We start from the raw sequence: 111,675 nt of genomic DNA, 5'->3' as shown, positions 1-111,675 counted from the left end.
CGAGTTCGGGCATCCGTTCACGTGCAGCGAGAGCCGGTGCGGGACCTCCACCCGTGCCAGCCGCTCCTCCAGCTCGAGCACCGCGCGCGTGGCGTGGCCCTTGGTCTCCACGATCGCGAGCTTGCAGAACTCGATGCCCGTGCACGCGATCGTGCCGCGGCGGATGAGGCTCGGCCGGGCCGAGAGGCCGAGCTCGTCCAGACCCGCCACGAGCGAGGGCACCCGGTCCTCGGGGATGTCGAGGATGACGAGCTTCTGGTGCGGCGTCGTGCGCAGCCGGGTGGACCCGTGCGTCTCGATCAGGTCGGCGAGCTTGGCGAGCGTGGGCCCCGACACCCTTCCGACGATGGGCGTCACGCCGATGTAGAACCGGCCGTCCTTCTGCCGGTGGATGCCGACATGGTCGCCCGCGCTCGCGGGCTTCGGTGCCGCGGGACCGTCGGGGAGGGCGTAGCCCAGGTACTCGTCCTGCAGCACCCGGCGGAACTTCTCGGCGCCCCACTCGGAGAGCAGGAACTTCAGGCGCGCCTTGTTGCGCAGGCGCCGGTAGCCGTAGTCGCGGAAGATCTGCGCGACGCCGTGCCACACCTCGGACACGCGATCGGCCGAGACGAACGCACCCAGACGTTCGCCCAGGCGGGGGGCGGTCGAGAGGCCGCCGCCGACCCACAGGTCGTAGCCGATCCCGAGATCGGGATGCTCGACCGCGACGAACGCGACGTCGTTGATCTCGTGCACGACGTCCTGGCTGGGGTGTCCGGTGATCGCCGACTTGAACTTGCGCGGCAGGTTCGCCAGCGTCGGGTCGCCGATGAAGCGGGACTGGATCTGCTCGATCTGCGGCGTCGGATCGATCAGCTCGGTGGCGGAGATGCCCGCGACCGGAGAGCCCAGGATCACGCGCGGGACGTCCCCGCACGCCTCCGTCGTTCCGAGGCCGACCGCCTCGAGGCGGCGCCAGATCTCGGGCATCGACTCCACCTCGATCCAGTGGAGCTGGATGTTCTGACGATCGGTGAGGTCGGCGGTGTCACGACCGAACTCCTGCGAGATCCCCGCGATGACGCGCAGCTGCTCGGTGGTGAGCTGGCCGCCGTCGATGCGCACGCGGAGCATGAAGAAGGCATCCTCCAGCTCGTGCGGCTCGAGGGAGGCCGTGCGACCGCCGTCGATGCCGGGCCGGCGCTGCGTGTACAGTCCCCAGACGCGGAATCGGCCGTGGAGGTCCGTCGGGTCGATCGAGGAGAATCCGCCCTGCGCGTAGACGGTCTCGATGCGCTCGCGCACGGCGAGACCGTCGTCGACCTGCTTCCACTCCTCGTTCGCGTTCAGCGGCGCGGTGCCGTCGATCTTCCACTGTCCGTGAGGCCGCGCCGACGGTCGCGCCAGCCGGGCCGCTCGGTGCGGCGGCCCACCCGCGTCGGCGGAGTCCGCTGCGCGCGTGTCGCTGTCTCTCGTCGTCATGCTGACCCCCGGCGTGCTGGGTGATGGTGGGATGCGGTCGGCGACCGCATCGGTGCGGGACGCCCCGAGGCATCTCCCCTCCGCGAGAGTAGGGAGCGGCGTCGCCGGGCGGTGCGGCGGATGACACGATCCGTCACTGTCCGTAATGCGGCGTCACGTGGCCGCGGACCGTGCGGCGACTGTGCTGTGCGGGTCAGATCGCGCTGCGGTAGCGATCGACGACGAGCTCGACCAGGGCGGGGGCCGGCGGATCGGCATCCAGCAGCGGACGGGCGACGACGGCGCCCGCGGCCTCGCGCACCGCGAGGTCGTGGAAGTAGCCCGGTGCGAGGAGGTAGGTCGCGACGATGACCGGGCGGCCGGATGCGCGGGCATCGGCCACCGCGGCGCGCAGGCGCGGTTCGGCGGCGGCGAGGAAGCCGACCCGGACCGGGCGACCGAGCCGTCCGGCCAGCAGCCGGGCGACGGTGCGGCAGTCCTCGTTCGCCCGCTCGTCGCTGGATCCCGCGACGGCGAGCACCACGTCGGCCGCCTCCACCCCGGCACCGTGGCCGGCGTCGGCGAGACGGGTGAGCAGCACGTCCACGAGGCGCGGGTCCGGGCCGAGCGCCGGTGCGATCGTGACGTCGCCCCGTTGCGCGATCGCCCGCGTGAGGTCGACCCGGACGTGGTAGCCCGCCGACAGCAGCAGCGGCACGAGCGTCACGGGGCGTGCCGGCAGCGCGGCGAGGGCGGCCGGGACGTCGGGCTGCTGCACGTCGACGTGACCGAGGCGCACGTCCGCGTCCGGCAGGCGCTCCGCGACGGCGGCGACGAGCGCGGCGACCGCCGCCTGCCCGGCCCGGTCGCCGGTGCCATGCGAGATCGCCAGGAGGGTTGCCATGCCGTCATTGTCCTCCGCTCACGGTGCGGGCACGAGCCGCGAGGGGCCGGGCGGCGGGCCCGGGCGATGAGGCGGAGGGATCTCCTGAGTCGCGAACGAGGGGGTGGGACGCCGCACCGGCATCCCACCCCCCTCGCGCGCGAATGGGTGCAGTCGATCGGTGCCTACCTCCAGAACTTCGTCGGCCTGAGCTTCACCGTGAGCGCCTTCCAGGGCGAGGCGGGGGAGCAGTGGCAGGCGGCGTGGACGTCGTTCTACTGGGGGTGGTGGATCTCCTGGGCGCCGTTCGTCGGCATCTTCATCGCGCGCGTCAGCAAGGGGCGCACGGTGCGGGAGTTCGTGCTGGGCGTGCTGATCGTGCCGACCCTGGTCGGGGTGCTGTGGTTCGCCGTGCTGGGCGGATCGGCGCTGTACCAGGAGCTCACCGCTCCCGGCTCGATGCTGCTGCCCGACGGCACGGTGGACCTCCAGGGTGCGCTGTTCCAGCTGTTCGCCCACCTTCCCGCCGGCCAGCTGCTCACGATCGGCGCCATCGTGCTCATCGCGACGGCGGCTCTCGCGATCGCGCTGCTGCTGGCCGGCGGACTGTCCGCGCTGCAGACGGCGGCGATCACCATCGCCCTGCCGTTCAGCGTCGTCATGCTGCTCATCTGCTGGTCGACGATCATCGCCTTCCGCCGGGAGCGTCGCGTGTACGCCCGCGCCGAGCGGGCCCAGCTCGTCGACTACGTCGGCGAGCACTACGGCCTCGACGTCGAGAGCGGCAACGAGGAGGGCGTGCGGATGCCGGGGTGGTGGCGCCGCCAACGGCGCTGACGCGCGGCTCACATCGACTAGGTGAGAGCTCGCGCCACGCGAGGACATGAGCGGATGCGGAACGATACGCCCATGTGGACGAGCTGCCGAGCCATCGGCTACTGGCGACTCATCTTCGCCGACACGGTCAGCATCCTGCAGGTCACGGAACTGAGCGCCGCGGACAGCGCCGTCTCGCGCACCGCCACCGACGGCCGATCCGTTGCCGAGATCGCACACGACGTCGTCGTCAGGGCCGGCCGGCTGGACACACGCGACACGACCGAGAGTCTTCAGCAACACGCCCGAGGCACCACACCTAGGGCATGTCTGACAATTGCCGGGTCCAGGCGATGACGGCGTTGAGGATGACAGCGGCCCGGTAGGTGATCGCGAGTTTGTCGTAGCGGGTGGCGAGTCCTCGCCATTGCTTGATGTGGCAGTAGCGGCGCTCGATGACGTTGCGGCCCTGCGCATCCGCGACCGTTACGACGCCAGTGTGCCCACCGTCGTGGGCGCCGTGAGTCGGTCCAGGCCCGTCTTCGTCGACGACGCGCGCTTCCTGCGTCAGCAGACGGATCGCCCGCTGAAGTGGGCGCTTCCCGGCCCCATGACGATGATCGACACGCTCGCCGACCGCCACTACCGAAGCCGCGAAAAGCTGGCGTGGGAGTTCGCGGTCATCCTCAACGAGGAGGCCAGAGAGCTCGAGGCGGCGGGCGTCGACGTCATCCAGTTCGATGAACCGGCCTTCAACGTCTTCTTCGACGAGATGCGCGACTGGGGAGTGGCGACGCTGGAGCGCGCGGCCGAGGGGCTGCGGGCCGAGACCGTCGCGCACATCTGCTACGGCTACGGGATCGAGGCCAACACCCGATGGAAGCAGACGCTGGGCTCCGAATGGCGTCAGTATGAGGAGTCCTTCCCGCTCCTGCAGCGTTCGGCGATCGACATCGTGTCGCTGGAGAGCCACGGCTCCCGCGTTCCGATGGAGCTCATCGAACTCCTGCGCGGCAAGAAGGTCATGCTCGGCGCGATCGATGTCGCCACCGACGAGATCGAGACGCCCGAGGAGGTCGCCGGCACCCTCCGTGAGGCACTGCGTCACGTCGATGCCGACAAGCTGATGCCCAGCACCAACTGCGGCATGGCGCCGCTGCCACGCGACGTGGCGCTCGCGAAGCTCAGCGCGATGAGCACCGGGGCCGCCATCGTGCGAGCGGAGCAGGGCTGACCCCCGCCGTCACGTGTTCGCCGCATCCTGCTTCGCGCCGGCCGCAGCCGCGGCCTGTCGGCGTGCTCGCTCGAGGAACACCGCGGTGAGCACGGCGCCGATCCGGGCCGACCCCGGCTCGAGCGGACCGAGGAGGGCCGTGATGCGCTCGAAGCGCTGGTAGAAGGTCTGTCGATGGATGCCGAGGGATGCGGCCGCATCCGTCTTGCTGCCGAGATTCTCGGCCAATGCGCGCAGCGTGTCGAACAGCTCGCCGTGCGAGACCGCGTCCCGATCGAGCAGCGCGCCGATCTGCTCGTCGATGAACTCGGCGACGGGCTCGATCTGCGACAGCAGCGGCCAGAGGCGCGTCACGGCGATGCTCGCCGCATCCACGACCCGATCCGCATCGGAGACGTACGGCACGCTCTCCCGCGCGGATCGCACGGCTCGCACCGCGCGGTCCACGCTCGCGCTGGTGGGCCCGACCGCGGCGCGCACGCCGCCGCGGTCGGCGAGGCGTCGCAGGGCGTCCGTCATCGCGTCGCGCACGTTCTGCGCGTCCCATGACGGGGCGAACCCCACGATTCCGACGTACTGGCCGTCGGCGAACTGCCCGGTCGAACGCGACGAGATGCGGGCGATCGCGTCCTGTACCGCCGCGACGTTCGACGAGTCGTCGAGTTCGACGACGAACGGGATGAATCGGTCGTCGGGCTCGAACCCCAGCCGTACGGCGAGTGTCGTGAGCTCGCGCGCGTGCTCGGCGGCGGACGTACGCGGCCCGCTCGACGCGAGCAGTGAGATGAAGCGACTGCGCCGCCGGTCGTGCGGTGAGAGCGGATGCGTGCGCAGCAGCGCGATGGCGAGGATCTCGGGTGCCCGTGAGAGCGCACCCGAGATGAGGTGGATGTCGGCGTCCGCCGCCGGGCGCAGCGTCAGCGTTGCGACGACCGTGCCCCCGAATGACACGGGTGCGGTGTACTCGATGCCGAGCGACGCGGTCTCGGTGTCCACGAGCGCGACGCCCAGGGTCTGACCCGACAGCGACGTGAGCTGCGCCGAGGAGTTCGCCTGGTCGCGGATGAGGGAGAGGAGCTGGTCGATGCTCGCCAGCTTCTCGATCGCCTCGGAGAGGGCGAGGGAGATCTGATCGGCGATGCGCAGACGCCGCAGGCTCACATCGGCGAGCTGGCTGTTGATGCTCTCGCAGATCTGCACGAACGGCACCCGGTACCGCAGGTGGATCACGGGCAGACCGCTCGCCTGAGCGTGCTCCAGGAGAGCCTCCGGGATGCGGGGGAGCCGCGGCGTCGTCTCGACGGCGAGCGCGGCGATGTCGCGTGCGACCAGGGTGTTGACGTAGGTCCGAAGCTCCGCCGCATCCGCCGTGGCGAGGTTGACCCCCTCCATGAGGATGAGCTCTCCGCCGCGCAGGAGCGGGGCGATGTCGAGTTGTTCGCTCGCGTGCACCCAGCGCACATCCACGTCGGATGCGGTGCCGCACACGAGTTCGGGTTCGGTCTTCTGGACGACGGCGTCCGTGAGGATCTGATCGAGCTGGAGGGGCATACATTCTGTCCATTCGCCGTTACCGTGAGTTTACAGAGCGCCGCGAGCGCGGTAACACCGCCGCCGCATGCTGGGTGGCGACCCGCTCCACTGATCGCTCCACCTCGCGAGAAGGACACCGCCCATGTCTTCTGCCAGCCCGCACGACATCGAAGAGACACTCCAGCCGATCCCCGAATCCGCCCGTACGACCCGCGTGTCGGGCCAGTTCTGGATCTGGATGGGGGCCAACATCGCTCCCATCAACTGGGTGCTGGGAGCCCTCGGCATCAGCATGGGTCTCGGCCTGCTCGACACGATGCTCGTGCTCGTGATCGGCAACCTGATCGGCATGGGCCTGTTCGGCATCTTCGTGCTGTTCGGCCAGAAGACCGGTGTCACCGGCATGCTCCTCGGCCGCGCCGTGTTCGGTCGCCGTGGCAACTATCTGCCCTCGGTAATCCAGTCGGTCGTGGTCATCGGATGGTGCGCCGTCAACACGTGGATCGTCCTCGACCTCGTGACGGCCCTGCTCGGCGAGCTGGGATGGCTGGATCCGACCCAGGCGAACGTCGGCTGGAAGATCGGCATCGCCGCCCTCATCATGGCGATCCAGGTGGGCGTGGCGCTCGCCGGCTACAAGGCGATCGCGGCGTTCGAGCGGTGGACGGTGCCCCCGACCGTGCTCGTGCTGGTGATCATGTCGATCGTGGCGTGGTTCTTCCTCGACATCGACTGGGGCTACGCGGGCCCCGCAGGTGCGGAGCTCTCCGGCGGCGACCGCATCGTCGCGATGTCGGCCGTGATGACCGCCATCGGCATCGGCTGGGGCATCACCTGGCTGACCTACGCGGCAGACTACTCGCGCTTCATCAGCACGAGCGTGCCTCGTCGCAAGCTCTATCTCGCAAGCGCCCTGGGGCAGTTCATCCCCGTCATCTGGCTCGGCCTGCTCGGAGCGTCTCTCGCCACGAAGAACGGCACGGTCGATCCCGGCCAGCTCATCGTCGAGAACTTCGGCGCCCTCGCCATCCCGGTCCTGCTCCTCGTGCTGCACGGGCCCATCGCGACCAACGTGCTCAACATCTACAGCTTCAGCGTCGCCGCCCAGGCGCTCGACCTCAAGGTCGGCCGCAAGGCCCTCATTATCCTCGTCGGCGTGCTTTCGCTCGCGGCCACCGTCTTCTTCATCTTCCAGGAAGATGCGGCACAGACCCTCGACGCGTGGCTGGTCGGCGTCGTCGGCTGGGTGGCCACGTGGGGGGCGATCATGCTCGTGCACTACGGCATCTTCGAGCGCCGCTCTCGCCGGTTCGACCACCTGTTCGACGCCGTCGGATCGACGCGTCTGCCCGACGTCAACCCGCGCGCATTGATCGCCTTCTTCGTCGGGATCGTCTTCACCTGGCTGTTCCTCAACGGCATGGTGCCGGCGCTGCAGGGCCTCGGCTCGCAGGCGCTCGGTGGCCTCGACATCTCCTGGCTCACCGGCGGTGTCTCCGCCGGCCTCACCTACTGGCTGCTGGCCCGCACCAGCCACAAGCGCTGGGTCGCGGCGCAGCAGTTCACCGATGCGGCCGAGCCCCGCGAGACCGTACCCACCCGCTGAGGATCCCCGCCCCGCCTCGCCCCACCCTCGACGGAGACCACCATGAGCACCTTCATCCGCGACGCACACGTCATCACCATGGACCCGATCTCGGGCAGTACTCCGCTCGTGCGCAGCATCCGCATCGCCGACGGTGTCATCGTCGCGATCGGCGAGCACCTCAAGCCCGATCCGCACGACGAGATCATCGAGGGTCGCGACCGCCTGGTCGCACCCGGTTTCGTGAACGCGCACACCCACTCGTGGGAGATGTTCTACAAGGGTCGCTACGACAATCTGCCGCTGGAGATGTGGATGGCGATGTCGTATCCGATCCTCGGCGACAGCCGCGTCGCGCCGGACCTCGTGCGTCTTCGCACGACCCTCTTCGGCATCGAGTCGCTCAAGGCGGGGGTCACGACGCTCGTCGACGACGTGCTCGAGACCCCGGGGCAGGACCACGAGCAGCTCGCCGCGGTCTTCGACGCCTATGAACAGCTGGGCGTGCGGGCGAACATCTCGGGACATGTCATCAACCGCCCGTTCCTCGACACGGTGCCCTTCGCCGAGGAGTACCTGCCCGACGACGTGGTGCGTGAGATCCGCTCCGCGCACGTGCCGTCCACCGAGGAGTATCTGAGGTTCGCCCGCGAGGCCTTCGCCGCGCACCACGGTCGCGCGAACGGCCGGCTGCGGTTCATGGTCGCGCCCTCCGCCCCGCAGCGGTGCGAGCCGGCACTGCTGACCGGGGCGACCGAGATGGCGCTCGAGTTCGCGGCGGAGTGCCACATCCACGTGCTCGAGACCAAGACGCAACTGGTCACCGGAGACGAGTCGTACGGCGGCAGCCTCGTCTCCTACATGGCGTCGATCGGTGCGCTCTCACCCAACACGACGCTCGCGCACGGGATCTGGCTCACGGATGCCGACATGCAGACGGTCGCCGCGGCAGGCACCTCCATCTCCCACAACCCCATCTCCAACCTCAAGCTCGGTTCGGGGATCGCCGCGTGGCGCAAGCTGCAGAACGCCGGCGTCAACCTCGGGCTGGGCACGGACGGCTGCTCGAGCAGCGATTCGCCGCGGATGCTGGATGTCGTCAAGACCGCGGCTCTCCTGCACAAGGTGACCGAGCCGGACATCGACCAGTGGCCCACGGTCGCCGAGGTGCTGGCCGCAGCCACGATCGGGGGAGCGCGCAGCGCCGTGCTCGACGACGTCGTGGGCTCGCTCGAGGTCGGCAAGCAGGCGGATCTCGTGATCTACGACCTCGAGACCATGGCGTTCACACCTCGTCAGAAGCTCGATCTGCAACTCGTCTACTCCGAGAACGGCTCCTCGATCGACATCGTCATGGTGCAGGGGCGCGTCGTCGTCGCCGGCGGCGAGGTGATCACGGTCGACGAGCGCGCCGCGCGGGCCGAGCTCGCCGAGCGTCTCGACGAGATCATCGAGCGTCAGGACCGCCTCGACGAGCGCAACCAGGCGGTGATGCCAGGGCTCGCGCGCATGTACGAGCGTGCGACGTCCACTCCGGGCGCCGTCAACCGCTTCAGCGGCGATGAGCGTGCCTGGCTCGTCTGATCCCGCCGCGGGTCGGAGACGGGCGGTAGCCTGCCGGAATGGCCGCACCCGTCCCGTACCTGCAGTTCGCCGGCATCGCCGCGGATGCGCTGAAGACCTACCGCGACGTCTTCGGCGGTGAGCTGGAGCTCCACACCTTCGCCGAGTTCGGCCGCCGGGACGGCGCTCCGTCGTGGATCGCGCACGGCGAGCTGCGCGGCCCCGTCGATCTGTTCGGCTCGGATGCGGCCGACGGCGCCGCATCCGTCCAGGTGCACGGGGTGCTCTTCGCGCTGCTCGGTGCCGGCGACGCGGCGACGTCCCGGCGATGGTTCGACGCGCTCGCCGCGACGGGAAACATCGTCGAGGCCATGGGGGAGCGGCCGTGGGGCGATGTCGACGGGCAGGTGCGCGACGGGTTCGGCGTGACCTGGCTGATCGGCTACTCGCCTGCCGACGCCTGACCGCCCAGTTGCCCCGGGTGGGTGAGACGCCACCACTCGGTCGGCGGCTCGATGTCGCCCGACACGACGACGTCGGCCGTCGTCGTGTTCGGCCCCGCGGTCCAGGTGATCGTGCCCACGACCTCGCCGTCGGTATACGTCGTGGCGACGAGACATCCATGGCGACGGTGATCGCGGTGTCCGACCACGTCAGGATGCCGGGTGCCGAGGCGACGACGAGGGCCGCTCGGGAACCCCAGATGGTCGTGAGGGATCCGATCTGACGAGCGCGGCACCCCGGTCGCACTTCGGGCACCGGCTGGATCGAGTTACAAGAATCTGCGGGAAGAGCCGCCTGATCACGGCATCGGCCGCTCCCGCGGCGGCCTGTCGACGAAGATCCATCAGCTGGTGGACGGCAACGGACTCCCGCTGGTTACGCTGATCACTCCGGGTCAGGCGGGCGACTCGCCGATGTTCCTGCCGCTGATGGCACAGCTGCGGGTCGGCCGGGATGTTGGCCGGCCCCGCACCCGCCCGGACTCCGTGCGTGCCGACAAGGCCTACTCGTCTCGCGCGATCCGCGGCCATCTCCGCTCCCGCGGGATCAGGGCCGTCATTCCCGAACCCGACGACCAGAAGGGCCATCGCAAGCGTCGCGGGTCACGCGGAGGCAGACTTGTCGAACTCGACGCCGACGACTACAAGAACCGCAACGTCATCGAGCGCCGCTACTGCCACATCAAGCAATGGCGCGGCCTCGCCACCCGCTACGACAAACACGCCGTCGTCTACCGCGCTGCCGTCGTCCTCAACGCCGTCCTCGCCTGGACCAAGACTTTGTCAGACACGCCCTAGGTCGTCGGCCAGATCTCGTCGACCTCGAGCGTCAGATCGATGATCTGCTGAAGCAGCCCTCCCATGGTCGTTGCCCGTAGCAGCCGCTGCTGGTCGTACTCGACCAGGGGAGCGATCGCGGCGATCTGCCAGGCGGCGGCGACCGGATCCGCCGACAGCTCGATGTCCGGACCCCACGGGGCATCGGGAAAGCGGCCGAGCACGCGGCGCACGATGGCCTCGGCCTCGGTGCGCAGCGGCGTCAGCGCGTCGTTCCAGGCCAGCGGCTCCTGCAGCGAGACCTCCGCCCGGGGGTACGGGTCGTCGTCGAGCCAGCGGTCGACGGTGAAGCGGTCGGTGCCGATGGCGACCACGTGGAGGGCATCGGCGCCGGCGGCGACATCGACCAGGCGGGCCAGTGCGCCGATGCCGGAGCGCTGGTCGCCGCCGCCGGTCTCGTGCCCGCGGTCGATGAGGACGACCCCGAACTGCGGATCATCGCTGTCGAGCAGTTCGCCCATCAGGCGCAGGTAGCGCGGCTCGAAGACGCGCAGCGGCAGGGGTGTGTGGGGAAAGAGCACCGATCCGAGAGGGAACATCGGCATGACGGTCATGCGCCCAGTCAACACCGACGGACGTACAGTGGGCGCGTGCCTCGCCTTCCCGCATCGATCCGCCCCCACGTTCCCGGCCCCGGACAGGAGTCGGTCTGGGACTATCCGCGCCCGCCGCGCGTCGAGCCGGTGTCCGTGCGTGTGACCATCCGTCTCGGCGGCCAGCTCATCGCCGACACCCACGATGCCGTGCGCGTGCTCGAGACGAGCCACCCGCCCGTCTACTACCTTCCGATCGCCGACCTCGCGCCGGGCTCCCTCGTGGATGCCGAGGGGTCGTCGTTCTGCGAGTTCAAGGGCGCCGCGCGCTATCTCGACGTGGTCGGCGGTGGCATCACGCGGGCACAGGCCGCGTGGAACTATCCGCATCCCGCGCCGGGGTACGCGGCGCTGAGCGACCGGGTGGCGGTCTACGCCGCCGCGATGGACGCGTGCACGGTCGATGGGGAAGTCGTCACGCCGCAGCCGGGTGGCTTCTACGGCGGCTGGATCACGGCGAACGTGCTCGGCCCGTACAAGGGCATCCCGGGTTCGATGGGGTGGTGACGGCGCCGGACGGCTACCGTGGGTGTATGGCCTCTGACAGCTTGACCGATCCCCTCGAGGCCGCGCCCGCGCCCGACACCCAGGCCGACGCCGACTCCGCGGCATCCACCGACATCCCGTCGACCCCCGGCTTCGCCGATCTCGGCCTCGACGCCGCCGTGCTGAAGGCGCTGAAGGATGTCGGCTACGAGACGCCGTCGGCGATCCAGGCGGCGACGATCCCGCCGCTGCTCGCCGGCCGCGACGTGCTGGGCACCGCGCAGACCGGCACGGGCAAGACGGCGGCCTTCGCACTGCCGATCCTCTCGCAGCTCGACCTCGCACAGAAGACGCCGCAGGCGCTCGTGCTCGCCCCCACGCGCGAGCTCGCGCTGCAGGTGTGCGAAGCCTTCGAGTCCTACGCGGGTCACCTGCGCGGCGTGCACGTGCTGCCGGTCTACGGCGGCCAGGGCTACGGGCAGCAGCTGTCGGCGCTCCGCCGCGGCGTGCACATCGTCGTCGGTACGCCCGGTCGCATCATGGACCACCTCGACAAGGGCACGCTCGACCTCTCCGAACTGCGCTTCCTCGTGCTCGACGAGGCCGACGAGATGCTGAAGATGGGCTTCGCCGAGGATGTCGAGACGATCCTCGCCGACACCCCCGCCGGCAAGCAGGTCGCGCTCTTCTCCGCGACCATGCCTGCGCAGATCCGCCGCCTCGCCGGCACGTATCTGAAGGATGCCGAGGAGATCAACGTCAAGGCGAAGACCTCGACCGCGACGAACATCACGCAGCGCTACCTGATCGTGTCGTACCCGCAGAAGGTCGATGCGCTCACCCGCATCCTCGAGGTCGAGAACTTCGAGGGCATGATCGTCTTCACCCGCACCAAGAACGAGACCGAGACCCTCGCCGAGAAGCTGCGCGCCCGCGGCTATGCGGCGGCCGCCATCAACGGCGACGTCGCGCAGGCGCAACGCGAGCGGACCGTCAATCAGCTCAAGGACGGCAAGCTCGACATCCTGGTCGCGACCGATGTCGCCGCGCGCGGCCTCGACGTCGAGCGCATCAGCCACGTCGTCAACTTCGATCTGCCCATCGACACCGAGTCGTACGTCCACCGCATCGGCCGCACCGGCCGCGCGGGCCGCTCGGGCGACGCGATCAGCTTCGTGACGCCGCGCGAGCGCCGCATGCTGGCGTCGATCGAGAAGGCCACGCGCCAGCCCCTCACCGAGATGGCGCTGCCCAGTGCCGACGACGTCAACGCGACGCGTCTGACCCGCTTCGACGACGCCATCACGGCGGCCCTCGCCGAGACCGAGCGCATCGACCGCTTCCGCGACATCATCAACCACTACGTCACCCACCACGACGTGCCCGAGGCGGATGTCGCAGCGGCGCTCGCCGTCGTCGCACAGGGGGAGACCCCGCTGCTGCTGGACGAGGACCCGCCCGCGCCGGCGCGCCGCGAACGGTTCGAGCGCGACGACCGCGGACGCGACCGCAGCGACCGCGACCGCGACGACCGGCCCCGCCGCGACGATCGCCGTCGCTCGGGAGGCCCGACCGCGACCTACCGCATCGAGGTCGGTCGTCGGCACAAGGTCGAGCCGCGTCAGATCGTGGGAGCGCTCGCCAATGAAGGCGGTCTTCGCCGCGAGGACTTCGGCGCGATCCAGATCCGTCCCGACTTCTCGCTGGTCGAACTGCCCGCCGACCTTCCCCGCGAGACGCTCCAGCGGCTGGAGGGCACCCGCATCAGCGGTCGCCTGATCGAGATCAAGCCCGACCGCTTCCAGCGCTCCGCCAAGCGTCCGGACCGCGACCGTGACGACCGCGGCGATCGGCGCCCGCGCCGCGACTGAGCGCGGCTCGGCATCCCGCCGGCGCCCGAGTCGCTGGCGCAACTGCAAGGGATCACCGGCGACGCGCCGCCTGGGTCAGTCGCACCGCGGGGTGTCGCGCTGCTCGCCTTGCAGTTCGGGCGGGCAGGCGCGTCGGTCGGCAGGTCGGCGGGCGACTGAGCCGCGCGCGGCCATCGGGGCCCGGTGAGGGGCGCGGCGGGCTGCGCCGGAGTGGTGATCAGCGGGCGGGCGGACGCACGGGGATCAGCAGCGCCAGCCCGACGAGCAGCACGGCGACGAGCCCGAGCACGCCCCAGTACTGATGGCCTCCGAGCGTGACGAAGACGCCGAACATCATCGGGGCCAAGAAGACGGCGGCGCGGCCGGTCGTCGCATAGAGGCCGAAGACCTCTCCCTCGCGACCGGTGGGGATGCTGCGGGCCAGGAACGTACGCGACGCGGACTGGGCCGGGCCGACGAACATCGCCATCGCGAGGCCGAGGCCCCAGAACACGGCGGGCCCTCCGTCGTGGAGGACGAAGATCAGGATGCCGCCGACCACGAGCGCGACGAGCGAGACGATCATGACCGGCTTCGGTCCGAACCGGTCGTCGAAGAAGCCCGATGCCATGGTCACGATGCCCGCCACGACGTTGGCGGCGATGGCGAAGATGAGGACGTCCGCGGCGGTGAGCCCGAACGTACCGGTCGCCAGCACTCCGACGAAGGTGAACACTCCCGTGAGACCGTCGCGGAAGATCGCGCTGGCGAGCAGGAACCACACGGTCGTACGACTCTCGCGCCACAGCGAGGCGACCGTCCCGAAGAGCACGCGGTATGAGGCGAAGAAGCCGATGCGCGCCGCGCCGGGCGTCGACGGCGTGTTCTCCGGCACCGCGAACAGCAGGGGCAGGGCCGACACGGCGAACCAGATCGCGGCGAGGAGCATCGACACGCGCACAGCCATGCCGTCGGCCCCCGTGACGCCGAACAGTCCTACCTCGGGCTTGATGAGCCCGAAGTAGAGCACCAGCAGCAGCACGATGCCGCCGAGGTACCCCATCCCCCAGCCGAAGCCGGAGACCTTGCCCACCGTGCGCGGTGTGGAGATCTGGGAGAGCATCGCGTTGTAGTTCACGCTCGCCAGTTCGTAGAAGACGGTGCCGACCGCGAGCAGCGTGAGCCCGAACCACAGGTAGGCGGTGTCTTCGCGGACGAAGATCATCAGGGCCAGCATGAGCACGACCACGCCGGTGTTGATGCCCAGCCAGCGCTTGCGATGGGCCGAGGCGTCCGAGCGTTGTCCGGTGATCGGCGCCGTGATGAGTACGACCAGGCCGGCGAGGGTGAGGGCCAGCGACAGGGCTTGCGACGTGGTCGTCGCGTCACCGAAGGCGCTGCCGGTGAGATACACGGTGAACACGAAAGAGGTCGCGACCGCGTTGATCGAAGCCGAGCCCCAGTCCCACAGCCCCCACGCGATGACAGCGCGACGAGAGGTCGCCGTCGGGGGAGTCATCGTCGTGGGAGCGGGCAGGTCGGGCAGTGACATGTTCGTCACGTTATGTCCCTTCGGTGAACACCGGGTGGCGCGTCGTCGCGCGTGCAGGTCACGTTACTCCCGGCATCCGGTCGAAAAGTTGAGCCGATTCATATCAACTTGCGTTTGACAGTCGGGGATGCCGCGACTATCGTGGAACACATCGAAGTTGAGCCGTTAAGACTCAACCCCGCAGACTTCCTCAGATCCGTTTCACGAAAGGGAACACAATGGCACGTGCAGTGGGTATCGACCTCGGGACGACGAACTCCGTCGTCTCCGTCCTCGAGGGTGGCGAGCCGAAGGTCATCACCAACGCCGAGGGCTTCCGCACCACCCCGTCGGTGGTCGCGTTCACCAAGGACGGGGAGGTGCTCGTCGGCGAGACCGCGAAGCGCCAGGCCGTCACCAACGTCGACCGCACCCTGTCCTCCGTCAAGCGCCACATGGGCACCGACTGGAAGACGCAGCCGATCGACGGCAAGCAGTACACGCCGCAGGAGATCTCCGCCCGCATCCTCCAGAAGCTCAAGCGCGACGCCGAGACCTACCTGGGCGACAGCGTGACCGACGCGGTCATCACGGTCCCGGCCTACTTCAACGACGCCGAGCGTCAGGCCACCAAGGATGCCGGCGAGATCGCGGGCCTCAACGTCCTGCGCATCATCAACGAGCCGACCGCCGCGGCCCTCGCCTACGGCCTCGACAAGGGCAAGGAGGACGAGCTCATCCTGGTGTTCGACCTCGGTGGTGGAACGTTCGACGTGTCCCTGCTCGAGGTGGGCAAGGACGACGACTTCTCGACCATTCAGGTGCGTGCCACCGCGGGCGACAACCGCCTCGGAGGCGACGACTGGGACCAGCGCATCGTCGACTACCTCATCAAGCAGTTCAAGGACACCACCGGCGTCGACGTCTCGGGCGACAAGATCGCCCTCCAGCGTCTGAAGGAGGCGGCCGAGCAGGCCAAGAAGGAGCTGTCGAGCTCGACCAGCACCTCCATCAACCTGCCCTACCTCTCGCTGACCGACTCGGGCCCCGTGTCGCTGTCGGAGACGCTGACGCGTGCCAAGTTCGAGGACCTCACCAAGGATCTCCTCGACCGCACGAAGAAGCCGTTCAACGACGTCATCGCCGAAGCGGGCATCAAGGTCGGCGACATCGACCACGTCGTGCTCGTCGGTGGATCGACCCGTATGCCGCAGGTCACCGAGCTGGTCAAGCAGCTCACCGGTGGCAAGGAGCCCAACAAGGGCGTGAACCCGGACGAGGTCGTCGCCGTCGGCGCCGCCCTGCAGGCCGGTGTCCTCAAGGGTGAGCGCAAGGATGTGCTGCTCATCGACGTCACCCCCCTGAGCCTCGGCATCGAGACCAAGGGTGGCATCATGACCAAGCTCATCGAGCGCAACACGGCCATCCCGACCAAGCGGAGCGAGACCTTCACGACCGCCGACGACAACCAGCCGTCGGTCGCCATCCAGGTCTTCCAGGGCGAGCGCGAGTTCACGCGTGACAACAAGCCGCTCGGCACCTTCGAGCTGACCGGCATCGCGCCCGCGCCCCGCGGCATCCCGCAGATCGAGGTCACCTTCGACATCGACGCCAACGGCATCGTGCACGTGTCCGCGAAGGACAAGGGCACGGGCAAGGAGCAGTCGATGACGATCACCGGCGGCTCGTCGCTGCCGAAGGAGGACATCGAGCGCATGGTGCGCGAAGCCGAGGAGCACGCCGCGGAGGACAAGAAGCGCCGCGAGGCCGCCGAGGTCCGCAACCAGGCGGAGACCCTTTCGTACTCGATCGAGAAGCTCATCAAGGACAACGAGGACAAGCTCCCCGACGAGGTGAAGACCTCGGTGCAGGCCGATGTCGACGCGCTGAAGACGGCGCTCGCGGGAGACGACGAGGATGCCGTGAAGACGGCGTTCGACAAGCTCAACGCCTCGCAGCAGCAGCTGGGTGAGGCCATCTACGCCTCGGCCCAGGCCGCCGGCGAGCCGGCCGACCCCACCGTCGCCGACCCCGGCAACGGCAGTGTCCCGAACCCCGAAGAGGACGTCATCGACGCCGAGGTCGTCGACGACGAGGACGAGAAGAAGTAAGAGAATCGAGCCATGACGAACAAGGACTTCGAAGAGCCCATCGACGAAGTCCCCGGTGACGAGGGGTCGGAGGCGCACGCCTCCGGCCCCGACTCGCAGGGGGACGCGCACGAGGGCGACGATCTGACCGTCGACGACATCCTGGACGCGCCGCAGATCGACGAGGCCGCCGTCGCGGAGGCTTCGCCCGAGGACCGCGACCTGCTGCTGGACCTCAAGCGGGTGCAGGCCGAGTACGCCAACTACCGCCGTCGCACCGAGGACCAGCGCGAGGTGGAGATCGCCCGCGCCAAGGGATCGGTCGCCAAGGGGCTGCTGCCGGTGCTCGACGACCTCGACCGTGCCGACAAGCACGGTGACCTCGTGGACGGCTCGCCGCTGGCTGCCATCGCGGAGAAGCTCCGCGGCGTGGTCGCCCGCCTCGGTGTCGAGACCTACGGCGTCGCGGGGGAGATGTTCGACCCGCAGCAGCACGAGGCGATCTTCCACGCCCCGAACCCCGGGGGAGTGGAAGACGGCACGATCCTCGACGTCGTCGAGGTCGGCTACCGCTTGGGCACGATCGAACTGCGACCGGCCAAGGTCGTCGTCGCCGGTTCCGCCGACTGACGGGAGGAGGTGTCCATGGCCAGTCAGGATTGGTTCGACAAGGACTTCTACAAGGTCTTGGGCGTCTCCAAGGACGTGTCCGAGGCCGATCTGAAGAAGGCGTACCGCAAGCTCGCCCGCACGTATCACCCCGACTCCACGCAGGGCGATCCTGCGAAGGAGGCGAAGTTCAAGGAGATGAGCGAGGCGTATTCCGTGCTCTCGGACAAGAGCCAGCGCGAGGAGTACGACCAGATCCGCGCGATGGGTGCCGGCGGCGCCCGCTTCCAGGCCCCCGGCACCGGCAGCGGCGGCTTCGAGGACGTCTTCAGCCGTTTCGGACAGTCGCGCGGATCGGCGCAGACGGCCGACTTCGACGATCTGTTCTCGATGTTCGGCCAGGGCGGGTTCACACAGGGCGGCGGCTTCGGCTCCGGGCGCTTCGGGCAGCCGACCGGCGGCTTCCGAGGGTACGGCGGACCGCAGCGCGGCGCGGACGTGACCGCGCGGACGACGCTCGACTTCCGGACCGCCGTCAAGGGTGAGACCATCACTCTCGTCGGCGAGGACGGCAAGCCGTTCAAGGTGAAGATCCCCGCCGGTGTCGCCGACGGCCAGAAGATCCGGCTGCGCGGCCGCGGCCGCCCGTCGCCCGATGGCGGCGAGCCCGGGGATATCGTGGTGAGCGTCACGGTGCGACCGCACCCCGTGTTCACCCGCGACGGGCTGAACCTGCGCGTCACCGTTCCGGTGACCTTCACGGAAGCCGCGCTGGGCGCCACCATCGAGGTGCCGACCCTGGGTGGCGACCCCGTCAAGCTGCGGGTCGCCCCGGGAACGCCCTCCGGGCGCGTGCTGCGCGTGAAGGGCCGCGGCGTGCACACCGCGAAGGGCACCGGTGATCTTCTCGCGGAGGTTCAGGTCGCCGTGCCGTCGCACCTCGACGAGCAGGCGAAGGAAGCACTGCAGCGCTTCCACGAGCTGGAGCCGAAGGAGAACCCGCGTGCCGACCTCATGGCCAAGGCCCGGGAGTGAGCATGGTCGACGAGCACCCCGATGAGGAAGCGCCGATCTTCGCGATCGCCGTCGCGGCGGAGCTTGCCGGCATGCACCCGCAGACCCTCCGTCAGTACGATCGGCTGGGCCTCGTCGTTCCCGGGCGCTCGCAGGGCGGGTCGCGGCGGTATTCGCTGCGGCACGTGAAGCAGTTGCGCGAGGTGGGCTCCCTCTCGGCCGAGGGCATGAGTCTGCCGGCGATCTCGCGCCTGATCGAGCTCGAGAACGAGGCGCGCGGACTGCGCCGTCGCGTCGCCGAACTCGAGCAGCGTCTGCAGGAAGAGCTGGCTCGTCGCTCCCGCGTCTTCGCGGCGGGGGCGACGGGATCGGTCGTGACCCTCCGCCACGGCACGCGCGCGCGTCGGGCGACCGAGGTGGTGCTGTGGCGTCCGCTTCCGTCGGCGGATGCCGAGTCCGACGACTAGACGCTACGACGCGGTGCCGGCGGCGACGGCATCCAGGAAGGCGCCGTAGTCCGCCCGCGAAAGGGCGGCGTAGGCGTACGCCCACTCGACGATCGCCTCGGCGCACGCGCGCCCCTCACCGAGGTACCCGATGACCTTCGCGGCGTTCGTCGGGGGACGCTCCCGCTCGCTCATAACGCCACGGTAGCGGCCGATGCTGGCGCGATCGGAGGACGCGATCAGTGGTCGGCGTCGAGGTCGAACAGCTCCATCTGGCGCACACGCACCGCGCGCGCCGCTCGGACGCGCACGGCGCGCGCGGCGAGAGCGTCCGTGAAGCGGAAGGGGGTCGTCCGATCGGCGGCGAGCGGCGTCGGAGCCGTGACCTCGGCCGCATGCCACGACGCTCCGTCGGCGGACCACTCCCACTCCAGCGCGTCGTCGCCCACCGCGTCCACGGCGGTCAGGGTGGCGTCCGTCACGGACGTGATCTCGGGGAACAGCCACCCCACCCAGGCCCCCGGCCGCAGGCGCACGCCGCGGTCGCCGCCCGCAGCGCCGTCGTCGACGAGTCGGCGGGCGTGGCGCACGCCGGGCGCGTGGACGATGCGACCCGACCCGCCCGTCAGATCGGGGTGCCACGGGCGCACGGGGGTCGGCTCGTCGGCGCCCAGGCTCTCGGCGGGGTCGTCGCCGAACTCGAGCTCCAGGTCGACGTCGGCGCCGAGCGCATCCACCTCCAGCACGGCACGGGTGAGCGGCGCACCGTTGACCCGGGCGGCACGCAGCACATGGGCGTCCGCGTGCGGTCGCCGCGAGCGGATGCGCAGACGCGACCCGTCGCTGCGCGCGACGGTCACGTCGTCGAGCAGCGGCGAGCCGATGACGAGCTCGCCGGAACCCAGCTCGAGCGGATACAGTCCGATCGCCGCCCACAGCCACCACGCGCTCATCTCGCCGTTGTCCTCGTCACCGGGAAAGCCCTGGCCGATGTGGCCGCCCGCGAACAGGCGTCGTGCCAACCGATGTGCTGTCGCGCCGGCGAGCCAGGGCTGATCGGTCCCGGTGTACATGTACGGGATGTGATGCGCCGGCTGATTGGAGATGGCGCACATGCCGCTGCGCAGCGCCCGCGCCTCGCGCTGCTCGTGGATGACCTGACGGTAGGCGCCGGCGAACGCGGCATCCGCGGTCTCGGGCTCGGCGAACAGGCGATCGAGGTGGATGCGCAGGCCCTGTCGGCCGTCGTAGAGGGCGGCCAGGCCGGCGCGGTCGTGCACCGCGCTCACCGACATCCCCCAGGCGTTCGTCTCGACGTAGTCGCCGCCCCAGACGCGCGGGTCGAAGCGTTCGCCCGCCGTCCGGCCGTCGGCGTCGCGTCCGCGGAAGAAGCCGACGACAGGATCGAACAGCTGCCGGTAGGCGAGGGCGCGGTTTCCCAGCCAGCGCGACAGCGCCTCATCGCGCGCGGCGTCGTCGCCCGATGACGCCGCCGACAGTCGGTCTGCCAGCCGCGCCAGCGCGGCGTCGCTGACGGCGTTCTCGATGCTCCAGCTCATGCCCTCGTGGATGGCCCGCGGGATGAAACCCAGGAAGCGTCCCCGCTCGATGCCCTTGCGTCCGCGGCGTGCGTCGGGTGCGCGCTCGGCGGCATTGCGCCATCCCGACGACAGGGCGGTGCGCGGGTCGTCGAGCAGTCCCCACCTTTCGCCGTCGGCGAGGATCTGGTCGCTGGAGGTGCCCACCATCGCGTCCACGTATCCGGGCGCCGTCCACCGCGGCATCCAGCCGTGACGTCGCTGCGGCTCCAGCATCCCGTCCAGCAGCTCCCGGGACCGCACCGGGTCGACCAGGCTCATCATCGGCCACGCCGTGCGGTAGGTGTCCCAGTACCCGTTGTTGACGGGGAGGCGCCCGGCCGCGATCGGCGCTCCGGTGCGCGTGTCGGTGTGCGCCCCGGCGGGGGTGAACGGATCGGCGTACGCCCACCGCGGACTCTCGGCGGATCCGACGTTCTCCTCCGCCGCGTTCGGGTAGAGGTGCAGGCGGTACAGCGCCGAGGCGAGCTGCGCACGGAGGTCGGTGTCGGCGAGGCCGCGGAAAGGGCGCTCGGATGCCGTGAGCTGCGGGATCTGCACGCTGTCGAGCACCGCGTCCCAGGCGCCGCGGGTACGATCGCGGATCTCGTCGAACGTCATCTCTTCCGGTGCCTCCAGGGCGAGCGCGCGCTGTGCCTGCTCGAGGGAGATGAAGGAGATCGCGATGCGCAGCTCGAGAGCGCCCGTGCCGGCGACGAAGCCCGCGCGTTCGCCTCGCCCGTCGTCGTCGATGCGGCCAGAGCGGGCCGCATCACCTCGCACGACACCCGCGAAGAACGTCCGTGGCCCGTTGCCCCACCACGGGTCGGCCTCGCCCACCCAGCCCCGCACGCTGTCGCCCTGCGCGATGACGGTGCCGTGGGCTCCCGGCTGGTCGATGATGAAGCCGACCTCCGCGTCGGAGTCGTCGCCCTCGACGCGGAAGAGGCCCACGCGGTCGGTCGCCGTCGCCTCGATGCGCAGGCCGCCGTCGAGCATCGCCGACCAGACATGCGGGTGGGCGCGCTCGCTGCCCGGGGCGATCCAACGCCGCCGCGCCGTCGGCGCCGAGACCGGGATGCCGTCGAAAGGCATGACCTGCAGCACGCCGCGGTCGCCGATCCACGGACTCGGCTGATGCGAGAACTGCACGGCCTCGAGGCGGCGACCCCGCTCGTCGTCGTGGACGAAGGGGCGGTACGGCCAGCGCTGGTCGCGGGCGTCGGTCGCCGGGGTGAGGAAGGTGAACCCGTGGGGCACCGCGACCGCGGGCACCGTGTTGCCGCGCGAGAACCGGTCGCCGGCGTGCGAGCCCCGCCGGGTGTCCACGCGTTCGGCGGGTGAGGGGGTGGATGCCGGCAGCTCCTCGACACGAAGCTCGACGAAACCGGTCACCTCGTCGGGGGTGCCGGCGTCGGTCGCGAGCGGGCTCGTTCCCAGGACGATCTCGACCTCCGCGGTCCGCCCTGCGAAGGGGGCGAGGCTCACGGTGTCGGCGTTCCACTGCTCGGGCATGCTCCAGGCCGCCGCGAACTGGCTGTCCGCGTCGAGGCGAAAGCCGTAGCGGTCGCGCACGCGGACATCGTCGCTGAGACGTTCCGCGCCGACGCGGGCGTCGACCGTCACCGCGAGCGGCGCCCATGGTGCGTGCACCGCGGCATCCCCGTCGGCGTAGAACGCCCAGTGCAGCACCGTGTCGGCGGTGCAGACGACCGCGTCGAGCCCGGGCACCGCGACGCGCTGTGCACCCTCGCCCGGCCGGAAGCCGAAACGGAACACCGGGCCGCCGAGCACACCGGCATGGGGGCGCGAGGAGGGCGGATCGGCGGGGCCGTCCGCCGGCTCCAGGAAGATCATGCGGGGTCGATCCGCAGCACCGGACCCGCTTCGCCGGCGACCACGTCGTCGACGACCCGCAGCGATCGGGCGAGTTCGTCGACGGCGGGGATCACCGTGCCGAAGCGCTCCCGATCGCCCCCGGTCGCCGTCACGGTGATCAGATGCGTCCCGGTGTCCCAGGTGTAGGTGGCGAACGGCGGCGGCGTCGCGGTGCCGTCCCGGGCCGGCGGCGTCGGCATGACCAGCCGTTCTCCCGTGCCCAGATACGTTCCGCGGAAGTCCTCGGTGTCGTCGTACTCCATCGGCATCATGGCTCGCGCGGTGCGCAACTGCGGCGTGAGCTGCTGGATCTGCGCCATGACGACGACCAGCTCGGGGTCGGACCTCCACACCCAGACCAGGACGCGTCCGGCGGCCTTGCGCATGAGCGCGGGCGCCGCCTGGCTCATCGCCCAGGCGGCGAACGCGCCGCCCGGGCGCGCCTCGGCGCCCAGCATGCCGTTGGCCTGACCCAGCAGCATCCGGATCGCCTTCTTGCGGGCGCGACGTCCCCGCAGTCCGAACGAGTCGGTGATGGGAACCCAGCGCGTCTGGTCGGCATCGGCGGTCAGTCGGGCCATGACACCACGTTACGCGGGACGGGTCCTTCCCGGCGGCAACAGGGCCCTCGGGTAGACTCCTCGGGGTGGCTCCGCGATCCGCGGTCTTGCCGCCGCCGCACAGATAGGCCTCGCACCCCGTGACCGACTCCGCGACACCCGACGACCCGCACCCCGCTCATCGGCCGCTCACGATCGTCATCGCTGCCGACACGTTCAGCCCCGACGTCAACGGCGCTGCCCGCTTCGCCGAGCGCCTCGCGGCCGGACTCGCCGCTCGTGGGCACGACGTGCACGTGATGACGCCGAGCGTGAAGCACTCTGTGCACGGCACCTTCCACGAGATCATCGAGGGCCAGCGGCTCACCGTGCACCGTCCACCCGGGTGGCGCTGGCCTCCGCACGACTGGCTGCGCTTCGTGTTGCCGTGGATGGCCAAGCACTACTCGCGCAGACTTCTCGACGAGGTGGCCGCCGACGTGGTCCACAGCCAGTCGCACATCGTGCTCGGACGCGCCCTCACGCGCATCGCGCGACAGCGCGGCATCCCCGTCGTCGCGACGAACCACGTGATGGCGGAGAACATCCTCGACTTCACGACCCTGCCGCCCCTGCTGGACAAGGTGGTCGTCAAGCTCGCGTGGGACGACGCGAAGCGCACGTTCGACATGTCGCGCGCGGTCACCACGCCGACGCGCAAGGCCGCGGAGTTCCTCGAGAACACGATCGACATCACGGGCGTCATCCCGATCAGCTGCGGCATCGACAAGCGCAACTACACGCCGAACCTGACCCCGCGGCCCCACAACCGCGTGCTGTTCGTCGGTCGGCTGACCACCGAGAAACACGTCGAGGTCACGCTCGCGGCGATCGCGAAGCTCGCGCCGGAACTGCCCGACATCGCATTCGACATCGTCGGGGGCGGCGACCAGCGCCGCGCGCTGGAACAGACTGCGCAGCGCCTCGGCATCCAGGACCGCGTCACCTTCTACGGCCGCGTCGAGGAGGACGACCTCCGCGCCGCGTACACACGCGCCGACGTCTTCGCGATCGCGTCGATCGCCGAGCTGCAGTCGATCGCGACGATGGAGGCGATGGCCTCGGGCCTTCCCGTCGTCGCCGCCGATGCCGTCGCGCTGCCGCACCTCGTCCACGACGGGGAGAACGGGTACCTGTTCGCGCCGGGCGACGTCGACGACCTCGCCGACAAGCTGCGCCGCGTGCTGACGGCCTCGCCGGAGGAGTACCTGCGCATGCAGCAGGCGTCGCTCGACGGGGTGGAGATCCACGACATCGAGAAGACCCTCGACACGTTCGAGAAGCTCTACCGCGGCGAGCCCCTCGACGGCTGACATGCGCCTGCTGTTCGACGCGCGGTACATCCGCACCGACTTCCATGACGGCATCAGCCGGTACTCGGCCGAGCTCGCCGCCGCCGTCGCCGGTGGCGCGGCCGCGCGGGGTGTGGAGGTCGTGTTCCTGATCCACGACGAGGCGCAGCGGGCTCTCCTGCCGGAGGGTGCACGTGCGCTGCGGATTCACGCCCCCACCGCGGTGCGCGAGCCGTTCACGGCGCTCCTGCTGAACCGGTATCGTCCAGACGCCCTGTTCTCACCGATGCAGACGATCGGGGTGCTCGGCCGTCGCTTCGGTGTGATCCTCACCCTCCACGACACGATCTACTACCGGCATCGCACGCCGCCGCGGAATCTTCCCTGGTACGTCCGCGTCGGCTGGCGGCTGTTCCATCTCTCATACGTTCCGCAGCGCCTCACGCTCAACGCCGCCGATCTGGTCGCGACCGTCAGCGAGACGAGCGCGGCCGAGTTCGCCCGCGTGCGCCTGACGAAGCGGCCCGTCATCGTCGTCCCGAACGCGCCGCAGCGCCTCGGCGACCTGCTGCCGGCGGGCGTCCGGGTTGAGCCCGGCGCCGACAACCTCGTCTACATGGGCTCGTTCATGGGGTACAAGAACGTCGAGACCCTCATCCGCGCCATGGCGGAGCTTCCCGGACGTACGCTCCATCTGCTGTCGCGCATCTCGCCCGACCGTCGCGCCGAGCTCGAGCGTCTCGTCGATGGCCGCGGGGGTGCGGTGCGCTTCCACAACGGTGTGACGGATGCCGAGTACGCCGGGCTTCTGGCCGAGCGGGCCGTGCTGGTCTCGGCATCCCTCGACGAGGGCTACGGGCTTCCGGTCGCCGAGGCTCTCGCGCTGGGCGTTCCCGCTGTCGTCACCGACATGCCGATCTTCCGAGAGGTCGCCGGCGACGGTGCGCTGTACGCGCCGGGCACGGATGCCGCGGCTTTCGCCGCCGCGGTGCGCGCGATCGACGATCCCGAGCGCCGTGACGCGCTCATCGCCGCCGGATCGGCGCACATCGCGCGCTTCTCGTGGCAGCGATCGGCCGACGTGCTGCTGGATGCGCTCGACCGGCTGCCGCGACGGCGCTGACACCCCGGCGGCGCACCGGTCGGTCCGCACCGGCCGGTAGTCGTCGGTGATGAGGGCGCGAGCGGTCGCGCCGACCGATACGACGATGACGAGCGCGAGAACGAGGAAGAAGATGAGCATGGCAGAAAAGCTATGCCCGTAGCCGAAGAGTCACGAGTGGCAGAACTGCTCAAAGGAGTAGGATTCCTGCCATGAAGACCATCGCCTGCGTCGTCCAGCCCGGTTTCGCTCCCTTCGAGTTCGGTCTGGCCTGCGAGGCGTTCGGGCTCGATCGGTCGGACGACGGCATCCCCAACTTCGACTTCCGCGTCGTCGCGCCCGACCCGGGCGCGGTGCCGAGCAACCTGCGCTTCTCGATCAACGTCGACGACGATCTGTCGTTCGCCGACGAGGCCGATCTCGTCGTCATCACCCCGATCCCGCGCGACCAGTGGGCACACGTGGACGAACGCGTGTCCGCCGTGGTGCGCCGCGCCGTCGAGCGCGGCGCCTGGGTGCTCACGGTCTGCAGCGGCTCGTTCGTGGTGGCGGCTGCCGGGGTGCTGGATGGACGGCGTGCGACGACCCATTGGCGCTACGCCGACACGATGGCCGAGATGTACCCGCGCATCGACGTCGACCCCAACGTTCTGTACGTCCAGGACGGGCGCATCATCACCAGCGCCGGCACGGCAGCAGGGCTGGACGCATGCCTTCACCTGCTGCGCCTCGAGCTCGGCGCCGAGATGACCAACACGATCGCGCGCCGCATGGTCGTCCCTCCCCAGCGCGACGGCGGCCAGGCGCAGTTCATCGCGAAGCCGCTGCCCGAATCCACCTCGCTCTCGCTCACACCGGTCACCGAGTGGATGCTGGAGAACCTCACCCTCGATCTGTCGGTTGACCAGCTCGCCGCCCGCGCGCACATGTCGCCGCGCACCTTCGCCCGCCGATTCAAAGCCGACTACGGCACGACGCCCGCGGCCTGGCTGGGACGCCAGCGCATCATCCACGCGCAGCGTCTGCTCGAGCAGACCGATCTGGGCCTGGATGCCATCGCGTCGGCGTGCGGGTTCGGCTCGGCGGCCGTCCTGCGGCAGAACTTCGCGCGCACCCTGGGGCTCACGCCCACCGCCTACCGCGCGCGCTTCACGTGCACGACGCCGCCCGCGCAGCTGGAGGCGATGGCCTCCTGACCGCGCGCGTCAGGCCAGGCGGATCGTGCGGGCCAGCTCGTCGACCACCGGGTCGAGAGCCTCGGCGAGGGGAAGGTCGGAGCTGGCGGTCATCACGACGATGTCGCGCTCGACGGTTCGCCACACCCAGTTGGTCGCCCGGACGATCGTGTCGGCCTCGGTGCGCACCCACCGGGTGGATTTGATTCCCGCTCCGAGATGCTCCGAATCGAACGGCACCACCTCGGGCTCGCGGACGGCCGGTGCCTGCCTCTCGTGTGTGAGGTCGACCAGCGCGACATCGTCGCGATGCGGCATGTCGTAGACGTCGACGATCGCGTGCGGTGCGGTGATGTTCGGCAGATGCACGAAGCGGATCGTTCCCGATCGGTTGCTGCGCACGGCGCCGACCAGGTAGGCCCGCAGCCAGTCGACCAGCTCTGCGGGTGCGGCCGTGCGGCCTTCGCCGCCGAAGGCGCGTGCGACGGCATCCGCCCACTGCTCCTCGTCGCCGAACGACTCCCAGGGGAAGACGTTCGGCACGTAGACCCACCGGTCCAGGTCGTAGTCCATGTCGATGGCCATGCGGTTCCTCTCAGTCCCAGCGGAGCGTGCGCAGCAGGAGATCGCCGAGCTCGGCGAGGGCGCCGACGATCGGCGCGAGCTCCGGATCGACCGTCCCGCTGATCGTGCAGACGGCGACCAGCTGCCGGTCGCTATCGGCAATCGGCCATCGGAAGCGCACTCTCATCAACGGTGCCATCTCGTCGGCTCTTGTCGGCACGGCGAACCTCTCGGTTGCTCGAACGGCCTCGCCTGCGGATGTCGTCACGGTCTCGCTGATCTCGGATGCCGAGGGCCCCGGGTCGTCGCCTGTGGGTGCCGGGCCGGTGCTGATGGCGATCGCCAGCGACACCGGTGCGCGCCACGGCACTCCCATCGGCACGACGAGGTCGAGCACGCCGGCCTCGCGCGCGCTGCGGGCGGAGGCGACGAGCTGAGCGGCGGTTCTCTCGATCTGCGGGCCATAGCTGTCACGCGGAAGGTCGCGATAGTGGCGACGGACGAGGTCGGCGATGTCGTCGTCGGTCGAGTGCGCCACCGGGATGAGCAGGAAGCCCGGCGGCAGCACGAGCCGGTAGCGCGGGGGCGCGATCTCGTTCATGGTGTCCCTCACTGCCCCGGCGGACGGCGCCGCGCCCGGTTGCGATTCCAGTCCCACGGGCGGCGCGGGGCTCGACGCACGATCTCCTTCGGCGGCACCACCGTACCGTCTTCGTCGATGTACTCCCGCCACCGTCGCGGGAGCAGGCGCAGCGCGCCCAGCAGCATGCGCGCGACCGTGATGATGATCAGGACGAACTGGATGAAGACGAGGGTGTCGACCCCGAAGAAGTTGACGCGGCCCTGGTGGGCTTCGGCCGCGGCCGCGGCCGCGGCGATGTACAGCGTGGTGCCGAAGGTCAGTACGAGAACGGCGAGAAGCGTGCCGCGAGTCGTCGCCCGTGGGCCCCGTAGCGGCAGCGGCAGTGAACCCAGCGCGAGCACCACGAGCAGCAGCGTCATGGGATAGGCCGCCCACCAGGGCGGCATGAACGCCGGAAAACTGGCGGGGACATCCCCGCTCTTCACGAAGCCGCCGGTCACGAGCTGTCCGACCAGCAGCCCGATCATCGGCAGGGCGCCGAAGACGATCCAGAGGATCGTTGCGACGAAGAGGCCGTCGCCGAAGCGGGCCTCCCACTCGACCTGGCGCTGCAGACTCATGGGACGGAGGGGCTGCGCCAGTCCGCCCCCATCGGTGCCTCGAAGAGCCCGGGAACGAAGCCGTACGCCTCGTTGAGCCCGGTGGTGAGAGTCCCCAGCGGGGTCTGGACTCCCGTCTGATCCTGAACCCAGTTGATCACCTGGTCGCTGCGGTTGATCCCGATTCCGACCAGGTTGTAGGAGTCGAGCGACGAGCCGATCTTGCCCATCGTCCCGACGACTCCCTTCAGGCTGTCGACGCCGCTCGTCACGAGGTTGTCGATGGCGCCGCCGGCGCCGAGCCGCGCCTGCGACGCGATCTGGTCGAACTCGGAGATGATGATGCTGTCCGACTCGCGGATGCCCTTCATCGCATCGTCGCCCCAGTGCGTGACGACCTGTGCGAAGTTCGGCCGTGCCGACAGGACGCTCGCGCTCTCCTCGGCCACCATCCGCATCGGCTGACGGATCGAGCCGACCAGGCCCCGATCGAGCAGATTGCCGATGACCTGGCGCGCGCCGTTGCCCCACACCATTCCGGGGCTGCGCACGGCCAACGTGGCAGCGCGGCCCCCGCGCAGGGCGACGGTGCCGAGCTTGATGCCGGCCAGGGCGGCGCTGCCGACGCCGAAGGTCAGCACGCCGATCGCGTCCAGCGCGAAGTCGAACCACGATCCGTCGCCCGATGAGGCCAGGAGGAAGCTCAGCCCCATCGACAGGACGGCGAGCCCCAGGGCGATCGGGGCGAGCACCGGGAAGAAGATCGACAGCGCCCCGACGATGGCCGTGACGACCGTGAGGATGTCCTTGACGACCTTCAGCCACTCCGCGTTCTGGTTCACCCAGTCCAGGACGTTGTCCCACCACGAGTCGTTGAGGTCATCGCTGGACACCGTCTGCGAGATCGTGGATGCCGCGGCGTTGCCGGCGCGCTGCACGCGCTCCACCGCGGCGTCGTAGGCGGCCTTCGCCTGGGAGAGGTCCGTCGCCGCCGACGTGCTCATCGACGAGTAGCGTCGCGCGGCATCCGTCGCCTCGGCGAGCTCATTGGGGTCGACGGTCTGCTGCGTCGCCTGACGGGCCTCCGTCAGGTTGCGCTGAGCGTAGGTGTGGCGACGCTGCGCGTCGTCGTGCGCGGCGATCGCGGATGCCGCCTGCTGCTGCGCCTGCTCGAGCTCGTTCGCGAAGACGGCGAGCGCGGAGCCGGCCACTTCGTAGCGCTCCCGGATGCGTGAGAGGAAGGTCTTCGTGTCGCCGATCGTCCCGGCCAGGGCCTCGACGGCGTCGCTCGTCTCCTGCTGCGACGCACTGATGACCGCCTGCAGCATGTCGACCGCTTCCGACACCGCGCGGGCCGTGGAACTGTATCGCGAGGCGTGCCCGCGGATGCCGGCGACATCGCCGCCGATGGGTGCCATGCTCATCCGTTGCTCCCGTCCGTGAGTTTGTCGGCCAGCTGGCCGTCGACGCCTTCGAACGCGTCGGCGGCGCCATCCGCGCGCTTCTGGAGCTGGTCCACGCGATCAGCGAGATCCTTGCGCCGCCGGTCCCACCCCGACGCGAACTCGTCTACGGCGGAGGCGAGTCCGGCGTGCGGGATCATCCCCGACAGGTTGCGCGCGTCGCCGTCCGCGGCGGTGAGGGTGCCGTGGACGGTCGCGAGCTGGTTCGCGAGATTCCGGAGGTTCTCCGTGTTGACGACGAGATCGGCCACGTCGTCACTCTAGGTGAGCCCCGGCGTCGTCGCGATGGGGAGGACTGCCCACCGCCGCACCGCTTGCCGCGCGCATCACGTTTTGATAAAGTTGAGTCCCGATGGCTCAAGTTTGAGCCTCGAAGATTTCAAGGAGAAGCGATGAACGCACAACCCCAGCCCGGTCAGGAGGAGCAGCAGAGCGCCCTCGAGCAGTTCGGCATCAACCTGACCGACCGTGCGCGCCAGGGCAAGCTCGACCCCGTGATCGGCCGCGACAGTGAGATCCGGCGCGTCAGCCAGGTGCTCACCCGCCGCACGAAGAACAACCCCGTCCTCATCGGCGAGCCCGGCGTCGGCAAGACCGCCGTGGTCGAGGGCCTCGCCCAGCGCATCGTCGCCGGCGACGTGGCCGAGTCGCTCAAGGACAAGGAGCTCGTCTCGCTCGACATCTCCGCGCTCGTGGCCGGTGCCATGTACCGCGGACAGTTCGAGGAGCGCCTCAAGAGCGTGCTCAAAGAGATCACCGAGTCCGAGGGTCGCATCATCACCTTCATCGACGAGCTGCACGTGCTCATGGGTGCCGGAGGTGGCGAGGGATCGGTCGCCGCCTCCAACATGCTCAAGCCGATGCTCGCGCGCGGCGAGCTCCGCCTCATCGGCGCGACGACGCTCGACGAGTATCGCGAGTTCATCGAGAAGGATGCCGCCCTCGAGCGCCGCTTCCAGCAGGTGTACGTCGGCGAGCCCAGCGTCGAGGACACCATCGCGATCCTGCGCGGCCTCAAGGAGCGCTACGAGGCGCACCACAAGGTCGCCATCGCCGACGGCGCGCTCGTGGCCGCGGCATCCCTGTCGAACCGTTACATCCCCTCGCGTCAGTTGCCGGACAAGGCCATCGACCTGATCGACGAGGCCGCGTCGCGCCTGCGCATGGAGATCGACTCCGCACCTCTCGAGATCGACGAGCTGCGCCGCCACGTCGACCGCCTCAAGCTCGAAGAGCTGGCCCTCAAGCGCGAGAAGGATGCCGCGTCGAAGGAGCGGCTGGCGACGCTTCGCGAGACCCTCAAGGTCGAGCAGGCGCGCCTCGACGAGCTGCAGGCGCGATGGGAGCGTGAGCGCGCTTCGCTGAACGCGGTCGGCGACCTCAAGACGCGCCTCGACCAGGCGCGCGTCGAGGCGGAGCGCGCCCAGCGCGAGGGCAATCTCGAGAAGGCTTCGCGGCTGTACTACGCCGAGATTCCGGCGCTGGAGCGACAGGTCGCGCAGGCCGAGAACGCGGAGGCCGCCGAGGGCGGCGAGCGGATGGTGGGCGACCAGGTGACGGATGCCGATATCGCCGCCGTCATCGCCGCGTGGACCGGCATCCCCGTCGGACGCCTGTTGCAGGGCGAGAGCGAGAAGCTCGTGCACCTCGAGGCCGAGCTCGGCAAACGGCTGATCGGCCAGAAGGACGCCGTGAAGGCGGTGGCCGATGCGGTGCGCCGCTCGCGCGCCGGCATCAGCGACCCGAACCGGCCGACGGGCTCGTTCCTCTTCCTCGGACCCACCGGTGTCGGCAAGACCGAACTGGCCAAGGCGCTCGCCGAGTTCCTCTTCGACGACGAGCGTGCGATGGTGCGCATCGACATGAGCGAGTACGGCGAGAAGCACTCGGTCGCCCGGCTGGTCGGTGCCCCTCCGGGGTACATCGGCTACGAGCAGGGCGGTCAGCTCACCGAAGCCGTGCGGCGGCGGCCGTACTCGGTGGTGCTTCTCGACGAGGTCGAGAAGGCGCACCCCGAGGTGTTCGACATCCTCCTGCAGGTGCTCGACGACGGCCGACTCACCGACGGTCAGGGGCGCACGGTCGACTTCACCAACACGATCCTGATCCTGACGTCGAACCTCGGCTCGCCGATCCTCATCGACCCGACGCTGACGCTCGCACAGAAGCGCGATCAGGTGATGGCGCTCGTGCGCACGGCGTTCCGCCCCGAGTTCCTCAACCGGCTCGATGACATCGTGATGTTCCATGCGCTCAGCCAGGACGACCTGGCACAGATCGTTGAGCTGTCGGTCGACGCCCTCCAGCGACGGCTGCGCGATCGTCGGCTCACGCTGGCGGTCACCCCCGACGCGCGAGCGTGGCTCGCCGAGCGCGGGTACGACCCGATCTTCGGGGCCCGGCCGCTGCGTCGCCTCATCCAGTCCGAGATCCAGGACCGGCTCGCGATGGCGCTGCTCTCGGGCGGTGTGCGCGACGGCGACCTCGTGCGCGTCGACGTCGCCGCCGACGGCTCGAGTCTCGTGCTCACCAGCGCAGGAGCGGCACCCGACGAGAGCGGGGATGCCGCGGCATCCGACGATGACGACGTGATCGAGGCCGAACTGCTCGACGACTGACGACTCGCGAAAAACCACTCCGGATGCGAAAAACCACTCCTACACGTGTTTCTCGTGCGGGGAGTGGTTTTTCGGGCGGGGAGTGGTTTCTCGCGGGGCGGGGCGTCGGGGGCGGCGCCGCGCGTCAGTCGTTGACGATGAGCGACTCCGCGATGGGGCGACGCACGCGCGGGGCCAGCTCGCGCTCGCGCAGCGCCTCGGGAGCGGCGTCGATGTCGCCGAGGGCGCCGACGGCCATCACGGTCACGGCCACGAGATCGTCGCCGAAGCCGAACGCCGCGGCGATCGCGTCACGGTCGAAGCCGCCCATCTGGTGGGTGTGCAGGCCCGAGGCGTGCGCCTGAACCGTGAAGTGGGCAGCCGCCTGGCCGGTGTCGTACGCGGCCCACGGCAGCGGCTTGCCGTCGAGCGCGGCGGCCGATGCGAACACGACGAGAGCGGCGGCGTCTGCGGCCCACGACTGGTTGAAGCCCATCAGGGCGTCCACGATCTGCGCGTGCGCGGCCGAGCCGCGACGGGCGACCACGAAGCGCCACGGCTGCGTGTTGTTGGCGGACGGCGCCCAGCGGGCCGCCTCGAGCGCGCTGGCCAGGGCCTGCTCGTCGATCGGCGTCGCGGGGTCGAAGATGCGGGTGCTCCAGCGCTCGGCGAGGACGTCGAGAATCGGCGCGTCGGTGTCGGCGGGGTGTGCGGCGATGGTGCTCATGGTCGTCTCCTGAAGAAGGATGAAGGACGGTTTGTCGGCGGGACGCTATCGGCCCGGTCGATGCAACCGTATGCAACCGACGTCTTGTTCCCGTGAGGACCTATGAGTTTGCTGGCGGCGGAAGGATGCCGGAACTTCCGCGCTCATGACGGCGCCCCGCGCCCCCGCGTCTCGTTAGCGTGGCGTCATGACCACCATCGCGACGGCCGACCTGTACGACGAGCGCGGGGACGCGCTGGACTCGCTCGCCCTGCAGCTGCACGACTTCGGCGGACGGGCGGCGTTCGACGGCCCGGTCCGCACGATCCGCTGCCACCGTGACAACGCGCTCGTCAAGGCGACGCTCGCGACCCCGGGCGAGGGCGCCGTGCTCGTGATCGACGGCGGCGGCTCGCTGGAATCGGCGCTCGTGGGCGACCTGATCGCGGCATCCGCGGTCGCGAACGGTTGGGCCGGCCTCATCGTGCACGGCGCGATCCGCGACCGGGTTGCGATCGCCGCGCTCGATCTCGGTGTCAAGGCCCTCGGCTCGAACCCCCGCAAGAGCGCGAAGGCGGGCGTCGGCGCGCTCGACGTGCCGGTGGAGATCGCCGGCGTCGTGTTCCGTCCCGGGGCCCACGTCTGGGCGGATACCGACGGTGTGCTCGTGGAGCGCTGACACGCGACGGCGGCATCGACTGGCAGACTGATCCCGGAAACCGGGGCTCGTGCGCCCGAGACAGCCGAGGAGAGGTGAACGGTGCCGCTGATCTTCCTGCTGGGCTTCGTCGTGATCGGTCTGTGGTCGGTCGTCGCTCATCGTTTCGAACGCACCGGCGTGGCCGGTCCGGCCGTGCTCGCTCTCGCCGGAGCGGTGCTCGTGCTCATCGACGTCACCGGCTTCTCCGATGCGGTGGGCAGTGACGCCGCCGAGCACGTCGTGGAGCTGATCCTCGCCGTGCTGCTGTTCGTCGATGCGTGCGAGGTGAGCGGGGGCGTCTTCGGCGGCGAAGGGCGAACGATCGCGCGCCTCGTGCTCGTCGCCCTGCCGCTGTCGATCTTGGCGGTCGTGGTGAGCGGACTGTTCCTGCTGCCCCACCTCAGCGTCTTCATCCTCATCGTCGTCGCGTGCGTCATCATGCCGACCGACTTCGCGCCGGCGGCGACGCTGCTGCGCTCGCCGCGCATCCCCGCCCGGGTGCGCCAGATCCTGAACATCGAAAGCGGCTACAACGACGGGTTGGTCTCGCCGGTGTTCGCCATGGCGCTGGCCGCGGCGATCGCCTGGCCGACGATCCTGGCGGCCGTCAACTCCGACACCCTGTCACCCGAGAACGAATCGCAGCTCGAAGAGCGGTTGGGCGAGTTCTTCGAGGCCTTCTTCGGGGCCGTTCCCGCCACCGCGATCGCGATTGTCGTCGGCGCGGTCATCGGCGGTGTCTTCGGCGTGTGCGTGCGATGGGCCTCGCGCCGCGGCTGGGCCGACGCCCCCGGCATCCGCTACGTCATGCTTCTCGTTCCCCTCATCGCCTTCGGCGTCGCGACACTCAGCACCCTCGCGGCGAACGGCTTCGTCGCGGCGTTCGTCGCCGGCATCGTCTACCGCATCGCACGGACCAAGCGCACCGACGAGCGCACGATCCCGCACCCCGAGATCCTTCTCGTCGAAGAAGCCGGCACCCTCGCCGCCAACATCGTGTGGTTCGTCCTGGGGGCCATGACCACCGTCGTCATCATCAACGGCGTGGACTGGCGCCTGCTCGTGCTCGTCGTCCTGGCGTTGACGTTGTTCCGCATCGTGCCGGTGTACCTGTCGATGCTGGGATCGCCCGTGCCCTGGGGGTCGCGCACCCTCATCGGGGTCGTCGGCCCGCGCGGCACCGCGACGATCGTGTTCGGGCTGCTCGCCTTCAACAAGCTGCCCGACGCGGAGGCCTACGACGTCCTCGCGATCATGGTGTTCACCGTCGTCGGCAGCATCCTGCTGCACGGCATCGCCGTTCCGCAGTTCGTCAATCGACGGATGCCGGTGCTCGCGCAGCCCGCGACGGCACCGGCATCCGCCGATCACTGACCCGTGCCGGGGTGTGTCCACGTCATCCGGCGAGCGCCTCGGAGAGCTTGACGCGCGCTCCCATGCGCAGCAGCGAGTTCTGATAGATCTTCGCGCCCACCCAGATGGCCGCCGTGCACGTGACCAGCATGATCCCGAGCGACAGCAGCGGCTCCCACCACTGCGCGTCCCCGAGGAAGATGCGCACGGGCATGCCGACGGGGGCCGAGAACGGCACGTAGGACATGATCGTCATCACCAGCGGATTGTCGTTGAAGAAGATGACGAGGAAGTACGGCGCCATCACCAGCATGGTCAGCGGTGTCGTCGTCGAGCCGATGTCCTCCATCCGCGACACCATCGCCGCAGCCGCGGCGAACAGTGCGGCGAGCAGGATGAATCCGAAGAGGAAGAAGACGGCGAACCAGGCGATGGGGGCGCCGAGCCCGGCGAGCAGACTGCTTTGGCCGGTCGCCGTGAAGCCGATGATCGCGATCGCCGCGAGGCCGATGATCTGGCCCATCGCGAGGATCGTGTTGCCGATGACCTTGCCGGCGAGCAGCGCCCGCACGGGTACGGCCGAGATGAGCAGTTCGACGACGCGCGTCTGCTTCTCCTCCACGACCGACTGCGCGATCGTCGAGCCGAAGGTCAGCGCCGCCATGAAGAAGATGAGCCCGAATCCGAGCGCGACCAGGTACCGCAGTCCCGGGTTCACGCCCGACGGGTCGAGCAGCTCCACCTGGGGGGTGAGGCTCAGCGCTTGCAGCAGGGACGACGGGGGCGTCTCCTTCGCGACGACGGTGTACTCGAACGGCGCGGCGCCGCCGGAGATGAGCGCGGCGTCGACGGTGCCGTCCTGCACGAGCGCGCGTGCGGCGTCGGCATCGGCGACCTCGGTGGTCTTCACGAGCGGGTTGTCGGCGACCGATGCGGCGGTGTCGGCGGTGACGGCGACCGGGGTCCGGCTGTCGGACTGCGCCGAGAAGCCTCCCCACAGCACACCGACGAGCGCGAGCACGAAGAGGATGCCGGTGGAGATGAGATACGCCTTGCTGCGGAGCTTGGATCCCACCTCGCGCTCGGCGACGAGCCACGTGCTCTGGGCAAAGGATGGAGCGCTGACGTTCACTGGATGACCTCCTTGAAGATCTGGGCGAGAGAGGGCTGCTGAGGCGAGAAACTGGCGACATCGCCCGCGGAGACCGCGCGCTGCAGCACCCGCTGCGCGGCGGCATCCCCATCGACGTCGAACAGTGCGTAGCCACCGTCGAACGAGAGAACGTCCACGCCGGGCTCGTCACGGAGCCAGCCGAGATCGCCGCCGGAGATCAGCTCGTAGCGGTGCTGAGCGTGCGCGGCCCGGAGAGCGTCGCGGGTACCGGCGGCGCGGATCGTGCCGTCCGCGATGATGACCAGGTCGTCACAGAGCCGTTCGACGACGTCGAGCTGGTGCGACGAGAACAGGACGGCCGCACCCTGGGCCGCCCGGGCCTGCAGCACGCCCGCGACGACGTCGACGGCGAGCGGATCGAGGCCCGAGAACGGCTCGTCGAGGATGAGCACCTGCGGGTCGTGCACGAGAGCGGCGGCGATCTGCGCGCGCTGCTGATTGCCCAGCGAGAGGGTCTCGACGTTGTCGCGCAGGCGCTCGCCGAGACCGAGTTCGACGAGCAGCGCCTCGGCGCGGCCGGTGGCCTCGACCTTGTCGAACCCGTGCAGACGGGCGAGGTAGACGATGTGCTCCAGCACCCGCATCTTCGGGTACAGCCCGCGCTCCTCCGGCATGTAGCCGAAGAGGCGTCGGTCGGCCGCGGTGACGGGGGCGCCGTCGAGGGTGACCTCGCCGCTGTCACGGCCGAGCACGCCGAGCACGATGCGCATGGTCGTCGTCTTGCCTGCGCCGTTGCCGCCCACGAATCCGGTCAGGCGCCCGGACGGAACCCGGAAGCTCACGTCGTCGAGCACCCGCTTCACGCCGTAGCTCTTGGTGATGCCGTTCAGTTCGAGCATGTTCTCCTCCTCGACTTGCCGTTGACTCCACGTTAGGAAGCGCGGATGCCGCATACCTCCCCCCTGAGGCGGGAATCCGTAGCGCAATCCGCTGCGCGGCGGCATCTGCCGGGCCTCGGCATCCCCCCTGCGGGGGAGTGTGTGTTCCGCAGTTCTCACGGCGCAGGAGCGCGGCGCACTCGGTGAATTCCCAGCAACGGGTAACACCGCGTCCACCATTTGCTCAGGCGAGCTCTCCTAAACTCTGTCGAGTGACGAGCGCTCCTGAGGTGACCCGCGCCCTCGGCGCCCGTGTATCCGACCGTGCCCGCGAGTGGTGGCCCCGTGCCCTGCACTTCGCGTTCACCCGTCGTGGCCTGCTCATCGGCTTCGCCGTCGTGCACGCCCTCTTCTTCCTCGCTCTGCTGAAGGTCATGATCTTCGGCGGCACGGAGGGCGACCTTCCGCTGTACCGCCTGTGGGCGGAGCAGGCGGCCCACGGGCACTGGCCCGTGATCGACATGCCGTGGGTCTACCCGGCCGGTGCTCTCGCGCCGATCATGGCCGCGATCGTCGCCGGCCCCTGGAACTACCAGCTCGTCTGGCTCCTCATGATGGTGGGCGCGAACTTCTTCGCCGTCCTCGCGCTCACCGACAACCTGCGCAACCGCAAGGGCTACGTCGCCGCCTGGTACTGGCTGGCGATCCAGGTGCTTCTCGCGCCCGTCTCGATGCTGCGTCTCGAGGGCTTCGCCGCACCGCTGGCCATCGCCGGTCTCGTCTGGCTCGTCCGTCGACCGTTCATCGCGGGGGTGCTGATCGCCGCGGCGACATGGATCAAGGTCGCCCCGGCGGCTTTGGCCGCCGCCGCCGTTGCCGTCTCGTCGTTGCGCATGCGCATCATCGCCGGTGGACTGGCCTTGAGCGCCGCCATCGCCGGCGTGGTTGTCGCCTTCGGCGGCGCCTCCAACCTCTTCAGCTTCGCCACGATCCAGGGCGACCGCGCCCTGCAGCTCGAGGCTCCCGTCGCCACCCCCTGGGTGTGGGCGACGGTGCTGGGTCTTCCCGGAGCTCAGATCCACCAGAACTACGTCCTGGCGACGCGTGAGGTCGCCGGTCCCGGCGCCACCGCCGCGGGCGTGCTGGTCGGCTACGCCATGCCGATCGCCTTCATGGTGATCCTCGTCCTGCTCTGGCGTGCGCGTCGTCGTGCGCTCCAGGAGGGCGCCCTGTCCCGCATCGGCGAGCAGCACCTGATCCTTCGCGGAGCGTTCGCGTTGACGTCGGCTCTCATCGTGTTCAACAAGGTCGGCTCGCCGCAGTACATGCTGTGGCTTGCCCCCGTCGTCGCCGCCGGCCTGCTGATCGACCGCAAGGCGTGGACGTCGATCGCCGTCTGGCTGGCGGTCACGTGCTTCCTGACGACCCTCGTGTTCCCGGTGCTGTACTTGCCGCTGATCGATGCTCATCCGTTCGCCGCCGGCGTGCTGCTTGCTCGCAACGTGCTGCTGGTCGGCATGTTCGGCTGGAGCCTCGTGGTGCTGTGGCGTCCCGACGCGACTCTGGTCTCGCTGCGCGAGCGCCTGGCGCGCGCCGCGACGACGGCCACCACGGGATCGATCCCGGTCGCCGCTCGCTGACCTGACACGGCGGGTCACCCGCCTCGCTCCGCCCCGGGGTGGTGCGAGGCCGGCAGTTCGCGTCAGACCATGCCGTGACGGTGGGCGTAGACCACAGCGGCCACGCGGTCGCGGGCGCCGAGCTTCTGCAGCACGTTCGACACATGCGTCTTGACGGTCGCCTCCCCGATGAACAGGGCGGCGGCGATCTCGGCATTGCTGTACGCCTCGGCGAGCAGACGCAGGACGTCATCCTCGCGCTCGGTGAGCTCGATCGTCGCCGCGGCCGTGCGCGGCGCCGCGACGGACGAGCTCGTCGCCCTGGATGCCGCCATCGAGGCGGTGGGCGCGTCGACGGGGTCGGTCGGTGACGCCGCGAACCGCTCGATGACGCGGCGGGTGACCGCCGGTGACAGGAGCGCGTCGCCCGCAGAGGCGACGCGCACAGCGGTGACGAGCTCCTCCGGGCCCGCGTTCTTGAGGAGAAAGCCGCTCGCGCCCGCGTGCAGCGCCTGGAAGAGATAGTCGTCACGGTCGAACGTGGTCACGATGACGACGACACCCGTGACCGACGGATCGGCGACGATGCGACGGGTCGCTTCGAGCCCGTCCATGTCGGGCATCTGCACGTCCATGCAGATCACGTCGGGGTGGAGAGCGGACGCCGCTGCCACCGCCTCTGATCCCGTCGCGGCCTCGCCCACGACCGTGATGTCGTGCTGCGCTTCCAGGATCATGCGGAAGCCGGCTCGCATGACGGCGTGATCATCGACGAGAAGCACCCGCACCGGCTCACTCATCGCCCTGCCTCCGCGGTCCGTGCCGCGCGGGGCGGTGATGTTCGGGTCGAGACTCCTCCGAGCCGCGCGGGCACGCGGGCGCGCACAAGGAACCCGCCCCGCGGCCGCGGCCCTGCCTCGAGTGTTCCGCCCGATGCCGCTGCGCGTTCGCGCATCCCGACGATGCCGAGCCCCGCCCGCCCGGCGACGTGCTCACGGCCGCGGTTGGCGACCTCCAGCTCGACGTGATCGTCGTCGAAGCGCAGACGGACGTCGGCCGCGGCATCCGGCCCACCGTGACGCCGCGCGTTCGTGAGCGCCTCCTGCGCGATGCGGTACAGGTTCACCTGCACCAGCTCGGGCAGATCAGTCGGAGCGCCGACCACGGCGAAGGTCGTGGGCATGCCGTTCTCATTCGCGTGGGCGACGAGCTCGGGAATCGAATCCAGACGCACTGTCGATGCAGCCGGCGTCTCGGCGTCGGGTGTGCGGAGGGTCTCGAGCAGCTGACGAAGCTCGGTCAGCGCCTCGCGCGCCGACGTCTCCACCGTCACCAACGCCTCCCGGGCTGCGGCGGTGTCGTCGTCGAGTACGGTGCGCGCCGCCCCCGCCTGCACGCCCATGGCCGATACGTGGTGGGCAACGACGTCGTGGAGTTCGCGCGCGATGCGCACCCGATCGAGGGCGACGGCCTGCGCGGCCGTCAGCTCCCGCTCTCGCTCCAGCTCCGCCGTCCGGTCCTCGAGCACGGAGCGCGAGCGGGCGTCGGCCCACGCGCGCTCACCGAAGTAGTACGCGCCCCCGAAGTAGGCGGCGTTCACGAGCAGCTGGATGATCATGTAAGCCGCGAAGGGGGAGAAGAGCCCCGCACGCGACGGTCCGTCGCCGTCCGGGTCGATCGCGCTCTGGAACATCACGACCAGCAGCCAGACGAACATGCCCACGATCACGGCGAGCCGCACGATCGTCGCGCGACGCCGGTGGCCGACCCACGCGCCGACGGTGTACATCGCGATGAACAGCGCGACATTGCCGACATAGACCTCGGGGATGCGCACCGACACCCCGACGAAAAAGGCGAGGGCGACCACGACGAGGGTCAGCTCGGGAAAGCGCCGACGCACGGCGAGCGGCAGGGTGAGGGCCGCGACGTAGACGAGCGCCCAGCCGAACGCGGGCGTGCTCTCGCCGTAGAAGCCGGCCACCTTCCCCAGCCACGCACTGATCACGGCACTGATCAGCAGCGCCAGCGCGAGCCACACATCGTTGCGACGCTGCGCGGGGGTGGTCGTGCGGATGAGGGCGGCCGAGCTCATCCTTCCACGCTAGGGGGAGCCGGATGCCGCGGCATCCCCCGTGGGACGGAGAGGGGCCTCGACGTCATCGCGCCGCGGGTGCATGCTCTGCGTATGACGAGCATCTTCGTGAACATTCCGACGAATGACCTCGACCGCAGCATCGCCTTCTACCGGGCACTCGGCTGCGCGATCAACCCAAACTTCACCGACGAGAATGCGGCGTGCGTCGTCTGGTCGGACGACATCTTCTTCATGGTGCTGCGCCGGGAGTTCTTCGCGACCTTCACCGACAAGCCCCTCGGAGAGCCCAAGGAGTGGGCACAGGTGTCGCTGTCGTTCGCGCGGGACTCGCGTGCCGACGTCGACGCGATCGTCGAGGCTGGGGTGGCTGCCGGTGGCACCGAGCCGCACCCCGCTCAGGACTACGGCTTCATGTACAGCCGCGACCTGGACGACCCCGACGGCAACAGCCTCGGCTTCCTCTACATGGACCCCGTCGCGGCCGAGCAGGGTCCTCCGGCAGAGGCCGCGTGATGCGCGGCGGGCCCGGTCACCAGATCATCGGGCGGTCGTCGTCATCGGGGCCGTCGAGGTCGAGGTCGACGACGACGGGGACGTGATCGCTCGGGATCTCACCCTTGCGCTCGTCGCGGTGGATGGCGGCCGCGGTCACCGCGTCGGAGAAGGCGTGCGAGCCGAGGATGAAGTCGATGCGCAGGCCCTCGTTGCGGGGGAAGCGCAACTGCTTGTAGTCCCAGTAGGTGTAGCCGGTCGGCACGAGCGGACGGACTGTGTCGGAGAGCCCGGCATCCAGGAGCGCCTGGAAGGCGGCCCGCTCGGGGACGGAGACGTGCGTGGTGACGCCTTCGACGACCGTCGGGTCGCCGTTGTCGGCATCCGTGGGGGCGATGTTGAAGTCGCCGGTGAGCGCGAGCGCCCGGTCGGGATCGGCCGCGAGCGTGTCTGCGGTGTAGCCGCGGAGCGCTTCGAGCCAGTCGAGCTTGTAGCGGTAGTGCGGATCGTCGAGGCCGCGCCCGTTGGGCACGTACAGGCTCCACACCTCGACGCCGCCGATGGTCGCGCCGAGCGCGCGGGCCTCGAGCGGAGCGCCGGGGCCGTCATGGCCCTTCGCGAAGCCGGGCATGTTCGGGAAGCCGATCTGCACGTCCTCGATCGGCTCACGGCTGGCGATCGCCACGCCGTTCCACTGGTTGAGACCGTGCGCCTCGACGGTGTAGCCCGCCGCCTCGAACGCCTCGTACGGGAACTGCTCGGGCTTGCACTTGATCTCCTGCATCGCCAGCACGTCGATGCCCTCGCGGACGGCGAAGTCGACGGTGCGGACGACGCGGGCGCGGATCGAGTTGACGTTCCAGGTGGCGATGCGCATGGCATCCAGCGTATTGGCCCCCGCGCTGGGGTCGGCGCCCCGCCGTTCCGTATTCAGTCTCCGCGGCCCGCGGCATCCCGCTCCGGCCCGTCTTGGCGCGCTGCGTCACCAGGCCGCATCGCAACCAGACTGAATACGGAACACGTCCTGCGGAGGAGCCGGCTGTGCAGGCCGCCGAAGGGCGCGGGCACCCTCATGTCCCGTATTCAGTCTGCACGGGCATGAAGCTGGCCCGACCGGCGGAATCGTGGGCTGGGCGGCGCCCGCCGGTGGCAATCAGACTGAATACGGAACGCCCACGTGGGCGGTGGGTCACAGCGCCCGCAGGATGTCCTCCACCCGCTGCTTGGCGTCGCCGAACAGCATCTGCGTGTTGTCGCGGAAGAACAGCGGGTTCGCCACCCCGGCGTAGCCCGAGGCCATCGACCGCTTGAACACCACGACGTTGCGCGCCTCCCACACGTGCAGCACCGGCATGCCCGCGATGGGCGAGCCCGGGTCTTCGGCCGCGGCGGGGTTGACCGTGTCGTTCGCCCCGATCACGAGCACCACGTCGGTGTCGGCGAAGTCGTCGTTGATCTCGTCGAGCTCCAGCACGATGTCGTACGGCACCTTCGCCTCGGCCAGCAGCACGTTCATGTGGCCCGGCAGGCGCCCCGCGACGGGGTGGATGCCGAAGCGCACCTCGACGCCCCGCTCGCGCAGCCGCTTCGTGAGGTCGGCGACGGGGTACTGCGCCTGGGCGACGGCCATGCCGTACCCGGGGGTGATGATGACCGACCGGGCATCGCGGAGGAGCTCGGCGACGGCCGCGGCATCCGTCTCGTGGTGCTCACCCTCCTCGGCGTCGGCGCTGCGGGGAGCTTCGATGCCGAATCCGCCGGCGATGACCGAGAGGAACGACCGGTTCATCGCCTTGCACATGATGTACGACAGGTACGCACCGGACGAGCCGACGAGGGCGCCGGTGACGATGAGCAGGTCGTTGTTCAGGAGGAACCCGGCGGCGGCCGCGGCCCAGCCGGAGTAGCTGTTGAGCATCGAGACGACGACGGGCATGTCGCCGCCGCCGATCGAGGCGACCAGGTGCCACCCCAGTGCCAGGGCCAGCACTGTCACGGCGACCAGCAGCCAGATCGACGGGGTCGCGACGTACCAGACGGTCAGCACGAGGAAGAGTGCCAGGGCGCCGATGTTGAGGGTGTTCTTGCCGGGCAGCATCAGCGGCTTCGACGACATCCGCCCGGACAGCTTCAGGAAGGCGACGATCGACCCCGTGAAGGTGACGGCGCCGATGAAGACCCCGATGAACACCTCGGCGTGGTGGATGCCGATGAGCTCGGGCGCGATGCCTTCGGCGTAGAGGTGGCCGTTCCAGCCGACGAGCACGGCCGCCAGTCCCACGAAGGAGTGCAGCAGCGCGATGAGCTCGGGCATGCCGGTCATCTCGACCACGCGCGCCCGCCAGAGGCCGATGGTGCCGCCGACCACGACCGCGGCCACGAGAAGCGTGATCCCGAGTGCGGCCGTCGCCCCCTCGGGCAGGAGGGTGCCGTTCGCGATGACGAGCACGAGAGTGGCGATGAGGGCGATCGTCATACCGGCGATACCGTAGACGACGCCGCGGCGGGCGGTCTCCTGCTTGCTGAGGCCGGCGAGGGCGAGGATGAACAGCAGCGCCGCGACGATGTAGGCGGCGGTGGAGACGGACTGGGCGAGCATGACGGCGCCGAGGTCTCCGATGTAGGCGTCGGTCACTTCTGGTCACCCTTCTGGAACATGGCGAGCATGCGACGGGTCACCGCGAAGCCTCCGAAGATGTTGATGGATGCCAGGAGCACCGCAACCGCGGCGAGCACCTGCACGACGGGGTTCGGCACGACGATCTGGCTCATCGCGCCGACGACGATGATGCCGCTGATCGCGTTCGTGACGCTCATCAGGGGCGTGTGCAGGGCGTGGGCGACCTTACCGATGACGTAGAACCCGATCACGACCGAGAGGGTCAGCACGAGGATGTGCTGCGGCAGGGGCGCGGGCGCGACCGCGCACACGAGGAACAGGGCGGCGACGCCGGCGACGATCAGGCCGGTCTTCGCGCCCGCCGAGAGCCCCTTCTTGGGGGCCGGCGCGGGAGAGGATGCCGCGGCATCCGCCCCGGGCTTCGCGGGCGCGGCCGAGACCTGCACGGGGGGCGGTGGCCACGTGACGGCGCCGCCCCGCGTGACGGTGACGGCGCGCTGCACGACGTCGGTGTCGTCGATGACGAGCTGCCCGTCCTTGCCGGGGGTGAGCAGGGTGAGCAGGTTCAGCAGGTTGGTGCCGTAGAGCTGCGACGCCTGCTGGGGGAGGCGTCCGGCGAGGTCGGTGTAGCCGAGGATGATGACGCCGTTCGCGGTGACGACGCGCTCGCCGGCGACGGAGCCCTCGACGTTCCCGCCCTGGCCGGCAGCCATGTCCACGATGACGCTGCCGGGCTTCATCGCGGCGACGTCGGCGGCCGTGAGCAGGCGCGGGGCGGCGCGACCCGGGATGAGGGCCGTCGTGATGACGATGTCGACGTCGGCGGCCTGGCCGCTGTAGAGCTTGGCGGCCGCGGCGTCGTAGGCGGCACTGGTGGCCTTGGCGTAGCCGTCGGCCGAGACCTCCTTCTGCTCGTCGGGCACGACGACCTCGAGGTAGGTGCCGCCGATGGAGGCGACCTGGTCGGCGACCTCGGGGCGCGGGTCGGTGGCGCGGACGATCGCGCCGAGGCTCGAGGCGGCGCCGATCGCGGCGAGACCGGCGACGCCGGCCCCGGCGACCAGCACCTTCGCGGGCGGCACCTTGCCGGCGGCGGTGACCTGTCCGGTGAAGAAGCGGCCGAACTCGTTCGCGGCCTCGACGACCGCGCGGTAGCCGGCGATGTTGGCCATCGAGCTGAGCACGTCCATCGACTGCGCGCGCGAGATGCGGGGCACGGCGTCCATGGCGAGGGCCGTGACACCGCGGGCGGCGAGGGCGGCGAGCAGGTCGGGGCTGAGCGCGGGACTCAGGATGCCGACGAGCGTCGCCCCCGGCTGCAGCAGCGCGATCTCGGCATCCGTGGGGGCCGCGACCGACAGGACGACATCGGCGCCCCAGGCCTCGTCGCGGGTGGCGATGGTCGCACCGGCGGCGGTGTACGCGGCATCCGGGAAGGAGGATGCGGCGCCGGCGCCGGACTCGACGCTCACGTCGTAGCCGAGCGCGCGGATCTTGCCGACGGTGGTGGGGGAGGCGGCGACGCGGGTCTCGCCGTCCCGCTCGCGGACGATGCCGATGCGGGCCATGGTGCTCCTTCGATCGGGTCCGGCGGGCCTCCGGGCGCGCCGGGGCACCGCGCCGGGTGACGTTCCCGACTCTAGAGCGCGGAACGGATGCCGCGGGCGGAGACGCTGCGGAAATAATCCCGGTTCTTCGCTTCCGTAGACTCGTGTGCATGACCGCCGCCTCCACGCCCGAGCTCGAGTCCGAGCGCCGCGCCCTCATCGACCTCATCGCCGCCGAGGCCGTCTTCCACGGTGATTTCACGCTGTCCAGCGGCAAGAAGGCGACCTATTACGTCGACATGCGCAAGCTCACGCTCGACCACCGCGCGGCCCCCGCGATCGGCCGGCTCGTGCTCGACGCGGTGCGCGACCTGAACGTGGATGCCGTCGGCGGACTCACCCTGGGGGCGGACCCGATCGCGAACGCCGTCATGCACGCGTCGGTCGCCGCCGGCACGCCCGCGGACGCGTTCGTCGTGCGCAAGGAGCCGAAGGACCACGGCCGCGGTCGCCAGATCGAGGGCGCCGAGGTCGCCGGCAAGCGCGTCGTGATCGTGGAGGACACCTCCACCACCGGAGGCTCCCCCCTGAAGGCGGCCGAGGTCGTGGCGGCTGCCGGTGCCGAGATCGTCGCGGTCGTCACGGTCGTCGACCGCAAGACCGGCGCGCAGGCGGCGGTGGAGGCCGCCGGCTACGAGTGGCGCTCGATCATCGACCTCGACGACCTGGGCCTGCAGGCGCAGTAGGGCCCGCTGCTGCCCCCGGCCGTGAACCGGATGCGGAGATGAGCAGCAGATTCGGATGCCGCCGGCCGACAGATCCGAATCCGTTCTCGGCATCCGATTCTGGGAGCGCCGGCGGCGACCCGACCGGCGCGCTCAGCGGAAGACGGGCAGCTGCGACGCCAGCGCGAGCACGAGTCCCGCGAGGGTCAGCAACAGGATGCCGCGGCCGTTCGGCAGTGGCGTTCCCTGGGGGGCATCGCGGCGGCCCCGCACGAAGAGCACGAGTGCGACGATCAGCAGCACCATCGCGGTCACGACGAAGACGATGGCGATCACTGGTCGCTCCCGTCGCCGCCGTCGCGCCGGCGACCGCGGAGGAACTGCACGACGAACACCACGAGCGTCCCGACCAGCACGACGCCGGTCGAGGCGAACAGCAGCGTCTGCTCGGTCGCGTTCACGTTGTCTCCTCCGCCCGCGCGGAGGCGGGCAGTCTCAGCCTAGCCCGGCGCGCGGCACGAGCCCGTCGGCACCGAAGACAGCGGCGGAGAAGCGTGCCGCGATCTCGGCGTAGAGCTCCGTGTCGGGGTGCAGGCTGTCGGGCAGCGTGTAGCGCTCCGCGTCGTCGGCGCCGTACAGGCTCAGCCCGTCGAGGTACGCGATCCGCTCACCGGATGCCGCGCGCACCCGCACCACCTCGGCCAGCTGTCGCCGCGACTCGGTCATGGTCAGCGCACCGCGGGCGACGTCGGCGGCGTCTCCGGCGGCGTAGCAGCGGACGTGACCGTCGTCGAAGAACTCCACGTCCGAGGGCCCCGGTGTGTCCTCGCTTCCGGGCCAGAGGATCGACGACACCAGCACGATCGGGGTGTCGGGATGCCCGGCGCGCACGCGGTCGAGGAAGCCGTGCATCGCGGGCGTGAACGTGCGCTGATCGAGCGACCGCGCCCCCACGATGTTGATGCCCACCTTGAGCGTGATGACGTCGGCGGGCGTGACGGCGATCGTGTCGGCGACGAACGGGTCGAGCATGCACTGCCCGCCGAAGCCGAGGTTGACGAGCGACAGGTCGCTCGTGCGCGCCGCGATCACGGGCCAGACCCCGGTCGGCGAGGGTGTCTCGACGCAGTGACTGATCGAGCTGCCGTGGTGGATCCAGACGGGTGCATGCGACGGTTCTGCCGCGATCATGGGGGCGTCGGCGCGAAGATCGAGCAGGTCGACGATCATCCCCTGCGGCAGCCACACGGTGACGGCACGCGCACCCGGCCCGCCCGCGCAGCCCAGCGCGACCTCCAGTGTGGCCGGCTCGGTCAGCGGCTCATCGGTCGCGGCATCCCCGGTCCATGAGAGTCGACGGACGTCGGTGACGGGCGCGCGCACGACGTGCACCGGCTCGCCGTCGACCTCGACGACCACGTCGTTGACCGGTCCGGCGAGCTCGGCGAAGAACAGCTGCGTGCACCGCAGCGTCAGGCTCAGCGTGGTCGCGGCCGTCGTGAAGCGCACGCGCACACCGCTCGCGTTGGCCGTGATCGCGCGCAGGATCTCCCCGTTCGGCGGGAAGTGCGCCCACGTGCTCCGCGGCAGGCGCAGGGGGCGGATGCCGCGACTGTCGTCGAGGTCGAGATGACCCTCCAGCAGCACCTCGGCGTCTCCGAGGCGCACGACCTCGCCGATGCCGGTGCGGGACGGGATGAGGGGGGTGGTCACGATGCGGTCCTCTCGGAGTGGGCCGTGATGAACGAGACGGTGCGGGTGATCAGTTCGTCACGCTGGGGCAGTTCGGCCCACCCGTGATCGGCCCCCTCGACGACGACGACCTCGGCGCGCTCGCCGAACACGTGCGCGTCGGCGTAGCGCTCGGCGTAGCGCACCGGGACGAAGTCGGCCGTGCCGTGCAGCAGCAGGGCCGGACCGTCGTAGGCCGCGGCTCGCGCATACGGATCGAACGTGAGAGCGTCGGCGCGCATCGCCGGGCCCAGTCGCATCCCGAGGAAGTCGAAGAACCCGTCCGGCCCGTCGAGCGCGGCGAGCGAGCGCCCCTGGATCTGTCCCGAGCGGATGTCGTCGACGAACACGGCGGCCGTCGACCACATCGTCAGCGAGCGGATGCCGCCGGCTTCCGCCTCCGCCGCGACGACCGCGGCGATCACGGAGCCGAGGCTCATGCCGACGAGATGGAGGTTGTCGGCATCCACCTCGTCGGCCTGTCGGATCGCCGTCAGCACGGCGGCCGTGTCGGCGACGTCACCCGACGCCGTCGTGTCGAAGAACTCCCCGTCGCTCTCGCCGTGCCCGGCCCGGTCGAAGGCGAACACCCCGAAACCGGCCCCGACCAGCGCACGAGCGAGCGTCACGAAGACCCCCGTTGTCTCCACTCGAGATCCGCCGAAGCCGTGCAGCAGCACGACGGTCGGATGCGGCGCCGGGCCGGGGCCCTCCGCGGCATCCGGCAGGTAGTGCGTGCCGCGCAGCGTGAGCGCGCGGACGGTGGTCTCGAAGGGAACGAGTCGCATGGGAGTTCTTTCGTCAGGGCAGCCGGATCAGCGGGCGAGTGTCGCGGCGGGCGCGTCCGTGTCGGATGCCGGCAGCATGTCCGCCTCGACGTCGAACGCGTTCGTCACGCCACGGCGGAAGCCGATCCAGCCGATGAGGAAGCCGGCGGCGGCGACCACCGAGACGGCCACGTAGACGGCGCTGGGATTCAGGAGCAGCAGGGCCGGGGTGACGACGTTGAACGCGGCGGTGGCGAACCGCGCGACGGCGTAGACGGTGCCCTGCGCCGTGGAGCGCAGCATGGTGGGGAAGGACTCCTGCGTCCACACCTTCATGATCGTCTCGAAACAGAACGCGCCGGCGAAGGTCGTCACGACCACCGAGACGATGAGGGCGGGCAGCGTGAAGCCGAACACCACCGGCACCAGGTTCGCGACGACCACCGCGATCGCGCCGGCGACGTAGTAGCTCATGCGGAACGTCGTGTCGGCGACGGCCATGAACCAGACGGCGCCGAGGATCGCGGCGGGCATCGCCAGCAGGGTCCAGGTCTGGTACTCGTTCACCGGGATGCCGGCGACGTTCACCGCCACGAAGGTGCCGAAGCTTCCGGCCACGCTGATCGCGATCGAGGCGAGCGTGTAGTAGACGAGCAGGGTCACGAAGGGGCGGCGGTACTGCGGGCGACCGAAGTCGCGGAGGCGGCCGCGCTCGGCACGGACGGTCTGCACGCCGCTGCGGCGCTCGTCGCGGGCCGCGAGCCAGTCGGCCGACTCGGGGATCGTCAGCCGCAGCGCGAGGACGACGAGGCCGACGCCGCCGAAGGCCGCGAACATGATGCGCCCACCGGCCTCGCCGAGGGATCCGAAGAAGATGCCGATGAGCACCGCGAGGAGGATGCCGAAGCCGCCGAGCAGGTTGGAGAAGACGAGGATCTTGCCCCGGTTGCGGTCGGTGGCCGCCTCGGAGATCGAGGCGAGGGCGGCGGGCAGGTCGGCGCCGACGCCGAGGCCGATGAGTGCGATGCCGGGCAGGAGCAGCCCGAAGGAGACGCCGAAGAACGGCGTCAGCGATCCGAGCACGATGAGGGTCATCGTGACGAGGAAGACGCGGCGACGGCCGAAGCGGTCGGCCAGGCGCCCGCCCACGAGCGAGCCGATCGCGACGCCCGCGGTCAGCACGCCCGTGAGCAGGCCGACCTGATCGGGCGTGAGTCCGGGAGTCCCGGGGGCGAACGACTGGAAGAGGACGAGGGCGACGGCGATGCCGGTGGTCGCGGCGGCGTCGACGAACGTCGCCATTCCGCAGACGAAGCCCACCCACCAGGGGTTGGGGGCGGTGCGAGCGAGGGGTGCGCTCATGGTCATACTCCTTTGTACGTGCGGGTGACGAAGGTGGACGACAGTGCGGTGTTCCCGAAGGCTCCGCCGCCGTCGCGTCTCAAGCTATACCGATATAGCAACCGGGGCAAGCAGGAGTTTCGCCCCATCGGCCGGATAAATCCGACTCCGGATGCCGCCCGTCAGAACCGCGGCGCGGCGATCGAGGCGCCGGCGCTGACCGGCATCTCGACGAGCTCGTGGCGCACGCCCTCGTCGGGGGAGAGCAGCAGATCGGCGGCGCGACGGCCGATCTCCGCCTGCGGAAGGCGCAGGGAGACCAACTGCGGATCGGTCGCCTCGGCGAGCACGCCGCCGTCGAAGGAGACGAGCGACACGTCGTCGGGCACCCGCAGCCCCGCTCGGCGGAGGGCCTGGAACACGCCGACCCCGACGGCATCGTTGACGCAGATGACGGCGCGCGGGCGCACGCCGGACGCGAGCAGGCGCTCCGCGGCATCCCGCCCGTCGTGCACCGTCCAGTCGTCGTCCACGGCGACCTCGCCGGCGAGCTGCGTGCCCGCGGCGGCGAGCTGTGCGCGGATGCCCTCCAGGCGACGAGGGAGCGCGACCGGACCCCACTCGTGCCAGGCGCTGCCCCCGGTGCGGCCGGGCGCGAGCGTTCCGACGAACCAGATGTCGCGATCGTGACCGGCCTCCCGCAGCAGCCGTGCCGCGGTCGCGCCCGCGGCCCGCTCGTCGGGGACGATCGAACTGATCGCCGCGTCGTCGGCCTCGCAGTTCATGAGCACCAGCGCGGTGTGCCGAGCGGACGCCGGGGGCGTCACGCGCCGCGTGAACATCGACGCGTACAGGATGCCGTCGATGTCGCGCGCGACGAGGTCGTCGAGGAAGCGGCGCTCCATCTCGGCATCCCCCTGTGTGTCGACGGTGAACAGCAGCAGCCCCGCCTCGCGCAGGCGCTCCAGCGCGCCGCGCACCATCGAGTTGGCGAAGGAGGTCGAGCTGACGAAGTCCGAGACCAGCGCGACCGTGCCGGAGCGGCCCGTGCGCAGGGTCTTCGCGGTGACGTTCGCGCGATAGCCGAGCTCGTCGGCCGCCCGGCGAACGCGGGCCATCGTCTCGACGGACAGACGCTGGTCGAGGCGACCGTTCAACGCGAACGAGGCCGCCGAGCGCGACACGCCCGCCCTCTCTGCGACCTCGGTGAGGGTGACCCGCCGACCGGAGCTGCGCTCCGTCACAGCCCCTCGGGCATCTCGGACTCCGCCGGCTCGTCGGCGAGCAGGTCGGCGACCGAGTCGAGGATCTCGTCGGGGCGGAACGGGTAGCGCTCGATCTCGGCGTCGTCGGAGATGCCGGTGCGGACGAGAATCGTGTGCAGTCCGGCTTCGATGCCGGCGACGACGTCGGTATCCATGCGGTCACCGATCATGCCGGTGTTCTCCGAGTGGGCCCCGATGCGGTTCATCGCGGAGCGGAACATCATCGGGTTCGGCTTGCCGACCACGTACGGGGCCTTGCCCGTCGCATGCGTGATGAGCGCGGCGAACGAGCCGGTCGCCGGCACGATACCGGTGGGGGTCGGCCCGGTCGCATCGGGGTTCGTGATGATGAAGCGCGCCCCGTTGTTGATGAAGCGGATCGCCTGGGTGATGCGGTCGAACGAGTAGTTGCGCGTCTCGCCGATCACGACGTAGTCGGGTTGCGTCTCGGTCTGGACGTATCCCGCCTCGTGCAGGGCGGTCGTCAGGCCGGCTTCGCCGATGACGAAGGCGGTGCCGCCCGGATGCTGCGAGCGCAGGAACTCGGCCGTCGCCAGCGCCGAGGTCCAGATGCGGTCCTCCGGCACCTCCAGGCCCGAGATGCGCAGGCGCGCGCTCAGATCACGCGGTGTGTAGAACGGGTTGTTCGTCAGCACGAGGAACGGTGTGCCCGCATCGCGCCACTGCGCGAGAAGCTCGGCAGCCCCCGGGATCGGCTTGTTCTCGTGGACGAGGACGCCGTCCATGTCGGTGAGCCAGCATTCGATATCGGCGCGTGTCCGCATGGGGCCAGCCTAGCGGGGCGATCCGGCCGTAGTCTCGACGCGTGGCACGCGACGACTGGGACCCGATGATGCTCCCCGACCTGTCCGGCAGACGGTACCTCGTCACCGGATCGACGGCCGGGCTCGGCTTCTTCGCGTCGTTGCAGCTGGCCGGTGCCGGTGCCCACGTCATCATGACCGGGCGCAACCCCAACAAGCTGGCCACCGCGCGCATCGCGGTGAGGCGCCAGGTGCCGGATGCCGAGATCACGACCCTCCTGCTCGACACCAGCAACCTCGGCTCGGTGCGCGCCGCCGCCGCGACGGTGCGCGGTCGCGCGGGGCTGCACGGGCTTCTGCTGAACGCCGGAGTCGTGCACCCGCCGCGCCACCGCGAGACCACCGCCGACGGCCACGAGGTCGTCTTCGCGACGAACGCCCTCGGCCACTATGCGCTCGCCGGCGAGCTGTTGCCGCCGCTCGCCGCCGGTCGCGGTCGTATGGTGTGGGTCGGGTCGATGTCGACCGCGATGGGAAACTACGACCCCGTCGATCCCGAGCTGGAGACGAACTACTCGCCGTGGCGGGCCTATGTGCAGTCGAAGGTCGCGACGACCGCTCTCGGCTTCGAGGCCGATCGGCGCCTGCGGGCCGCGAACGTGCCGATCGCCAGCCTCGTCGCCCATCCCGGGTACGCGATCAGCGGACGCACCCGCGGCATCCTGGGCATCAACGAGCCCACGCGGATGACGCGCTTCGTCGACAACCTGCAGGCCCCGATCACGCAGTCCAAGGAGCGCGGGGCGTGGCCGCTCGTGCGCGCGCTCGTCGATCCGGGCGCGGTCGGTGGGCAGTTCTGGGGGCCGTCGCGCCTGGTCGCCGGCGCGCCCACGCTCGGTCAGGCCAGCAAACTGGCGCGGCGCGAGGACATCGCGACCCGGCTCTGGGACTACTGCGAGCACGCCACCGGCATCACCTGGCCCTACCTCAAGGCCAGCCGGCCGCGGCGCCTCTGGCGGCGCTGACGCTGTCGGCCAGCCCCTCCGCGCGCACGGTCGCGATGCCCCCCATCGCCCCCGACCGTGTCCCACTTGTAGCGGGGCGTGTCCCAGATTGTGCGGTGTGGAGGCCCCGGAGGGGACGGCTTTTGGGACATCCCCGTGGCGGGGGGCAGCCACGCCGGCGGCGAGGGCGGGGCACAACCCGGGTCAGGCGGTCAGCCAGACCGCACCGGCCGCGCCGGCGGGCAGGGCGACCGTCGCGCCGTCATCGACGCGGACCACGTCCGTTCCGGCGACCACGAGGCGGTGCCCCACATCGATGCCCGCTCCCTCCAGCGCGCGCAGGAGCTCGGGGTCACGGTCGCTGACCCGCAGCACGTCACCCGCGTGCCCGAGCTCGGCGGCCGACAGCAGCACGAACGGCAGGCGGTGGACGTTGCCCTCGGCATCCGGGATCGCGTCGCCGTGCGGGTCGAAGCGAGGATGCCCGAGCCGCTCTGCGATGCCGGCGAGCAGGCGGTCGCTGATCGTATGCTCGAGCACCTCGGCCTCGTCATGCACCTCGTCCCACGCGTAGCCGAACTCCTGCACCAGCCACGTCTCGATCAGGCGATGGCGACGGATGATGGATGCCGCGCGCAGCCGACCCCGCTCCGTCAGTGCCACCGGTCCGTACGGGCGGTGGTCGACGAGGCCCTGTGCGACGAGCTTCTGCACCATCTCGGTGACCGTCGACGGGGCGAGCTTCAGCTCGGCCGCCAGCTGCGACGACGTCATGAGCACGGGCTGCCACTCGGTGTGGTGGTAGATCGTCTTCAGGTAGTCGTCGATCGCGACGGAGTTCGCAGCCACGCTCTCAGGCTACCGGCCGTGACTATCGGCCCGTCAGCACGAGCCACAGCAGCAGTGCGTTCAGAGCGATGAGGAACACCGACGCGACGACACCCGCAAGGGTCGTCCACCAGCGGTTGCGGTGGGCCCCCAGCACGTCGCGGCGGGCGGTGAGGGCGACGAGCGGCACGAGCGCGAACGGGATGCCGAAGCTCAGCAGCACCTGGCTGAGGATCAGCGCCCAGGTCGGATCGGCCCCGAGCGCGAGGATCACGATGGCCGGCACCAGCGTGACGAGGCGCCGCGCGATCAGCGGCACGCGCACGCGCAGCAGGCCGTGCATGATCTCCGCGCCGGCGTAGGCGCCCACCGTGGTGCTCGCCAGGCCGCTCGCGAGCAGGCCGACCGCGAACATCGTCGCGACGACGCCGCCGAGTCCCGCCTCGAGGGCGCCGTATGCGCCCTCGAGGCTGTCGGTCCCGTCGACGCCGGCGAGGTTGGCGGCCGCGAGCAGCAGGATCGCGAGGTTCACGGTGCCCGCCACGGCGAGGGCGATCGTCACGTCCCAGCGGGTTGCGCGCAGCAGGCGCGGCGTGGTGATGGCGCGGTCGACGGGGCGCGCGCCGGCGGAGGAGAACCGGTCGCGGGCGAGGGCGCTGTGGGCGTAGATCGCGTGCGGCATGATCGTCGCGCCCAGGATGGATGCCGCGAGCAGCACCGACTCCGACCCCTCGAATCGCGGAATCATGCCGCCGGCGACACTCGCGGCATCCGGCGGGGCGATGAAGACGCCGTAGGTGAAGCCGATCGAGATCACGACGAGCAGGCCGATCACGACGAACTCGAAGCTGCGCGCGCCGCGGCGCTGCTGGATGAGCAGCAGTGTGATCGAGACGGCTCCCGTGACGAGGCCGCCGACGGGCAGGGGGACGCCGAAGAGAAGCCAGAGGGCGACCGCGCCGCCGATCACCTCGGCGACGTCGGTGGCGACGGCGACGAGCTCGGCTTGCAGCCAGTAGGCGCGGCGCGCCCAGGGACGACGAAGGCGCTCGCCGAGGGTCTCGGCGAGGCTCTGTCCCGTCACGATGCCGAGCTTGGCGGACAGGTACTGGATGAGCCACGCCATCGCGTTGCCGAGCACGACGACCCACACCAACAGGTAGCCGAACCGCGCCCCGGCGGTCATGTTGCTCGCGACGTTGCCGGGATCGAGGTAGGCGACACCGGCGACCAGCGCCGGACCGAGCAGCCATGCCGCGCGCCGGGTCCGGGAGGGCACGGTCGCCGTCCGGACAGGCGCCTCGATGATCACCCAGGTATTTTTCGGCACACCGAAAAATTATCAGAGATTTCGGGTGGCCGAGATGTCGAGCACGTGGACCGAACTCCTCCACATCGACGCCTCGTCGTGACGCGCGGCCGAGGCGGCCCCACGCGGACGTGTTCCGTATTCAGTCCCGCGTGGTCCGGCAGCGCGACGAGGTCGCAGAACGAACGGACCGATCGCCCGTGGCGCATCCGTGCGGACTGAATACGGAAGGCGAGTCGGCGAGGTCATCGGTAGCCTGGAGCGATGACCGAGCCCGTGCTGCCGCCGGATGCGGCCGCCCCGGACAGTGCCGAGCTCGAGCCTCAGTTGCCCGTCGGGGTCGGGCCGTGGCCGGGGGGACCCGACGCGTGGCCCGACGATCCCCGCTACGACCGCGACCTACTCGCCGACGGTGATCGCCGCAACGTCGTCGACCGCTACCGCTACTGGACGATGGCCGCGATCGTGGCCGACCTCGATGAGCACCGGCATCCGTTTCACGTCGCCATCGAGAACTGGCAGCACGACATGAACATCGGCTCGATCGTCCGCAGCGCCAACGCGTTCGGCGCCGCGGAGGTGCACATCATCGGCAAGCGGCGGTGGAACCGTCGCGGCGCGATGGTGACCGACCGCTACCAGCACGTGCGGCACCACGAAGATGTCGCCGCGTTCACCGCCTGGGCCGAGGACGCCGAGATTTCCGTGATCGCCGTCGACAACGTCGACGGGTCGGTGCCGGTCGACCGCGCCGAGCTCCCTCAGCGGTGCGTCCTGCTGTTCGGCCAGGAGGGACCGGGTCTGTCCGCCGAGGCGGTCGCCGCGGCATCCGCCGTCGTCGAGATCACCCAGTACGGCTCGACCCGCTCGATCAACGCGAGCGCGGCGGCCGCGGTCGTGATGTACGAGTGGTGTCGCCGCTGGGCGTGACGCCCCGGCCGCTCACGCCCGGGCGGTGACCCACTCCGGCCGCCGCACGCGCCAGGCGAGCGTCGCGAGCCGCGCCAGCATGTAGATCCCGAAGAAGCAGACGGCGAGCCACATCAGGCCGATGGCCCCGGTCGGATGCGCGAGCCACAGCACCGCGAGGGCCGGCAGGTACGGGACGAGGTTGAGGCCGCCCGCCGCCGCGAGGTAGCGCACGTCGCCGGCTCCCATCAGCACGCCGTCGAGCACGAAGACCACACCGCACACCGGCTGCGCCACCGCCAGCACGAGGAGAGCGGGCTGCACGAGAGCGGCGACCTCGGGCGACCCGGTGAACACGAGACCGATCACGCCGGAGAGCGCCGCGATCGCAGCGCCCACGATCACCCCGAACCACACCCCCCACGCGACGGTGCGGCCGAGCACACGACGGACGAACGACTCATCGCCGGCTCCGAGGCCCCGACCGATGAGCGCTTGGGCGGCGATCGCCAACGCATCGAGCGCGAAGGCGGCGGTCGAGAAGATCGTGAACGCGACCTGCCACCCGGCCAGCTCGTCGGTGCCGAGAGCGGTCGCCGCGAACACGGTCGCGAGGAACGCCGCGCGCAACGACACGGTGCGCAGGAACAGCCAGCCCCCCGACGCGGCCGATCCGCGCAGACCGTCGCGCTGCGGACGCAGGGATGCCGAGTGCCGCTGCGCCAGTCGGCCGATCACGACCGCGTAGGCGCCGACCATGCCCCACTGTGCTGCGACGGTTCCGGCGGCCGACCCGGCGATGCCCCACCCGAACCCGTAGATGAACAGGGCGTTCAGCGCCGCGTTGAGGGCGAAGCCGCTGCCCGCGATCCACAGCGGCATGACGGTGTCCTGCATGCCGCGCAGCAGGCCCGTCGCCGCGAACACGATGAGCATGGCGGGAAGGCCCCACATCGACAGCTGCAGGTAGATGAGCGCCTGGTGGGAGACATCGGGCGCCGCGCCGAACAGCGACACGAGCGCGGGTGTCGCCAGCGATCCGGCGATCGCGAGCACGACGCCCAGACCGAGAGCCAGCCAGAGGCCGTCGACGCCGGCTCGCACCGCGTCGGCATGATCACCGGCGCCGAAGCGACGCGCCACCGCGGGTGTGGTCGAGTAGGCGAGGAAGACCATGAGTCCGACGATCGTCTGGAGCACGGCCGACGCGATCCCGAGGCCCGCGAGCGGCACCACTCCCAGATGGCCGACGAGAGCCGCGTCGACGATGAGGAACAAGGGCTCTGCGACCAGCGCACCCAGGGCCGGCACCGCCAGCCGGAGGATCTCACGGTTGAGGGTGGGCGCGGCCATGCGTCGAGCCTACGGGCGGGCGCCGACGCGGCGCGTCGGTCGGGGCGGGGCGTTTCGACTCGTCGCGGTGCTCCTCGCTCAACGACCGGGGGGAGGGGCGCCGCGCAACGACCGGGGGTGGGCGAACGGCGGGTGAACACGGATCGCGCGGACAGGACCGGCGCGTATCCTGTACGGCATGACCGCCCCCACCCTTCGCTCGGGTATCGAGCTGTCCGCGTTGAGCCCCGGCATCCGTCCTCAGGACGACCTGTTCCGTCACGTGAACGGCGCCTGGCTGGAACGTACGGAGATCCCCGACGACAAGGCGCGTTGGGGCTCGTTCCACCTGATCGCCGAGCAGGCCGAGAAGGACGTGCGGGCCATCATCGAGGAGTCGACGACGGCGGAGCCGGGCACGGAGGCGCGCAAGATCGGCGACCTGTTCGCGAGCTTCATGGACACCGAGCGCATCGAGCGGCTCGGGGCCGAGCCCCTCGCGGCCCAGTTGGCACGCGTGGACGCCATCGACTCCATCCCGGCGCTGCTGCGCACGGTCGGCGAGATGGAGCGGGAGGGCGTCGGCAGCATGATCGGCGTCTACATCGAGCCCGACCCGGGAAACCCCGAGCGCTACGTCGCGTTCTTCGTGCAGTCCGGTCTGTCGCTGCCGGATGAGAGCTACTACCGCCTCGATAACTTCGACAAGACCCGCATCGCCTTCCGTGAGTACGTGCAGACGGTCCTCGGTCTCGCAGGCGTGGGTGCGCAGGGTGAGGATGCCGGGCGGCAGGCCGACCGCGTGCTGGCGCTGGAGACCGAGCTGGCGAGCCACCACTGGGACAACGTGCGCACGCGCGACGCCGTCGCCACCTACAACCTCATGACGTGGGACGACGTGCAGCGGCTCGTCGGCGTCGACCTCGCACCGTGGCTGGATGCGGTCGCCCCTGGACGTCGCGACGGCTTCGCCGAGATCAACGTGAACGAGCCCAGCTACTTCGAGGGCCTGGGTTCGCTGCTCGTCGAGGATCGCCTCGAGGACTGGAAGGCGTGGCTGCGGCTGCACATCGTGCGCGCCTCGGCGGCGTTCCTGTCGTCGGACTTCGTCGACGCGAACTTCGCGTTCTACGGCACCGAGCTCACGGGCGTTCCTGTCAACCGCGAGCGCTGGAAGCGCGGCGTCAGCTTCGTCGAGGCGGCGATGGGTGAAGCCGTGGGCAAGGTCTACGTCGAGCGCCACTTCCCGCCCGCAGCCAAAGAGGCGATGGACGAGCTCGTCGCGAACCTCATCGAGGCCTATCGGCGTTCGATCGAGACCCTCGAGTGGATGACCCCGGAGACCCGCGGCCGTGCCCTCGAGAAGCTCGACGCGTTCACGCCGAAGGTCGGCTACCCCGTGACGTGGAAGGACTACTCCGCGCTCGAGGTCGATGGCGCCGATCTGATCGGCAACGTGCGCCGCGCGAACGCGTGGGAGCACGAACGGCAGATCGCGAAGCTCGGCGCCCCCATCGACCGCGACGAGTGGTACATGACACCCCAGACGGTCAATGCGTATTACAACCCGCTGATGAACGAGATCGTGTTCCCGGCCGCGATCCTGCAGTACCCGTTCTTCGAGCTGGACCGGGATGCCGCGGCCAACTATGGCGGCATCGGCGCCGTGATCGGCCACGAGATCGGCCACGGCTTCGACGACCAGGGGTCGGCCTTCGACGGCGCCGGTGCCCTTCGCGACTGGTGGACGGATGACGACCGCGCCGCCTTCGAGCAGCTCACCGGCGCCCTCATCGCCCAGTACGACGCACTCGTGCCGCAGGGCCTCGCCGCGGAGCACCACGTCAACGGCGCTCTCACGATCGGCGAGAACATCGGAGACCTCGGCGGGCTCGGCATCGCGATCAAGGCCTACCGCCTCTCGCTCGGCGCCGACACGACCGACGAGGATGCCGATGGTCCTGTGATCGACGGCTACACCGGCATTCAGCGGCTGCTGCTCAGCTGGGCGCAGATCTGGCAGCAGAAGGGTCGCGAGGCCGAGACGATCCGCCTGCTGACGATCGACCCGCACTCGCCCAACGAGTTCCGCTGCAACCAGATCGTTCGCAACGTCGACGAGTTCTACCGTGCGTTCGACGTCACCGAGACCGACGCGCTGTGGCTCGACGCCGACCAGCGCGTCACCATCTGGTGACCACGGCGTCGCCGGGCCGGCGATCGTCGGCCCGGCGCCAGGGTCACGACGCCGGCGCCGGCGAGAACATCGAGGACGGAGCATCTCGCGTGGACAGTGCAGGTCGGGCATCGTCGACACGTCGAGGTGAGGTGCGCGCGCAGCTGCGCGGCGAAGCGCGCGGAGAGCGGGCGTCGACCCGGCGTTCGCCGCGACGCTCGCCCGGCCGTTCGCGTTCGTTCGCCACCGCGCTCGCCGCACTGGACGCCGTCGCCGCGGCAGGGGCGCAGGTGTCGGTGTGCGTCACGGATCTGGACTCGGGCGAGACGGTGCTCGCGGGTGACGCCCACCTCGTGCTGCCCGTCGCCGGCATCGGCGTCGTTCCGCTGCTGATCGAGGTCGCGGCGCAGATCGACGCGGGCACCCTCGATCCCCTGCAGATCATCGAACGCAGCTCGGTGGCGCCGGTCACCGTCGGCGGCCTCTGGCATCGGTTGGCGGCTCCCGCGCTTCCGGTGCGCGATCTGGCGGTGCTCGCCGCGGCGGCATCCGACGCCGCCGCCGCCAATGCGCTGCTGGAGCGCGTGGGGCTGGAGACCGTCCGCGCGCGGGTCGAGGAGATCGGTCTCGTGAAGACCGCGCTCATCGACGGTTTCCGAGACGAGCGCGGGCCCGACGACGCACCGCACGTCGGTCTCGCGTCGACGGGGGAGCTGGTCACGCTGTTCGCGGGGCTCGTCAACGCTCAGGTCGTCTCCCCGGCGGTGAGCGCGCAGGTGTCGGAGTGGCTCAGCCTCAACCAGGATCTGGCGCTCGTCGCGGCGAGCACCGCGCTGGACCCCTTCGCGCACGATGACGACCGCCACGGTCTGCTCTTCGTCAACAAGACCGGTCGCGGCGACGGCATCCGCGCCGAGGCCGGAGTGATCGCGGGCCCGCGCGCCGGTGCCGCCTATGCCCTCATCGTGTGCTTCGACGACCTGTCTGTGGCGCACCGGCTGCGCGCGCACGAGGCCTTCCGCGCCCTCGGGCTGGACCTCATGGAGTACGTGTACTGACGCTTTCCCGCCGGCAGCGCCGCGTCAGAAGACGATCGTGTGGTTGCCGTGACGGATGACGCGGTCCTGCGCGTGCCACAGCACCGCGCGGGAGAGAACTTGACGCTCGACGTCGGCGCCGCGCCGGGCGAGCTCGGCGGATGACTCGGCATGGGTGACCCGCACGGTGTCCTGCTCGATGATGGGACCCTCGTCGAGGTCGCCCGTCACGTAGTGCGAGGTCGCGCCGATGAGCTTCACGCCGCGCTCCTTGGCCTTCTTGTAGGGCTCGGCGCCGATGAAGGCGGGCAGGAACGAGTGGTGGATGTTGATCACGGGCACGCCGAGGCGTTCGAGGAACTCGGGCGAGAGGATCTGCATGTAGCGCGCCAGCACGACGAAGTCGACGTTGCCGACGAGCAGCTTCAGGATCTCTTCCTCCGACGCCGATTTGTCGGGACCCGCGACCGAGGGCACGTGGAAGAACGGCACGCCGAAGCTGCGGACGTCTTCGGCCGTCGTGGTGTGGTTCGAGATGACCATCGGGATGGTGACCGGCAGGTCGCCGCGTCGGTGGCGCCACAGCAGGTCGAGGAGGCAATGGTCCTGCTTCGACGCGAGGATCGCCATGCGCTTGGGCACCGACTGGTCGGTCAGCGACCACTCCAGCTCGAAGTCGGCGAGGGTGCGGGCGATGTCGATCTCGATCGCGGGGCGCTCGAGCGCGAAGTCGGGGCGGTGGAAGACGACCCGCTGGAAGTACGCGCCGCCGCGATGATCGTCGGAGAACTGGTCGAACGCGACGATGTTGCCGCCGATGCGGGTGATCATCGCCGACACGGCTGCGACGATGCCGGGCTTGTCGCTGCCGTGCACGATGAGGCAGGCGTGGTCGGCGGGAAGGTGGGGATCGTGCACGGGAGCCATGGATCGATTCTGCCGGATGGGCGCGCTCGTCCCGACCGGGTTCACAGGGATGCCCGTGCCGTCGCCGCTGGCGGCAGTCACGCGCGGCGGGCGCCCGCGCCGAGCGTCTCGAGCTTCGCCCAGGCGATGTCGGGGTGGATGCGGCCGCCGAGGCCGCAGTCCGTCGAGGCGATGACGCGGTCGGCGCCGACGATGTCGGTGAACCGGCGGATGCGCTGCGCGACCAGCTCGGGATGCTCCACGACGTTCGTCGCGTGGCTGACGACACCGGGCACCAGGACCAGGTCGTCGGGCACGGCGGCATCCGCCCAGGCGCCGAACTCGTGCTCGTGGCGCACGTTGCCGGCCTCGAACGAGATCGAGCCGACGTTCGCCTGCAGCACGACGGGGAGGATGTCCTTCAGTTCGATGTCGGTGGTGTGGGGGCCGTGCCACGACCCCCAGCACAGGTGCAGACGCACCTGCTCCTTGGGAAGCCCCGCGATGGCGTGGTTGATCGCGTCGATGCGGATCTTCGTGAACGCCTGATAGTCGGCGATCGAGGGCTCCGGGGAGATCTGGTCGAAGTTCTCGGCGAGCGAGGGGTCGTCGAGCTGCAGGATGAGACCCGCCTCGACGATCGCGCGGTACTCCTCGCGCAGCGCGTCGGCCCACGCGAAGATGTGCTCCTCGTCGGTGGCGTAGTAGTCGTTGCGCACGCGTGCCGCGGATCCGGGCGCGATCGCGGTGAGGAAGCCCCGCTCACCCGGTCGCAGCGCCGCGGTGAGGTGGCGGATGTCGGAGGCCACGGCATCCTGACCCCGGTACGCGAGCGGTCCGGTGGTCGTGGGGAAGGCGGTCGCGGTGCGTCCGGCCTCCACGGCCTCGGCGTACGCGACGGGGAACCGCTGGCGGTCGCGGCGATCGAGGAAGCTCGTCAGGCGGATCGCGCCCGGCTCCGAGCGCACCGGCGGCTCGTTGAAGGCGTTGATCTCGGTGAGCGACAGGCCGCTCACCCGCTGGAACGAGTACGACCACCAGGCACCGTAGTCGACGGCGTTCGACATGGCCTTGCCGAACTCGCCGTCGCCGACCAGGGTGACGCCAGCGGCCCGCTGGCGCTCGACGACGTCGGCGACGGCCTGGGCCGTGAGCGTCTCGAACTCGGGTGTCGACAGCAGCGTGAAGCCGTCGTCGGCGAGGCTGCGGGCGGCGTTCGCCTCGATGAGGGCGGCGGTGCGCGGCAGGCTGCCGGAGGTGGTGGTGGCGACGGACATGGTTCTCCTCCTGAGGACGATGGCCCGCGACGCGGGCGAGTGTCAGAAGGCTCTTGCAGCGGCGACGGTCGCGGGCTGCTCAAGGCGGAGGCTTCCGGTTTTCGAGCCGTCGTCAGGATACGGCGCGCCGGGCATGCGTGACGGCCGTGTGACGCCGGGTGAAACCGGGCGGCGCCCGCGCGCCGCTCGTGACCGTTCGGCAGCGCCGGGTGGTGCTCGGCGGCGGGGCCGCGAGCAGCGTCGCGGTGACCACCCATGCCGTGTCGTCGCGGTTCGCGTGCAGCAGATCCGGCAGACGCGTCTGAATCGGGACGACGAGCGTGAACATGAACGACGAAGCGAGCCCCGCCAGCGCCAGCACGGCGACGATGGCGCCTTGCGGCGGCATCCGGGTCAATCGTCGTCGGGCATCGTCATCAGCGGGCATCATTTCAGGCCATCGGCCGCCTGATGCGGTGGCTCCGGCATAGGGTGACGGCATGGCGGACCTCGACAGCCGGACCCTCGACGGGTTTCGCATCCGGCCCCTTCGCACGATGGAGCAGATCGCGGCGGCATCCGCCGTGCTCAGCGAGGTGTGGGGCGGTGACCGCACGGGCATGCCGCCGAACCTCCTGCGTGCGCTCGCGCACGTCGGCAATTACGCCGTCGGGCTCTATGCCGTGCCGACGGAGGGTGATCCCTCGGCGGAGCGCATGATCGGCGCGTCGGTCGGCTTCTTCGCCGCCCCCGACGACCGTTCGCTGCACTCGCACATCACCGGCATCGTCGGCGATCATCGCGGGCGGGGACTCGGACGGCTGCTGAAGCAGCACCAGCGCGAGTGGGCTCTGGCGCGCGGCGTCCACCGGATCACGTGGACGTTCGACCCGCTCGTCGCCCGCAACGCCTCCTTCAACCTTCGTGTGCTCGGCGCGCGGGTGGGGGAGTACTACGTGGATCACTACGGCGCGATGGACGACGGCGTGAACCGCGGTGACGAGAGCGACCGCATCTTCGCCGTCTGGGACCTGGATGCGCCTGCCGCCCCGCCGCCCGAGCGCGCCATCGTCACCACCGTGGAGGTTCCCGCCGACATCGAACGGCTCCGCCGAGATGCCCCGGGCGAAGCGCTGGACTGGCGGTACCGCGTGCGGGAGGCGTTCCTCGGGCTCACCGAGGACGGCTTCGCGGTGGCCGGGTTCGACGAGCGCGGCTACCTCTTCGTTCGCTCCGGGGTGGCGTCGTGAGCAGGGGCGGCGCCGTTGCCGACGATTGGACTCCCCACCGTCGCGACGACGGCGAGCGGTTGGGGTGGATCCGCCCCGACGGCGACGCGTGGACGGCGATCGACGTGCTGGGGCGGGTGGTCGCGGCATCCGTCGAGTGGCTGGATGCCGAGGAGGCGCTCGAGCAGCGCGGCCTCGCTTTCCTTGCCGAGCCTTGGATGCTCGAGCGCGGCGAGGGCACGCCGGTGCGGGTCCGGCTCGTCGAGGTGACGCCCGCGCGGATCGTCGTGAAGGTCGACGACTACGGCGACATGAGCAGGCCGCACGAGGGCATCGTGCTGCCGTGGCCGTTGCCCCCGCAGCTGCGACCGCCCCGGCCGGGCGACCCGGACGGGTTCACCCTGTCGCGCTGACGCCGCCCTTGCGGGAAACATTGTGCACAATTCAATTGTGTGCAATGCTTCCCTCATGCCCGCTCCCGCCACGCTCGACGAGTTCGTCTGCTTCGCGATGTACACCGCCTCGCACGCGACGACGCAGGCCTACCGCGAGCTGCTCAAGCCCTGGAAGCTCACCTACCCGCAGTACCTCGCGATGGTCGTACTCGCCACGGGCGAGCGCACCGTGAGCGGTCTCGGCGAGGAACTGGGCCTCGACTCCGGCACCCTGTCGCCCCTGCTGCGGCGGCTCGAGGACCGCGGGCTGGTCTCGCGCCGGCGGGATGCCGCCGACGAGCGCGTGGTGCGGGTCGCCCTCACCGCCGCCGGTCGTGACGTGCACGCCGAGGTCGTCGCGGCCGCGGGGTGCCTCGTCCCGGCATTCGTCGGCAGCGGTCGCGGGCTCGGTGAGCTGCTCGAACAGCTCGCCGCCATCACGGCCAACATGCGCGCGGTCGCCTCCGATCTGCGCACCGCTGCCTGACCGATGGCCGCCGGCGCGACTCTCTGACCTCCACGAAAGGAAACCCCATGGAAACCCTCTACACCGCAGAAGCCCTCGCCACCGGCGGCGGCCGCGACGGCCACGTCCGCACGAGCGACGGCATCCTCGACGTCGACCTGCGCGTCCCGAAGGAGATGGGTGGCGCCGGCGGCGCCCCGAACCCCGAGCTCCTCTTCGCCGCGGGCTACGCCGCGTGCTTCCACGGCGCGCTGCAGGCCGTCGCGCGTGCGCAGAAGGTCGCGATCGCGGGCTCCAGTGTCGGCTCGCAGGTCAAGATCGGCCCGAACGGCCAGGGCGGGTTCCAGCTGGCCGTCGCGCTCGAGGTCAACATCCCCGAGATCGACCACGCCGTCGCCCAGCAGCTCGCCGACGCGGCGCACCAGGTGTGCCCCTACTCGAACGCCACCCGCGGCAACATCGAGGTCACCGTCACCGTCGTCGACGACTGATTTCGCGAACCCGCGTCATAGCTGCCGCGGGCACCGCGCCGCAGCACCTACGTCGCCCCGCGCTTCGCGGCGCTGCGGACTCACCGCTGCGGGGAGCGACGCGGCGCACATCGGCCCGGTGCGCGCGCGGCGCGCGGCGTAGCCTGAGCCCATGCCGATCGCCCGCCCCGCCGCACCCGTGCGCCTCGACGCGGTCGAGCTTCGCGTGCTCCATCTGCCGCTCGTCTCGCCGTTCGCGACCTCGTTCGGCACCGAGACCGTGCGGGAGGTCATCGTGGTGCGCGTTCGCACCGCCGACGGCGACGGGTGGGGAGAGATCGTCACCCAGCAGTCCCCCCTCTACTCCAGCGAATACACGCAGGGCGCGTGGGACGTCGCCCAGCGCTTCCTCGCGCCCGCGCTTCTGGATGCCGCGGCGCGCGCTCTCGCGCCCGAAGAGGTGGCGGGCGTGCTCGAGCCGTTCGTCGGGCACCGCATGGTGAAGGCCGGCCTGGAGCTCGCCGTCCTCGACGCCGCCCTCCGCGCGGAGGGCCGCGCGTTGGGGGAGTACCTCGGCGCCACGGTCGACCGCGTGCCGAGCGGGGTGTCGGTCGGCATCCAACGCGACCCGTCGGCCCTCGTCGACGCCGTCGCCGGCTACGTGGACCAGGGCTACGTGCGCATCAAGATCAAGATCAAGCCCGGACGCGACGTCGCCGACACCGCCGCGGTGCGTGACGCGTTCGGGGCGATTCCCCTGCAGGTCGACGCGAACTCCGCCTACACGCTCGCGGACGCCGACACCCTCGCCGAGCTCGACCGCTTCGACCTCCTGCTGATCGAGCAGCCGTTGCAGGAGGACGACATCGTCGACCATGCACACCTCGCCGCGCGGCTTCGCACGCCCATCTGCCTCGACGAGTCGATCGTGTCGGCCAAGGCGGCGCGCGATGCGCTCGCTCTGCGGGCCGCCGCGATCATCAACATCAAGGCGGGCCGCGTCGGCGGCTACCTCGAAGCGGTCCGCATCCACGATCTGTGCCGCGAGGCGGGCATCCCCGTGTGGTGCGGCGGCATGCTCGAGACCGGCATCGGCCGCGCGGCCAACGCGGCGCTGGCCGCGCTCCCCGGATTCACGCTGCCCGGCGACGTCTCGGCATCCGACCGCTTCTACGCCCGCGACATCGTGCGCGAGCCGATCGTGTTGGAAGACGGGCACGTCCGCGTGCCGACCGCGCCCGGCATCGGCGTCGAGATCGATCCCGTCGCGCTCGAAGACGCGACCGTCGCGCGGGTCGAGCTGCGCCGCTGACCGGGCGGGAGGCGTGCCCGGTCGTTGAGCGACGAGCGCAGCGAGGAGTCGAAACGCGTCAGCTCTCGGTCGTGACCGGCGGCTCTTCGCGCAGCCCCTGGGCCATGCCGCGGCCGGTCGCCTGCCCCTGGATGACCTGCCGCAGGTCGATGCCGGTCGCCGCCTGGATCGCGTCGAAGCTGGCCCGCATGCTCGAGGCCGATTCGGCGGCCATGTGACTGGACGCCCCCTCGCCGCCGAGCACGGTGATCGAGCCGACCTTGTCGAACCCGCGCGCGAACTCGGTCATCATCGGCACGAGCGCCTCGAGCGCGCGCTGCGCGAGCAGAGCCTCCTGGTTCTTGGAGAGGGCTTCGGCCTCGGCCTCGATGGCCGCCGCCCGCGCCTCGCCCACGAGCCGCACCGCGTCGGCCTCGGCCTCGGCGCGAAGCCGGGTGGCCTCCGCCTCCTGCGCTGCGATCTGCGCGCGCGCCTCGGCGGCCTTGACCTCGCCGTACGCGGCGGCGTCCGCCGCGCGCTGGCGCTCGTAGAGGGAGGCGTCGGCGACCTTCTTGATGTCGGCATCCAGCTGGGCCTGCTTGTTCTCGGCTCCCTGCAGCAGCACGGCCTGCTCACGCTCGGCACGCGCGAGCGCTTCGGCCTGCTCGGCCTCGGCGCGGGCGCGACCGACTTCGGCCGCCGCGGCGGCGGAGTTCTTGTCGAACGCGGTCTGCTCGACGAGGTTCGCCTCGTCGGTCGCGATCTGTCGGGCGCGAACCTCGCGGGCGGCGTTGATACGGGCGACCTCGGCCTCTCGGCGCACGCGCTCGACCTCGGTCGCGCCGAGGGCGTCGATGTAGCCGTTCTTGTCGGTGACGCCCTGGATCTGGAACGAGTCGAGGATGAGTCCCTGGGCGAGCAGGTCGCTCTTGATGCCCTCGGCGATCTGGTCGGACAGCTTCTGCCGATCCTTCATCAGCTGCTCGACGGTCAGGGTCGCGACGACGCCGCGCAGGGCACCTTCGAGCTGCTCGGTCGTGAACTGCTCGATCGCGCCGTCCTGCGAGAGGAAGCGCTCCGCCGCGCGGCGGACGAACTCGGGGTCGGAGCCGATCTTGACCAGCGCGACGCCCGAGACGTTGACGGTCACTCCGTTGGAGGCCTGCGCCGTCGGCTCCATCTTGATCTGGCGGGCGCGCAGCGAGATCATCTCGGCGCGCTGTGTGAGCGGGTTGACGAGGGCGCCGCCGCCGGTGATCACCGAGATGCGCGACGACTCGCCGCTGGCGTTCTTCTGGCTCTTGCCGACCACCACGAGCGCCTGGTCGGCCTTGGCGACCTTGTACCACGCGCGCACCATGATCAGCAGGAAAATCAGGAGGACGGTCGCGGCGACGACGGCGATGCCGACGATCACCAGTGCGCCCCCAGCGGCAAAAATCTCCACGTTACGAACCCACTTCCTGTGTATTGCCGATGTCCTTCGACCGTATCGAACGATGCCGCCGGATGCCGAGGATTCGGCGGATCTCGGGATAACCCCCTCGGTGTGCCGGACACGCGCCCCCTACGCTGGTGGCATGACCACTCCGCCGTACCCGCAACCCGCGGCCCAGCCCGGCCCGCAGCAGATGAATCCGTCCGACGAGAAGACGTGGGCGACCCTGGTCCACGTCGGCGGCATCTTCTACTTCCTGCCGTCGCTGATCGGCTACCTCGTGCTGAAGGACCGCGGCCCGTTCGTGCGGGCGCACACGGCCGCCGCGCTGAACTTCCAGCTCACGATGCTGATCGCGTCCCTCGTCGGCACGGTGCTCTCCATCATCGGCATCGGGCTGCTCATCCTGCTCGCCGTGTACGTGGTGAACATCGTCTTCTCGATCATCGCCGCCGTGAAGGCGAACAAGGGGGAGTGGTACACCTACCCCCTTTCGATCTCGTTCGTCAGCTGACGGCGGTCTGAGCGCAGGCCCGCGGGCTCATGATCGTCGGCTTGATGGACGCGCCCCTGTGGCTGGGGATGACGGTCTTCTGCGTCGGCTTCGTCGGCTTGTCGTGCCTCCCGAGCCCGGGTTCGTCCCCACCGACGCTCGGGAGATCAACGTACAGGCGCAGACACTGCAGTCCTTCGAGGCGTTCGTCGGACAGCGGCGCGAGCGGATCGAGGTGACGGATCTCGGCCTGCCGAGCATCCTGTGGACGGTGCTCTGGGTGGGGGCGCTGCTGAACGCGATCCTGCTCTCGCTCATCCAGGTGCGAAACCTCCGCATCCACCTCATCATGGCGGGGCTCATCGCCGTCTTCGTCGCGCTGCTGCTCTACGCCATCGCGGGCTTCGACCGCCCCTATTCCGGGCCCATCTCCGTCACCCCGACGTACTACCAGTCGCTACTGGACGGCCTGTTCCAGCGCGTTCCCTGACGGTCCTTACCACGCGCAGGGCTCCGCCGGCGAGGGCGGCCCCTGTCGCTCCCGGCGGGGCTATCGTTTTCCGAGTGACCTCGACCGACTCGCTCCCCGCCGGCACGTTCTCGATGAGGAGCCCGTATGGGCGAAGGGCCGCGGCACTGTCGGTCGCCGCCGCGGTGGGCGGGTTCCTGTTCGGCTTCGACTCCTCGGTCATCAACGGAGCGGTCTCCTCGATTGAGTCCACGTACACGAAGGACGCCCTGCTCACCGGGTTCGTCGTCGCCGTCGCCCTGCTCGGCTGCGCGCTCGGGGCGATCATCGCCGGAGCCCTCTCCGATCGCTGGGGCCGGCTGCGCGTCATGCTCCTCGGCTCCGCCATGTTCCTCGCGAGCTCGATCGGCTCGGCGCTGACCTTCAGCGTTCCCGACCTCATCGTCTGGCGCGTCCTGGGCGGCATCGGCATCGGCATCGCGTCGGTCGTCGCTCCCGCCTACATCGCCGAGGTCGCACCGCGTCAGGTGCGCGGCAGTCTCGCCTCTCTGCAGCAGCTCGCGATCACGATCGGCATCTTCACCGCATTGCTGAGCAACGCGGTGCTCGCCGATGCCGCCGGCAGCGCCGACAACGTGCTGTGGTGGGGCCTCGAAGCGTGGCGGTGGATGTTCCTCATCGGCGTCGCGCCGGCCGCCGTCTACGGCATCCTGGCGCTGACGATGCCGGAGTCTCCGCGATTCCTGCTCGCGAAGGGACGCAACGACGAGGCGCGCGCGATCTTCGAGCGACTCGTTCCCGCCGCCGACCTCGACAAGACGATGAACGAGCTGATCAGGAGCATCGAAGACGACCGCAAGAACCGGAGCGCCTCTCTGCGCGGAAAGGCGCTGGGACTGCAGCCCGTCGTCTGGATCGGCATCCTGCTGTCGGCCTTCCAGCAGCTCGTCGGCATCAACGTCATCTTCTACTACTCGACGACGCTGTGGCGTGCGGTCGGATTCGATGAGAGCAACTCGCTGCTGATCAGCGTCCTCACCTCCGTGACGAACGTGCTGGTGACGCTCGTCGCGATCTTCCTCGTCGACCGCGTCGGGCGCAAGCCGATTCTGATGACCGGCTCGCTGATGATGACCCTGTCGCTGGGCGCGATGGCGCTGGCCTTCGCGTTCGCACAGACGGTGGACGGCGAGGTGACCCTCCCGGGGACGTGGGGTCCGATCGCGCTGGTGGCGGCGAACCTGTTCGTCGTCGGGTTCGGCGCCTCCTGGGGCCCCATCGTCTGGGTGCTGCTCGGGGAGGTCTTCCCCAGCCGCATCCGCGGCAAGGCCCTCGGTGTCGCGGCGAGTTCCCAGTGGATCGCGAACTTCCTCGTGTCCTGGACCTTCCCCCAGCTTGCGGCCTTCTCGCTGCCGTTCACGTACGGCATGTACGCCGTGTTCGCGGCGCTGTCGTTCGTCTTCGTGCTGTGGAAGATCCCCGAGACGAAGGGCATGGCGCTGGAGCAGAGCGAGACGCTGTTCGTCCCCGAGCCGAAGCGGTCCGTGCGGGCCCGCTGACGCGGCTACGCCATGACGGTGCGCAGCGTCCGGTCGGCGACCCCCACGCTCACGCGCTGACCCCACGACAGCGACAGGCGGTCGTCCTCCATCCCATCGCCGAACGCGACGAGCACGTCCGACTCGACGCGGAGGGTCACCTGCCCGCCGTCGAGTCGACCCGCGAACAGGTCTGCGCCCGTGCTCGGCGACGGCCACGGCTCCCGGACGAACCAGGCGAGTGCGCTCTCGGTGGCGGTGGGCAGCGGCATCCCGGGTGCCTGCACACGTGCGATCGAGGAGCACCATCCCGTGGCTCCCGTGCCGGTGCCGACGATCACGCCCGACGAGGACTGTCGCTCCCGGCGACCGCCGACCTCGAGCGTGTAGCGCGCCGACTGGTGGCCGCTCTGGCCGATCATGACCTCGTTCAGCGCCGTGAGCGACTGACCGTCGTCGGTGCGCACCTGCACCATCGTGCGCTCGCAGATCGGTGCGGTTCCCGCCTGCGCGGCTGCGGCGAGGGCGACTCCTGCCGCGGGGGTGTGCGGCACGAGCACCCCGGCATTGACGCCGGGCAGCGGGTCGATGCCGATGACGGGTTGGATGCCGAGATACTTCGCGGCGTTGGCGACGAGCCCGTCCTGTCCGACGACGAGCACGACGTCGTCGGGTTCGAAGACGAAGCGGGCGAGGTCGCTGCGTTCGACCGTGGCTCGCCGCCAATCGACCGGCAGCCCCGCGGACACGTCGGCCAGGGCGGCGCGGGTGCGCTCGTGCCGCTCTTCGACGGCGGCGAGGCTCTGGCCTCGCTGATCGAGGAAGAAGGAGACCTGGCCGCGCGTGCCGTGCCGGGCGAGCAGTTCGGTGAGCTCGCTCGCCCGATGCACGATGACGGCTCGAGGGGTGGTCATCTCAGTGTCCCGTCGGTGTCGCGGTCTGCGCGGCGGCCCGGCCGCCGAGGCGTCCCACGAGGTCGGTGAGCAGGTCGGGCGTGACGGTCAGGTGGTCGATGCTGGGCAGGTTGCCCGCCAGCTCGCGCATCGCCAGGGCGGTCAGTACCTCGACGGGCACGTCGCGCAGTGCCGCCATTCGGGCCTGCTCGGCCGCGCCGGCCGCCTCGCCGAGCGCACGGTCGGCGTCGGCCCGGGCCTGTGCGTTCGTGCGGATGCGCTCGGCCTCGGCATCCACGGCGATCGCGGCAGCGGCGGCCGCCTGCTCCGCCTCGATGCGGGAGTTGCGTCCCCGCGCTTGGACGAGCTCCTCCTGCCGGCGCGCGAGCTCGACCTGGTTGGACAGCTCGTTCTCGCCGATCGCGGCCTCGCGCTCGACCGCGAGGGCGCGGCGGGCGAAGGTGGCCTTGTCGGCATCCTGCTGGATCGTCTCGCGGGCGGGGGTCTGCAGGGCGCGCTCGACGTCGGGCTCGGCGCGCAGCAGTGAGAACCGCACCCCGACGATGGCGATGCCGAGGTCGGTCAGGCGCGCGTCGGCGGCCAGCATGGCGGTGGCGGCGGCGCCCAGCTCGGCGAGGTCGGCACGCAGGGCGTTGTCGAGGGTGCGCGGCTGCAGCAGGTGCACGACGGCGGCGGTCGTCGCGCCGTGCAGGGGTGCGGCGATCGCGTCGAGCGGCTGCTCGGTCCACGTGCCGGTCACCAGATCGATGGAGAAGTCGATGCGGCGCGCGGCGAGGTCGGGATCGACGATGCGATACGTCGCCGTGACCGGAGCCGACAGCTGCTGCAGGTCGGCGGTGCGCAGGCTCACGACGACCGACAGCTCGCGGTCGTCGAGCGGCACCTCGCTGATCGCGGCATCCAGGGGGCGGAACCAGAACGCCTGTCCTGCGCCGGCGTGGCGGATGCCGCCGCGACGGAAGTGGGTGACGTGCATCGTGGGCGTCGTGCTCAGGTGGCGGACGAACGGGCGGCGGGTGATGGTGGCCATGATGTCCTCTTTCTCTCTTTAGTGTCACTTTGACGATAACTCCGGTAGGTAGTTATCGTCAAGGTGACGATTTGAGGTAATCTGGGCGCGTGGACCCCTTCTCCTTCGCGGTCGCGGCCGACCTCGTCGTGCTGACCATCCGCGACCGTGCGCTCCACGTCCTCCTCGTCGAGCGCGGCATCGCGCCGGCGGCGGGCATGTGGGCGCTGCCGGGCGGCTTCGTGCTGCCCGACGAGGATGCCGAGGCCACCGCGTACCGCGAGCTCGCCGAGGAGACGGGGGTGACGGCCGGGGTGCACCTCGAGCAGGTGCGCACCTACAGCGCGCCCGACCGCGACCCGCGCGGACGTGTCGTGACGGTCGCCTGGCTCGCCCTCGCGCCTGACCTGGGCGAACCCGCGGCGGGATCGGACGCACGCTCGGCCCGGTGGTGGCCCGTCGCGGAGGTCGAGAGCGGCGCGCTGCCGCTGGCCTTCGACCACGTCGCGATCTTCGCCGACGCCCTCGAGCGGGCGCGCGCGAAGCTCGAGTACTCCGCGCTCGCGATGGCTTTCTGCCCGCCCGAGTTCACGATCGCGCAGCTGCGCGCGGTCTACGAAGCGGTCTGGGGAGTGCCCGTCGACCCGCGCAACTTCCACCGCAAGATCACCGGCGCCGCGGGCTTCGTCGAGCCGACCGGGGGTATGGCGCGCGACGGCGGGCGCCCCGCCCAGCTGTTCCGTCGCGGACCGGTCGGTCAGCTGCAGCCGCCCTTCACCCGCCCCGAGCGCTGAGCGGCCGGGCCGCCGCACGGCCGGTCAACGGATTCGGAGGATGCGAGCGGATGCGGATGCCGCCGCGCGCGGCATCCGATTCTGTTGACCTGATCCGAATCCACGACGCGGACGACCCGCCCGCCCGGCGCGCCTCAGCCGTCGAGCGGGCGGCGCGCGACGAGCAGCATGTGCGTGTCGGGCCAGTCCAGCGGCTCGTCGTCGAGCCCGAGAAGGGATGCCGCGGGCGCGAACCGATTCTCCACGAGCCAGTCGTTGCGCCAGGGCCCCGAGCGCTCGTCGATCTCGAGCCCGACCGATGCGACCAGCTCGCGCCAGTCGGCCCACGACAGCGCGCAGAACTGCTCGTGCATCTCCGACAGCCAGTTGCGGGTGTACGAGACGGTCTCGAGGAACTCCATGGCATCCGCCAGACGCAGCTCGATCGTCCGCTCGTCGCGCACCTCGTACTCCCACGCAGCGCCGCTGAGCGCGCGGAAGTCCTGAGCGAACTGGGCGACCCGGCTGCCCACCGGCAGCGCGTCGAGGGATGCCGCGACCTCGTCGTTGGATCCCGTCAGCTCGCGCGCGGGCGTCGTGACGTCGCCGTCCTGCATCCGCAGCCGCACGATGCGATCGGGATCGGCCGGTCCGCAGACATCGGAGTTGATCCACACGCCACCGGGCACGGTATGGTCGGCGATCGCCGACGCGAAGGCCTGAAGCGACGGCATCCCGTCGCCGTAGGAGTAGATCTCGTGCGTCAGCGCGAAGCTGAGGGTCGTTGCGATGCTGCGCGCGGGAAAGAGGCGTCCGGCGAGGATGTTGCGGCGGTAGAAGAACGTGTTCGGGTTCGCGAACGCGCCCTCGGACTTCTTGTGCTCGCAGGCTGCGAACAGTTCGGGGGCGATCTCCACGCCGATCAGGTCAGACTCGGCCAGGGCCGGCTCCTGCGATGCCAGCTCGAGCATCGCCCCCGTCGCGCAGCCCAGGTCGACGATGCGGCCGGGCACGATCCAGGGGCGCGCCTCGGCCCACTTGCGCTCCGCGGCATCCTCGAACGCGCGGCTATAGGTGCGGTAGTCGCGCGTCTGGGTGAGCCCGCCCTCGTCGCCGATGACGGGGTCGGCCGCGATCTCGCGCGCCTGCGCCGCCAGGCCGTAACGGTCGACGATGTCGAGGCTCGCCGCGTGCGCGTCTGCGCGCCAGCCATCCGAGCCGGCCATCAGATCGTCCAGCAGCTGCCAGGGCGTGCGCGGCGCGTCGGAATGGTCGCGCTCCATCGGCGCGATGCGATACCCCAGGCCGCGGTACATGTCGGCGACCTGCGGCGTCGAGGTGGCGATGATCGCCGTCTCGGGCGCGGGGATCACCCCCTGTGCGGTCGCATACCCGATCTGCTTGAGGGTGATCTCGGCGAACCGGGGCGTCGGTGCGACGTCGACGACGGGCACGACGATCGACGGCATCCGCCCGACGTGCGCGAGGATCTCGATCGCCGCCTCCCGCCGATGTCCCGGGAACGGGTTGCGGCGCGTCGCGGAGTGGTTCGCGCTCGTGACCGCCCAGACGACGACCGCGTCGGCGGCGACCGCGATCGGCTCACCGTTCTCGTCGCGCCCGCGGCCGGCGAGCAGTTCGCCGAGGTAGGCCGCCTGGAACCTCGTCAGCAGGTGGTGACGCCCGGGGACGATGACGTGCTGGATCTCGCGGTCTGCGCTCACCCGCTCCACGTTAGTCACGGGCCGGCCGGGAAGCCGCAGCGGCGGAAGACTAGAATCGACGGATGCCGGAACTGTCGGCATCCACACCCTTTTCGCATTCGCGACACGACCATTGGAGCCACCTGTGGCCGAGCAGTCCCGCCTCGACAAAGTCATCGCCCTCGCCCGTCACCGGGGTTTCGTCTTCCAGGCCGGGGAGATCTACGGCGGATCGCGGTCGGCCTGGGACTACGGCCCCCTCGGCACGGAGCTGAAGGAGAACATCCGTCGCCAGTGGTGGCAGACGTTCGTGCGGGGACGCGCCGACATGGTCGGCCTCGACTCGAGCATCATCCTGCCCAAGCGCGTCTGGGAGGCCTCCGGCCACGTTGCGACCTTCACCGACCCCCTCGTCGAATGCCTGCACTGCCACAAGCGCTTCCGCGCCGACAACCTCATCGAGGACTTCGAGGCGCGCAAGGGCCGCCCGGCGGAGAACGGCCTCGCCGACATCCCCTGCCCCAATTGCGGCACCAAGGGCCAGTACACCGAGCCGAAGGCGTTCTCCGGGCTGGTGAAGACCTACCTGGGCGTCGTGGATGACGAGTCGGGTCTGTACTTCCTGCGCCCCGAGACCGCGCAGGGCATCTTCGTGAACTTCTCGAACGTGCTCACCGCCTCGCGCCGCAAGCCCCCGTTCGGTGTGGGCCAGGTCGGCAAGGCCTTCCGCAACGAGATCACCCCCGGCAACTTCATCTTCCGCACCCGCGAGTTCGAGCAGATGGAGATCGAGTACTTCACACCGCCCGCCGAGGCGCAGGAGTGGTTCGAGCACTGGGTGGAGGCGTGCTGGAACTGGTTCGTCGACCTGGGCGTCGACCCGGCGAACATGAAGCGGTTCGACGTTCCCGAGGAGGACCGCGCGCACTACTCCGCCGGCACGATCGACGTGGAGTACCGCTTCGGCTTCCCCGGCAAGGAGTGGGGCGAGCTGATGGGTGTCGCCAACCGCACCGACTACGACCTGAAGAGCCACTCCGACGCGTCGGGCCAGTCGCTCACCTTCTTCGACCAAGCCTCGGGTGAGAAGTACACGCCCTTCGTCATCGAGCCGTCCTTCGGCCTCACCCGCGCCATGATGGCCTTCCTCGTCGACGCGTATCGCGAGGAGGAGGTGCCCAACGCCAAGGGCGGCACCGACACCCGTACGGTGCTGGCGCTGGACCCGCGCCTGGCGCCCGTCAAGGTGGCCGTGCTGCCACTGTCGCGCAACGAGCGCCTGTCGCCGCTGGCACGCGAGGTCGCCGACGATCTGCGGGCACAGGGGTGGAACGTCGACTTCGACGACGCCGGCGCCATCGGCCGTCGCTACCGCCGTCAGGACGAGATCGGCACCCCGTTCTGCGTCACCGTCGACTTCGATTCGCTCGACGACCGCGCCGTGACCGTGCGCGATCGCGACACGATGGCGCAGGAGCGCATCGCGCTCGACGAGCTCGTGGGCTACCTCGGCTCGCGCCTGCGGGGCGCCTGAGCCTCGGCATCCCCCGATCCGCCCCGCCCCGCCCCGCGCGCGCCGCCCCGCGCCGCCGCGCCGCGTCTCGGGTCCGCGAGACACCGTCCACGCACCGAGACACGCGTTGTGCACCGGTGTTTCGGTGCGCCGCGCGTGTCTCGCGGCCAGGGGCACGCGGCGGAGCGCGAGAGAGCGGCTACCGTGGAGGCATGGCATCCGGCGCATCCGAGTCCACCCTCAGTATCCGCGACCTCGACACGCTCGACGAGATCTTCGCCGCCCATCGGGTGATCGTGGAGATCTGGGGCGGACGCGACCCCATGCCCGCGCCGCTCATGCGCGCGCTGCAGTACTCGGGCAACTACGTGGTCGGCCTGTACGACGGCGACCGCATCGTCGGCGCCTCCGTCGCGTTCTTCTCCCCGCCGGAGCAGCACGCCATGCACTCCCACGTCACGGGCGTACTGCCGGAGTACCAGCGTCGCGGGTTCGGACGCCTGCTCAAGCAGCAGCAGCGCCAGTGGGCGATCGCCCGCGACATCGGCACGGTCACCTGGACCTTCGACCCGCTTGTGCGCCGCAACGCCCACTTCAACGCCAAGACGATCGGCGTGCGTTTCGTGGAGTACCTCGTCGACCAGTACGGCTCGGCCTACGACGGCGCCGAACTCGACCAGAACGGCCAGGGTGTCGACAGCGACCGCCTCCTGGTCGCGTGGGCGCTCGCGTCGGCTCCGGTGCGTGAGCCGGATGCCGCGGACGTCGTCGCGACCGTCCAGATCCCCGAGGACATCGAGTCTCTGCGTCGCACCGATGCGGCCGAGGCCGCGGCGTGGCGTCTGCGCGTGCGCGAGGAGATGCTGTCGCACTACGGTCGCGGCCTCGTCATCGGTGGTTTCGACGACGAGCGCGGCTACCTGTTCGTGCAGGGCTGACGTCGCGGGTCGGGGCGTTTCGACTCGCCGCGCTCGCTCGACGACCGGTGAGAGCGCAACTTCCGGTCGTTGAGCGACGAGCGCAGCGAGGAGTGGAAACGCGCCTCGCCGGCCGTCAGCCCTTCGCCGCGGCCTTCGCCGCCTTCTTGAACTCGCGCACCTTGGCCAGCGACGCGGGGGAGACGATGTCGGCCACCGAGCGGTAGGAGCCGTCTTCGCCGTAGGCGCCCGCGGCCTCGCGCCAGCCGGCGCCGGTGAAGCCGTACTGCTTGCCGAGCAGGGCGAGGAAGATCTTGGCCTTCTGCTCGCCGAAGCCGGGGAGGGCTTTCAACCGCTTCAACACGGTCGGCCCGTCGGGGTCGCCTTCGGTCCACAGAGCCGCGGCATCCCCGCCCCACTCCTTCTCGAGCGTCTGGCAGAGGGTCTGCACCCGACCGGCCATCGAGCCGGGGTAGCGGTGCACCGCCGGCGACTGCTGGAAGGCGGCGACGAGCGCGTCGGGGTCGTAGCCGGCGATGGTCGCGGCATCCACGGCGCCGATGCGCTCCTGGATCTTCAACGGACCGCTGAACGCCGTCTCCATGGCCACCTGCTGGTCGAGGAGCATGCCGATCAGCAGCGCCAGCGGGTTCTCGGTGAGCAGGGTGTCGGCGGCCGGGTCGTCGGTGATGTGCAGGCTCATCCCTCGAGTGTGTCACCCGCAGACCCGCCGTGACAGCACGGTGACAGCCCCGTCGCCCGCGTGACAGGGGTGCGACAGTGCGCCCGGCGCACAGTGGATGCCATGACCACTTCCACCTCACCATCCACCCTCGCGGTGCGCGCGGAGGGCCTCGTGAAGGTCTTCGGCGACAACCGCGCTGTCGACGGCGTCGACCTGGCCGTCGATGCCGGCACGGTCTACGGCGTGCTCGGTCCGAACGGGGCCGGCAAGACCACCACCATCAACATGCTCGCGACGCTGATGCGTCCCGACGCCGGTCGCGCCGAGATCTTCGGCCACGACGTCTCGCGGGAGCCGAACGTCGTCCGTCAGCTGATCGGCGTCACCGGGCAGTTCGCGTCGGTCGATGAGACGCTGTCGGCGACGGAGAACCTGATGATCTTCGGTCGGCTCCTGGGCCTGACGCGCAGCGAGGCGAAGCGCAAGGCCGAGGACCTCCTCGAGCGCTTCTCCTTGACGGATGCCGCGCGGCGGCCCTTGAAGAAGTTCTCGGGCGGCATGCGGCGTCGACTGGATCTCGCCGCATCGCTTCTGGCCCAGCCTCCGCTCATCTTCCTCGACGAACCCACCACGGGTCTCGACCCGCGCACGCGCGGGCAGATGTGGGACACGATCCGCGAGCTCGTCGCGACCGGCTCCACCGTGCTGCTCACGACGCAGTACCTCGATGAGGCGGATCAGCTCGCCGACCGCATCGCCGTCATCGATCACGGCCGCGTGGTCGCCGAGGGCACGGCCGACGACCTCAAGGCCTCGGTGGGCACGTCGTCGCTGATCCTGCGGATGTCCGATCCCGCCGACGTGGATGACGCCCTGCGCGCGATCGCGCAGGTGCTGGGGGTGCGCGGCACCCTCTCGCCCGAGGCGGCGCGCATCACCGCGCCGATGTCCGACCCCGACCGTGTCACCGATCTGCTGATCACCCTGCGCGAGGCCGGCATCCACCTGACCGAGATGAGCGTGCAGAAGCCGACGCTCGATGAGGTGTTCCTGACCATCACCGGCCGACCGGCGGATGCCGCGGCCACCGACTCCGCGTCTGCCGACGCCGCCTCAGAGGAGGTCCACGCATGAGCGCCATCGCCCCGACCCGCACCGATCTGACGCCCATCACCCCGGCATCCGAGCGCCGGCTCTCCAACCGCACGAGCCTGCGCCAGACCGTCGAGAACACGCTGACGATGGCGTATCGCGGGCTGGTGAAGATCCGTCGCACGCCCGAGCAGCTCGTCGATGTGACGGTGCAGCCGATCATCTTCACGCTGATGTTCGCGTACATCTTCGGCGGCGCGATCGCCGGAAACGTCGAGAGCTACCTTCCGGCGTTGATTCCGGGCATCCTCGTGCAGACCGTCATCACGACCTCGGTCGTGACCGGCACGCAGTTGCGCGAAGACATGGACAAGGGTGTGTTCGACCGCTTCCGGTCGCTGCCGATCGCACGCATCGCTCCGCTGTCGGGCGCGCTGCTGGCCGACACCCTGCGTTATGCGATCGCGACCTCCATCACGTTCGTCGTCGGCTTCCTCATGGGCTACCACCCGGCCGGGGGCTTCGGCGCGGTCCTCGCGGCCGGACTGCTCGTCATCGCCTGCTCGTGGGCCATCAGCTGGATCTTCGCGTTCTTCGGCGTCATCGCTCGCACGGCATCCAGCGTCCAGGGCATCTCGATGCTCATCCTGTTCCCGCTCACGTTCCTGTCGAACGCGTACGTGCCGATCGACTCGCTGCCCGCACCGCTCGCCTGGTTCGCGAGTGTGAACCCGATCTCTCACCTCGTGACCGCGGTGCGCGATCTCGCGAACGCGGGGGTCATCGCAGGGGACTTCTGGGCCTCGCTCTTGGGCGCCGCCGTCATCGTCCTCGTCTTCGCGCCGCTCACGGTGCGGGCGTACATGCGGAAGGCCTAGCGCCCGTCCAGACGATCGACCAGTGCGGTGAGCTCCGCCGGATCGGATGCCGCGGCATCCCGTCCGGCGGCGCTCACCGCATCGCGCACGGGCAGGGCGATCGGGTCGCTGAGGTCGGCGCGCCCCCGCAGCCGGTCGGCCTCGGCGAGTGCCGCCGCCGCATCGCTCAGGCGATCCGCGGCCAGGAACCAGCGGGCGAAAGCGACCGCGACGTCCGACATGATCGGTTGATCGCCCGTGCGGACGGCGACCGGCGCGGCCCGTCGCAGGGCGTCCGCGGCCCCCGCCGCGTCTCCGGTGAGCAGCAGCGCGAGCGCGCGCTTGCTCTCCTGCCACGCGGCGACCTGTGCGGGAAAGCCCGCCAGTGCCTGCTGCTGTTCGAGGCTGCCGGCACGCTCCAGCTCGCGCAGGGCGGCGGCGCCGTCGCCGCGCACCAGCTCGAGCGCGGCTGCCGTCGCGGCGGCCTGGGCGACGGCTCGTTCGGAGCCGTCGGCCCGCGCGCGGGCGAGCATCTGGTCGACGCGCTGCCGGGCCTCGCTCTCGCGACCGAGACGGAGCAGGATCGACACGGAGAGCGCCTGCTGCTGCAGCAGATCGCTGACCGACGTCAGACCCTCGAGCGCCTGCGTCGACTCGTCCGCGATGCGCAGCGACTCCTCCAGGCGCCCCTGCAGCATGAGCCACTCCGATCGCATCTGGCTGGCCAGAGCCGTGCCCCACGCATCGCCGAGGTGCCGGAAGGCATCCAGCGCGCGGCCGCTGGCGTCGCCGAGCCCCTCGATGTCACCGTTGTTCTGCGCGGTGGCCGCGTTCATGACCGCAGCGAACGCCCGGCTCCAGGCGGGGCCGTCCGTCAGATCGCTCTCATCCAGCCGCAGGTACGTCGACCACGGTTCGTCTCCGCGCCGGTCCTGGCGGGCGCGCAGTGCCCCGCGCAGGACGACGGGGAGGACGGCCGCGAGCTCCGAGTCGTACCTCTGCGCGGCCGCGGCGATGCGCGCTACGCTCTGCGTGGACAGGTGCGTGGTCGTCGGATCGAGCATCGTGCGCATCAGCATCGCCATGGCCGCCACCACGACATCCGCCTCGCTGGCGAGGGCGTCGGCGGGGGTCGCGGTCGCGTTCAGAACGGACGTCAGCAGATCGAACCGCTCGCGCAACTGCCAGATCCACAGCTGCGCCCGCGCCAGACGCACCTCGAGTTCGCCGTGACCGACGGAGAAGCGGGTCGCGGCAGCGAGGTTCTCCTCGTTCGCGTCGAACCAGGCGATGGCCGGCCGGGCGGCCGGGGTCCGCAGCGCCCGGTCCTGCGCGAGTGCGAGCTGCGCCATCACGGCGGCCTGGCGTCCGCGAGCGTCCTCCAGCCTGCCCGATCGGTGGAGCGCGTCCAGTCCGTACTCGCGCACGGTCTCCAGCAGGCGGTAGCGGCCGCGGGAGCGCTGCACGAGTGAACGCTCGACGAGGTCGTCGATCGCCGTCTCGGGAAGCCCGAACGCCGCCGTGACCTCGGCCAGGTCCGCGGAGGAGATGCCGTCGGGGAAGACGGCCAACGCGAGCAGCGCGTCCCGCTGCGCGTCGTCGAGCAGGCTCCAGCTCCAGTCGATGACAGCCCGCAGTGTCTGGTGCCGCGGCTCCGCCGTGCGCGGTCCTCGGTCCAGAAGCGCGAATCGATCCGCGAGGCCGTCCTCGATCTCGGCGATCGACAGCACCCGTGCCTTCGCCCCGGCGAGCTCGAGTGCCAGCGGCAGACCGTCCAGGCGCCGTGCGATGCGGGCGACGGCCTCCGTCTCGCCGGCGTCCGGCGCGTGCCCGCGGGCGGCGCGGATGCGCGCGGCCAGCAAGGCCACGGCATCGCCCTCCGGCAGCGATCCCACCGTGACGAACGCCTCGCCAGGAACGCCCAGCGGTTCGCGGCTCGTAGCCAGCAGTCGCAGCGCCGGTGCCACCCGCAAAGCATCGGTCGCCACCTGGGCGGCGTCGCTCACGACGTGCTCGGCGTTGTCGAGCACGAGCAGCAGGGGCCGGCCGGCGAGGGCGGCGAGGGCACGCTCGCGGGAGCCCTGGGCCTGCCCGACAGTGCTCTCGGAAAGGCGGACGCCGCGACCGAGAGCGGTGGCGACGGCATCCCACACGCCCCCCGCGTCGGCCGGTGCCAGCTCGACGAACACCGCGGGCGCGTGACGGCGGGCGAGCTCCAGTGCGAGAGTTGTCTTTCCCGCACCGCCGGGACCGATCAGGGTGAGCAGCCGCTCATCGGTCAGCTGAGCCTCGGCGAGGGCGATCTCGTCGGCTCGCCCGATCAGAGGCGTCAACGCTGCCGGAATGCGTGTGTCGTCCACAGCCCCCACCGTGGGCGCGCCGTGCGGACCCGCGATCCGCTGCGCGTGCGCGCGGTCTTCGAGCAGATCGCGCCGCGCCCAGTCGAAGTCGTCCGGCACCCAGGGGTCCGCCGTCCAGAGATCGAGCGCGTTGCGCGCCAGCGCCGCGGCTCGTTCGGGGTCATCCTCACGGCGGGCCGCCGCCACGAGGTCCTGGAAGCGGGTCAGGTCGATCTCTTCCCGGCCGAGCGTCAGACGGTAGCCGCCGGACACCGCCTCGATCGTCGCCGAGCCGAGGGCGCGGCGCAGACGCGAGACGAGGGACTGCACCGCGGCGCGCGGATCGTCGGGTGCATCGACCGGCCAGAGGTCGTCCGCCAGTGCTCGCACGGACACCGCGGCGCCCGCATCGACCGCGAGACGGAACAGCAGGCTCTCCTGCCCGCGACCGCGCGCCGGAAGAGGCCCGGCATCCCACGCCGGTCCGCCGAAGTAGGTGAGCCGCACGGCTCCACTCTAGGTGCGAGGCGCCACCTCCCTTCCGGCCCTCTCCACGACGCGGTGAAAGGATGGGGGCGTGTCCGACAAGCCTGCCGCCGACCTCGCCGACCGTGCCCGCACCACCCGGGTCGTGGTGATCGGTGGGGGGATCGCAGGTCTGGTCGCCGCGTGGGAGTGCGCTCGCATCGGCATGCCCGTCACGCTCATCGAACAGCAGCCCCGGCTCGGCGGCCGGATCGAGACGGACGAGCTGGACGGCGTCACCGTCGATCTGGCCCCCGAAGCGTTCTCGCTCTCGGCGCCCGCGCTCGCCGGCCTCCTCGACGAGCTGGGACTGCGCGCCGAGGTGGAGCCGGCGCGCGAGGGCTCGGTCGCAGTGGCGCTCGCCACCCCCGGTGGCCCACGCGTGGTCACGCTGCCACCGAATCGGGCCGGCATCCCGGCCAACGTGTGGGCCGAACCGGTGCGCGCCCTCGTGGGCGGTCGGGGGGTGTGGCGGGCCTACCTCGATCGGTTGCGGCCTCCGTTGACCATCGGTCGTGAGCGCAGCCTGGGTGCGCTCGTGCGCTCACGCATGGGCGCGCGCCTGCGTGATCGCCTCGTCGCCCCCCTCACTCTCGGCACCTGGGGTGTCGATCCCGACCAGATCGATGTGGACCTCGCCGTTCCCGGCCTCAGCGCCGCGCTGACCCGCGCGGGCTCGCTCGCCGGCGCGGTCGGCCAACTGCTGCCCGACGACGCCGCGACGACAGGTCCGCGCCGGGCGCGGTTGCGAGGCGGGCTGACACAGCTGGTCACGGCGCTCACCGAGCGACTGCTGCTGCTCGACGCCGACCTGCGGGTGAACCACCGCGCACGGGGCCTGACGCGAACGCCGGACGGCTGGCTGGTCCATCTCGACCCCGCGGACCCGCGGGACGAGGCCGAGCTTTCCTCCGCGCAAGAGTCCGCGGAGCCGCTGCCCGCGGATATCGTCGTGCTGGCCGCCGGGGCGGCGACCTCCGCCGCCCTCCTGCGTGAGCACGGCATCGTCCTCGAGGCTGCGCCCCTGCCCGTGCGCGACGTCGTGACCCTCGTGATGGATGCCGGGACCGCCGCCTCCGACGGTCCCGCGACGATCTATCCCGTGCCGGGAGCGATGGCGGCGGCATCCGTCATCGACGTCGGCTCCGCGTGGGCGGGTGTGCGTGCCCACGCCGGGCCCGGTCGGCGGGTGCTTCGGCTGACCTTCGATGCGGCACCGGCGGACGATGCCACCGACCTCATCGCACGCGCCGCCGCCGACGCTGCGCAGTTGTGGCCCGGAATCGGAGGCGTTCGCGCGGCTGCGCAACGGCGTGCGACGCTCGCACCGCCGGCGTCCGTCCTCGGTCACGCCCAGCGCACCGCGGCGACCCGTGCGGCGATCGGTCGTCGGCACGGTCTCATCGCGGTCGGCGAGGACCTCGCCGGCGGGGGCGTATCCGCCATCGTCGCCGACACTCTCGCCGAGGTGGAACGCGTCCGCCACGACGTGCTGTGGACGCGCTCCTAGCACACACCTCCCGTCAGGGACAGCCCCGGGGCCGGAGGATGCCGGAATCGGAATATTGCGACTACTCTGGAGTCACGAAGCACTCCCAGCACGGACGTGAGGAGACGCCATGAAGGGCAAGATCGGAATCGTCGTGGGACTCGCCGCGGGCTACGTGCTCGGGTCGCGCGCCGGCCGCGAGCGCTACGAGCAGATCAAGGCGGGGTACCTCAAGATCTGGAACACCGCCCCGGTGCAGAAGCAGGTCGCCGCCGTCAAGGACCTCGGCAAGAGCGCCGCCCTCGCCCTGCCGAGCGCCCTGTGGGATGGAGCGGTCAAGGTCACCCGTGCGGCGAGCCGCAACGGCACGCCGGGGCAGAAGCTCGACTCCGCGATCCGCGCGGGCCGGGCCTCGGCCGACGAGGTCACCCGCGGAGCGGAGAAGACGGCCGCAGAAGTGAAGAAGGCCGCCGACAAGGCCGTCGCGGACGCGAAGACCGCGGCCAAGAAGGCAGCGGACGACTGACATGGCGACGCCTCGGGGATTCCGCGACCGCGCCGATGACAGCCTGCTGACTCTCGTCGGCGAGGTGCCGGAGCTCGTCCGCAACCTGGTGGTCGCCGAGATCGACTCGGCCAAGACGTGGGCCAAGAAGGCGGGCAAGGATGCCGGCATGGGCGGCGTCTGGTTCATCGTCGCTCTGTTCTTCCTCTTCTGGTCGCTGCCGGCGCTGGCCGCTTTCGCCATCATCGGCCTGTCGTCGTGGATGCCGGCCTGGCTTGCCAGCCTCATCGTCGTCGTCATCGCGCTCGTCGGAGCCGCCGTGTTCGCGTGGCTGGGGCTCCTGCGTTTCAAGCATCTGAGTCGTTCGACCAACCCCGTCGACGCCGTGAAGGTCGACGCGCGCATCGTGAAGGACGTGGCCGATGAGTTCTGACCAGCTGATTCCGCGCACCGCCGTCGCCCTCGGCATCACCGATCCGGTGGAGAGCGCGCGTGCGGAGCTGAAGGCCGCTCTGGCGGCGATCGAGGTCAAGGCGAACGTGCCCAAGCGGGTCGCGCAGGCCACCGATCGCGGGGTCGCCGACGCGCGTCGCTTCGCGCGGCGCCATCCCACGCAGGCCTCGCTCGCCGTGCTCGGTGCGGCTGCCGTCGTGGGACTGACCGTCTGGGGAATCGTCCGCGCCTACACGCGCTGAGTACCCCGTGGGGCGCGCCCGCGCGCGTTCTGACCCGCGCCGCGGGCGCTGTCAACCCCGTGTTCGAGCTATGCGTCGCCCGGGGTATGCTCGTGTCTCAGGCAGCGGCAATGGTGCGCAAGCTGCCGGCAACGATGACCCGAGCCGCGCAGCCATCGCGTTCGTGCGTGCACGAGCGCCGTTGCCGGATGCGCGAAACCGTGCGTCCCGACTGAGCTTCACGAAAGTCGAGCATGATTCCTGATCCGCACGCCGCCCAGCCCCTCAAGGGGTGGCGTGTGCTCGTTCCGCGCGGGGGGCCCTGGGGCGACTCCGTGGCGGCGACGCTGCGGGCGCAGGGTGCTGTGCCGGTCATCGCTCCCCTCATCAACTTCGCGCCCTCGACCGATCAGGCAACGCTCGAGCAGGCGCTCGCCGATCTCGCCGCCGGGGCTTTCGACTGGGTGACCCTCACCAGCGCCACCACGGTCGACGTCCTCTACGCCTACCGCGCCGTCATCCCCGCCTCCACTCGCGTCGCCGCGGTGGGCGAGACGACGGCCGCGGCGCTCGCCGCGGTTGGCTATCGCGTCGACCTCGTCCCCGACGAGGACAACTCGGCGGCCGGGATGGCCTCGCAGCTGATCGAGCTCGAGCCCGCGCCGCGGCGCATCCTTACGCTGCGCAGCGAGATCGCCAAGCCGGTACTCACGCGCCGCCTCACCGAGGCGGGGCACGGCGTGCGCAGCGTCGTCGCCTACCGCACGGTGGGTGTGCCGGTCACCGAGCGGATCGCCCACGACGTCGCGAGTGGCCGTATCAACGCGATCCTCGTCACCAGCGGCTCGGTCGCCGAACAGGTACGGCTGCAGTTCCCGGAGATCCCCGACGCCACCGTGATCGCCGCCATCGGACCGCGCACCGCGAAGGACGCCCGCAAGGTGGGTCTCGGCGTGAGCGCGGTGGCGCGGGAGCAGACCGTCGAGGGGCTCATCACCGCGGTGTCGAACTTCCCCTTGCCGCACGCCAAGGACGAGTTCCACCTCTGACGCGCGGTCCGCGCGCGGACCTCAGCCGAGGATCTGCGCGAGGAAGCGCGCCTGCTCCTCCCATTGGAAGGCCTGACCGCCTTCGTGCTCGTTGAAGTCGTAGACGCGGATCTGCTTGTCGCCGCGGTCGACGTGGTTGTAGGCGGCGAAGACGGTCGAGGGCGGGCACACCGGGTCGAGCAGGCCGACGGAGAACAGCGCGGGCGCACTCAGGCGGCGAGCGAAGTTGACGCCGTCGAAATAGGAGAGCGTGTCGAGCACCCGCTGCGTGGCGCCCCGGTGCACCGACAGGTAGCGCACCACCTCGTGGTACGGCTCGCGGTCTGTCATCCCGATCGCGCGCTCGAAATGGCAGAGGAACGGCACGTCGGGCATGACCGCGACGAGGCCCTCGCTCAGCGCGGCCGCGGCCAGCGTGATGCCGCCCCCCTGGCTGCCACCGGTGACGGCGATGCGCGCGGCATCCACCCGGGGAAGGGTGCGGGCGGCGTCGATGAGGCGCACGGCGTCGGTGAACACGCGGCGGTAGTAGTAGTCCTCGGGTGATTCGATGCCGCGGGTCATGTAACCGTTGGTCGAGGGTCCCGTGCCGTGCGGATCCGGTGTCGCGCCCGGAGCGCCCCAGGTGGATCCCTGTCCACGCGTGTCCATGAACAGATGCGTGTAGCCGGCCGAGGCCCAGCCGAGCCGCTCGGTCGGAAGCCCGCGACCTCCGCCGTACCCGTTGAACTCGATGACCGTCGGCAGTGCCGCGGCGTCGTCGGAGCGTCGGGGCGTGTGCAGCCACGCCTTCACGGGTTCGCCGGCGAACCCCGGGAACGTCACGTCGAACACGTCGATGGTGCTCAGCACGGTCTCCACCGGCTCGACGATGATCTCGCCGCCGACGGCGCGCGACTGCGCGATCGTCCGCGCCCAGAACTCGTCGAAGTCGGCCGGCTCGCGCACCGCGGGACGGAACGCTTCGAGGGCGGGGAGATCGAGATCGAATCGAGGCATCGGGGATTCCGTGTCGGGTGACGCCGGCGCATCGCGGCCGACGTTCCACGATATCGCCCGCGCCGAGACCGGATCGTTGCGGGGCTGTGAGCATCCGCACATGGTCGCGCTGGCAGACTGAAGTCATGGTGACCCTGCTGCTCGATTCGACGCAGCTCGAGGTCGTGCTGTCGGGCGTCGAACGCGCCCTGTCGCGGCGATCGGAGAGCGTGCGCGTCGACAGGTCTCACATCCTCCGGGTGCAGCTGACCGACGACGCCTGGACCTGGCTGCGCGGAGTGCCCAGCCCCGGCACGCAGGTGCGGGGCGCCGTCGCGATGGGAACCTGGCGCTCCGCGAGCGGCAACGACTTCGTGCTGGTGCGCCGACGTCGCCGGGCGGTGGTCGTCGATCTGTCCGAGGATGCCGAGTTCGAACGCCTCGTGCTGACGACTCGTCACGGCGTCGCCCTCGTCCAGGCATTGCGTCTGGACGGCGACGACGCGTCGGACGTCGTCGAACTCGCCGACTCCTGACGGCGGGTCAGGCGACGTCGCGCCGCCAGCTCGTCAGATACCCGAGGCCGACGGACACCACGGCATAGCCGAGCAGGACCATGCCTCCGCCCCACCACGCGAGAGGGACAGCCCCGCCGGCGCCCATCGTCGCGTAGATGCTGGTGCCGACCAGGGCGTCCGAGGCCGCGCCCGGCAGGTAGGCGGTCACCCCCGACACGCCGTCGACCAGCGTCGCCACGGTGCGCGCGATGGGCTCGACGAACTGCGTGAACGCCAGCACGCCGACGACGGCGGCGACTTGATTGCGCACGAGGGTGCCCACGCCGACGCCGATCAGCGTCCACAGAACGAAACTCGCCACGATGCGCCCGATCATCGCCCAGGTGTCGGTCTCGCCCAGCCGCGTGTCGACGCCGAACGCCGCGAGCGCCGCCGCTCCGATCCCGACCGCCGCGACGAGCGCGACGGCGGCGTACAGCACGCCCATGACGACTGCGGCGGCCAGCTTGCCGACGAGGGCGATCCCGCGTCGCGGCGTGGCCAGGAACGTCGGCGTCAGCGTCTTGTGCCGGAACTCGTTGGTCACCAGGAGGGTGCCGATGAGCAGGGGGAAGACGTAGCCGACGGAGGTGGCGAGGCTGTAGATGAGCGGAGGAAGGCTCGCCGGCGACACCCGGGCACCGCTCGTCGTGCCGCCGGGCAGCGTGCCGCTTGCGACCGCGCCGAACACGGCGGACAGGCCGCCGGCGGTCACGCCGACATAGGCGAGCAGCACGACGGCGAGAACCCACCACATCGCCGTGGTGAACTGCTTCGTGAGTTCCGACCGGGACGCGTTGACGAGGCTCATCGCGGGTCTCCTTCCTCGGCGGCGACCGTGTCGCTGGGGTCGTCCTCGACCGCGTGGATGTACTCGGCGTCCTCGACGCCCGGCTCTGCGTCCTCCGGTGCGGCCGCGGCCGGAACGGCAGCGGCCGTGAGCGGCGGCGTGAGCGGGTCCGGAGCCGATGCCGCCGGAGCCGCTGGAGCCGCCGGCGTCGGCGCCTGCACCCGCGTGCCGTTCACCAATTCGAGGAACACCTCCTCCAGCACCGGGCCGCGCCGCTGCAGGTGCGACAGGGCGACTCCGGCCGCCGCAGCGATGGCACCGAGATGGGCCGGCTCGGCGCCGCGCACGGAGAAGCCCGAGCGCAGGGGCGTGTACGCGATGCCCGCGGCATCCAGAGCATTCGCCAGCGCCGTGCGGTCGGGGGCATCGATGACCGTCGCCACGTCGTCCGCGCCGACCAGGTCGCCGATATCGCCCTCGAACACGAGCCGGCCGCGGGAGATGACCAGCAGCGCCGACACCGTCTGCTGCACCTCGGCGAGCATGTGCGAGGACACCAGCACCGTTCGTCCCTCGCTGGCCAGCTGGCCGAGGAAGCCGCGCAGCCACTTGATCCCCTCGGGGTCCAGACCGTTCGCGGGCTCGTCGAGCACCAGCACGCCGGGGTCTCCGAGCAGCGTGTAGGCCAGGCTGAGGCGCTGTCGCATGCCGAGCGAGAAACCGCCCACCTTGCGACCGGCGGCGTCGGCGAGCCCCACGAGGCCCAGGACCTCGTCCACTCGTCCGCGCGGGAGCCCGGCGGCCTGCACGGCGACGGTGAGGTGGCCGGCGGCGGTGCGCCCGGGATGGAAGCTGGAGGCCTCGAGTGCGGCGCCGACGGTCTGCAGCGGATGGCGCAGCTCCGAGTACCGCCGGCCGCCGATGGTGGCGCTGCCGGAGGTGGCGCGCACGAGCGCGAGCAGGATGCGCAACGACGTGGTCTTGCCCGCGCCGTTGGGGCCGAGGAAGCCGGTGACCCGTCCGGGCTCGACGCGGGCGGTGAAGTCGTCGACGGCGCGGACCGCACCGAATGTCTTCGTGAGCCCACGGAACTCGAGGAGGTGTCCTTCGGGCATCGTCATCCTCTCGTCATCGCCGACCATCGTCGGCCGTTGCCTCCATCCTGCCCGATCGGCCCGCGCCGGCCGGGTGCCCGCGCGGGAGGCGCCGAGACCGACGGCGCGGGTAACGTTGCGAGCGTGAGCGATGCCGCCGAACCCACCGTGCTGGTCCGCACCGTCCGGGGAGTGGGTCACCTGACCCTCAACCGTCCACGGGCCATCAACGCACTCGACCTGGGCATGATCGAGATCATCTCCGATGCCCTGGATCGCTGGGAGCACGACGCCGACATCGAGGTGGTGCTGCTGGACGGTGCGGGCGAGCGGGGCCTGTGCGCCGGAGGAGACGTGCGGGGCCTTCGAGAGTGGATCCTCGCGGGACGCGTCGAGGAGACGGCGCACTTCTTCCGCGCCGAGTACGCCCTGAATCTGCGTATCGCCACGTATCCGAAGCCGGTCGTCGTCGTCGCCGACGGCGTGACGATGGGCGGCGGCATCGGACTGGCAGGCCATGCGGCGGTCCGCGTCGTCACCGAGCGCTCGCGGCTGGCCATGCCCGAGACACGGATCGGTTTCACGCCGGATGTGGGTGGCTCGTGGCTGCTGGCGCACGCGCCAGGGCGGCTCGGCGAGTATCTCGCGCTCACCGGTGAGTCGATGGATGCCGCGGACGCCCTCGCCGCCGGCTTCGCCGATGCGCTGGTGCCGAGCGAGCGGATCGGAGACCTCCGCGGCGCGCTCGCCGATCGTGCCGATCCGGCGACCCCGGCCGAGATCGTGCTGCTGTTCGACGAGACGCCGGGGCCGTCGCGGCTCGTCGCGGCCCGTTCGTGGATCGACGATGCCTTCGCCGCCGACACCGTCGCCGAGATCATCGCGCGGCTGCGTGAGCGGCCCGAGCCGGATGCCGTCGCCACCGCCGAGACGCTCGCGGCGCTCGCGCCGACCGCGCTGACCGTGACGCTGGCCGCCGTGCGCACTGCCCGGCGGTTGCCGGATCTCCGCGCCGCGCTCGCGCAGGAGTACGGGCTCGTGCTGTGGTTCGCCCAGACCCAGCCCGACCTGCCCGAGGGCATTCGCGCGCAGCTGGTCGACAAGGACCGCGACCCGCACTGGCATCCGGCCGCGTTCGACGACCTCGAGGACGGGCTGGCAGAGCGGGCGCTGGCGTTCGAGCCGCCATTGGCGCTGTGGGCGCCGCGATGACGCGCACGCGCGCGCACCGCAGGTGGTCGATCGGCGTCGCGATCGACCAGTTCTTCTTCGTCTTCGCGGGGCTGGCGGCCATCTGGCTCGCCTATCTGGGCTTCACCGAGAGCTTGACGGTCGGGTGGTGGGGCATCCTCGGCTTCCTGCTGTTCTGGTTGCTGCTGGCCTACCTCGTCCTGCCCCGACTGCATCGGATCCTCACGACGATCTACGTGCCCGACTACTTCATCGGACGTGCGCGCACGAGTGACGGCCTTCTCGGCGATCCGGTCAACCTCGCCTTTCTGGGAGAGGGCGCGCAGATCGAGCGAGCGATGCGGGCATCGGGGTGGACGAAGGCAGATCCCGTCACCTTCGCGTCGTCGAGGCGCATCGTGACCTCGACCCTGCGCCGCCGCAGCTACCACGAGGCTCCGGTGAGCCCCCTGTTCCTCTTCGGTCGCCAACAGGACTTCGCCTACCAGCAGGAGGTCGACGGCAATCCGGCTCAGCGCCACCACGTGCGCTTCTGGAAGTGCCCGGACGGCTGGCTGCTGCCCGGAGGCCGGCGCGTCGACTGGTTGGCTGCGGGCACGTTCGACACCTCGGTGGGCCTGTCGCTGTTCACCCTGCAGGTCACCCACCGCATCGACGCCGACACCGACGTCGAGCGCGATCACATCGTCTCCACTCTCCGAACCGGCGAGCCGGCCGTGCGGGTGGACGTGATCGCGGACTTCTCCACGGGCTACCACGCCCGCAACGGCGGCGGCGACAGCATCCGCACCGACGGTGACCTGCCCGTGGTCGACGTGCGTGCGGTGGCCGTCGCGGAGGAGGCGGGCGCATGAACGAGCACCGTCCGATGCGGCCGGAGCGCCGACCGTCCTACGAGCCGGTGACCCGACTGCTGCAGCCGGTCGCCCGCGACCCGAAGATGCCGCGTCCGTCGACGACGGTGGCGGGTGCGGCGCTGGTGCTGCTGAGCGCCGTCGTCGGGATCGCCTCGATGGTCGAGCTGGGGCTGAACTGGCACAGCTACGCCAGCCAGCTCGTCCTGGACCTCGACGGCGTCGACGTCACGCCGGATCTGGCGGACGCCTCCCTCGCCGTTCTGCTGGCCGTCGTCGGCGTCGGGGTCGCGATCCAGCTCGTGTGCGCGATCCTGCTCTTCCTCGGCAGCAATCTCGCGCGCGTCGTCGTGATGAGCGTCGCGACCCTGTCGATCGCCACCACTTTCGCGAGCTGGTGGGCGCGGGATCAGGAGATCACCCTGTTCACCACGCTGCCCACGCTGGCGCTCGACATCCTCGTGCTGCTCGCCCTGTCCAGCCGCAGCGCCGCCGCCTACGCCCGCCGCAACGAGAAGCGCTGAGAGGTCCCGTGTTCGACAGTCCGCTCTCCGCGTCCGCCTACGAGGTGCTCGGCGTCGCCCCGGATGCCGCGGAGGAGGACCTCCGCAAGGCGTATCGACTGCGGCTGCGTCAGACGCATCCCGACACCGGGGGCGACGCCGCCCGCTTCGTCCAGGTCCAGCGCGCCTGGGAGCTCGTCGGCACGGCCGATGCCCGCGCGTCCTACGATCGCGGGCACGGGTTCGGCACGGACGCGCCGTCGTACGCTCCGGCGGGTGACGGTCGCGGCGACGGTGCGGGAAGCTGGCGCCCGCCGGCGCGCAGCGCCGACACGCGTCCCCGCGCGAGATCGTTCGGTCAGCCCGGCGGGTGGCGACGCGAACGCTACCTCGATCTCATCCGCGAGTGGGCGGGCCGGGGCACGGAGATCTCCGATCCGTACGATCCGGCGCTCGTGCGGGCGGCTCCGCGAGAGCTGAAGCGCATGCTGGCGGATGCCCTCGCCGAGGAGGCGAGCGCCCGCGTGATCGGCGAGCTGGGGATGGGCTACACGGTCTGGCACGATGTCGCCGTCGACCCGCGTGATCCGTCGCTCAAGGTGGACCACATCGTGCTCGGGCCGAGCGGCCTCTACGCCGTGCTCAGCGAGGATCTCGGAGGGCCGGTGCGCCTGCGGCGCGGCGAGCTCATCGGCGAGGGCGTGGACGGCTCGCCGATCGCCGACCTGGTCGCGGGCGCCCGGGTGCTGGCACGCGCCGCCCGCGTCCGCTTCAGCGGTGCGATCGTCGTGCTCCCCGACGACGACCTCGTGAGCACCATCGAGGAAATCGGCCGCGTGCGCTCTCTGCCGGTGGCGGTCGTCGTGCGCTCGGCTCTCGCGACGATCCTCCGACGGGGCCTGAGCGGCGCTCGCGACATCGGCGGCAACGAGCTGTTCGACGTGCGGACGCGCCTGCAGCAGACCGTGCGCTTCGTGTGATCCGCTGAGCGGCGCGCGGGCGCCGTCTAGGGTGAGGACATGGCCCCCGCCGGCTGGACCTTCGTGATCCTCGGGCTCGCGGTCATCGCGTTCGTCAGCGGCAAAGGTCCCGTTGGCGCTCGTCGCCGTAGGTGTCGCGCTCGCGCTCTGGGCCACCGGGGTGCTCACCCTCCCGGAGGCGTTCGCGGGCTTCGGCGACCCCACGGTGCTGTTCATCGCGTCGCTGTTCGTCGTGAGCGAGGCGCTGGATGCGACGGGTGTCACGGCCTGGCTCGCATTCGCCGCCACTGCGGGCTCGCTGCTCACCCTCACCGGCACGCCCGTGAACATCGTCGTCAGCGAGGCTGCGGTCGCCGCCGGAGGCCGGGAGTTCGGCTTCTTCGAGTTCGCGCTCGCCGGCATCCCTCTCGTGGTGTGCACCGTCGTCATCGTCGCGCTCGGCGGAGGACGGCTGCTGCCGTCTCGTTCCGCCGACCGTCTGAGCGATCTCGCCCCCGATCCGCGTGAGCACGCCCAGACCCTCCGCGACAGCTACGACGTCGACCTCGACACCGCGCGCCTGTTCAGCGTGCGGGAGGGTGTCGCCGAGGTGCTCGTCGCGCCGCGCTCGCGGCTCATCGGCCGCACCGTGTCGGTGGGAATGACGACACGCGACGAGAACCTGGTGATCCTGGCGGTGCGCCGCGGAGACGACGACGGACCGAACGCGTCGCGGGGGACCGGCGTCGCCGGCGCTCTCGTGCTGCAGGCGGGCGACGCGGTGCTCGTCCAGGGACCGTGGGCGGCACTGACGCGCTACGCGCAGTCGCCGGACGTCATCGCGGTCACGCCGCCGCAGACGCTGCAGCGCGCGGTGCCCTGGGGGCGCGGGGCCAAGCGCGCGATCGGCATCCTCGCGGTCATGGTCGTGCTCCTGGCGACCGGTCTGGTCCCGGCCCCGGTGGCGGGACTGCTGGCCGCCGGCGCTCTCGTGCTCACCGGTGTGCTGACCGTCCCGCAGACCTATCGGTCCATCTCGTGGACGACGGTCATCCTCATCGCCGGCATGATCCCCCTGTCCTCCGCCTTCGTGTCCACGGGCGCCGCCGACGTCTTCGCCGCCGCCGTGCTGCGCGTCATCGGTTCCGGCTCACCGCAGGTGGCGCTGCTCGTGCTGTGCCTGCTGACCATGGTGCTCGGACAGTTCATCTCGAACGTCGCCACGGTCCTGGTGGTGATCCCGATCGCCGTCGCGATCTCGCAGACGCTCGGCGTCAGCGTGCAGCCGTTCATGATGGCGCTGACGGTCGCCGGTGCGGCGGCCTTCCTCACCCCCGTCGCGACGCCCGTCAATCTCATGGTGATGCAGCCCGGCGGCTATCGGTTCGGCGACTACGGCAAGCTGGGGCTGCCCCTGATGGTCGTGTATCTCGCCGTCGCCGTGCTCTACGTCCCGCTGATCTGGCCGTTCTGAGGGGCTCAGCCGGCGAGACCCCACAGCTGCAGGGGATGGGTGAGCCGCCACCACGCGTCGGGGTCGGGGATGTCCGCGGTCAGATGGACGCCCACGGTGACCGCATCCAGAGGTCCGCGCACGAGGACCTGGCCGACGGGGGCGTTCGCCGTTCGGGCGCTCCCGAGGTCGAGGGTGGTCGTCGCCGTCGCGGCGGCACCGTTCCAGAGGATCACGGCCGCGTCGGCATCCGTCACGATGTTCGCCGTCGCGCCCCATGCCGTGCTGACGACGCCGGCGAGGGTGCCGGCCGGCATGGTCTTGGGCGTCGAGACCTCCGCCGCGACCTCCGTCAGCAGGCGCGCCGTCTCCTGGTCCCGCGCCTCGCCGGTGGGCTGACCGAGCGCCGTGGCGTAGACCCGCACCGTCGTGGTGCCGACGGTGATGTCCTTCGCGGCGAGCAGGTTGTAGAACGCCGCCAGGCTGCCTGTCTTCAGTCCCACCACGCCGGGATCGCTCAGCAGATCGTTCGTGTTGGTGACCTCGCCCGCGCCGGGCAGCTCGACCGTGCGGGTGCGGGCGATCTCCGCGACCACCGGGTGGGCGAGGGCGAGCTGCGCCAGGGTGACCAGGGCGGCCGGCTCGGCGGTGTTGGCGGGGTCGATTCCCGTCGGCTCCGACAGCGTGATGGCCCCGAGGCCGTGCCGGTCCAGCCATGCTCGCGCGGCCCGGGCGAAGACCTCGTCGGTCGGCCAGAGCGAGCTCGCGAGCCGGTTCGTGTAGTTGCCGGCCGAGCCCATGAGGATGCCCTGCAGCATCTGGTACTCGGTGAGCGAACCGCCGACCGGGACGTCGAGGGCCGACTCGTCTTCGGACAGGTAATCCCAGTAGGTGTCGCGGTCGCGTGAGGTGAAGGTGAACTCCGGGCCGCTCTGCCCGACCGCGAGCGGCATCTCGTCGAGGATCATGAGTACCGTGACCACTTTCGAGGTGCTCGCCATCGAGACGGGAGCCGGCGAGGATGCCGCGACGGCATCGATGCCCGCCACGCCCGCCGCACCGGCCCCCGCGGCGGGCCAGGTCACCGCCGACGCCGTCGCGACGGGCCCGTCGGGCGTGATCTCGCGCACGGTCGGCGCGACGGCCCACAGCGGCCACAGGAGCGTCGCAGCCGCGTAGGCGCCGCAGACCCCGACAGCGGTGAGCAGCGGCACGACCACGCCGGCGCGCAAGGGCGAACGCCGCGGACGCCTCTGCAGCAGGTCGGGCGCGGCGGTGGAGGCCGCCGACGTGTCCACCGCGCCGGTGACGGTCTCCTCGTCGACCCAGGCGAGCGCGCGGCGGCCCGCGCGATTGCGGACGACGATGGTCTCGGTCGGGGCGGTGCTCTCCCGCAGCGCGCGGCGCGACGGCGGGGGCGCGTCGTCCGAGGTCACCCGCCCAACGTACCCGTTCGCCGCTATACTCGAGCGCACAACCACGGGAGTCCGGTGAGCCGGGCTGAGAGGAAGCGATCCACGCTTCGACCGTCGAACCTGATCCGGATCATGCCGGCGCAGGGAGGAGAGAATATGCACGCGTCTGCGTCCCCGTCCACCGCCACCTCGTCGGATGCCGCGGCATCCCGTTCCCGCATCGGTGTCGACCGTCTGCGCTGGAGAGTCGTCGACATCGTCGTCGCCAGCGTCACCGGCGTCGCATCGGGCCTGATCTTCCTGCTCTGGAACATCGGCTACCTCGGCCCCAAGAGCCTGCTCGACCCGCTGCTGCCCGGCATGCAGGGCCTGCTGGACGGTCCGTGGTTGTTCGCCGGCGTGCTCGGAGCGCTCATCATCCGCAAGCCCGGAGCGGCGCTGTACACCGAGACGCTCGCCGCCGTCGTCTCCGCCCTCGTCGGCAACCAGTGGGGCGGCTTCCTCACTCTGGAAGCCGGGCTCGTCCAGGGGCTCGGAGCCGAGCTCGTCTTCCTGCTGTTCCTCTACCGGGCGTGGAAGCTGCCGGTGGCGATCCTCGCCGGAGCCGGCGCGGCCATCGCGGGGGGCATCAACAACCTGATCCTCTGGTATGCCGGGGCCGACGCCGCGTTCACCGTGATCTACATGATCTGCACCACCCTCTCGGGCGCCGTCATCGCCGGAGCCCTGTCGTGGGTGCTCGCCCGGGGCCTTGCCGCGACCGGCGCGCTGGATCGTTTCGCCGTGGGGCGCGAACGCCGCGACCTCGTCTGACGTGGCGGTCGACCTCGGCGGGTCGGTCGCGCCGGCAGCGGTCAGCGCCCACGGATGGGGCTGGCGACATGCGTCACGGCGGGCCTGGGCGGTGCGCGACGTCTCGTTGCGCATCGACCCGGGTGAGCGCGTGCTCCTGCTCGGCGCTTCCGGCGCGGGCAAGTCGACCCTGCTCCAGGGACTTGCCGGGGTGCTGGGCGGCGACGAAGAAGGAGAGTCGGCGGGGGCGCTGCTGATCGACGGGGCACCGGCCGCGGCGGCGCGCGGACGGGCGGGCCTCGTGCTGCAGGACCCGGACGCGCAGGTGATTCTGGCGCGGGTGGGCGACGACGTCGCCTTCGGATGCGAGAACCTGGGCGTGCCGCGCGAAGAGATCTGGCCGCGGGTGCACGCCGCACTGGATGCCGTGCGGCTGGACGTCGGCATCGACCGGCCCACGCACGCGCTGTCGGGCGGGCAGAAGCAGCGGCTCGCCCTCGCCGGCGCGCTCGCCATGCGCCCGGGGCTGCTGCTGCTGGATGAGCCGACCGCCAACCTCGACCCGGTGGGCGTCGCCGACGTCCGCGACGCCGTCGGACGCGTCCTCGACGCCACGGGGGCGACCCTCGTGGTCGTGGAGCATCGCGTCGATGTCTGGCTGCCCCTCGTGGACCGTGTGATCGTGCTCGGGGCTGACGGCCTTCTCGCCGATGGCCCCCCGCAGAGCGTGCTCGGCGCGCGGGGTGCGGAACTCGCCGATGCGGGCGTCTGGGTTCCCGGCATCCCTCCGGCCGTTCCTCCCCCGCCCGCTGCCGGCGCGGGGGAGGGGCTGCTGCGCGCGCGGGAGCTGGCCGTCGCGCGGGTGCGCGGCGTGCCGGTCGCGACCGGCATCGATCTCGAAGTCCGCGCGGGTGAGGTGCTCGCGATCACGGGACCCAACGGCGCCGGCAAGTCGACGCTCGGGCTCACCCTCGCGGGACTGCTGCACCCGGCATCCGGCGAGCTGTCGGCCTCCGCACCGCTCGCCGCCGGGGCCTCGTCGGCGCCGATCGCGTGGCGCTCACGTGAGCTTCTCACCCGCATCGGCACCGTCTTCCAGGACCCGGAGCATCAGCTGCTCGCCCGATCGGTGCGCGGCGAGCTCGAGGTCGGGCCGCGCGCGCTCGGGATGGACGAGACCGCCTGCGCCGCCCGCGTCGACGAGCTCCTGGAACGCTTGCGGCTGAGCGCGCTCGCCGCCGCCAACCCGTACACGCTGTCGGGAGGGGAGAAACGCCGACTCACCGTCGCCGCCGTCCTCGCCACCGCCCCCCGTGTGCTCGTGCTGGACGAGCCGACCTTCGGTCAGGACGCGCGCACGTGGGCGGAGCTGGTCGCGCTGCTCGCCCGCCTGCGCGACGACGGATCGGCGATCGTGGCGATCACCCACGACGAGGCCGTCGTCGACGCGCTCCACGCCCGGCGCTTCGCCCTGGGTGCGCAGGCGGCGGCATGAGCCTGCTCGCCGCGAACACGCGCACCCGGCCCGGTGTCGTCGCACAGCTCAACCCGGTCGCCAAGCTCGCCGCCAGCGCCGTGATCGCCCTGCCCCTGATCGTGACACTGGACTGGGTGTCGGCTGCGGTCGCGCTGGCGCTGGAGAGCGTCCTCTTCCTGTTCGCGGGGCTGCGCTGGCGCGAGTTCTGGATGCGGACGTGGCCGGTGTGGCTGGCCGCGCCCCTGACGGCCCTGACGATCGCGCTCTACGGCGCGGCGTCCGGGCAGGTCTACGTCGAGTGGTTCGTCGTGCGCATCAGCGAGGGCTCGCTCACGCTCGCCGTCGCGACCTTCTTCCGCGTGCTCGCCGTGGCTCTGCCCTCGGTCGTGCTGTTCGTCACCGTCGATCCCACCGATCTGGCCGACGGGCTCGCCCAGGTCTGGCACCTGCCCGCGCGCTTCGTGCTCGGCGCGCTGGCGGGACTGCGGATGGTCGGACTATTCCTCGAGGACTGGAGGGCTCTCGAACTGGCCCGCCGGGCCCGCGGCATCGCCGATCAGGGTCGGATTCGACGCTTCGCCGGCATGGCGTTCGCCCTGCTCGTGCTCTCCATCCGGCGCGGCTCCAAGCTCGCCACCGCGATGGAGGCCCGCGGCTTCGGTGCTCCCGGTCGCCGAACCTGGGCCCGCCTCTCCCGCTTCGGCCGGCGGGAGTGGATGCTCGTGGCGGTGGGCGTCGCGATCTCGGCGGTCTCCGTGTCGGTCGCCGTCGCCGCGGGCACGTGGAACTTCATCCTCGGCCCGCGTTGAGCGGCAGCTCCACGACGCGGCGGGCGAGCGCCTCCTCGACGACCAGTTCGGTGATCAGCCCCGCCGCCAGCGCGCCGCGCAGCGCGTCGATCTTGGACAGGCTCGACACGGCGCACAGGCGACGAGGGATACGGCGGATGACGTCGAAGGAAGGCCCGCTCGAGCGGTCGTTGAGCTCGATGCCGGAGGTCGAGCCGTCCAGCCGGTAGAACACGGTGGCGCAGTCGCCGACGACACCGTCGCGCAGCAGCATCCTCAGGTCCTCCCCGGTCAGATAGCCGCCGGCATAGACGTGCGAGGGAACGTCGGCCTGGGGGGAGCCCAGCCCGAACACGAACACCTGCACGCGCGCCTGCGCGTCCACCACGCGGCGGATGGAGCGCTCTCGCCACAGCAGCTGCTTCGTATGCGGGTCGTCGAACAAGGCGGGCACGGGAAACTGCTGGACGTCCGTGCCGAACGCCTGGCCGAAGCGCTCCAGAATGGCCCCCGAGTAGCTGATGCCCGAGGTCGACTCGTTCGCCGCGCCGTTCATCTGGACGATCTGCGATTCGCGCAACCGCTTGGTGGGCAGATGACGGGCGATCGCCGACACCGTCGCACCCCAGGCGATGCCGATGCTCGCCTGGGGATCGAGCGTGGTCGACAGGACGTGCGCCGCGGTGCGCGCGGTGCGCTCCAGGCGCTCGGCGTCGGTCGTCCGCGGCGGAGTGCTGACGACATGCACCGAGATGCCGTAGCGCTCGGACAGTCGGCGGGCGACGACGCTCGTGGCCTCCTGCGGCGAATGAACCGTGATCTCCACCAGGCCGATCTCACGGGCGTGCGCGATCAGGCGCGAGACCGACGATCGCGACAGCTTCATCTCGGCGGCGATCTGCTCCATCGTCTGGTCCTGCACGTAATACAGCTGTGCGGCGTGCAGCGCGTCACGGGCTCGCGCCTCGTGGTCGGTCTCGATGCTCACGGGTCCTCCTGATCATGCACATTCGTGCAGAGTGCGGGCTACGATGCACGTATGTTCAGATCGTTTGCGCGTTCGTTCACCGACGTTTCAGTGTAGATCCGTTCCACCGTGAAAAACGCGCGGCGAGACACTGCGAAGCCGCGGAAGGAAGAGCGATGACCGAGTCGAAGGCGACGATCCGTCCGAACATCCAGGCCCTGAAGGACCGCCCCCACGCGGAAGTTCTCATCATCGGGGGTGGAATCAACGGCATCGCGACGTTCCGCGACCTCGCGCTGCAGGGCGTCGACGTCGCCCTCGTGGAACGCGACGACTACGTGAGCGGCGCGTCCTCGGCATCCAGCCACATGATCCACGGCGGTGTGCGGTATCTGGAGAACGGCGAGTTCCGCCTCGTGAAGGAGTCGGTGACCGAGCGCAACCGGCTCGTGCGCAACGCGCCCCACTTCGTGCGCCCGCTGCCCACGACGATTCCGATCCACCGCACCTTCTCGGGCATCCTCACTGCGCCCTTCCGTCTGCTCGTCACGCACGGCCGCGGCAAGCCGAGCGAGCGCGGTGCGCTGCTGATCAAGCTCGGTCTCGTCATGTACGACACCTTCTCGCGCGACGGGGGGGCCGTCCCGCGCCATCGGTTCCACGGGCGTCGCCGCTCGCGCGAGCTGTTCCCCGACCTCGACGACCGGTTCCGCTACACCGCGACCTACTACGACGCCTCCATGCACGACCCCGAGCGCCTCGCGCTGGACGTGCTGCGCGACGGTGCCCGGGAGGAGTCCGCGCGCGCCGCGAACTACGCGCCCGTCGTCGGCGCCGACGGGAAGGCGGTCATCATCCGCGATGCCGTCACCGGCGAGGAGTTCCCCTTCACCGCCGACGTCGTCGTCAACACGAGCGGCCCCTGGACCGACCTCACCAATGACGCTCTGGGCACCCCCACCCGATTCATGGGCGGCACGAAGGGCTCGCACATCGTGCTCGAGAACGCGGAGCTGCTGGAGGCGACCCGCGGCAACGAGATCTTCTTCGAGGCGGCCGACGGCCGGATCGTGCTCATCTACCCGCTCAAGGGCCGCGTCATGGTCGGAACGACCGACATCGACGCCGACCCGTCGACGCCGACCGTCTGCACCGACGACGAGATCTCGTACTTCTTCGACCTCATCGCACAGGTCTTCCCGCACATCGCGGTCGACCGCTCGCAGATCGTCTACACGTTCTCGGGCATCCGCCCGCTGCCCCGGCACGACGACCTCGCGCCGGGCTTCGTGTCGCGCGACTACCGCATCGAGAAGGCGCGCCTGGGCGGTGCCGCCGGCGTTCCGGTGATGAGCCTGGTCGGCGGGAAGTGGACCACCTTCCGTGCCCTCGCCGAGCACCTGTCCACCGAGGTGCTCGCCGCGCTCGGGCGTCCGCGCCGGATCTCGACGCTCGATCTCGCCATCGGCGGCGGCGCCGGATACCCGCGCACCGACACCGACCGCTCGCGCTGGCTCGAGGCCCATCGTGGAGCGCACAGCGCCGCGTTCGCCGATCGCATGCTGGAGCGCTACGGCACCTACGCGACCGAGATGCTCGGAACGCTGCCGGTCAACCAGCGCCCCCTCGAACACGCCCCGGGCTACTCGGCGGAGGAGATCGCCTTCCTGGCCGAGCGTGAGGAGGTCGTCACGCTCATCGATCTGCTGCTGCGCCGCACGCACATCGCGTTCGTCGGCGGCGTGACCGCCGACACCCTCGCCGAGGTCGCGGAGGCGGCTGCCCCCGTGCTCGGGTGGGATGCCGATGCCATCCGAGCCCAGATCGACGACGCGGCCCGCGAGCTCCAGGAGCGGCACCGCATCGATGTGGAAACCTCCCACCTGGCGCCCTTGAGCGCATGAGAGGCAGGAGGAGCCGCTTCTAGAATCCGGCGCGGCCTGACGCCGGCATCCCCTTCAGGCCATCCTTCCCACCCGGCGGCGTCGCCGGGGGAACCTCTGCAGAAAGGTCAATGCTGACATGCACGACATCAATCTCGGGCTCTACTTCGTGTCAGAGCTCGTCGGGACGGCGATGCTGCTCCTGCTCGGCGGTGGCGTCGTCGCCAACGTCATCCTCGCCAAGTCAAAGGGCTTCGGCGGCGGGACGCTGATGATCAACTGGGGCTGGGGCCTCGCGGTGTTCGCGGGTGTGCTCGTCTCCTCCTACTCCGGTGCACAGCTGAACCCGGCCGTCTCCATCGCCCTGCTGATCGCCGGCAAGATCGGCGTCGCGCAGTTCTTCGTCGCGATCGCCGCGCAGCTGGTCGGCGCGTTCATCGGTGCGGTGCTCTGCTGGCTCGCCTACAAGCAGCACTTCGACGAGGAGCCGGACGCGGCCACCAAGCTCGGCGTCTTCTCCACCGGTCCCGCCATCCGCTCCTACGGCTGGAACCTGATCACCGAGGTCATCGGCACCTTCGTGCTCGTGTTCGTCATCTTCGCGTTCGCCGACTACGGTGACGTCCAGATCGGCACGCCGGGCGCCCTCGGCCCGCTCACCGCCGTCCCCGTCGCCCTCCTCGTGGTCGGCATCGGCGCCTCGCTCGGTGGCCCGACCGGCTACGCCATCAACCCGGCTCGTGACCTCGGTCCCCGCATCGCCCACGCGATCCTCCCGATCAAGGGCAAGGGCTCCAGCGATTGGTCCTACGCCTGGGTGCCGGTCGTCGGCCCGCTGCTCGGTGGCACGATCGCCGCGCTCGCCGCTCCGGCGCTGCTGCACCTCGCGCACATCTGATCCGTTCCCGATCCTCAACACAGACACCTAGACAAGGACGTCCACTCATGAGTGACTACATCATCGCCCTCGACCAGGGCACCACCTCCAGCCGCGCGATCGTCTTCGACAAGAAGGGCTCGATCATCTCCGTCGGCCAGAAGGAGCACGAGCAGATCATGCCGCGCGCCGGCTGGGTCGAGCACGACCCGATCGAGATCCGCGACAACATGCGCGAGGTCATCGGCATCGCGCTCGGCCGTGCGAACCTGACGCGGCACGACATCGCCGCGGTCGGCATCACGAACCAGCGTGAGACCGCCGTCGTGTGGGACAAGAACACCGGCATCCCGGTGTACAACGCGATCGTCTGGCAGGACACGCGCACCCAGCCCATCGTCGACCGGCTCGCGGGCGACGCGGGAGTCGAGCGCTACAAGGACATCGTGGGCCTGCCGCTGGCCACGTACTTCTCGGGCACGAAGATCGTCTGGATCCTCGAGAACGTTGAGGGTGCGCGCGAGAAGGCCGAAGCCGGTGACCTGATCTTCGGCACGACCGACACGTGGGTGCTCTGGAACCTCACGGGCGGCCCCGACGGCGGCGTGCACGCGACCGACGTCACGAACGCATCGCGGACGCTGTTCATGGACCTGAAGACCCTCGAATGGCGCGACGACATCCTCGCCGACTTCGGTGTGCCGCGCTCGATGATGCCCGAGATCCGCTCCTCCAGCGAGGTCTACGGCGAGGCGCGCGACACGTCGCTCCTGCGCGAGACTCCGGTGGCCGGCATCCTCGGCGACCAGCAGGCGGCGACGTTCGGCCAGGCGGCGTTCGATGCCGGCGAGAGCAAGAACACCTACGGCACCGGCAACTTCCTGATCTTCCAGACCGGAACCGAGATCGTGAAGAGCGAGAACGGTCTGCTCACGACGGTCGGCTACAAGCTCGGCGACGGGCCCGCCCACTACGCGCTGGAGGGGTCGATCGCCGTCACCGGGTCGCTCATCCAGTGGCTGCGCGACCAGCTCGGTATCATCTCCTCCGCCCCCGAGGTGGAGGAGCTGGCCGCCAAGGTCGAGGACAACGGCGGCGTGTACTTCGTCCCGGCATTCTCGGGCCTGTTCGCGCCGTACTGGCGTCCCGACGCCCGCGGCGCGATCGTCGGTCTCACCCGCTTCGCGAACCGCAACCACATCGCCCGTGCCGCGCTGGAGGCCACGGCCTTCCAGACGCGCGAGGTGCTGGATGCCGTCAACGCGGACTCGGGTGTGGACCTCACCGAGCTGAAGGTCGACGGCGGCATGATCGCCAACGACACGCTCATGCAGTTCCAGGCCGACATCCTCGGTGTGCCGGTCGTCCGCCCCGTCGTCGCCGAGACGACGGCGCTCGGCGCGGCGTATGCGGCGGGACTCGCGGTCGGCTTCTGGAACGACCTCGACGAGCTGCGGGCGAACTGGCAGGAGGACAAGCGCTGGACGCCGAACGACGACGTCGCCGAGCGCGAGCGTCAGCTGCGCCTGTGGAAGAAGGCTGTCACCAAGTCGATGGACTGGGTCGACGCCGACGTGAACTGATCTCGCTCCGCGCGATACCCGGATCGGGGTCGCAGACGGTCGCCTCTCGCGAGGAATGACGGCCGTATGCGACCCCGATTCCGTTCGGCGGGGGCCGGGGTCTGGTCGCGTTCCAGAGCTCTCGGTAGAAGGCCATGCGGACCAGGTCGGGTGCGACGCCGTAGGCCGCCAGCAGCGGACGCTCCCAGCCCGGTCCGTAGTTCCACTCGGTGCTCATCGCGGCGACCGCGATGTCGGCCCAGCGGTCGGCGACCCCTAGCGCGCCGAGGTCGACGTGGGCGCTGAAGCGACCGTCGTGGTCGAGCAGCGTGTTCGGGCAGCATGCGTCACCGTGGCAGACGACGAGTCGATCGACCGGGGGCGCTGCCGCCAGCTGCGGGGGGAGTCGGATGCCGCGCCGTTTCGCCGCCCGGACGCGAGCCGGCACCGACCAATCGAACGGGCAGTCTCGCACGGGCAGCGCGTCGTGGAGCGCGCGCAGCCCTGCCCCGACGGCGGCCGCCGCCGTCGCAGGGTCGGCGAGCCCGTGCGGATCGACGGCGGATCGCGCCGGGATCGCCCGGGTCACCATCCACTCATGCCGGTCGTCGGCGCCGTGGACCAGCACCTGCGGCACCGGTGTGTACGCGCCCGCCCAGGCCAGCCGCGCCACTTCGCCGGCCATCGTCGTCTCCGCGTTCCGCGGTCCGTACTTGATGTAGCGACCGTCGTCGCTGCAGAAGGTGACTCCGCCGATCGCGTTGCGCCAGACCGCCGTGAGGAGGGCGCCTCCCGCGAGCCGGCGCACGGACGGGGGAACCTCGATGTCGTCGCCGGGGATGCTCACGGCACCCATCCTGCCTCTCGCGCACGCGAGTGTGTCCGTGGTGAGATGAAGCGTGCCCACCTCCGTCGCCCGCCGTGTCGGCGCGCTCACCGCACTCGAGGACACCGATGGGCCGGCTGTGGCTCTCGGTGATGCCGCGGCTCGCCACGTTCGTCTGCGTCCCGACGGCCTCCAGCCCGCTCTCGGCGACACCCTCGTTCCACTGATCGAGGGCATCTTCGGCGGCTCGTCGGGGGATATCGCCGAGACACCGACCTTTCCCGTCCGGGTCACGACCGACGACGGCGCGGTCCTGGAGTGGCGCGCGACGGCGCACTACCTCTCGGGATACCGGCGGCGGGATGCCGCGCTGGCGGCGCGTCTCGTCGATCACGTGGTCGCCGTTCCTTACGCGCGGGTGCGGCTCGCCCGTCCCGACGCTCTGCTGGCGCGGCTGGGGGAGATCCTCCGAGCACACTGAGATGGCATGGTGAGACCTAGTACCGCGTATGCTGGCACTCAGTAGCACGACCCGTCGCTGAGCGACGGGAGCAGTCCGGACTTCGAAGGAGAATCCATGGATATCGCCGGCGCATCCGCGCTCGTCACCGGCGGGGCCAGCGGCCTCGGCCTGGCCACCGCGAGACGCCTCGCCGATGCGGGCGCGCACGTCGTGATCGTCGACCTCCCCACCTCCGCCGGCACCGAACGGGCTGCGGAACTCGGCGGCTCCTTCGCGGCCGCCGACGTCACCGACCCGACGCAGATCGCCGCCGCCGTCGACGCCGCCGTGGCGCAGGCGCCGCTGCGGGTGGTCGTCAACTGCGCCGGTATCGCTCCGCCCGCCAAGGTGCTCGAGCGCGACGGGTCGCCGAGCGATCTCGCACACTTCGAGCGCATCGTGCGTGTCAACCTCGTGGGCACGTACAACGTCATCGCGCAGGCCTCCGCCGCCATCGCGAAGACGGAGCCCACCGACGGCGGCGACCGCGGCGTCATCGTCAACACGGCCTCGGTGGCGGCCTTCGACGGTCAGATCGGCCAGCCCGCCTACTCCGCGAGCAAGGGCGGTGTGCACGCGATGACGCTGCCGATCGCCCGCGAGCTCGCGCGCTACGGCATCCGTGTGGTCACCATCGCCCCCGGGATCATGGAGACCCCGATGCTCGCCGGTCTCCCGGAGGCTGCGCAGCACAGTCTCGGTCAGCAGGTTCCCTACCCGGCCCGCCTCGGGAGGCCGGACGAATACGCGAGCCTGGTCGCCGAGATCGTACGCAACGGCTACCTCAACGGTGAGACCATCCGCCTCGACGGCGCCATCCGGATGGCGCCGAAGTGACCGCCTCGATCATCCACACCCGCGACGGCGCGCTCGCCCGACTCACGTTCAACCGGCCCGCGTCGCTGAACGCCATGGGCTTCGAGATGGGCACGCTCTGGCGCGACCTCGCCCACGAGATCACCGCCGATCCGACGGTCGGCGCCATCGTGCTGGATGCCGCGGGTCCCGCCTTCTGCGCCGGCGGCGACGTCGTCGAGATGGCGGCCTCCGGCTCGAGCGGCGACGACATCACAGCGATGGCGCGCGTGATCCACGACGGCATCCGCACGTTCGTCGACTCCGATATCCCGATCGTCGCGGCGGTGCAGGGCGCCGTCGCGGGTGGGGGACTCGGTCTGATGCTCACGGCCGACTACGTCGTCGCAGGGCCCCGGGCGCGCTTCGTGAGCAAGTACGCCAATATCGGCCTCACCCCCGATCTCGGCGTCTCGACGCTGCTTCCGGCGGCGGTGGGGCAGACCCGCGCGCTGCGGATTCTGCTCGATGACCTCACCATCGACGCGGCCACCGCGCTCGAGTGGGGTCTGGTCACCGAGATCGCCGACGACCCGGGTGCACGTGCCGCCGAGTTGGCCCGATTCTGGCTCGACGGCGCGACCGCGGCCTTCGGTCATGCCAAGCGCCTCGTCCGCGCCGGCGCGCGTCGCGCCTTCGCCGACAACCTCGACGACGAAGCCCGCACGATCGGCGCCAGCTTCGACACCCCGCAGGCGAAGGCCCGGGTCGCGGCGTTCGCCGCGGCATCCACCTCGCCCACCTCTGAAAAGGGACGCGCATGACTCTCGCCGGAAAGACCATCCTCATGTCGGGCGGCAGCCGTGGCATCGGCCTCGCGATCGCTCTGCGGGCGGCCCGCGACGGCGCCAACATCGCCCTCATGGCCAAGACCGACACCCCGCACCCCAAGCTCGCCGGCACCGTGCACAGCGCCGCGGCCGAGATCGAGGCGGCTGGCGGTCGGGCCCTGCCGATCGTCGGCGACGTGCGCAACGACGACGACATCACCGCGGCGGTGCTGAAGACCCACGGCGAGTTCGGGGGCATCGACATCGTCGTCAACAACGCCTCGGTGATCGACCTGTCCGGCTCGCTCGAGCTCGCCGCGAAGAAGTACGACCTCATGCAGGACGTCAACGTGCGCGGCACGTTCATGCTCAGCCGTGCCGCCGTGCCGATTCTGAAGGATGCCGAGAACCCGCACATCCTCTCGCTGTCGCCGCCCCTGAACATCACGCCGCGCTGGCTGGGTGCGCACACCGGCTACACCCTCGCCAAGTACGGCATGACGATGGCGACGCTGGGGATGGCTGCGGAGTTCGCGAAGGACGGCATCGCCGCCAATACCCTGTGGCCCGAGACGACGATCGCCACGGCCGCCGTGCAGTTCGCCCTCGGCGGCGACCGGATGATGAAGGTCAGCCGCACCCCCGAGGTCTACGCCGACGCGGCGTACGAAGTGCTCACGCGTCCGGCGCGCGAGTACACCGGTCAGACACTCATCGTCGAGCAGGTGCTGCGCGATGCCGGGGTGACGGACTTCTCCCGCTACGCGGCGACACCCGGCACACCCGACCACGAGCTGTTCCCCGACATCTTCCTCTGAGCCCGAGCGAGTCGAAACGCGGTGTCAGATCAGGCCGAGGCGCGTCAGCGCGTTGCTGACGCCGTCCTCCAGCACGCCGGTGGTGACGAGGTCGGCCATCGCCTGCAATTCGGGATCTGCACCGCCCATCGCGACCGACGTGCCGACGACCTCGAACATCTCGACGTCGTTCCAGCTGTCGCCGATGCCGATGGCGTCGGCGGCATCCATCCCCAGCACGGCGAGCACCTCCGTGATCGCCGCGCCCTTGTTGACGCCCTGCTGGCAGATCTCGCCGTTCGAGCCGCCGGGCAGCGGGATGGAACCGGGGATCACGTGGAACTGCGGCCCCAGCTCGTCGGCGGCGCGGGTGAGCGTGTCGCTGGCTGTGCTGAGGAAGGTCGCCTTGACCACGGCATCGAGGTCGACCTCGTCCAGCGGCCGGTAGTGGTTGAGGAGGGCGACATCCTCCGAGGCGGCGGCCGCCGCGCGTTCGTCGACCGGGGGGGTGGGTTCGCACGAAGCGGCGGGCATGATCGAGCACGCCGGGGCTGACGTAGACGGTGCCGTCGGTCTGCAGGAAGTAGTGCGCACCGTGCTCTTCGAAGTACGCGATCATCCGGTCGACGAGGGGGCGCGGCATGAGGTGTGCGACGATCTGCTCGTCGCCGCGGACGGCGAAGGCGCCGCCGTTGGTGATGGCGCCGTCGACCGGGATGGCGCGCACCTTCGGGGTGATGTCGCCGGCCGAGCGACCCGTGCACAGGTACACCAGGTGACCGTTCGCGCGCGCGGTGGCGATCGCGACCGGCGTCGAGGCCGACATCTGGGCCCCGTGTTCGAGGATCGTCCCGTCGATGTCGATGAAGATGATGCGGCGGCGGGACGGGGATATCGACGAGGAGCTCACGGCATCCATTCTCCCCGGTGCGCGTGAACGTCCGGTGTCGCGTCCGTCGACGGCCCGAACCTCAGTGCTTCGGCCCGGTGACGAGCAGGATGCCGCCGAGCTCGATCGATGAACGCCGAAGCAATCGGTGAGTCCAGGTTTCGCCCGCGTGCGCGGTAACGATCCAGGGATCTGCGATCAAGTTACCACAGGGTCGGGATCTGCGCCAGGGGCGACCTGAGCGCGCAGGCGTTCGACGTGGACGCTGAGATACAGTAACTCCTCGTCGGTGAGATCCGACCCAGGATGAAACGCGCGTAGTCGGGACCGTCGACGTCCAGGCGCACACCGAGCGACTGCTCGACGACCTCCACGACGTGCTGCACCCGGCGAAACAGCAGCGCGGCCGTGCCGTTCGGCTCGTCGCGAGTGGCATTGAGCAGGTGCATCGTGAGGAACACGGCTTCTTCGGCGGGCAGTTCGCACTCGAGGCTCGTGGCGATGGAGGTGGCCATGTGCTCGGCAGCCCCGAACTCGTGCGGGTGGAGCACGCGCAGCTCGGGCATGGATGCCGTCGTGATCCGCATGCCCTTGTCGAGACGCTCGATCACGTAGGCGACATGATCGATCAGGGCGATCGTGAACCGCCGTCCGAGATCGCGTCCGAGTCGGCGCTCGGCCTCATCCACAGCGCGCGTGGCCGCCTCAACGATCGGGTACGGCACGTCGGTCAGCAGGCGCCGTTCGCGCTCGCCGTCGGCGCCGTTGTCGAGGATGAACGTCTTCTCGACCTTGGCCGGATCGAGGACGTCATCGGGCTTGAGCCCGAACGCGAGGCCGCGTCCCATGAGAACCCGCTCGCGCCCCGACTCGTCGATGGCGATCACGACGTTGTTGTTGAGCACCTTGTGCACCGGGACGGCGTGCGACGCGGGGGTGCGCCGAGCGGATGCCGCGGCGTCGGGGGTGCTCATGCTGAGAAGTCGAGAAGTGCTTGACGAACGGCCTGCGGTCGTCAATAATCGCTCCAGGCAGTAAATCGATTTATCACGAGGAAGTGATGACATGGCTCGGGTGCGCATCTCCGATGTGGCGGCGGCGGCCGGAGTGTCGGTCACGACGGTCTCGCTCGTGCTCAACGACGTCGAGTCGCGTATCTCCCAAGAGACCCGCGACCGCGTGCGTGCGGCGGCCACCGCGGTCGGATACGAGCCCAGCGCACTCGCGCGCGGGCTTCGCTGGCAGCGCACGAAGACGGTGGGTTTGATCTCCGACCAGATTGCGACGACACCCTTCGCGGGGCGCATGCTCGCCGGAGCTCAGGACGTCGCCCGGGCCAACGAGCACCTCGTCTTCCTCGTCGACACCGGTTCGGACACGGAGGTCGAGGAGACCGCCATCCGTGCGCTCACCGCGCAACAGGTGGACGCGCTGATCTACGCCGCGATGTGGCATCGGGTCGTCTCTGCCGACGTCAGCCTGCCCGCGGGTACCGTGCTGCTCGACTGCCGGCCGGCGGATGGCGTCGTCGGCTTTCCCAGCGTCGTGCCCGACGATCGCGAGGGCGGGGCGGCGGCGACGCGGGAACTCGTCGCCGCCGGTCACACGCGCATCGCCTACATCGACACGGCCGAGGACGCCACCCGGCCTCTCGCCGCCGACCTCCGTCTTCAGGGCTACCGCGCGGTGCTCGCCGAGGCCGGCATCGCGATCGACGACCGGCTGCACGTGCACGGGGAGACCTCGCACCGCGGCGGTCGCGAGGCCGCCGACCGTCTTCTCGATCTGCCCGAGCACCATCGCCCCACGGCGATCTTCTGCTTCAACGACCGCATGGCGACCGGTGCGTACACCGCGATCCACGCGCGCGGACTGCAGATTCCGGGAGACATCTCGATCATCGGCTACGACGACCAGCAGTTCATCGCCGCCGAACAAGACCCTCCCTTGACCACGATCGCCCTGCCCCATTACGAGATGGGCCGCTGGGCGATGGAGCTTGCACTCGGCATCCGTGAGGGGGGAGTGGATGCCGTCCACCAGATGGAGTGTCCCGTCATTCGACGAGACTCCGTGGGTCCGCCGCCGGCGCACGTCGCCAA

Annotated in this window: 106 protein-coding genes, 5 pseudogenes and 1 riboswitch (2 of these 112 running past the window's edge); of the genes and pseudogenes, 61 read left to right on the top strand and 50 right to left on the bottom strand. The window is 70.5% G+C overall.

The genetic code is table 11. The features are described 5' to 3' along the window. Both JOE53_RS12500 and JOE53_RS12495 read right to left on the bottom strand, forming a co-directional pair. On the bottom strand, positions 1-1,464 hold the 5' portion of the coding sequence (locus JOE53_RS12500) for a nitrite/sulfite reductase (protein ID WP_061680946.1). Its footprint begins 285 nt before the window's first position; the window shows 1,464 of its 1,749 coding nt (coding positions 1-1,464); its start codon is at positions 1,462-1,464; its stop codon lies beyond the left edge, outside the window. Between the two features lie 193 nt (positions 1,465-1,657). Beyond that, positions 1,658-2,347: a sirohydrochlorin chelatase gene (locus JOE53_RS12495; protein ID WP_061680948.1), complete on the bottom strand. Its 690-nt coding sequence runs from the start codon at positions 2,345-2,347 to the stop codon at positions 1,658-1,660. A 132-nt stretch (positions 2,348-2,479) separates the two neighbouring features. On the opposite strand from JOE53_RS12495, the pseudogene JOE53_RS12490 reads away from it, so the two are divergent. The 3 genes and pseudogenes from JOE53_RS12490 to JOE53_RS12475 form a co-directional block, all read left to right on the top strand. After that, a pseudogene (locus JOE53_RS12490) lies at positions 2,480-3,163 on the top strand (BCCT family transporter); the annotation flags it as partial. Between the two features lie 72 nt (positions 3,164-3,235). Continuing rightward, a complete protein-coding gene (locus JOE53_RS12485; RefSeq protein WP_061683477.1) occupies positions 3,236-3,499 on the top strand; it encodes a hypothetical protein in 264 nt (87 codons plus the stop codon). A gap of 70 nt (positions 3,500-3,569) precedes the next feature. Further along, positions 3,570-4,376 (top strand): methionine synthase, encoded by an 807-nt coding sequence (locus JOE53_RS12475; RefSeq protein ID WP_233449565.1) that lies wholly within the window; start codon positions 3,570-3,572, stop codon positions 4,374-4,376. Positions 4,377-4,385: 9 nt separating this feature from the next. Here the strand turns inward: JOE53_RS12475 and JOE53_RS12470 are convergent, their stop codons facing one another. Further along, complete coding sequence (locus JOE53_RS12470; RefSeq protein WP_061683478.1) at positions 4,386-5,927, bottom strand: PucR family transcriptional regulator; 1,542 nt, start codon at positions 5,925-5,927, stop codon at positions 4,386-4,388. Between the two features lie 124 nt (positions 5,928-6,051). Between JOE53_RS12470 and JOE53_RS12465 the strand changes: the two genes are divergently transcribed. Genes JOE53_RS12465 through JOE53_RS12455 form a run of 3 tightly spaced genes read left to right on the top strand, consistent with a single transcriptional unit; the run spans position 6,052 to position 9,521 of the window. After that, the gene (locus JOE53_RS12465) at positions 6,052-7,515 is read left to right on the top strand and encodes a purine-cytosine permease family protein (protein WP_061683479.1); all 1,464 of its coding nucleotides are present in this window, start codon (positions 6,052-6,054) and stop codon (positions 7,513-7,515) included. Between the two features lie 42 nt (positions 7,516-7,557). Next, positions 7,558-9,078, top strand: a complete 1,521-nt coding sequence (locus JOE53_RS12460; protein WP_061683480.1) for an amidohydrolase family protein — start codon at positions 7,558-7,560, stop codon at positions 9,076-9,078. 38 nt (positions 9,079-9,116) lie between these two features. Next, positions 9,117-9,521, top strand: a complete 405-nt coding sequence (locus tag JOE53_RS12455) for a VOC family protein (RefSeq protein WP_061683481.1) — start codon at positions 9,117-9,119, stop codon at positions 9,519-9,521. On the opposite strand, the gene JOE53_RS12450 is transcribed toward JOE53_RS12455, so the two are convergent. Further along, a complete protein-coding gene (locus tag JOE53_RS12450) occupies positions 9,500-9,709 on the bottom strand; it encodes a hypothetical protein (protein WP_157557051.1) in 210 nt (69 codons plus the stop codon). The genes JOE53_RS12455 and JOE53_RS12450 overlap by 22 nt on opposite strands. A gap of 106 nt (positions 9,710-9,815) precedes the next feature. On the opposite strand from JOE53_RS12450, the pseudogene JOE53_RS12445 reads away from it, so the two are divergent. Next, positions 9,816-10,358 (top strand): annotated as a pseudogene (locus JOE53_RS12445) (IS5 family transposase); the annotation flags it as partial. Here JOE53_RS12445 and JOE53_RS12440 read toward each other — a convergent pair. After that, positions 10,355-10,951, bottom strand: coding sequence for an LON peptidase substrate-binding domain-containing protein (locus tag JOE53_RS12440; protein WP_204947908.1), 597 nt, complete (start codon positions 10,949-10,951; stop codon positions 10,355-10,357). The pseudogene JOE53_RS12445 and the gene JOE53_RS12440 overlap by 4 nt on opposite strands. Positions 10,952-10,987: 36 nt before the next feature. Here JOE53_RS12440 and JOE53_RS12435 point away from each other — a divergent pair, with 36 nt between their 5' ends. Together JOE53_RS12435 and JOE53_RS12430 are read left to right on the top strand one after the other, a co-directional pair. Further along, on the top strand, positions 10,988-11,497 hold the full coding sequence (locus JOE53_RS12435) for a DUF427 domain-containing protein (RefSeq protein WP_204947907.1): 510 nt from the start codon (positions 10,988-10,990) through the stop codon (positions 11,495-11,497). Between the two features lie 26 nt (positions 11,498-11,523). Then, on the top strand, positions 11,524-13,347 hold the full coding sequence (locus tag JOE53_RS12430; protein ID WP_233449564.1) for a DEAD/DEAH box helicase: 1,824 nt from the start codon (positions 11,524-11,526) through the stop codon (positions 13,345-13,347). A gap of 217 nt (positions 13,348-13,564) precedes the next feature. On the opposite strand, the gene JOE53_RS12425 is transcribed toward JOE53_RS12430, so the two are convergent. Then, positions 13,565-14,878, bottom strand: coding sequence for an MFS transporter (locus JOE53_RS12425; RefSeq protein WP_204947906.1), 1,314 nt, complete (start codon positions 14,876-14,878; stop codon positions 13,565-13,567). A 218-nt stretch (positions 14,879-15,096) separates the two neighbouring features. On the opposite strand from JOE53_RS12425, the gene dnaK reads away from it, so the two are divergent. From dnaK to JOE53_RS12405, 4 genes are read left to right on the top strand one after another with little or no spacing between them, the layout of a single operon-like run. Then, positions 15,097-16,968, top strand: a complete 1,872-nt coding sequence (gene dnaK, locus JOE53_RS12420) for a molecular chaperone DnaK (protein WP_204947905.1) — start codon at positions 15,097-15,099, stop codon at positions 16,966-16,968. 12 nt (positions 16,969-16,980) lie between these two features. Continuing rightward, positions 16,981-17,577: a nucleotide exchange factor GrpE gene (locus JOE53_RS12415; RefSeq protein ID WP_204947904.1), complete on the top strand. Its 597-nt coding sequence runs from the start codon at positions 16,981-16,983 to the stop codon at positions 17,575-17,577. Between the two features lie 15 nt (positions 17,578-17,592). After that, positions 17,593-18,591 (top strand): DnaJ C-terminal domain-containing protein, encoded by a 999-nt coding sequence (locus tag JOE53_RS12410; RefSeq protein WP_204947903.1) that lies wholly within the window; start codon positions 17,593-17,595, stop codon positions 18,589-18,591. 2 nt (positions 18,592-18,593) lie between these two features. Beyond that, the gene (locus JOE53_RS12405) at positions 18,594-19,037 is read left to right on the top strand and encodes a heat shock protein transcriptional repressor HspR (protein WP_061683486.1); all 444 of its coding nucleotides are present in this window, start codon (positions 18,594-18,596) and stop codon (positions 19,035-19,037) included. A gap of 3 nt (positions 19,038-19,040) precedes the next feature. Here JOE53_RS12405 and JOE53_RS12400 read toward each other — a convergent pair whose 3' ends face one another. Genes JOE53_RS12400 through JOE53_RS12390 form a run of 3 tightly spaced genes read right to left on the bottom strand, consistent with a single transcriptional unit; the run spans position 19,041 to position 23,052 of the window. Beyond that, positions 19,041-19,211 (bottom strand): hypothetical protein, encoded by a 171-nt coding sequence (locus JOE53_RS12400; RefSeq protein WP_197461980.1) that lies wholly within the window; start codon positions 19,209-19,211, stop codon positions 19,041-19,043. A 44-nt stretch (positions 19,212-19,255) separates the two neighbouring features. Next, on the bottom strand, positions 19,256-22,450 hold the full coding sequence (locus JOE53_RS12395) for a glycoside hydrolase domain-containing protein (RefSeq protein ID WP_204947902.1): 3,195 nt from the start codon (positions 22,448-22,450) through the stop codon (positions 19,256-19,258). Next, entirely contained in the window at positions 22,447-23,052 is a 606-nt protein-coding gene (locus JOE53_RS12390; protein WP_061683488.1) for a hypothetical protein, read from the bottom strand. The genes JOE53_RS12395 and JOE53_RS12390 overlap by 4 nt, the downstream gene beginning before the upstream one ends. A gap of 119 nt (positions 23,053-23,171) precedes the next feature. On the opposite strand from JOE53_RS12390, the gene JOE53_RS12385 reads away from it, so the two are divergent. The 3 genes from JOE53_RS12385 (at position 23,172) to JOE53_RS12375 (ending at position 26,660) form a co-directional block, all read left to right on the top strand. Further along, on the top strand, positions 23,172-24,383 hold the full coding sequence (locus tag JOE53_RS12385; protein ID WP_204947901.1) for a glycosyltransferase: 1,212 nt from the start codon (positions 23,172-23,174) through the stop codon (positions 24,381-24,383). Between the two features lies 1 nt (position 24,384). Further along, positions 24,385-25,485 carry a glycosyltransferase gene (locus JOE53_RS12380; protein ID WP_204947900.1) on the top strand — a complete coding sequence of 367 codons (1,101 nt, stop codon included), beginning with the start codon at positions 24,385-24,387 and terminating at the stop codon, positions 25,483-25,485. Between the two features lie 191 nt (positions 25,486-25,676). Then, positions 25,677-26,660, top strand: a complete 984-nt coding sequence (locus JOE53_RS12375) for a GlxA family transcriptional regulator (protein WP_036286609.1) — start codon at positions 25,677-25,679, stop codon at positions 26,658-26,660. A gap of 9 nt (positions 26,661-26,669) precedes the next feature. On the opposite strand, the gene JOE53_RS12370 is transcribed toward JOE53_RS12375, so the two are convergent. From JOE53_RS12370 to JOE53_RS12350, 5 genes are read right to left on the bottom strand one after another with little or no spacing between them, the layout of a single operon-like run. Then, the gene (locus JOE53_RS12370) at positions 26,670-27,224 is read right to left on the bottom strand and encodes a hypothetical protein (RefSeq protein WP_204947899.1); all 555 of its coding nucleotides are present in this window, start codon (positions 27,222-27,224) and stop codon (positions 26,670-26,672) included. Between the two features lie 10 nt (positions 27,225-27,234). Then, positions 27,235-27,804 carry a hypothetical protein gene (locus tag JOE53_RS12365; protein ID WP_204947898.1) on the bottom strand — a complete coding sequence of 190 codons (570 nt, stop codon included), beginning with the start codon at positions 27,802-27,804 and terminating at the stop codon, positions 27,235-27,237. 8 nt (positions 27,805-27,812) lie between these two features. Further along, on the bottom strand, positions 27,813-28,406 hold the full coding sequence (locus tag JOE53_RS12360; protein ID WP_204947897.1) for a hypothetical protein: 594 nt from the start codon (positions 28,404-28,406) through the stop codon (positions 27,813-27,815). Continuing rightward, positions 28,403-29,809, bottom strand: a complete 1,407-nt coding sequence (locus JOE53_RS12355; protein WP_204947896.1) for a hypothetical protein — start codon at positions 29,807-29,809, stop codon at positions 28,403-28,405. Before JOE53_RS12355 ends, JOE53_RS12360 begins: the two co-directional genes overlap by 4 nt. Then, the gene (locus JOE53_RS12350; protein WP_061683495.1) at positions 29,806-30,099 is read right to left on the bottom strand and encodes a type VII secretion target; all 294 of its coding nucleotides are present in this window, start codon (positions 30,097-30,099) and stop codon (positions 29,806-29,808) included. Before JOE53_RS12350 ends, JOE53_RS12355 begins: the two co-directional genes overlap by 4 nt. A 141-nt stretch (positions 30,100-30,240) precedes the next feature. Between JOE53_RS12350 and JOE53_RS12345 the strand changes: the two genes are divergently transcribed. Continuing rightward, entirely contained in the window at positions 30,241-32,466 is a 2,226-nt protein-coding gene (locus JOE53_RS12345; protein ID WP_082784328.1) for an ATP-dependent Clp protease ATP-binding subunit, read from the top strand. Positions 32,467-32,590: 124 nt separating this feature from the next. Here JOE53_RS12345 and JOE53_RS12340 read toward each other — a convergent pair whose 3' ends face one another. Then, positions 32,591-33,172: a nitroreductase family protein gene (locus tag JOE53_RS12340; RefSeq protein ID WP_204947895.1), complete on the bottom strand. Its 582-nt coding sequence runs from the start codon at positions 33,170-33,172 to the stop codon at positions 32,591-32,593. 187 nt (positions 33,173-33,359) lie between these two features. On the opposite strand from JOE53_RS12340, the gene rraA reads away from it, so the two are divergent. Then, entirely contained in the window at positions 33,360-33,830 is a 471-nt protein-coding gene (gene rraA / locus JOE53_RS12335) for a ribonuclease E activity regulator RraA (RefSeq protein ID WP_204947894.1), read from the top strand. An 81-nt stretch (positions 33,831-33,911) separates the two neighbouring features. After that, positions 33,912-35,225: a cation:proton antiporter domain-containing protein gene (locus JOE53_RS12330; protein ID WP_204947893.1), complete on the top strand. Its 1,314-nt coding sequence runs from the start codon at positions 33,912-33,914 to the stop codon at positions 35,223-35,225. 22 nt (positions 35,226-35,247) lie between these two features. On the opposite strand, the gene JOE53_RS12325 is transcribed toward JOE53_RS12330, so the two are convergent. Both JOE53_RS12325 and JOE53_RS12320 read right to left on the bottom strand, forming a co-directional pair. Further along, the gene (locus JOE53_RS12325; protein WP_204947892.1) at positions 35,248-36,336 is read right to left on the bottom strand and encodes an ABC transporter permease; all 1,089 of its coding nucleotides are present in this window, start codon (positions 36,334-36,336) and stop codon (positions 35,248-35,250) included. Next, the gene (locus tag JOE53_RS12320) at positions 36,333-37,217 is read right to left on the bottom strand and encodes an ABC transporter ATP-binding protein (RefSeq protein WP_016464057.1); all 885 of its coding nucleotides are present in this window, start codon (positions 37,215-37,217) and stop codon (positions 36,333-36,335) included. The genes JOE53_RS12325 and JOE53_RS12320 overlap by 4 nt, the downstream gene beginning before the upstream one ends. Positions 37,218-37,468: 251 nt before the next feature. Between JOE53_RS12320 and JOE53_RS12315 the strand changes: the two genes are divergently transcribed. Next, a complete protein-coding gene (locus JOE53_RS12315; RefSeq protein ID WP_239498485.1) occupies positions 37,469-38,836 on the top strand; it encodes a hypothetical protein in 1,368 nt (455 codons plus the stop codon). A gap of 62 nt (positions 38,837-38,898) precedes the next feature. Here the strand turns inward: JOE53_RS12315 and JOE53_RS12310 are convergent, their stop codons facing one another. Further along, complete coding sequence (locus JOE53_RS12310; RefSeq protein WP_204947891.1) at positions 38,899-39,615, bottom strand: response regulator; 717 nt, start codon at positions 39,613-39,615, stop codon at positions 38,899-38,901. Further along, entirely contained in the window at positions 39,612-40,910 is a 1,299-nt protein-coding gene (locus JOE53_RS12305) for a sensor histidine kinase (RefSeq protein WP_016464060.1), read from the bottom strand. The genes JOE53_RS12310 and JOE53_RS12305 overlap by 4 nt, the downstream gene beginning before the upstream one ends. A 93-nt stretch (positions 40,911-41,003) precedes the next feature. Here JOE53_RS12305 and JOE53_RS12300 point away from each other — a divergent pair, with 93 nt between their 5' ends. After that, entirely contained in the window at positions 41,004-41,426 is a 423-nt protein-coding gene (locus tag JOE53_RS12300; protein WP_204947890.1) for a VOC family protein, read from the top strand. 16 nt (positions 41,427-41,442) lie between these two features. On the opposite strand, the gene JOE53_RS12295 is transcribed toward JOE53_RS12300, so the two are convergent. The 3 genes from JOE53_RS12295 to JOE53_RS12285 form a co-directional block, all read right to left on the bottom strand. Continuing rightward, positions 41,443-42,282 carry an exodeoxyribonuclease III gene (locus tag JOE53_RS12295; RefSeq protein ID WP_005051861.1) on the bottom strand — a complete coding sequence of 280 codons (840 nt, stop codon included), beginning with the start codon at positions 42,280-42,282 and terminating at the stop codon, positions 41,443-41,445. A gap of 312 nt (positions 42,283-42,594) precedes the next feature. Then, on the bottom strand, positions 42,595-44,004 hold the full coding sequence (gene pntB, locus JOE53_RS12290; protein ID WP_100226834.1) for a Re/Si-specific NAD(P)(+) transhydrogenase subunit beta: 1,410 nt from the start codon (positions 44,002-44,004) through the stop codon (positions 42,595-42,597). Between the two features lie 32 nt (positions 44,005-44,036). Then, positions 44,037-45,593: a Re/Si-specific NAD(P)(+) transhydrogenase subunit alpha gene (locus JOE53_RS12285; RefSeq protein ID WP_204947889.1), complete on the bottom strand. Its 1,557-nt coding sequence runs from the start codon at positions 45,591-45,593 to the stop codon at positions 44,037-44,039. A 149-nt stretch (positions 45,594-45,742) separates the two neighbouring features. Here JOE53_RS12285 and pyrE point away from each other — a divergent pair, with 149 nt between their 5' ends. Then, complete coding sequence (pyrE, locus tag JOE53_RS12280) at positions 45,743-46,318, top strand: orotate phosphoribosyltransferase (protein WP_005051864.1); 576 nt, start codon at positions 45,743-45,745, stop codon at positions 46,316-46,318. 132 nt (positions 46,319-46,450) lie between these two features. Here the strand turns inward: pyrE and JOE53_RS12275 are convergent, their stop codons facing one another. The 7 genes from JOE53_RS12275 to JOE53_RS12250 all read right to left on the bottom strand — a co-directional run bounded on the left by JOE53_RS12275 (position 46,451) and on the right by JOE53_RS12250 (position 52,186). Further along, complete coding sequence (locus tag JOE53_RS12275; RefSeq protein ID WP_016464066.1) at positions 46,451-46,633, bottom strand: hypothetical protein; 183 nt, start codon at positions 46,631-46,633, stop codon at positions 46,451-46,453. After that, complete coding sequence (locus JOE53_RS15035; protein ID WP_267911500.1) at positions 46,630-46,758, bottom strand: hypothetical protein; 129 nt, start codon at positions 46,756-46,758, stop codon at positions 46,630-46,632. Before JOE53_RS15035 ends, JOE53_RS12275 begins: the two co-directional genes overlap by 4 nt. 34 nt (positions 46,759-46,792) lie before the next feature. Next, complete coding sequence (locus JOE53_RS15130; protein WP_204947888.1) at positions 46,793-48,010, bottom strand: GDSL-type esterase/lipase family protein; 1,218 nt, start codon at positions 48,008-48,010, stop codon at positions 46,793-46,795. Continuing rightward, complete coding sequence (locus JOE53_RS12265; protein WP_204947887.1) at positions 48,007-48,816, bottom strand: alpha/beta hydrolase family protein; 810 nt, start codon at positions 48,814-48,816, stop codon at positions 48,007-48,009. Before JOE53_RS12265 ends, JOE53_RS15130 begins: the two co-directional genes overlap by 4 nt. 27 nt (positions 48,817-48,843) lie before the next feature. Then, a complete protein-coding gene (locus JOE53_RS12260; RefSeq protein WP_005051871.1) occupies positions 48,844-50,157 on the bottom strand; it encodes an MFS transporter in 1,314 nt (437 codons plus the stop codon). Positions 50,158-50,318: 161 nt separating this feature from the next. Beyond that, a complete protein-coding gene (locus tag JOE53_RS12255; protein WP_005051873.1) occupies positions 50,319-51,380 on the bottom strand; it encodes a LacI family DNA-binding transcriptional regulator in 1,062 nt (353 codons plus the stop codon). Then, the gene (locus JOE53_RS12250; protein ID WP_005051875.1) at positions 51,377-52,186 is read right to left on the bottom strand and encodes an HAD-IIA family hydrolase; all 810 of its coding nucleotides are present in this window, start codon (positions 52,184-52,186) and stop codon (positions 51,377-51,379) included. The genes JOE53_RS12255 and JOE53_RS12250 overlap by 4 nt, the downstream gene beginning before the upstream one ends. Before the next feature lie 68 nt (positions 52,187-52,254). Here JOE53_RS12250 and JOE53_RS12245 point away from each other — a divergent pair, with 68 nt between their 5' ends. Then, on the top strand, positions 52,255-53,190 hold the full coding sequence (locus JOE53_RS12245) for an SDR family NAD(P)-dependent oxidoreductase (RefSeq protein ID WP_204948242.1): 936 nt from the start codon (positions 52,255-52,257) through the stop codon (positions 53,188-53,190). 183 nt (positions 53,191-53,373) lie between these two features. Here JOE53_RS12245 and JOE53_RS12240 read toward each other — a convergent pair whose 3' ends face one another. Beyond that, positions 53,374-54,018, bottom strand: a complete 645-nt coding sequence (locus JOE53_RS12240; protein ID WP_204947886.1) for a metal-dependent transcriptional regulator — start codon at positions 54,016-54,018, stop codon at positions 53,374-53,376. A gap of 22 nt (positions 54,019-54,040) precedes the next feature. Beyond that, the gene (locus JOE53_RS12235; protein WP_204947885.1) at positions 54,041-55,309 is read right to left on the bottom strand and encodes an Nramp family divalent metal transporter; all 1,269 of its coding nucleotides are present in this window, start codon (positions 55,307-55,309) and stop codon (positions 54,041-54,043) included. 261 nt (positions 55,310-55,570) lie between these two features. Here JOE53_RS12235 and JOE53_RS12230 point away from each other — a divergent pair, with 261 nt between their 5' ends. Next, positions 55,571-56,236 (top strand): TrmH family RNA methyltransferase, encoded by a 666-nt coding sequence (locus tag JOE53_RS12230; RefSeq protein ID WP_204947884.1) that lies wholly within the window; start codon positions 55,571-55,573, stop codon positions 56,234-56,236. 12 nt (positions 56,237-56,248) lie between these two features. Here JOE53_RS12230 and JOE53_RS12225 read toward each other — a convergent pair whose 3' ends face one another. Beyond that, positions 56,249-57,568 (bottom strand): MATE family efflux transporter, encoded by a 1,320-nt coding sequence (locus JOE53_RS12225; protein WP_204947883.1) that lies wholly within the window; start codon positions 57,566-57,568, stop codon positions 56,249-56,251. A gap of 178 nt (positions 57,569-57,746) precedes the next feature. On the opposite strand from JOE53_RS12225, the gene JOE53_RS12220 reads away from it, so the two are divergent. Together JOE53_RS12220 and JOE53_RS12215 are read left to right on the top strand one after the other, a co-directional pair. After that, on the top strand, positions 57,747-59,744 hold the full coding sequence (locus tag JOE53_RS12220) for a M13 family metallopeptidase (protein ID WP_204947882.1): 1,998 nt from the start codon (positions 57,747-57,749) through the stop codon (positions 59,742-59,744). Positions 59,745-59,833: 89 nt separating this feature from the next. Beyond that, entirely contained in the window at positions 59,834-60,781 is a 948-nt protein-coding gene (locus tag JOE53_RS12215) for a serine hydrolase (RefSeq protein WP_082230710.1), read from the top strand. Between the two features lie 24 nt (positions 60,782-60,805). Here the strand turns inward: JOE53_RS12215 and purU are convergent, their stop codons facing one another. From purU to JOE53_RS12200, 3 genes and pseudogenes are all read right to left on the bottom strand, one after another. Then, positions 60,806-61,687 (bottom strand): formyltetrahydrofolate deformylase, encoded by an 882-nt coding sequence (gene purU / locus JOE53_RS12210; protein ID WP_036285719.1) that lies wholly within the window; start codon positions 61,685-61,687, stop codon positions 60,806-60,808. A 77-nt stretch (positions 61,688-61,764) separates the two neighbouring features. After that, a complete protein-coding gene (locus JOE53_RS12205; RefSeq protein ID WP_204947881.1) occupies positions 61,765-62,943 on the bottom strand; it encodes a cobalamin-independent methionine synthase II family protein in 1,179 nt (392 codons plus the stop codon). Positions 62,944-63,169: 226 nt separating this feature from the next. After that, positions 63,170-63,331 (bottom strand): annotated as a pseudogene (locus JOE53_RS12200) (MFS transporter); the annotation flags it as partial. Between the two features lie 91 nt (positions 63,332-63,422). Here JOE53_RS12200 and JOE53_RS12195 point away from each other — a divergent pair. The 5 genes from JOE53_RS12195 to menC all read left to right on the top strand — a co-directional run bounded on the left by JOE53_RS12195 (position 63,423) and on the right by menC (position 66,833). Beyond that, the gene (locus tag JOE53_RS12195) at positions 63,423-64,172 is read left to right on the top strand and encodes a GNAT family N-acetyltransferase (protein ID WP_051498733.1); all 750 of its coding nucleotides are present in this window, start codon (positions 63,423-63,425) and stop codon (positions 64,170-64,172) included. Then, positions 64,169-64,564, top strand: a complete 396-nt coding sequence (locus JOE53_RS12190; RefSeq protein ID WP_204947880.1) for a hypothetical protein — start codon at positions 64,169-64,171, stop codon at positions 64,562-64,564. Before JOE53_RS12195 ends, JOE53_RS12190 begins: the two co-directional genes overlap by 4 nt. 55 nt (positions 64,565-64,619) lie before the next feature. Further along, entirely contained in the window at positions 64,620-65,072 is a 453-nt protein-coding gene (locus JOE53_RS12185) for a MarR family winged helix-turn-helix transcriptional regulator (protein ID WP_204947879.1), read from the top strand. Positions 65,073-65,119: 47 nt separating this feature from the next. Next, positions 65,120-65,542, top strand: coding sequence for an organic hydroperoxide resistance protein (locus JOE53_RS12180; protein ID WP_204947878.1), 423 nt, complete (start codon positions 65,120-65,122; stop codon positions 65,540-65,542). Positions 65,543-65,693: 151 nt separating this feature from the next. After that, entirely contained in the window at positions 65,694-66,833 is a 1,140-nt protein-coding gene (gene menC, locus JOE53_RS12175) for an o-succinylbenzoate synthase (RefSeq protein ID WP_204947877.1), read from the top strand. Positions 66,834-66,891: 58 nt separating this feature from the next. Here the strand turns inward: menC and JOE53_RS12170 are convergent, their stop codons facing one another. Beyond that, positions 66,892-68,229: an SPFH domain-containing protein gene (locus JOE53_RS12170; RefSeq protein WP_204948240.1), complete on the bottom strand. Its 1,338-nt coding sequence runs from the start codon at positions 68,227-68,229 to the stop codon at positions 66,892-66,894. Positions 68,230-68,392: 163 nt separating this feature from the next. Between JOE53_RS12170 and JOE53_RS12165 the strand changes: the two genes are divergently transcribed. The 3 genes from JOE53_RS12165 (at position 68,393) to JOE53_RS12155 (ending at position 70,771) form a co-directional block, all read left to right on the top strand. Next, on the top strand, positions 68,393-68,764 hold the full coding sequence (locus JOE53_RS12165) for a DUF4870 domain-containing protein (protein WP_233449563.1): 372 nt from the start codon (positions 68,393-68,395) through the stop codon (positions 68,762-68,764). Positions 68,765-68,822: 58 nt separating this feature from the next. Further along, positions 68,823-69,233, top strand: coding sequence for a bestrophin-like domain (locus JOE53_RS12160; RefSeq protein WP_204947876.1), 411 nt, complete (start codon positions 68,823-68,825; stop codon positions 69,231-69,233). A gap of 113 nt (positions 69,234-69,346) precedes the next feature. Beyond that, complete coding sequence (locus JOE53_RS12155; protein ID WP_233450074.1) at positions 69,347-70,771, top strand: sugar porter family MFS transporter; 1,425 nt, start codon at positions 69,347-69,349, stop codon at positions 70,769-70,771. Between the two features lie 5 nt (positions 70,772-70,776). Here the strand turns inward: JOE53_RS12155 and JOE53_RS12150 are convergent, their stop codons facing one another. Then, positions 70,777-71,664 (bottom strand): NAD(+)/NADH kinase, encoded by an 888-nt coding sequence (locus JOE53_RS12150; protein WP_204947874.1) that lies wholly within the window; start codon positions 71,662-71,664, stop codon positions 70,777-70,779. Position 71,665: 1 nt separating this feature from the next. Further along, positions 71,666-72,694, bottom strand: coding sequence for an SPFH domain-containing protein (locus JOE53_RS12145; protein WP_204947873.1), 1,029 nt, complete (start codon positions 72,692-72,694; stop codon positions 71,666-71,668). An 89-nt stretch (positions 72,695-72,783) separates the two neighbouring features. Between JOE53_RS12145 and JOE53_RS12140 the strand changes: the two genes are divergently transcribed. Continuing rightward, entirely contained in the window at positions 72,784-73,467 is a 684-nt protein-coding gene (locus JOE53_RS12140) for an NUDIX hydrolase (RefSeq protein WP_204947872.1), read from the top strand. Positions 73,468-73,601: 134 nt separating this feature from the next. On the opposite strand, the gene JOE53_RS12135 is transcribed toward JOE53_RS12140, so the two are convergent. Then, positions 73,602-75,170 carry a class I SAM-dependent methyltransferase gene (locus JOE53_RS12135; protein ID WP_271171022.1) on the bottom strand — a complete coding sequence of 523 codons (1,569 nt, stop codon included), beginning with the start codon at positions 75,168-75,170 and terminating at the stop codon, positions 73,602-73,604. Positions 75,171-75,294: 124 nt separating this feature from the next. Between JOE53_RS12135 and JOE53_RS12130 the strand changes: the two genes are divergently transcribed. Further along, positions 75,295-76,683, top strand: a complete 1,389-nt coding sequence (locus JOE53_RS12130) for a glycine--tRNA ligase (RefSeq protein WP_036318153.1) — start codon at positions 75,295-75,297, stop codon at positions 76,681-76,683. A 191-nt stretch (positions 76,684-76,874) separates the two neighbouring features. Then, positions 76,875-77,600 (top strand): GNAT family N-acetyltransferase, encoded by a 726-nt coding sequence (locus JOE53_RS12125; protein ID WP_061683036.1) that lies wholly within the window; start codon positions 76,875-76,877, stop codon positions 77,598-77,600. 115 nt (positions 77,601-77,715) lie between these two features. Here JOE53_RS12125 and JOE53_RS12120 read toward each other — a convergent pair whose 3' ends face one another. Further along, a complete protein-coding gene (locus JOE53_RS12120; RefSeq protein ID WP_204947870.1) occupies positions 77,716-78,282 on the bottom strand; it encodes an HhH-GPD-type base excision DNA repair protein in 567 nt (188 codons plus the stop codon). 102 nt (positions 78,283-78,384) lie between these two features. On the opposite strand from JOE53_RS12120, the gene JOE53_RS12115 reads away from it, so the two are divergent. Together JOE53_RS12115 and JOE53_RS12110 are read left to right on the top strand one after the other, a co-directional pair. After that, positions 78,385-79,398 (top strand): ATP-binding cassette domain-containing protein, encoded by a 1,014-nt coding sequence (locus JOE53_RS12115; RefSeq protein ID WP_204947869.1) that lies wholly within the window; start codon positions 78,385-78,387, stop codon positions 79,396-79,398. After that, on the top strand, positions 79,395-80,234 hold the full coding sequence (locus JOE53_RS12110) for an ABC transporter permease (RefSeq protein WP_005047888.1): 840 nt from the start codon (positions 79,395-79,397) through the stop codon (positions 80,232-80,234). Before JOE53_RS12115 ends, JOE53_RS12110 begins: the two co-directional genes overlap by 4 nt. Here the strand turns inward: JOE53_RS12110 and JOE53_RS12105 are convergent. Then, positions 80,231-83,059, bottom strand: a complete 2,829-nt coding sequence (locus JOE53_RS12105; RefSeq protein WP_061683878.1) for an ATP-binding protein — start codon at positions 83,057-83,059, stop codon at positions 80,231-80,233. The genes JOE53_RS12110 and JOE53_RS12105 overlap by 4 nt on opposite strands. Before the next feature lie 70 nt (positions 83,060-83,129). On the opposite strand from JOE53_RS12105, the gene JOE53_RS12100 reads away from it, so the two are divergent. From JOE53_RS12100 to JOE53_RS12080, 5 genes are all read left to right on the top strand, one after another. Then, positions 83,130-84,587, top strand: a complete 1,458-nt coding sequence (locus JOE53_RS12100; RefSeq protein WP_204947868.1) for a protoporphyrinogen/coproporphyrinogen oxidase — start codon at positions 83,130-83,132, stop codon at positions 84,585-84,587. 109 nt (positions 84,588-84,696) lie between these two features. Beyond that, positions 84,697-85,092, top strand: a complete 396-nt coding sequence (locus JOE53_RS12095; protein ID WP_061683876.1) for a hypothetical protein — start codon at positions 84,697-84,699, stop codon at positions 85,090-85,092. A 1-nt stretch (position 85,093) separates the two neighbouring features. Continuing rightward, entirely contained in the window at positions 85,094-85,504 is a 411-nt protein-coding gene (locus tag JOE53_RS12090) for a phage holin family protein (protein ID WP_005047881.1), read from the top strand. Continuing rightward, entirely contained in the window at positions 85,494-85,766 is a 273-nt protein-coding gene (locus tag JOE53_RS12085) for a hypothetical protein (protein WP_061683874.1), read from the top strand. Before JOE53_RS12090 ends, JOE53_RS12085 begins: the two co-directional genes overlap by 11 nt. Before the next feature lie 233 nt (positions 85,767-85,999). After that, entirely contained in the window at positions 86,000-86,794 is a 795-nt protein-coding gene (locus tag JOE53_RS12080; RefSeq protein WP_204947867.1) for a uroporphyrinogen-III synthase, read from the top strand. 21 nt (positions 86,795-86,815) lie between these two features. Here JOE53_RS12080 and JOE53_RS12075 read toward each other — a convergent pair whose 3' ends face one another. After that, positions 86,816-87,793, bottom strand: a complete 978-nt coding sequence (locus tag JOE53_RS12075; RefSeq protein ID WP_204947866.1) for an acetylxylan esterase — start codon at positions 87,791-87,793, stop codon at positions 86,816-86,818. Between the two features lie 125 nt (positions 87,794-87,918). On the opposite strand from JOE53_RS12075, the gene JOE53_RS12070 reads away from it, so the two are divergent. After that, the gene (locus tag JOE53_RS12070) at positions 87,919-88,308 is read left to right on the top strand and encodes a hypothetical protein (protein ID WP_204947865.1); all 390 of its coding nucleotides are present in this window, start codon (positions 87,919-87,921) and stop codon (positions 88,306-88,308) included. Between the two features lie 7 nt (positions 88,309-88,315). On the opposite strand, the gene JOE53_RS12065 is transcribed toward JOE53_RS12070, so the two are convergent. Both JOE53_RS12065 and JOE53_RS12060 read right to left on the bottom strand, forming a co-directional pair. Further along, positions 88,316-89,140 (bottom strand): ABC transporter permease, encoded by an 825-nt coding sequence (locus JOE53_RS12065; protein WP_204947864.1) that lies wholly within the window; start codon positions 89,138-89,140, stop codon positions 88,316-88,318. Beyond that, positions 89,137-90,234, bottom strand: a complete 1,098-nt coding sequence (locus JOE53_RS12060) for an ATP-binding cassette domain-containing protein (protein WP_204947863.1) — start codon at positions 90,232-90,234, stop codon at positions 89,137-89,139. Before JOE53_RS12060 ends, JOE53_RS12065 begins: the two co-directional genes overlap by 4 nt. Before the next feature lie 123 nt (positions 90,235-90,357). Here JOE53_RS12060 and JOE53_RS12055 point away from each other — a divergent pair, with 123 nt between their 5' ends. From JOE53_RS12055 to JOE53_RS12035, 5 genes are all read left to right on the top strand, one after another. After that, positions 90,358-91,425 (top strand): enoyl-CoA hydratase/isomerase family protein, encoded by a 1,068-nt coding sequence (locus JOE53_RS12055; protein ID WP_204947862.1) that lies wholly within the window; start codon positions 90,358-90,360, stop codon positions 91,423-91,425. Then, positions 91,422-92,258, top strand: coding sequence for an LssY C-terminal domain-containing protein (locus JOE53_RS12050; RefSeq protein WP_204947861.1), 837 nt, complete (start codon positions 91,422-91,424; stop codon positions 92,256-92,258). The genes JOE53_RS12055 and JOE53_RS12050 overlap by 4 nt, the downstream gene beginning before the upstream one ends. Beyond that, positions 92,255-92,782 carry a hypothetical protein gene (locus tag JOE53_RS12045; protein WP_036285676.1) on the top strand — a complete coding sequence of 176 codons (528 nt, stop codon included), beginning with the start codon at positions 92,255-92,257 and terminating at the stop codon, positions 92,780-92,782. The genes JOE53_RS12050 and JOE53_RS12045 overlap by 4 nt, the downstream gene beginning before the upstream one ends. Positions 92,783-92,790: 8 nt before the next feature. Continuing rightward, a complete protein-coding gene (locus JOE53_RS12040) occupies positions 92,791-93,741 on the top strand; it encodes a DnaJ domain-containing protein (RefSeq protein WP_204947860.1) in 951 nt (316 codons plus the stop codon). Between the two features lie 112 nt (positions 93,742-93,853). After that, positions 93,854-95,194: an SLC13 family permease gene (locus JOE53_RS12035; RefSeq protein WP_233449562.1), complete on the top strand. Its 1,341-nt coding sequence runs from the start codon at positions 93,854-93,856 to the stop codon at positions 95,192-95,194. A gap of 5 nt (positions 95,195-95,199) precedes the next feature. On the opposite strand, the gene JOE53_RS12030 is transcribed toward JOE53_RS12035, so the two are convergent. Next, the gene (locus JOE53_RS12030; RefSeq protein WP_271171021.1) at positions 95,200-96,609 is read right to left on the bottom strand and encodes a serine hydrolase family protein; all 1,410 of its coding nucleotides are present in this window, start codon (positions 96,607-96,609) and stop codon (positions 95,200-95,202) included. A 33-nt stretch (positions 96,610-96,642) separates the two neighbouring features. Continuing rightward, positions 96,643-96,752, top strand: a riboswitch (TPP riboswitch). Between JOE53_RS12030 and JOE53_RS12025 the strand changes: the two genes are divergently transcribed. The 3 genes from JOE53_RS12025 to JOE53_RS12015 all read left to right on the top strand — a co-directional run bounded on the left by JOE53_RS12025 (position 96,745) and on the right by JOE53_RS12015 (position 99,666). Beyond that, on the top strand, positions 96,745-97,401 hold the full coding sequence (locus JOE53_RS12025) for an ECF transporter S component (protein ID WP_204947858.1): 657 nt from the start codon (positions 96,745-96,747) through the stop codon (positions 97,399-97,401). It overlaps the preceding riboswitch by 8 nt. A gap of 91 nt (positions 97,402-97,492) precedes the next feature. After that, on the top strand, positions 97,493-98,875 hold the full coding sequence (locus tag JOE53_RS12020; RefSeq protein WP_204948238.1) for an ABC transporter ATP-binding protein: 1,383 nt from the start codon (positions 97,493-97,495) through the stop codon (positions 98,873-98,875). Beyond that, positions 98,872-99,666, top strand: coding sequence for an energy-coupling factor transporter transmembrane component T family protein (locus JOE53_RS12015; RefSeq protein ID WP_204947857.1), 795 nt, complete (start codon positions 98,872-98,874; stop codon positions 99,664-99,666). The genes JOE53_RS12020 and JOE53_RS12015 overlap by 4 nt, the downstream gene beginning before the upstream one ends. On the opposite strand, the gene JOE53_RS12010 is transcribed toward JOE53_RS12015, so the two are convergent. Further along, on the bottom strand, positions 99,647-100,633 hold the full coding sequence (locus JOE53_RS12010) for a sugar-binding transcriptional regulator (RefSeq protein ID WP_204947856.1): 987 nt from the start codon (positions 100,631-100,633) through the stop codon (positions 99,647-99,649). The genes JOE53_RS12015 and JOE53_RS12010 overlap by 20 nt on opposite strands. A 155-nt stretch (positions 100,634-100,788) precedes the next feature. On the opposite strand from JOE53_RS12010, the gene JOE53_RS12005 reads away from it, so the two are divergent. From JOE53_RS12005 to glpK, 3 genes are all read left to right on the top strand, one after another. Beyond that, positions 100,789-102,516 (top strand): glycerol-3-phosphate dehydrogenase/oxidase, encoded by a 1,728-nt coding sequence (locus JOE53_RS12005; RefSeq protein WP_204947855.1) that lies wholly within the window; start codon positions 100,789-100,791, stop codon positions 102,514-102,516. A 118-nt stretch (positions 102,517-102,634) separates the two neighbouring features. Continuing rightward, positions 102,635-103,393: an MIP/aquaporin family protein gene (locus JOE53_RS12000; protein WP_204947854.1), complete on the top strand. Its 759-nt coding sequence runs from the start codon at positions 102,635-102,637 to the stop codon at positions 103,391-103,393. Positions 103,394-103,440: 47 nt separating this feature from the next. After that, on the top strand, positions 103,441-104,955 hold the full coding sequence (gene glpK / locus JOE53_RS11995) for a glycerol kinase GlpK (RefSeq protein WP_005047841.1): 1,515 nt from the start codon (positions 103,441-103,443) through the stop codon (positions 104,953-104,955). 103 nt (positions 104,956-105,058) lie between these two features. On the opposite strand, the pseudogene JOE53_RS11990 reads toward glpK, so the two are convergent. Then, positions 105,059-105,781 (bottom strand): annotated as a pseudogene (locus JOE53_RS11990) (phosphotransferase); the annotation flags it as partial. Positions 105,782-105,833: 52 nt separating this feature from the next. Here JOE53_RS11990 and JOE53_RS11985 point away from each other — a divergent pair. From JOE53_RS11985 to JOE53_RS11970, 4 genes are all read left to right on the top strand, one after another. Next, positions 105,834-106,241 (top strand): hypothetical protein, encoded by a 408-nt coding sequence (locus JOE53_RS11985; RefSeq protein ID WP_204947853.1) that lies wholly within the window; start codon positions 105,834-105,836, stop codon positions 106,239-106,241. Positions 106,242-106,337: 96 nt separating this feature from the next. Continuing rightward, positions 106,338-107,099: an SDR family NAD(P)-dependent oxidoreductase gene (locus tag JOE53_RS11980; protein ID WP_204947852.1), complete on the top strand. Its 762-nt coding sequence runs from the start codon at positions 106,338-106,340 to the stop codon at positions 107,097-107,099. Next, entirely contained in the window at positions 107,096-107,881 is a 786-nt protein-coding gene (locus tag JOE53_RS11975) for an enoyl-CoA hydratase/isomerase family protein (RefSeq protein ID WP_204947851.1), read from the top strand. The genes JOE53_RS11980 and JOE53_RS11975 overlap by 4 nt, the downstream gene beginning before the upstream one ends. Next, positions 107,878-108,705 carry an SDR family oxidoreductase gene (locus tag JOE53_RS11970; protein ID WP_036321551.1) on the top strand — a complete coding sequence of 276 codons (828 nt, stop codon included), beginning with the start codon at positions 107,878-107,880 and terminating at the stop codon, positions 108,703-108,705. Before JOE53_RS11975 ends, JOE53_RS11970 begins: the two co-directional genes overlap by 4 nt. 24 nt (positions 108,706-108,729) lie before the next feature. On the opposite strand, the gene JOE53_RS15025 is transcribed toward JOE53_RS11970, so the two are convergent. From JOE53_RS15025 to JOE53_RS11960, 3 genes and pseudogenes are all read right to left on the bottom strand, one after another. Next, positions 108,730-109,218 carry an HAD hydrolase family protein gene (locus JOE53_RS15025; protein WP_267911499.1) on the bottom strand — a complete coding sequence of 163 codons (489 nt, stop codon included), beginning with the start codon at positions 109,216-109,218 and terminating at the stop codon, positions 108,730-108,732. Between the two features lie 70 nt (positions 109,219-109,288). Continuing rightward, positions 109,289-109,510, bottom strand: a pseudogene (locus tag JOE53_RS15020) (HAD hydrolase family protein); the annotation flags it as partial. A gap of 266 nt (positions 109,511-109,776) precedes the next feature. After that, positions 109,777-110,547 (bottom strand): CAT RNA binding domain-containing protein, encoded by a 771-nt coding sequence (locus JOE53_RS11960; protein ID WP_233449561.1) that lies wholly within the window; start codon positions 110,545-110,547, stop codon positions 109,777-109,779. A gap of 91 nt (positions 110,548-110,638) precedes the next feature. Here JOE53_RS11960 and JOE53_RS11955 point away from each other — a divergent pair, with 91 nt between their 5' ends. Next, positions 110,639-111,675: the 5' portion of a LacI family DNA-binding transcriptional regulator gene (locus JOE53_RS11955; RefSeq protein WP_204947850.1), read on the top strand. 64 nt of this gene lie beyond the right edge of the window; 1,037 of the gene's 1,101 nt are visible here — the first part of the coding sequence; it begins with the start codon at positions 110,639-110,641; the stop codon falls past the right edge of the window.

The organism is Microbacterium laevaniformans, assembly GCF_016907555.1.
GTDB classification, from domain to species: Bacteria; Actinomycetota; Actinomycetes; order Actinomycetales; family Microbacteriaceae; genus Microbacterium; species Microbacterium laevaniformans.
Note: the sequence above shows the minus strand (reverse complement) of the source record. Positions and strands in the feature narration are given on the sequence as shown.

Excerpts from the sequence above, each read along its gene's own strand:
- JOE53_RS12495 (WP_061680948.1), bottom strand. The coding sequence starts at position 2,347 with ATGGCAACCCTCCTGGCGATCTCGCATGGCACCGGCGACCGGGCCGGG.
- JOE53_RS12485 (WP_061683477.1), top strand. The coding sequence starts at position 3,236 with ATGTGGACGAGCTGCCGAGCCATCGGCTACTGGCGACTCATCTTCGCC.
- JOE53_RS12470 (WP_061683478.1), bottom strand. The coding sequence starts at position 5,927 with ATGCCCCTCCAGCTCGATCAGATCCTCACGGACGCCGTCGTCCAGAAG.
- JOE53_RS12465 (WP_061683479.1), top strand. The coding sequence starts at position 6,052 with ATGTCTTCTGCCAGCCCGCACGACATCGAAGAGACACTCCAGCCGATC.
- JOE53_RS12460 (WP_061683480.1), top strand. The coding sequence starts at position 7,558 with ATGAGCACCTTCATCCGCGACGCACACGTCATCACCATGGACCCGATC.
- JOE53_RS12455 (WP_061683481.1), top strand. The coding sequence starts at position 9,117 with ATGGCCGCACCCGTCCCGTACCTGCAGTTCGCCGGCATCGCCGCGGAT.
- JOE53_RS12440 (WP_204947908.1), bottom strand. The coding sequence starts at position 10,951 with ATGACCGTCATGCCGATGTTCCCTCTCGGATCGGTGCTCTTTCCCCAC.
- JOE53_RS12430 (WP_233449564.1), top strand. The coding sequence starts at position 11,524 with ATGGCCTCTGACAGCTTGACCGATCCCCTCGAGGCCGCGCCCGCGCCC.
- JOE53_RS12425 (WP_204947906.1), bottom strand. The coding sequence starts at position 14,878 with ATGTCACTGCCCGACCTGCCCGCTCCCACGACGATGACTCCCCCGACG.
- dnaK (WP_204947905.1), top strand. The coding sequence starts at position 15,097 with ATGGCACGTGCAGTGGGTATCGACCTCGGGACGACGAACTCCGTCGTC.
- JOE53_RS12415 (WP_204947904.1), top strand. The coding sequence starts at position 16,981 with ATGACGAACAAGGACTTCGAAGAGCCCATCGACGAAGTCCCCGGTGAC.
- JOE53_RS12410 (WP_204947903.1), top strand. The coding sequence starts at position 17,593 with ATGGCCAGTCAGGATTGGTTCGACAAGGACTTCTACAAGGTCTTGGGC.
- JOE53_RS12405 (WP_061683486.1), top strand. The coding sequence starts at position 18,594 with ATGGTCGACGAGCACCCCGATGAGGAAGCGCCGATCTTCGCGATCGCC.
- JOE53_RS12400 (WP_197461980.1), bottom strand. The coding sequence starts at position 19,211 with ATGAGCGAGCGGGAGCGTCCCCCGACGAACGCCGCGAAGGTCATCGGG.
- JOE53_RS12395 (WP_204947902.1), bottom strand. The coding sequence starts at position 22,450 with ATGATCTTCCTGGAGCCGGCGGACGGCCCCGCCGATCCGCCCTCCTCG.
- JOE53_RS12390 (WP_061683488.1), bottom strand. The coding sequence starts at position 23,052 with ATGGCCCGACTGACCGCCGATGCCGACCAGACGCGCTGGGTTCCCATC.
- JOE53_RS12380 (WP_204947900.1), top strand. The coding sequence starts at position 24,385 with ATGCGCCTGCTGTTCGACGCGCGGTACATCCGCACCGACTTCCATGAC.
- JOE53_RS12375 (WP_036286609.1), top strand. The coding sequence starts at position 25,677 with ATGAAGACCATCGCCTGCGTCGTCCAGCCCGGTTTCGCTCCCTTCGAG.
- JOE53_RS12370 (WP_204947899.1), bottom strand. The coding sequence starts at position 27,224 with ATGGCCATCGACATGGACTACGACCTGGACCGGTGGGTCTACGTGCCG.
- JOE53_RS12365 (WP_204947898.1), bottom strand. The coding sequence starts at position 27,804 with ATGAACGAGATCGCGCCCCCGCGCTACCGGCTCGTGCTGCCGCCGGGC.
- JOE53_RS12360 (WP_204947897.1), bottom strand. The coding sequence starts at position 28,406 with ATGAGTCTGCAGCGCCAGGTCGAGTGGGAGGCCCGCTTCGGCGACGGC.
- JOE53_RS12355 (WP_204947896.1), bottom strand. The coding sequence starts at position 29,809 with ATGAGCATGGCACCCATCGGCGGCGATGTCGCCGGCATCCGCGGGCAC.
- JOE53_RS12345 (WP_082784328.1), top strand. The coding sequence starts at position 30,241 with ATGAACGCACAACCCCAGCCCGGTCAGGAGGAGCAGCAGAGCGCCCTC.
- JOE53_RS12340 (WP_204947895.1), bottom strand. The coding sequence starts at position 33,172 with ATGAGCACCATCGCCGCACACCCCGCCGACACCGACGCGCCGATTCTC.
- rraA (WP_204947894.1), top strand. The coding sequence starts at position 33,360 with ATGACCACCATCGCGACGGCCGACCTGTACGACGAGCGCGGGGACGCG.
- JOE53_RS12320 (WP_016464057.1), bottom strand. The coding sequence starts at position 37,217 with ATGCTCGAACTGAACGGCATCACCAAGAGCTACGGCGTGAAGCGGGTG.
- JOE53_RS12310 (WP_204947891.1), bottom strand. The coding sequence starts at position 39,615 with ATGAGTGAGCCGGTGCGGGTGCTTCTCGTCGATGATCACGCCGTCATG.
- JOE53_RS12305 (WP_016464060.1), bottom strand. The coding sequence starts at position 40,910 with ATGAGCTCGGCCGCCCTCATCCGCACGACCACCCCCGCGCAGCGTCGC.
- JOE53_RS12300 (WP_204947890.1), top strand. The coding sequence starts at position 41,004 with ATGACGAGCATCTTCGTGAACATTCCGACGAATGACCTCGACCGCAGC.
- JOE53_RS12295 (WP_005051861.1), bottom strand. The coding sequence starts at position 42,282 with ATGCGCATCGCCACCTGGAACGTCAACTCGATCCGCGCCCGCGTCGTC.
- pntB (WP_100226834.1), bottom strand. The coding sequence starts at position 44,004 with ATGCTCGCCCAGTCCGTCTCCACCGCCGCCTACATCGTCGCGGCGCTG.
- JOE53_RS12285 (WP_204947889.1), bottom strand. The coding sequence starts at position 45,593 with ATGGCCCGCATCGGCATCGTCCGCGAGCGGGACGGCGAGACCCGCGTC.
- pyrE (WP_005051864.1), top strand. The coding sequence starts at position 45,743 with ATGACCGCCGCCTCCACGCCCGAGCTCGAGTCCGAGCGCCGCGCCCTC.
- JOE53_RS12265 (WP_204947887.1), bottom strand. The coding sequence starts at position 48,816 with ATGCGACTCGTTCCCTTCGAGACCACCGTCCGCGCGCTCACGCTGCGC.
- JOE53_RS12260 (WP_005051871.1), bottom strand. The coding sequence starts at position 50,157 with ATGAGCGCACCCCTCGCTCGCACCGCCCCCAACCCCTGGTGGGTGGGC.
- JOE53_RS12250 (WP_005051875.1), bottom strand. The coding sequence starts at position 52,186 with ATGCGGACACGCGCCGATATCGAATGCTGGCTCACCGACATGGACGGC.
- JOE53_RS12245 (WP_204948242.1), top strand. The coding sequence starts at position 52,255 with ATGCTCCCCGACCTGTCCGGCAGACGGTACCTCGTCACCGGATCGACG.
- JOE53_RS12230 (WP_204947884.1), top strand. The coding sequence starts at position 55,571 with ATGACCGAGCCCGTGCTGCCGCCGGATGCGGCCGCCCCGGACAGTGCC.
- JOE53_RS12225 (WP_204947883.1), bottom strand. The coding sequence starts at position 57,568 with ATGGCCGCGCCCACCCTCAACCGTGAGATCCTCCGGCTGGCGGTGCCG.
- JOE53_RS12220 (WP_204947882.1), top strand. The coding sequence starts at position 57,747 with ATGACCGCCCCCACCCTTCGCTCGGGTATCGAGCTGTCCGCGTTGAGC.
- purU (WP_036285719.1), bottom strand. The coding sequence starts at position 61,687 with ATGGCTCCCGTGCACGATCCCCACCTTCCCGCCGACCACGCCTGCCTC.
- JOE53_RS12205 (WP_204947881.1), bottom strand. The coding sequence starts at position 62,943 with ATGTCCGTCGCCACCACCACCTCCGGCAGCCTGCCGCGCACCGCCGCC.
- JOE53_RS12195 (WP_051498733.1), top strand. The coding sequence starts at position 63,423 with ATGGCGGACCTCGACAGCCGGACCCTCGACGGGTTTCGCATCCGGCCC.
- JOE53_RS12185 (WP_204947879.1), top strand. The coding sequence starts at position 64,620 with ATGCCCGCTCCCGCCACGCTCGACGAGTTCGTCTGCTTCGCGATGTAC.
- JOE53_RS12180 (WP_204947878.1), top strand. The coding sequence starts at position 65,120 with ATGGAAACCCTCTACACCGCAGAAGCCCTCGCCACCGGCGGCGGCCGC.
- menC (WP_204947877.1), top strand. The coding sequence starts at position 65,694 with ATGCCGATCGCCCGCCCCGCCGCACCCGTGCGCCTCGACGCGGTCGAG.
- JOE53_RS12165 (WP_233449563.1), top strand. The coding sequence starts at position 68,393 with ATGACCACTCCGCCGTACCCGCAACCCGCGGCCCAGCCCGGCCCGCAG.
- JOE53_RS12155 (WP_233450074.1), top strand. The coding sequence starts at position 69,347 with ATGAGGAGCCCGTATGGGCGAAGGGCCGCGGCACTGTCGGTCGCCGCC.
- JOE53_RS12150 (WP_204947874.1), bottom strand. The coding sequence starts at position 71,664 with ATGACCACCCCTCGAGCCGTCATCGTGCATCGGGCGAGCGAGCTCACC.
- JOE53_RS12145 (WP_204947873.1), bottom strand. The coding sequence starts at position 72,694 with ATGGCCACCATCACCCGCCGCCCGTTCGTCCGCCACCTGAGCACGACG.
- JOE53_RS12125 (WP_061683036.1), top strand. The coding sequence starts at position 76,875 with ATGGCATCCGGCGCATCCGAGTCCACCCTCAGTATCCGCGACCTCGAC.
- JOE53_RS12120 (WP_204947870.1), bottom strand. The coding sequence starts at position 78,282 with ATGAGCCTGCACATCACCGACGACCCGGCCGCCGACACCCTGCTCACC.
- JOE53_RS12115 (WP_204947869.1), top strand. The coding sequence starts at position 78,385 with ATGACCACTTCCACCTCACCATCCACCCTCGCGGTGCGCGCGGAGGGC.
- JOE53_RS12110 (WP_005047888.1), top strand. The coding sequence starts at position 79,395 with ATGAGCGCCATCGCCCCGACCCGCACCGATCTGACGCCCATCACCCCG.
- JOE53_RS12095 (WP_061683876.1), top strand. The coding sequence starts at position 84,697 with ATGAAGGGCAAGATCGGAATCGTCGTGGGACTCGCCGCGGGCTACGTG.
- JOE53_RS12090 (WP_005047881.1), top strand. The coding sequence starts at position 85,094 with ATGGCGACGCCTCGGGGATTCCGCGACCGCGCCGATGACAGCCTGCTG.
- JOE53_RS12085 (WP_061683874.1), top strand. The coding sequence starts at position 85,494 with ATGAGTTCTGACCAGCTGATTCCGCGCACCGCCGTCGCCCTCGGCATC.
- JOE53_RS12080 (WP_204947867.1), top strand. The coding sequence starts at position 86,000 with ATGATTCCTGATCCGCACGCCGCCCAGCCCCTCAAGGGGTGGCGTGTG.
- JOE53_RS12075 (WP_204947866.1), bottom strand. The coding sequence starts at position 87,793 with ATGCCTCGATTCGATCTCGATCTCCCCGCCCTCGAAGCGTTCCGTCCC.
- JOE53_RS12070 (WP_204947865.1), top strand. The coding sequence starts at position 87,919 with ATGGTGACCCTGCTGCTCGATTCGACGCAGCTCGAGGTCGTGCTGTCG.
- JOE53_RS12065 (WP_204947864.1), bottom strand. The coding sequence starts at position 89,140 with ATGAGCCTCGTCAACGCGTCCCGGTCGGAACTCACGAAGCAGTTCACC.
- JOE53_RS12060 (WP_204947863.1), bottom strand. The coding sequence starts at position 90,234 with ATGCCCGAAGGACACCTCCTCGAGTTCCGTGGGCTCACGAAGACATTC.
- JOE53_RS12050 (WP_204947861.1), top strand. The coding sequence starts at position 91,422 with ATGACGCGCACGCGCGCGCACCGCAGGTGGTCGATCGGCGTCGCGATC.
- JOE53_RS12045 (WP_036285676.1), top strand. The coding sequence starts at position 92,255 with ATGAACGAGCACCGTCCGATGCGGCCGGAGCGCCGACCGTCCTACGAG.
- JOE53_RS12025 (WP_204947858.1), top strand. The coding sequence starts at position 96,745 with ATGCACGCGTCTGCGTCCCCGTCCACCGCCACCTCGTCGGATGCCGCG.
- JOE53_RS12015 (WP_204947857.1), top strand. The coding sequence starts at position 98,872 with ATGAGCCTGCTCGCCGCGAACACGCGCACCCGGCCCGGTGTCGTCGCA.
- JOE53_RS12005 (WP_204947855.1), top strand. The coding sequence starts at position 100,789 with ATGACCGAGTCGAAGGCGACGATCCGTCCGAACATCCAGGCCCTGAAG.
- JOE53_RS12000 (WP_204947854.1), top strand. The coding sequence starts at position 102,635 with ATGCACGACATCAATCTCGGGCTCTACTTCGTGTCAGAGCTCGTCGGG.
- glpK (WP_005047841.1), top strand. The coding sequence starts at position 103,441 with ATGAGTGACTACATCATCGCCCTCGACCAGGGCACCACCTCCAGCCGC.
- JOE53_RS11980 (WP_204947852.1), top strand. The coding sequence starts at position 106,338 with ATGGATATCGCCGGCGCATCCGCGCTCGTCACCGGCGGGGCCAGCGGC.
- JOE53_RS11970 (WP_036321551.1), top strand. The coding sequence starts at position 107,878 with ATGACTCTCGCCGGAAAGACCATCCTCATGTCGGGCGGCAGCCGTGGC.
- JOE53_RS15025 (WP_267911499.1), bottom strand. The coding sequence starts at position 109,218 with ATGCCCGCCGCTTCGTGCGAACCCACCCCCCCGGTCGACGAACGCGCG.
- JOE53_RS11960 (WP_233449561.1), bottom strand. The coding sequence starts at position 110,547 with ATGAGCACCCCCGACGCCGCGGCATCCGCTCGGCGCACCCCCGCGTCG.